General features: G+C 44.1%; 88 protein-coding genes and 1 riboswitch. Of the genes, 73 read left to right on the forward strand and 15 right to left on the reverse strand.

Annotation, left to right across the window (positions count from 1 at the left end; genetic code table 11):
- Positions 1–155: 155 nt before the first annotated feature.
- Positions 156–323: a hypothetical protein gene (locus KCX82_RS19045; protein ID WP_227020080.1), complete on the forward strand. Its 168-nt coding sequence runs from the start codon at positions 156–158 to the stop codon at positions 321–323.
- A 138-nt stretch (positions 324–461) separates the two neighbouring features.
- On the opposite strand, the gene KCX82_RS19050 is transcribed toward KCX82_RS19045, so the two are convergent.
- Positions 462–2,054, reverse strand: coding sequence for a recombinase family protein (locus KCX82_RS19050; protein WP_227020081.1), 1,593 nt, complete (start codon positions 2,052–2,054; stop codon positions 462–464).
- Entirely contained in the window at positions 2,051–2,191 is a 141-nt protein-coding gene (locus KCX82_RS19055; protein ID WP_227020082.1) for a hypothetical protein, read from the reverse strand. The genes KCX82_RS19050 and KCX82_RS19055 overlap by 4 nt, the downstream gene beginning before the upstream one ends.
- A 184-nt stretch (positions 2,192–2,375) precedes the next feature.
- On the opposite strand from KCX82_RS19055, the gene KCX82_RS19060 reads away from it, so the two are divergent.
- The 4 genes from KCX82_RS19060 (at position 2,376) to KCX82_RS19075 (ending at position 4,624) form a co-directional block, all read left to right on the forward strand.
- Positions 2,376–2,867 carry a GNAT family N-acetyltransferase gene (locus tag KCX82_RS19060; protein WP_227020083.1) on the forward strand — a complete coding sequence of 164 codons (492 nt, stop codon included), beginning with the start codon at positions 2,376–2,378 and terminating at the stop codon, positions 2,865–2,867.
- A 9-nt stretch (positions 2,868–2,876) separates the two neighbouring features.
- A complete protein-coding gene (locus tag KCX82_RS19065; RefSeq protein WP_227020084.1) occupies positions 2,877–3,320 on the forward strand; it encodes a YaiI/YqxD family protein in 444 nt (147 codons plus the stop codon).
- A 94-nt stretch (positions 3,321–3,414) separates the two neighbouring features.
- Positions 3,415–4,092, forward strand: coding sequence for an S-layer homology domain-containing protein (locus KCX82_RS19070; RefSeq protein WP_227020085.1), 678 nt, complete (start codon positions 3,415–3,417; stop codon positions 4,090–4,092).
- Between the two features lie 148 nt (positions 4,093–4,240).
- Positions 4,241–4,624, forward strand: coding sequence for a C-GCAxxG-C-C family protein (locus tag KCX82_RS19075; RefSeq protein WP_227020086.1), 384 nt, complete (start codon positions 4,241–4,243; stop codon positions 4,622–4,624).
- On the opposite strand, the gene KCX82_RS19080 is transcribed toward KCX82_RS19075, so the two are convergent.
- Positions 4,587–5,756 (reverse strand): YibE/F family protein, encoded by a 1,170-nt coding sequence (locus tag KCX82_RS19080; protein ID WP_227020087.1) that lies wholly within the window; start codon positions 5,754–5,756, stop codon positions 4,587–4,589. The two genes, KCX82_RS19075 and KCX82_RS19080, sit on opposite strands and share 38 nt — an antisense overlap.
- A gap of 152 nt (positions 5,757–5,908) precedes the next feature.
- Here KCX82_RS19080 and KCX82_RS19085 point away from each other — a divergent pair, with 152 nt between their 5' ends.
- Genes KCX82_RS19085 through KCX82_RS19090 form a run of 3 tightly spaced genes read left to right on the forward strand, consistent with a single transcriptional unit; the run spans position 5,909 to position 6,975 of the window.
- Positions 5,909–6,385, forward strand: coding sequence for a permease (locus KCX82_RS19085; RefSeq protein WP_227020088.1), 477 nt, complete (start codon positions 5,909–5,911; stop codon positions 6,383–6,385).
- Complete coding sequence (locus tag KCX82_RS23180; protein ID WP_319633369.1) at positions 6,382–6,597, forward strand: hypothetical protein; 216 nt, start codon at positions 6,382–6,384, stop codon at positions 6,595–6,597. Before KCX82_RS19085 ends, KCX82_RS23180 begins: the two co-directional genes overlap by 4 nt.
- Positions 6,598–6,603: 6 nt before the next feature.
- Complete coding sequence (locus tag KCX82_RS19090; RefSeq protein WP_319633370.1) at positions 6,604–6,975, forward strand: permease; 372 nt, start codon at positions 6,604–6,606, stop codon at positions 6,973–6,975.
- 10 nt (positions 6,976–6,985) lie between these two features.
- On the opposite strand, the gene KCX82_RS19095 is transcribed toward KCX82_RS19090, so the two are convergent.
- Complete coding sequence (locus tag KCX82_RS19095) at positions 6,986–7,579, reverse strand: zinc dependent phospholipase C family protein (protein ID WP_227020089.1); 594 nt, start codon at positions 7,577–7,579, stop codon at positions 6,986–6,988.
- 62 nt (positions 7,580–7,641) lie between these two features.
- A complete protein-coding gene (locus KCX82_RS19100) occupies positions 7,642–9,036 on the reverse strand; it encodes a PhoH family protein (RefSeq protein WP_227020090.1) in 1,395 nt (464 codons plus the stop codon).
- A 237-nt stretch (positions 9,037–9,273) separates the two neighbouring features.
- On the opposite strand from KCX82_RS19100, the gene KCX82_RS19105 reads away from it, so the two are divergent.
- The gene (locus tag KCX82_RS19105; protein ID WP_227020091.1) at positions 9,274–9,504 is read left to right on the forward strand and encodes a DUF1653 domain-containing protein; all 231 of its coding nucleotides are present in this window, start codon (positions 9,274–9,276) and stop codon (positions 9,502–9,504) included.
- The gene (locus KCX82_RS19110) at positions 9,501–10,046 is read left to right on the forward strand and encodes a nitroreductase family protein (protein WP_465250684.1); all 546 of its coding nucleotides are present in this window, start codon (positions 9,501–9,503) and stop codon (positions 10,044–10,046) included. Before KCX82_RS19105 ends, KCX82_RS19110 begins: the two co-directional genes overlap by 4 nt.
- Positions 10,047–10,103: 57 nt before the next feature.
- Here the strand turns inward: KCX82_RS19110 and KCX82_RS19115 are convergent, their stop codons facing one another.
- A complete protein-coding gene (locus KCX82_RS19115; RefSeq protein ID WP_227020092.1) occupies positions 10,104–11,408 on the reverse strand; it encodes a Na+/H+ antiporter NhaC family protein in 1,305 nt (434 codons plus the stop codon).
- Positions 11,409–11,483: 75 nt separating this feature from the next.
- Between KCX82_RS19115 and KCX82_RS19120 the strand changes: the two genes are divergently transcribed.
- The 8 genes from KCX82_RS19120 (at position 11,484) to KCX82_RS19155 (ending at position 16,561) form a co-directional block, all read left to right on the forward strand.
- Complete coding sequence (locus KCX82_RS19120) at positions 11,484–12,038, forward strand: DUF1697 domain-containing protein (RefSeq protein WP_227020093.1); 555 nt, start codon at positions 11,484–11,486, stop codon at positions 12,036–12,038.
- A 57-nt stretch (positions 12,039–12,095) separates the two neighbouring features.
- Positions 12,096–12,632 (forward strand): immunoglobulin-like domain-containing protein, encoded by a 537-nt coding sequence (locus KCX82_RS19125; RefSeq protein ID WP_227020094.1) that lies wholly within the window; start codon positions 12,096–12,098, stop codon positions 12,630–12,632.
- Between the two features lie 70 nt (positions 12,633–12,702).
- On the forward strand, positions 12,703–13,065 hold the full coding sequence (locus KCX82_RS19130; protein ID WP_227020095.1) for a YccF domain-containing protein: 363 nt from the start codon (positions 12,703–12,705) through the stop codon (positions 13,063–13,065).
- A gap of 16 nt (positions 13,066–13,081) precedes the next feature.
- Positions 13,082–13,345 (forward strand): hypothetical protein, encoded by a 264-nt coding sequence (locus KCX82_RS19135; RefSeq protein WP_227020096.1) that lies wholly within the window; start codon positions 13,082–13,084, stop codon positions 13,343–13,345.
- A 194-nt stretch (positions 13,346–13,539) separates the two neighbouring features.
- Positions 13,540–14,070 carry a flavodoxin family protein gene (locus KCX82_RS19140; RefSeq protein ID WP_227020097.1) on the forward strand — a complete coding sequence of 177 codons (531 nt, stop codon included), beginning with the start codon at positions 13,540–13,542 and terminating at the stop codon, positions 14,068–14,070.
- A complete protein-coding gene (locus KCX82_RS19145; protein WP_227020098.1) occupies positions 14,051–14,722 on the forward strand; it encodes an NAD(P)H-dependent oxidoreductase in 672 nt (223 codons plus the stop codon). The genes KCX82_RS19140 and KCX82_RS19145 overlap by 20 nt, the downstream gene beginning before the upstream one ends.
- 185 nt (positions 14,723–14,907) lie before the next feature.
- The gene (locus KCX82_RS19150; protein ID WP_227020099.1) at positions 14,908–15,951 is read left to right on the forward strand and encodes an ABC transporter substrate-binding protein; all 1,044 of its coding nucleotides are present in this window, start codon (positions 14,908–14,910) and stop codon (positions 15,949–15,951) included.
- Between the two features lie 112 nt (positions 15,952–16,063).
- Complete coding sequence (locus KCX82_RS19155) at positions 16,064–16,561, forward strand: LURP-one-related/scramblase family protein (RefSeq protein WP_227020100.1); 498 nt, start codon at positions 16,064–16,066, stop codon at positions 16,559–16,561.
- Positions 16,562–16,632: 71 nt separating this feature from the next.
- On the opposite strand, the gene KCX82_RS19160 is transcribed toward KCX82_RS19155, so the two are convergent.
- The 3 genes from KCX82_RS19160 to KCX82_RS19170 all read right to left on the reverse strand — a co-directional run bounded on the left by KCX82_RS19160 (position 16,633) and on the right by KCX82_RS19170 (position 19,287).
- On the reverse strand, positions 16,633–17,436 hold the full coding sequence (locus KCX82_RS19160) for a DUF2935 domain-containing protein (protein ID WP_227020101.1): 804 nt from the start codon (positions 17,434–17,436) through the stop codon (positions 16,633–16,635).
- 90 nt (positions 17,437–17,526) lie between these two features.
- Positions 17,527–17,805 carry a hypothetical protein gene (locus tag KCX82_RS19165; protein ID WP_227020102.1) on the reverse strand — a complete coding sequence of 93 codons (279 nt, stop codon included), beginning with the start codon at positions 17,803–17,805 and terminating at the stop codon, positions 17,527–17,529.
- A gap of 108 nt (positions 17,806–17,913) precedes the next feature.
- Positions 17,914–19,287, reverse strand: coding sequence for an MATE family efflux transporter (locus KCX82_RS19170; protein ID WP_227020103.1), 1,374 nt, complete (start codon positions 19,285–19,287; stop codon positions 17,914–17,916).
- A gap of 230 nt (positions 19,288–19,517) precedes the next feature.
- On the opposite strand from KCX82_RS19170, the gene KCX82_RS19175 reads away from it, so the two are divergent.
- The 15 genes from KCX82_RS19175 to pflA all read left to right on the forward strand — a co-directional run bounded on the left by KCX82_RS19175 (position 19,518) and on the right by pflA (position 35,766).
- On the forward strand, positions 19,518–20,897 hold the full coding sequence (locus tag KCX82_RS19175) for a sigma-54 interaction domain-containing protein (protein WP_227020104.1): 1,380 nt from the start codon (positions 19,518–19,520) through the stop codon (positions 20,895–20,897).
- A 119-nt stretch (positions 20,898–21,016) separates the two neighbouring features.
- A complete protein-coding gene (locus KCX82_RS19180; protein ID WP_227020105.1) occupies positions 21,017–21,997 on the forward strand; it encodes a carbon-nitrogen hydrolase family protein in 981 nt (326 codons plus the stop codon).
- A gap of 67 nt (positions 21,998–22,064) precedes the next feature.
- The gene (locus tag KCX82_RS19185) at positions 22,065–22,889 is read left to right on the forward strand and encodes an undecaprenyl-diphosphate phosphatase (protein ID WP_227020106.1); all 825 of its coding nucleotides are present in this window, start codon (positions 22,065–22,067) and stop codon (positions 22,887–22,889) included.
- A gap of 135 nt (positions 22,890–23,024) precedes the next feature.
- Positions 23,025–23,342 (forward strand): PadR family transcriptional regulator, encoded by a 318-nt coding sequence (locus KCX82_RS19190; protein ID WP_227020107.1) that lies wholly within the window; start codon positions 23,025–23,027, stop codon positions 23,340–23,342.
- Positions 23,339–24,517 carry a DUF2812 domain-containing protein gene (locus KCX82_RS19195; RefSeq protein ID WP_227020108.1) on the forward strand — a complete coding sequence of 393 codons (1,179 nt, stop codon included), beginning with the start codon at positions 23,339–23,341 and terminating at the stop codon, positions 24,515–24,517. Before KCX82_RS19190 ends, KCX82_RS19195 begins: the two co-directional genes overlap by 4 nt.
- Before the next feature lie 397 nt (positions 24,518–24,914).
- Positions 24,915–26,384 (forward strand): anthranilate synthase component I, encoded by a 1,470-nt coding sequence (gene trpE, locus KCX82_RS19200; protein ID WP_227020109.1) that lies wholly within the window; start codon positions 24,915–24,917, stop codon positions 26,382–26,384.
- The gene (locus KCX82_RS19205) at positions 26,381–26,956 is read left to right on the forward strand and encodes an anthranilate synthase component II (RefSeq protein ID WP_227020110.1); all 576 of its coding nucleotides are present in this window, start codon (positions 26,381–26,383) and stop codon (positions 26,954–26,956) included. The genes trpE and KCX82_RS19205 overlap by 4 nt, the downstream gene beginning before the upstream one ends.
- Positions 26,953–27,972 (forward strand): anthranilate phosphoribosyltransferase, encoded by a 1,020-nt coding sequence (gene trpD, locus KCX82_RS19210; RefSeq protein WP_227020111.1) that lies wholly within the window; start codon positions 26,953–26,955, stop codon positions 27,970–27,972. Before KCX82_RS19205 ends, trpD begins: the two co-directional genes overlap by 4 nt.
- A complete protein-coding gene (gene trpC, locus KCX82_RS19215; RefSeq protein WP_227020112.1) occupies positions 27,969–28,811 on the forward strand; it encodes an indole-3-glycerol phosphate synthase TrpC in 843 nt (280 codons plus the stop codon). The genes trpD and trpC overlap by 4 nt, the downstream gene beginning before the upstream one ends.
- Positions 28,812–28,850: 39 nt before the next feature.
- Positions 28,851–29,471, forward strand: coding sequence for a phosphoribosylanthranilate isomerase (locus KCX82_RS19220; RefSeq protein WP_227020113.1), 621 nt, complete (start codon positions 28,851–28,853; stop codon positions 29,469–29,471).
- A complete protein-coding gene (trpB, locus tag KCX82_RS19225; RefSeq protein WP_227020114.1) occupies positions 29,458–30,642 on the forward strand; it encodes a tryptophan synthase subunit beta in 1,185 nt (394 codons plus the stop codon). Before KCX82_RS19220 ends, trpB begins: the two co-directional genes overlap by 14 nt.
- The gene (trpA, locus tag KCX82_RS19230) at positions 30,635–31,408 is read left to right on the forward strand and encodes a tryptophan synthase subunit alpha (protein ID WP_227020115.1); all 774 of its coding nucleotides are present in this window, start codon (positions 30,635–30,637) and stop codon (positions 31,406–31,408) included. Before trpB ends, trpA begins: the two co-directional genes overlap by 8 nt.
- Before the next feature lie 6 nt (positions 31,409–31,414).
- Entirely contained in the window at positions 31,415–32,428 is a 1,014-nt protein-coding gene (aroF, locus tag KCX82_RS19235) for a 3-deoxy-7-phosphoheptulonate synthase (protein ID WP_227020116.1), read from the forward strand.
- Between the two features lie 197 nt (positions 32,429–32,625).
- Positions 32,626–32,708, forward strand: a riboswitch (ZMP/ZTP riboswitch).
- 125 nt (positions 32,709–32,833) lie between these two features.
- Positions 32,834–35,065 carry a formate C-acetyltransferase gene (gene pflB, locus KCX82_RS19240; RefSeq protein WP_227020117.1) on the forward strand — a complete coding sequence of 744 codons (2,232 nt, stop codon included), beginning with the start codon at positions 32,834–32,836 and terminating at the stop codon, positions 35,063–35,065.
- Positions 35,065–35,766 (forward strand): pyruvate formate-lyase-activating protein, encoded by a 702-nt coding sequence (gene pflA, locus KCX82_RS19245; protein WP_227020118.1) that lies wholly within the window; start codon positions 35,065–35,067, stop codon positions 35,764–35,766. The genes pflB and pflA overlap by 1 nt, the downstream gene beginning before the upstream one ends.
- A 28-nt stretch (positions 35,767–35,794) precedes the next feature.
- On the opposite strand, the gene KCX82_RS19250 is transcribed toward pflA, so the two are convergent.
- A complete protein-coding gene (locus tag KCX82_RS19250; RefSeq protein WP_227020119.1) occupies positions 35,795–36,568 on the reverse strand; it encodes a hypothetical protein in 774 nt (257 codons plus the stop codon).
- A gap of 217 nt (positions 36,569–36,785) precedes the next feature.
- On the opposite strand from KCX82_RS19250, the gene msrB reads away from it, so the two are divergent.
- From msrB to KCX82_RS19290, 8 genes are all read left to right on the forward strand, one after another.
- On the forward strand, positions 36,786–37,754 hold the full coding sequence (gene msrB, locus KCX82_RS19255; protein WP_227020120.1) for a peptide-methionine (R)-S-oxide reductase MsrB: 969 nt from the start codon (positions 36,786–36,788) through the stop codon (positions 37,752–37,754).
- Positions 37,755–37,937: 183 nt separating this feature from the next.
- Positions 37,938–38,963, forward strand: coding sequence for a transglutaminase-like domain-containing protein (locus tag KCX82_RS19260; protein WP_227020121.1), 1,026 nt, complete (start codon positions 37,938–37,940; stop codon positions 38,961–38,963).
- A gap of 19 nt (positions 38,964–38,982) precedes the next feature.
- Positions 38,983–39,516 (forward strand): RNA 2',3'-cyclic phosphodiesterase, encoded by a 534-nt coding sequence (gene thpR, locus KCX82_RS19265; protein WP_227020122.1) that lies wholly within the window; start codon positions 38,983–38,985, stop codon positions 39,514–39,516.
- A gap of 45 nt (positions 39,517–39,561) precedes the next feature.
- Entirely contained in the window at positions 39,562–39,900 is a 339-nt protein-coding gene (locus KCX82_RS19270; RefSeq protein WP_227020123.1) for a Smr/MutS family protein, read from the forward strand.
- A gap of 12 nt (positions 39,901–39,912) precedes the next feature.
- Entirely contained in the window at positions 39,913–40,407 is a 495-nt protein-coding gene (locus tag KCX82_RS19275) for an O-acetyl-ADP-ribose deacetylase (RefSeq protein ID WP_227020124.1), read from the forward strand.
- Between the two features lie 128 nt (positions 40,408–40,535).
- Positions 40,536–42,140: an ABC-F family ATP-binding cassette domain-containing protein gene (locus tag KCX82_RS19280; RefSeq protein ID WP_227020125.1), complete on the forward strand. Its 1,605-nt coding sequence runs from the start codon at positions 40,536–40,538 to the stop codon at positions 42,138–42,140.
- A 194-nt stretch (positions 42,141–42,334) separates the two neighbouring features.
- Positions 42,335–42,625: an autorepressor SdpR family transcription factor gene (locus KCX82_RS19285; RefSeq protein ID WP_227020126.1), complete on the forward strand. Its 291-nt coding sequence runs from the start codon at positions 42,335–42,337 to the stop codon at positions 42,623–42,625.
- Complete coding sequence (locus tag KCX82_RS19290; RefSeq protein ID WP_227020127.1) at positions 42,618–43,268, forward strand: SdpI family protein; 651 nt, start codon at positions 42,618–42,620, stop codon at positions 43,266–43,268. Before KCX82_RS19285 ends, KCX82_RS19290 begins: the two co-directional genes overlap by 8 nt.
- Before the next feature lie 137 nt (positions 43,269–43,405).
- Here KCX82_RS19290 and KCX82_RS19295 read toward each other — a convergent pair whose 3' ends face one another.
- Complete coding sequence (locus KCX82_RS19295; RefSeq protein ID WP_227020128.1) at positions 43,406–45,088, reverse strand: glycosyl hydrolase family 18 protein; 1,683 nt, start codon at positions 45,086–45,088, stop codon at positions 43,406–43,408.
- A gap of 195 nt (positions 45,089–45,283) precedes the next feature.
- On the opposite strand from KCX82_RS19295, the gene KCX82_RS19300 reads away from it, so the two are divergent.
- Together KCX82_RS19300 and KCX82_RS19305 are read left to right on the forward strand one after the other, a co-directional pair.
- Positions 45,284–46,951 carry a glycoside hydrolase family 26 protein gene (locus tag KCX82_RS19300; RefSeq protein WP_227020129.1) on the forward strand — a complete coding sequence of 556 codons (1,668 nt, stop codon included), beginning with the start codon at positions 45,284–45,286 and terminating at the stop codon, positions 46,949–46,951.
- 130 nt (positions 46,952–47,081) lie between these two features.
- Positions 47,082–49,979, forward strand: a complete 2,898-nt coding sequence (locus tag KCX82_RS19305; RefSeq protein ID WP_227020130.1) for a sulfatase-like hydrolase/transferase — start codon at positions 47,082–47,084, stop codon at positions 49,977–49,979.
- Here KCX82_RS19305 and KCX82_RS19310 read toward each other — a convergent pair.
- Positions 49,957–50,949 carry a nucleoside recognition domain-containing protein gene (locus tag KCX82_RS19310; RefSeq protein WP_227020131.1) on the reverse strand — a complete coding sequence of 331 codons (993 nt, stop codon included), beginning with the start codon at positions 50,947–50,949 and terminating at the stop codon, positions 49,957–49,959. The genes KCX82_RS19305 and KCX82_RS19310 overlap by 23 nt on opposite strands.
- Before the next feature lie 223 nt (positions 50,950–51,172).
- Between KCX82_RS19310 and KCX82_RS19315 the strand changes: the two genes are divergently transcribed.
- From KCX82_RS19315 to KCX82_RS19395, 17 genes are all read left to right on the forward strand, one after another.
- Entirely contained in the window at positions 51,173–52,516 is a 1,344-nt protein-coding gene (locus tag KCX82_RS19315; protein WP_227020132.1) for a DNA recombination protein RmuC, read from the forward strand.
- A gap of 3 nt (positions 52,517–52,519) precedes the next feature.
- On the forward strand, positions 52,520–53,233 hold the full coding sequence (locus tag KCX82_RS19320) for a metallophosphoesterase (RefSeq protein WP_227020133.1): 714 nt from the start codon (positions 52,520–52,522) through the stop codon (positions 53,231–53,233).
- A gap of 17 nt (positions 53,234–53,250) precedes the next feature.
- Positions 53,251–54,423 carry a phosphopentomutase gene (locus KCX82_RS19325; RefSeq protein WP_227020134.1) on the forward strand — a complete coding sequence of 391 codons (1,173 nt, stop codon included), beginning with the start codon at positions 53,251–53,253 and terminating at the stop codon, positions 54,421–54,423.
- Positions 54,424–54,471: 48 nt separating this feature from the next.
- Complete coding sequence (locus tag KCX82_RS19330; RefSeq protein WP_227020135.1) at positions 54,472–55,776, forward strand: pyrimidine-nucleoside phosphorylase; 1,305 nt, start codon at positions 54,472–54,474, stop codon at positions 55,774–55,776.
- A gap of 123 nt (positions 55,777–55,899) precedes the next feature.
- The gene (locus tag KCX82_RS19335; protein WP_227020136.1) at positions 55,900–57,141 is read left to right on the forward strand and encodes a D-alanyl-D-alanine carboxypeptidase family protein; all 1,242 of its coding nucleotides are present in this window, start codon (positions 55,900–55,902) and stop codon (positions 57,139–57,141) included.
- An 83-nt stretch (positions 57,142–57,224) separates the two neighbouring features.
- Positions 57,225–57,482: a putative Se/S carrier protein gene (locus tag KCX82_RS19340; protein ID WP_227020137.1), complete on the forward strand. Its 258-nt coding sequence runs from the start codon at positions 57,225–57,227 to the stop codon at positions 57,480–57,482.
- A 75-nt stretch (positions 57,483–57,557) separates the two neighbouring features.
- Positions 57,558–58,217: a prepilin peptidase gene (locus tag KCX82_RS19345; protein ID WP_227020138.1), complete on the forward strand. Its 660-nt coding sequence runs from the start codon at positions 57,558–57,560 to the stop codon at positions 58,215–58,217.
- 118 nt (positions 58,218–58,335) lie between these two features.
- The gene (locus tag KCX82_RS19350) at positions 58,336–58,497 is read left to right on the forward strand and encodes a Flp family type IVb pilin (RefSeq protein ID WP_227020139.1); all 162 of its coding nucleotides are present in this window, start codon (positions 58,336–58,338) and stop codon (positions 58,495–58,497) included.
- A gap of 99 nt (positions 58,498–58,596) precedes the next feature.
- A complete protein-coding gene (locus KCX82_RS19355; protein ID WP_227020154.1) occupies positions 58,597–58,983 on the forward strand; it encodes a TadE family protein in 387 nt (128 codons plus the stop codon).
- Between the two features lie 34 nt (positions 58,984–59,017).
- A complete protein-coding gene (locus KCX82_RS19360) occupies positions 59,018–60,001 on the forward strand; it encodes a pilus assembly protein TadG-related protein (RefSeq protein WP_227020140.1) in 984 nt (327 codons plus the stop codon).
- 77 nt (positions 60,002–60,078) lie between these two features.
- Complete coding sequence (gene cpaB, locus KCX82_RS19365; RefSeq protein WP_227020141.1) at positions 60,079–60,789, forward strand: Flp pilus assembly protein CpaB; 711 nt, start codon at positions 60,079–60,081, stop codon at positions 60,787–60,789.
- A 20-nt stretch (positions 60,790–60,809) separates the two neighbouring features.
- Entirely contained in the window at positions 60,810–62,045 is a 1,236-nt protein-coding gene (locus KCX82_RS19370; RefSeq protein WP_227020142.1) for an AAA family ATPase, read from the forward strand.
- Positions 62,046–62,085: 40 nt separating this feature from the next.
- Entirely contained in the window at positions 62,086–63,453 is a 1,368-nt protein-coding gene (locus KCX82_RS19375) for a CpaF family protein (protein WP_227020143.1), read from the forward strand.
- A gap of 8 nt (positions 63,454–63,461) precedes the next feature.
- Positions 63,462–64,409, forward strand: a complete 948-nt coding sequence (locus KCX82_RS19380; protein ID WP_227020144.1) for a type II secretion system F family protein — start codon at positions 63,462–63,464, stop codon at positions 64,407–64,409.
- Between the two features lie 11 nt (positions 64,410–64,420).
- Positions 64,421–65,365 (forward strand): type II secretion system F family protein, encoded by a 945-nt coding sequence (locus KCX82_RS19385; protein ID WP_227020145.1) that lies wholly within the window; start codon positions 64,421–64,423, stop codon positions 65,363–65,365.
- 10 nt (positions 65,366–65,375) lie between these two features.
- On the forward strand, positions 65,376–65,717 hold the full coding sequence (locus tag KCX82_RS19390) for a DUF192 domain-containing protein (RefSeq protein ID WP_227020146.1): 342 nt from the start codon (positions 65,376–65,378) through the stop codon (positions 65,715–65,717).
- Between the two features lie 12 nt (positions 65,718–65,729).
- Complete coding sequence (locus KCX82_RS19395; RefSeq protein WP_227020147.1) at positions 65,730–66,767, forward strand: coiled-coil domain-containing protein; 1,038 nt, start codon at positions 65,730–65,732, stop codon at positions 66,765–66,767.
- A gap of 282 nt (positions 66,768–67,049) precedes the next feature.
- On the opposite strand, the gene KCX82_RS19400 is transcribed toward KCX82_RS19395, so the two are convergent.
- The 3 genes from KCX82_RS19400 to rph form a co-directional block, all read right to left on the reverse strand.
- The gene (locus KCX82_RS19400; protein ID WP_227020148.1) at positions 67,050–67,850 is read right to left on the reverse strand and encodes an ABC transporter permease; all 801 of its coding nucleotides are present in this window, start codon (positions 67,848–67,850) and stop codon (positions 67,050–67,052) included.
- Positions 67,850–68,737, reverse strand: a complete 888-nt coding sequence (locus tag KCX82_RS19405) for an ABC transporter ATP-binding protein (RefSeq protein ID WP_227020149.1) — start codon at positions 68,735–68,737, stop codon at positions 67,850–67,852. The genes KCX82_RS19400 and KCX82_RS19405 overlap by 1 nt, the downstream gene beginning before the upstream one ends.
- 257 nt (positions 68,738–68,994) lie before the next feature.
- Entirely contained in the window at positions 68,995–71,613 is a 2,619-nt protein-coding gene (gene rph / locus KCX82_RS19410; RefSeq protein ID WP_227020150.1) for a rifamycin-inactivating phosphotransferase, read from the reverse strand.
- A 139-nt stretch (positions 71,614–71,752) separates the two neighbouring features.
- Here rph and KCX82_RS19415 point away from each other — a divergent pair, with 139 nt between their 5' ends.
- From KCX82_RS19415 to KCX82_RS19475, 13 genes are all read left to right on the forward strand, one after another.
- Positions 71,753–72,337 carry a TetR/AcrR family transcriptional regulator gene (locus KCX82_RS19415; RefSeq protein ID WP_227020151.1) on the forward strand — a complete coding sequence of 195 codons (585 nt, stop codon included), beginning with the start codon at positions 71,753–71,755 and terminating at the stop codon, positions 72,335–72,337.
- Between the two features lie 504 nt (positions 72,338–72,841).
- Positions 72,842–73,432 carry a helix-turn-helix domain-containing protein gene (locus tag KCX82_RS19420; protein WP_013623327.1) on the forward strand — a complete coding sequence of 197 codons (591 nt, stop codon included), beginning with the start codon at positions 72,842–72,844 and terminating at the stop codon, positions 73,430–73,432.
- Between the two features lie 89 nt (positions 73,433–73,521).
- The gene (locus tag KCX82_RS19425; protein ID WP_013623326.1) at positions 73,522–73,755 is read left to right on the forward strand and encodes a hypothetical protein; all 234 of its coding nucleotides are present in this window, start codon (positions 73,522–73,524) and stop codon (positions 73,753–73,755) included.
- A complete protein-coding gene (locus KCX82_RS19430; protein ID WP_013623325.1) occupies positions 73,752–74,480 on the forward strand; it encodes a DUF4314 domain-containing protein in 729 nt (242 codons plus the stop codon). The genes KCX82_RS19425 and KCX82_RS19430 overlap by 4 nt, the downstream gene beginning before the upstream one ends.
- Complete coding sequence (locus KCX82_RS19435) at positions 74,473–75,963, forward strand: antirestriction protein ArdA (RefSeq protein ID WP_013623324.1); 1,491 nt, start codon at positions 74,473–74,475, stop codon at positions 75,961–75,963. The genes KCX82_RS19430 and KCX82_RS19435 overlap by 8 nt, the downstream gene beginning before the upstream one ends.
- A 78-nt stretch (positions 75,964–76,041) precedes the next feature.
- Positions 76,042–76,329, forward strand: a complete 288-nt coding sequence (locus KCX82_RS19440; RefSeq protein ID WP_013623323.1) for a hypothetical protein — start codon at positions 76,042–76,044, stop codon at positions 76,327–76,329.
- A 139-nt stretch (positions 76,330–76,468) separates the two neighbouring features.
- The gene (locus KCX82_RS19445) at positions 76,469–76,801 is read left to right on the forward strand and encodes a hypothetical protein (RefSeq protein WP_013623322.1); all 333 of its coding nucleotides are present in this window, start codon (positions 76,469–76,471) and stop codon (positions 76,799–76,801) included.
- A gap of 8 nt (positions 76,802–76,809) precedes the next feature.
- Positions 76,810–77,640: a DNA adenine methylase gene (locus tag KCX82_RS19450; RefSeq protein WP_013623321.1), complete on the forward strand. Its 831-nt coding sequence runs from the start codon at positions 76,810–76,812 to the stop codon at positions 77,638–77,640.
- Between the two features lie 63 nt (positions 77,641–77,703).
- Positions 77,704–78,276: a hypothetical protein gene (locus KCX82_RS19455; RefSeq protein ID WP_013623320.1), complete on the forward strand. Its 573-nt coding sequence runs from the start codon at positions 77,704–77,706 to the stop codon at positions 78,274–78,276.
- Positions 78,277–78,317: 41 nt separating this feature from the next.
- Positions 78,318–78,872 (forward strand): YodL domain-containing protein, encoded by a 555-nt coding sequence (locus KCX82_RS19460; RefSeq protein WP_013623319.1) that lies wholly within the window; start codon positions 78,318–78,320, stop codon positions 78,870–78,872.
- Between the two features lie 23 nt (positions 78,873–78,895).
- On the forward strand, positions 78,896–79,192 hold the full coding sequence (locus tag KCX82_RS19465) for a DUF6133 family protein (protein WP_227020152.1): 297 nt from the start codon (positions 78,896–78,898) through the stop codon (positions 79,190–79,192).
- Positions 79,193–79,225: 33 nt separating this feature from the next.
- Positions 79,226–79,585, forward strand: a complete 360-nt coding sequence (locus KCX82_RS19470) for a SpoVG family protein (RefSeq protein ID WP_013623317.1) — start codon at positions 79,226–79,228, stop codon at positions 79,583–79,585.
- A gap of 10 nt (positions 79,586–79,595) precedes the next feature.
- Positions 79,596–83,534, forward strand: a complete 3,939-nt coding sequence (locus KCX82_RS19475) for an S-layer homology domain-containing protein (RefSeq protein WP_013623316.1) — start codon at positions 79,596–79,598, stop codon at positions 83,532–83,534.
- Positions 83,535–83,572: the final 38 nt, after the last annotated feature.

Consider the following 83,572-nt stretch of genomic DNA (forward strand, 5'->3'; position numbering starts at 1 on the left):
GTATCGTTGGTGACGTAAAAGTTATCATTCCCAAATTAACAGAAGCATTAAAGAAATACAAGGCATCAAACGAATAATAGAAATAAATCAAATAAAAAAAAATAGTGTCGCGTGCGACACTATTTTTTTTATCTTCTTCTGGGCCGTCTGTGATCATGGTCATCGCAGATATCGCAGACCTCATCACAGATATCGGTTACGCCTCCAACATCCGGGCAATTTTCTGCAGTATCGCTTTCCTTAATCTGATTCGGGAACAGCGATGGGAAGGTTGTGCAAATTGCCGATTGCTGCGGAGCAAGCTGTACAAAGCCAGTGGATAATACACAAAGCTGTACAGGAACTATGATTTTCTTTTCACAGGAAACACAACGCTATAATAGCTTCCGGCATAAATTGGCTGCCAGATCATGCGGCGGCCTTGTTGGTTTGAAATTGATCATGATTACCCGAATTCCCGTTTAAAAGCTCCAATTGATGACAATCTCCTGGGGTTCTCCCTTATTTCTCTTTGAGACGTATATGGAATCCACCAGTTGGTTCACCAAATCATAGGATAAGATCGTGATATTTCTGTATTTTGAAAGAAGCTCTCTTGGATCCTGCATCGTTGAACCTTCTTCCTCTAAAGAAAGTAATTCCTTTTCTAACAACTCATATTGGGTTTGCAGCAATTCCTGCTCACGGTTCAGTTTTTTCTTAATGGAAAGAAATTGATCGGCGGTTATATACTCATTCAGTTTATCAAGATAGACGACTTCCTGTTTTCTTTTTAATCCGTGGATACTGTTTGAAATTCCCTGCAGCTTTTCTTTCAGAGCTTCTTCCTTTGATTGCAGATTTGGAAGACTGCCGGTCAGATGGGGCAGCAGGTATTCTTCGTCGAAAAACTTCTGATTCAATGCATTGATTCGTTCCAGAAGTATGTCCTCCAATTTACCGGATTCAATACGGCAGCCGGGACAATCTTCTCTGAATAGGTTATGCCTGGAACAACATAAGTAAGTAACTTTTCTTTTGCCGGATATTCCTCCGGAGGATACCATTTTAGAACCGCATTCTCCGCAAAATACCTTTCCGGCAAGGGTATGACAGCTTTTTTTCTTCGTCGAAACCCTGCTCTTCGCTTGCAGCTGCCTTTGAACGGAATTCCACATTCTCTCATCGATAACGGGATCGTGGCAGTTTGGAATCACAATCCAGTCGGATTTCGGAATCCGAAGAAGCTTTTTGCTTTTAAAGCTCGCTTTTTTAAATTTTCCCTGAACTAAGGAACCGATATAGACCTGATTGTGAAGTATCGCGGAAATGGTTCCGGGAGTCCATAAATGACTTTTATCTGTACGCATATCCGGATTCGGATTGATTTTTTCACCTTGATGCTGCTTATAGGTTAAGGGATTTGGAATTCTTCGGCGGTTCAAGGTTTGGGCTATGGTGCTGACTCCTTTTCCTTTCTCGTACAGTGAAAATATTTCTCTTACAATTTCAGCGGCAGGAGGGTCTATTACAAGTGCATTTTTATTTTCAGGGCTTTTCCGATATCCATAAGGAGCCCAGGATCCGATAAATTCGGCATTTTTCCGCTTCGCATTTAAAGAGGATATGATATTATCCGACAGATCGGAAAGATACCACTCATCTACCAGAGAATTAATCTGAGAAGTTTTTCGGGAAGACCGGGCAGCTTCTCCTGTGTCAATGTTGTCCAGCAAGGCTACAAATCGTATCTGTTTTTCAGCGAAAAGGCCGTGAATATATTTTTCCACGTATTCTATGTCTCTTGCAAATCTTGCTTGTTTTTTGCACAGAACGATATTAAAATGACCCAGAAGTGAATCTGTGATCAGGCGGTTGAATTCCGGGCGGTTGCGGTCGGAACCGCTGTAATCTTCATCGATATAGCAGTCATAAATTTGCCAGCCCTGCTCCAGCGCGTAGGTTTCCAGCATGGTTTTCTGATTTTTTATACTTTCACTGACGGTTTTGCCCAAATCTTTGTCAAGATCTTCTTTACTCAGGCGGCAGTATATGGCAGCCACGTTCTGTTTCAAGTCAACGGCCACCTCCCTGTTCCTTCCTTGAAAGGAAGATCATTCTGTATGAATTGAAGGATTTTCTTCAGATACTCTGCTTTGGTTTCTTTTTCGGTGCTTTTGCATGTTTCTTTCACCAAAAACTTGCTGTTCATGATGACCATCCTCTTTTCATTACGATTTTGTAATTTTATCTTATGCCCGCCGTACTGCAAAGATGCCAGAACAAGCCTGGTTAAATTGGCGCAGATCATTGAAATTTAACGGAATTTACAGGACAAATCTATAGCAGGAGTGCTGCAGATATGCTAAGATAGAAACAGGAAGGAGGGGGGACATATGAATCAGATTATCATCAGAGAAGTGTCTTTAGAGGATTTGGATCAATTGTCAAGCATAGAGAATCAATGTTTTCCGGAAGCGGAAGCGGCATCAAGAGAAACCCTGGAAGAACGGCTGCGGGTTTTTACCGATTGTTTTCTGGGTGCGGAAGCAGATGGAAGGCTTGTGGGATTTATCAATGGATGTTCCACTGACAGTCGGGTAATTTTTGATGAACTGTATCATAATACAGGACTGCATAAGCCGGAAGGTGAAACCTTAACAGTTTTTGGACTGGATGTGGTTCCGGAATATCAGAAACGAGGTATAGCTGCAGAACTATTGTGGCAATATATCGAGAGAGCAAAAGCTGCAGGCAAGAAAAGGGTGGTTCTTACCTGCAAGGATCATTTGGTTCATTATTATGAGAAATTTGGGTTTATCAATAACGGTATTTCCGGATCAACACACGGCGGTGCTGTTTGGTATGATATGACTTTAAACTTTTAAGGATACGCAATGAGAATACTGATTGATGCGGATGGCTGTCCCGTAGTGGATACAGCTGTTAGAATTGCAGAAGAATATAATTTGGAATGCTTAATCCTGTGTGATACCTCGCATTACATAGAAAAATCCGGAGCAAGGACGATTACCGTACCCAAAGGGGCGGACAGTGTAGACTTTGCTCTCGTGAATATGCTTGAACCCGGGGATCTTGTTATTACGCAGGATTACGGCCTTGCAGCCATGTGTCTTGCAAGGGAGACTGTCCCGATCAATCAGAATGGGATGGTCTATAACAGCGATAATATTGACGGCCTGCTGATGCAAAGACACACGGCCAGGAAAATAAGGAATGCAGGCGGAAAATGGAAGGGAAGCGCAAAGCGGAAGCCTTCTCAGGATGCTGCATTTGAGGAGGCCTTCAGAAGGTTGATTGAAGACAATCGGTCAAGGTAGTATTAAGAATCATAAAAAAGTGAGGAACCTTTTTCCATTGGTCCTCGTCTTAACTATATACGTGTATAAGTGAAAAGATGACGAGGTGAAAGAAATGATTCAATGTAAATCCAAACTAACCGCCGCTGCTGTGGCAGCGCTTCTTGTAATTTCACTGACAGGACAGAGTTTTGCAGCTGTAAATCCTTTTACAGACATTACCGAGCATTCTGCCAGGGATAAAATTCTTGCACTCTATGAAAAAGGAATTGTAAAAGGGGTTGGGAACGAGCGTTTTGCCCCTGGAACAACAGTAACGGCAGCACAGGGAATACAGATGCTGGTGAATGCGCTGGGATTAAATCTTGATGCTGTAAGATTTATCAAGGAACCCAAGGCTACTGATTACTTCCCAAAAGCAGACAACAATGCCTGGTATGCAGAAGCGCTTATTATTGCAGCGGTGAACGGAATCGAGCTTCCGGCAGATCTGGATCCGAAAGAATGCTGGACCAAGGAAAAGTTTACGCATTATCTGGTACGTGCCATGGAACTGCATAACAGTCTGCCGTTGATTAAGTTAAATCCTGTTGCTATTGCAGATGAAGACCAAATAACAGTTGACTACAGCGGATCCATTCAAAGAGCAATTGTCGTTTATGGAATTTTGAGTTTGAAGGAGGATGGTACTTTAAATCCCAAAGCTGAAATCACACGAGCAGAAGCAGCAGCTGAAGTCTACAATGCATTGGAATATCTGAGAGCTCATCCTGCTCCGACAACCGAATCATAATTGACATAGGATCGTATTGGAACTAAAATAAATAAGGACTGTTAGTCCTTATTTTTTTTAGTGGAAATACTGTTTCCTGCTAAGTAAAAGCGGGGACTTTTTATTGATTTCTGACATCAAGGGTCAGACAGGAATTAGGAGGAAAACAATGCCGATTACCAAAGCAAAAAACCTTTTTTTAGGAAAAGAAGAAGGATTAGAAAGAATGAACTGTGCTCAATCCGTTATCCATGTGTTTCAGGATAAATTTCATATTGAGAAGGATGCCGTGGCATCTTTTAAGAGTTATGGAGGAGGAAGAGCACCCGAAGGGGTATGTGGCGCTTATTATGCTGCAAAATATGCACTGGAACGGATAGCCCCGGAAAAAACGGAAGAATTGAAAGACTTTTTTATCAAACATGCCGGTTCAGTAATCTGTAAAGAAATCAAGGCAGAGAAGAAGCTTCCCTGCCTTGGCTGTGTGGAAAAAAGTGCGGAATTTTTAAAGAATATCAAGAACGTTTCGTATAAAGCAGACCACACACGATAGAGGTTAAAGGAATCGTGAACAATAATCCGATGCTTCCGATCAGGGCTTGGAGTATTTCAATGATTACCATTTCACGGTTCATAAGATCCAGCATGGAACTGTTATAGGTTAGCAGCAGCAATACAACCGATAAGGAGCTTCCGATATAGGCCAAAATTAATGTGTTGGCCATGGTTCCCATCATATCCTGTCCGATCCGAATGCCGGATCGGATCATGGATGACGGTGTCTGATGCTCGGATTGTTCCTTGATCTCATACAAAGCGGAAGCGATGGAGATTGCCACATCCATGATGGCTCCCATAGCTCCGATGATAATGGCGGCAAAGATAATGGCTTTTAAATCTATAGGCGTTTCTGTTTCCAGCATTGTAAGATAGTAGGACTCGTCACTGACAAGCCCAGTTAAACCAAGAATTTTGCTCATCAACTGGGTCAGCGCACCGCTGACGATGATACCGCCAAAGCATCCCAGCCCTGCCGCATAGCTTTTTTTACCTGCCCCGTAAATCACCATCAATGTCATAGCGATGGTAAAGATACAGGTAAGGATAGACCATAGATAAATATTTTTCCCGGATAAAATTGAGGGAATAAATACGAAAAAGATAGCCAGGCAGGTAAAGGATAGAGAAATAATCGTGTTAAAACCTTTGAATCTGCCAAACAAAAGCAGCAGAACAAAAAAGGCCGCCCCCAGCCATATCATTGTATCGGCCCGAACATACTGGACGAGAGTCCAATCGGTTTGAAAACCTTCATCCCTCAGTTCATAGAGAACGATTTTGTCTCCAACTTCAACTTCTTTCAGTTCGTGCATGATATAGGAATCAATATTCTGCGCAGCTTCTACAATTTCTCCCTTATGCTCTCCGGTCAAAATTTCGCAGGTGAACTTCACATGAATTTCTTCAATGATTGTGGATGGGTAATATTGCGTTTCGCTGGTTTTCCTGTCAAGGATCTCTACAACCCTTGCTTTGGTGCTGTAAATTGCTTCATCATCAAAGAAATCCACACCTTTCATTGCATACTGATTACCTGCGTATAGGAGCAGCAAAGATAGGATGATCGTCAGAAAATATACGATATAATCTTTTTTATTCCGTTTTAACTTCAAATTTAATTTCATTTTTTCACCCCTACTGATTTTATCCATTTAATATTATTACCGATACATATGGATGTCAATAAAAAGGAAAAATAATTATTGACATATGCTCGAAACGAAGTATAATAGGGATATTAAACATAACCTGAAGGGAAACGGAAAGGAGCTTATCTATGACTCTGACTTTTTATGTTCTTGCGATTACTGCACTCTTTGCATCATTTTTAAAGAGCCGGGAAAAGACAAAAATAGCGTTGAAAAAGGCCTGGAAGGCATTTGAAAATATATTGCCCCAACTTTTATCCATCTTGATTTTGATCGGCGTGATGCTGGCTCTTTTGACCCCGGAACAGATTTCCTCACTGTTAGGGAGCAATTCAGGCTGGACGGGAGTATTTATAGCTGCAGCTATTGGCTCTATTACTTTAATCCCTGGCTTTGTAGCATTTCCGTTGGCTGCAGCCCTGCTGGAAAGCGGGGCGGGCTATATGCAGATTGCTGCCTTTGTGTCAACGCTGATGATGGTAGGAATTATAACGATTCCTGTAGAAATTCAATATTTTGGGAAGAAGGCAACGTTGATCCGTAATGCATCTGCCTTTGTTTTTTCTTTATTTGCGGCTTTTGTGATGGGGGTGGTGCTTTCATGAACGGCAAACAACAGGAGAAAGAATCATTGCAGAATGGAAGCATCGGAAAGAGAGTCAAAAATATCATGAAGAGGTATCGATATTTTTTGGCTTTCATCATTTTATATCTTATCCTGGCATTTGTGTCTCCCGAGTTAGGAAGGAGATCAATGGAAATCACTTGGGGAAGCATGGTGGATATGCTTTCGGTGATTCCGCCGATCTTTATTTAATTGGGATTGCTGGATGTTTGGGTCAAGAGAGAAACGATGGTGAAGTATATGGGAGAAGGATCCGGCTTCCTTGGGGTCATCCTTGCTTTCTTTATCGGATCGGCAGCCGCCGGTCCCCTGTATGGTGCGTTCCCGGTAGCGGGGGTCTTGCTCCGTAAGGGAAGTAAACTGTCCAATGTATTGATCATGCTTGGCGCATGGTCCACCACGAAGATACCACAGCTACTCTTCGAAGCTTCCGCCTTGGGAGTACCCTTTACAGCTTTGCGGCTGGCTTTGGATATAGCAGGGATTGCAGTAATTGCCTATTTTACAGAAAAACTTCTGACCAAGGAAGAAAAGACTACGATTTATGAGAAAAGTCATCTGATGTCTTGACAAAGATTGATTAGGATATTAAATGATAGGATTCTGCCGCAGCGTTCAGCTCTTTTTCGCTCTTTTCCATTTGCCCTCTGTAATGTAAAATGGATTCACAGGTCCATAGGGCGGCAGCAAATGCGTAGTCGATATCTTTTGCGGGGCTCATGGAACCGGCAAGGTAATTTCTGCGCATTTCCAGGACGATGGCTGAAATGCTTGACCGGGGCAGTTTTGTTATGGGGCCGAAAGGTAGCTCTCTCAAGATTTTCATTTTAAATATGGATAGATGCAGGTGTATTTCATAGAGAAAATGAGAGGCGAGTCTGTGGTATCGGTCGGTTTCCAGATGGTAGTAGCAGAAAAAATCACATAGATAATGGCAAACCTCTCCTAATTTTACGGACAATTCCTCTTTGGAGAGGTCGCCGACCACCAATTGGCCGGCATATTCACAGGCTAGAAAGAGATAGTTTTCCAGCGTATGAGGATTTCGCAGGCACCTGGACGATAAATCCGGCTTGATATTGCCGTAAATAAAGGATTTTCTATTCAGTGCCAATGTTCCGGAGAGGTGACGGTATAATGCTTTGGATAGGGTAATATGGGTAAAAAAGTTCAAGCTGTTCCCTCCTTTGGGAAGGCCCTGGGGTCTTCGTTCCAATTCTAAAATATTCGGTAAGTTTATAAGCATTCCTCGGCGATCTTGGCCAGAGGACTTCTTTCGACTTCTTCCAGTGAAATATGTCCCGTGATTTCGTATGGTTTCATTTTTTCAATGACATATACGAGCCCGTTGGATTTGGAATCCACTAATGTATTGTCAATCTGATTGTCGGAGGGATCTCCGATCATAACAAACTTTGCTCCTTGACCGGCTCTTGTGAGCATTAGCTTTGCCAGATGTGGGGTCATCTCCTGTGCTTCATCGATGATAACCATAGCGTTGGATAGCGTTCTGCCTCGCATAAAGGCGAAGGTCTTCATTTCAATGATACCGGCCTCCCGGTACTGATCCAAAAATCCTTCTGCGGAAAATGCCGGCTTTTCCTGATATTCCATATTTCTTTTTGCATTTTTCTTAAGCTTGCTGTTTTTCTCTGCCGTTTGTTTCTTGCTGCGTTCTGTCATCAGACTTTCAATGGAGTCCCCGAATGAGTCCATAAAAGGCTTCAGCTTTGCATTCTCTGTTCCGGGCAGGAACCCGATGGGATCTCCGGCAGAAACGACAGGCTTTACCAGAATGATTTTGTCGTAAACATTGTTCTCGATGACTTTCTGAAGAGCAACGGCTACGGAAAGGATGGACTTTCCTGTTCCTGCACCACCGCTTAAAGTGACAAGATGAAGGTCTTCATCCATGAGAAGCTCGAAAGCCATTTTTTGTTCTCTGTTTCTTGGCGTCAGCCCCCAGGCCTTATCGTTTGCATAACCCAAAGGCACGATTTTGGTTCCGTCATATTTGGCAAGTGTTTCGTGAGAACTGTGATCGGAGCTTTTGATACAGAAGAATTCGTTTGGATAGGCGGTGAGCCCTGTCTTTTTACTCAGTTTGAGCCCGCCGTTATAGATTTTGTCGATTTGGGTGGAGGGAAGTGTGATTTCTTTATAGCCTTTATAAATCTGATCGACATCCACCTTGTCGTTCTGATAGTCCTGAACCTCCAGATTCAGGGCTTCGGCCTTGATTGCCACACAGAGGTCTTTCGTTACGAGAATTGTGCTGATATCCTTAGACTCATTCTTAATATTTAACGCGATTGTCAGAATCTTATTGTCATTTTTATTTAAATCTACACCATCTGGAATATCTACAGGATTCATATGATTCAGCTCAACTCTCAGCGTGCCTCCCCCAGGAAGCTTTACCCCGTTATGGATATCGCCGTACTGTCTCACGTTATTGATTTCTCTGATTGCTTCTCTTGCCTGGTACCCCAGAATGCCATCTTTTTTCTTTAAATTGTCCAGTTCTTCAAGGCATACCAATGGGATGATGATGTGGTTGTCTTCAAAAGTGTGAATACAGCCGGGAAAATGAATCAGTACATTTGTGTCTAAGATATAATTTTTGATCAAGTCAGAAACCCCCTTCCTCTATCTAGAGTATAGTTCATGAAAGGAAGAACTGCTTTAAGAGCGTGTAAAATCTATGTAAAATGTAGAATATGGAAAAATTTGTCTTCTTGTCGGAGGAAATATGTTGAAAAATAGAGCTAGTGGGATTAAAATACAGGTAAGACAGATCGCATGTTTCTGTATTTTTTCATTTTAAAATAAAAAATAAACCCTTAGATATAGAAGAGGAGAATTCAAGTGGAAGCAGAAATAAAACCCGGCCGATATAGGCATTTTAAAGGGAATGAGTACATGGTTTTGCATATTGCCAAACATTCTGAAACAATGGAGAACATGGTAGTCTATCAAGCACTTTATGGTGATTGCGGAGTTTGGGTCAGACCGGCTTCGATGTGGGCTGAAACAGTAGAATATAATGGAAAATTAATGAAAAGATTTGAATTTTGCAGTACTGAGGGAAACTTATGAGTATGATGAAAGAGATTGAAAAGCGCAGAAGTATAAGAAAATATAGGAATAAGCCCATTGAAGACGAAAAAATAATTCAGTTACTTGAAAGTGCGAGACTTGCCCCATCTGGCAGTAATACACAGCCTTGGCATTTCATTTTAGTGAAAGAAGAGGCAAGCAAACAAAAATTAGCTGAAGCATCACATAAACAAAATTGGATGATTTCAGCACCGGTTTTTATAGTATGTGTCGCAGATATACGCTGCAGGATGACAGAACAAACAGCGGTATCGTTACAAGAGGATAGCCCGCAGGTAGAACTGAAACAAATAATCAGAGATACATCAATTTCAATGGAGCACATACTGCTCCAAGCAGAAAACTTAGGGCTAGGGGCTTGCTGGGTAGCATGGTTTACCCAAGAAGAAATCAGACCTATTTTAAATATACCTGCTGACAAATATGTTGTAGGCATTATCACTCTCGGATATGCAGATGAAGCACCGAAGCCGCGTCCGCGAAAGAAGCTTGAAGAAATAGTACACTATGAAAGTTGGTAATATAGATTGAAAGCGGTAAAGGAAGGCATAGAATCTTTGTAATGCAAGGTATGTAACCTAAAGTGGTCTTTTCTTTGTAAACAGGTAACAGATTGGAATTGTGTACAGCAGAAAAGCGTAGAGCAGCGCCTCGGAACCTACCCCCATAAATTTGAGGGGCACCGATGAGGCAATGGCCCAGGGGATCAGGCCTGCAATCACAATGGTGGAGTTGCCGATATCAATGGCTAATTCCTGAGATGTACCGCCTTGATTTTTATAAGGCTGGTTGAGGATGGCAGCGCTCATGGTCGTGGCGATGGTCTGATTACAGAAGATGGCGCAAAAAAGGATTCCGCTGAGAGCTGTAACCGAAAAGCGCCCCGCTTTTACCATATAGTGTTCCAGCTTATTCTGCAGATCCTGGATCATGCCGGTCCCTTCGAATATGGTAGAATAAGTACAGGATATCAGAAGGATACAGTTGATCTCAAGCATCGATACCAGGCCGCCGCCATTGAGCATGGAGCCGAGAGACCCGCCGTTTTCATAATACCCCATAATACAGCTTTGAAAAAAAGCAAGCGGCGGCATGTTCTGGAGAAAGATACTGACAATGCCGGCACTGAGGATACTGAGACCCATGGCAATTTTCACATCGACTTTAAAAAGGGGCAAGATTAGCATAAAGAGAGCGGGTACGGATATCCAAAAGGAGATGGAAAAGTCCCTTTCTATGGAAGTGAAAATTTCCGTAGCCACATGCTGTAATGGATTTTGAAAGGACAAGAAGGTATAAATGACAGCGCAGATGATGGCAGGCAGCCATCCAGTCCTTAGCAATTGTCTCATATTTATATTGCTGTCAGTATTGGTTACCGCTGCCGTAAGGATCATGCTGGAGGAAGCGGGTGAACAGCGGTCTCCGAAATAAATGCCTGACATGATGACACCTGCGGTAATAATCTCATTTACGCCGCCCGAACGGGCAAGAGCCATGCAAATAACTCCTAAGGTTCCGGCTACACCAAAGGAAGTCCCAATGGCATAGGATAGGAGACAGGTTAGAAGAAACGTAACGATCAAGAACAAATTGGGCGTAATGATTTTTATCCCATAATAAACAAAAAATAATATGGTTCCGCTTGCCCGCCAGGATGCAGTTAAAACCCCGATGATAAAGAGAACGAACACTACAATCAAAGAATCTTTCAATCCATTTAAGGAAAGCCGGAACAAAGCCGATAGTTTATTCCCTCTTCGTAAAGCGACACAAATAAAGCAAACATATCCTATCAGAAGCGCCAGGACCATGGTGGCATTCGTTACGATACATAGGAACATTGCAATGATAAAGATAATAAAAGCGATAATCAAATCCATTTTGACCCCCTGTTTACACCTATAACAGTATATACCAGAAGGTTTGGGGAGACAAGTATAGAAAGGACTCCTGCTATGAGATATATTGCACTGCTTCGCGGAATCAATGTCGGCGGAAAAAATAAGGTCTCCATGAGTGATTTAAAAGCATGCTTTGAGCATGCGGGATATCAGAATGTCATCACCTATATCAACAGCGGAAATGTCCTTTTTGACAGCGAGGAACAAGAACTCAGGAGGCTGACTGAGGAATGCGCAAAAATGATTGAAAAGGAATTCGGGTTTCCCATTGGTATCGTGCTGATCCATGTCGATACATTAAAGGAAGCCTTAGAGCATGCTCCGGATTGGTGGGATGAAGATTCCGAATCAAAGCATAATGCCATCTTTGTCATTCCGCCTGCTACTGCCGAAGAAGTGATCGCAGAGGTCGGCAGCATAAAACCGGAATATGAAAAAATAGCTGTCTGTAATGAGATCATATTTTGGTCCGCTCCGCTCAAAACCTTTTCCCGGACCCGGTGGTCCAAAATAGTCGGGACAAAAACCTACCGGAATATTACTATTCGAAATGCCAATACAGCAAAGAAGCTGTTGGAAGTTAACAACTACGAACAAAAGTTAATATAATATTATATTGGTCAGTATCGGTGCTGTACTGATTTATTGGGATATTACGGTGAGATTATGAGCAGGACAGTACTCCTTAACAAGAATATTATAATATCGATTCTTATCATAGCAGCCGTGATAACACTGGCGGTCGTCGACCAATATGCCTATCGATCCGACTCTTCTTTTACCCCGCAAATGACCGATGAAACACCTTTTAAAACTGTAGATAATCTGGAGGGTGTAACATTAAGAACCACAAAGGGGGCCTACCGGTATAATGTCGACGAAATGATTTATTCCTTTAAAAATAAAACCGGCAGGCAATATACCTATGGATCGGAATTCTATCTGGAGAAGTTTGAAAATGGCAGATGGTATCAATTATCTTATGCTCCCTCCAAATTTGACGGATTATGGACCATGGAGGGCCACCCGTTAAAACCCGATTCTGTCAGGGAAGAACCCCTTGCTTTCAATTGGCTCTACGGTAATCATTTGGAAAGCGGCACCTACCGTCTCGTGAAACCAATTCATTTAAGCGGAAGCAAAGATTCCGATATCTATTACCTTACGGCAGTATTTAAAATTCGGATATTTCATTTCCTATAATGAACCTGAATATGGTAAAATCTATTCGTTATTTATTGATATCATAAACTTTATTGAATGGAGAATCAGCATGAATTTCATTGGCAATTTACTTTGGCTTATTTTCGGCGGTATCCTTGGAGCGATATTCTGGCTTATTGCAGGCTTGCTCTTATGTGTAACCATTATTGGCATTCCCTTCGGCATTCAATGTTTTAAAATCTCCAGCTTCGTGCTATGGCCTTTTGGAAGGGAGATCGAACTTGGAAATTTTGGGGCCGGAGGGCTGATTTTGAACATTATCTGGGTGATCGTTCTCGGATGGGAGCTTGCGGTAACCCATCTTGTTATTGGTCTATTTTTATGTATAACGGTAATTGGTATCCCTTTCGGCATTCAGCATTTTAAGTTTGCACAGCTGGGTCTGATTCCGTTTGGCGCAAGGATTTATTAAATCTCAGGGGGTAGGGATGATAACGATTTTTAACAGAAAAGAAGTATATCATGGGTTTTCCATGGAGGATTTCGGGAGGATTCGAGGCATTCTCCAAGATAATCAGATCAAATATACCTATAAAGTTCTAAACCCAAATAACCGCGGTATCTTTGATGCAGGGCATTCAAATGGGGGAACCCTGGGATTGAATCTGAAATATGCCTACGAGTATTATCTTTATGTACATAAAGATGATTATGAAAAGTCTTGCTATATCATCAATCATACCAGATACTGATAAAAAAAGTAGAAATGACGGAATAATAAAAAACCGGTTGAGCAAAGAAAACTTAATCGGCTTTTTTATTGGAATTTTTTATGACATAAAAATAACATTGACAAAAGAGATGCTCAAGGATATATTAGTAGATAAGTAAATTACTAAATTACTAATATAAATTATAAAATCAACCCAAAGAAGGAGGAAACAGAATGAAAAAAATTCTCATTATCAACGGAAATCCCAAAGAAGAACTGCAGAACTTCGATTCCTATTGCAAGGCTTTAGCAGATGCATTGGATTCTATGGGAAATGACATACGACTATTCAGACTGAGAGATAAGAAAATAGGAGACTGTATCGGATGCTATGCCTGCTGGCTGAAAACTCCGGGGATCTGTGCGCTGAAGGATGACCAGGAGGAAATTTTAAAGACCTACCTATGGGCGGATTTCATCCTGCTGGCGTCCCCGGTCATGATGGGGTTTGTCAGTGCAGCTTTAAAAACGATGAATGACAGGCTGCTTCCTTTGGTTCATCCTTTCTTAAAGCTTGAGAAAGACAGAATGGGTCATTATCAACGATATGACCGTGACTTTCTGACAGGTTTGCTGTTGGATAACAAAGATCATTTGGACGGAGATGATCTTGAAATCATACGGAAGGTTTATTCCAGGTCAGCCTTTCTGAAAACAATGAATCAATCAATAGAGGAGGTAGCATATGAAATTGACAATTTATAACTGTTCCCCAAAACCGGGCAGAGGAAATACGGACGTATTGCTGGAACATTTCATAAAAGGCTTTCAAACCCAGGAGGACAACGTGGTGCAGCTATATAAATTAAATAAACTCAGCTCTATGGAGGAAGCGGTCAAAATCTTTGAGGCTTCTGAAGCAGTGCTCATCGCATTTCCATTATATTGTTATGCTATGCCTGGAGGATTGAAGCTTTTTATTGAAGCATTGGAACCACTATGCAGAAAATGTAACGGAAAAAAGCTCGGATTTCTTGTTCAATACGGATTTATTGAGGCCGTTCATGGGCGACCTGTTGAAAAATACAATCAAAAATTAGCTTCTCTTCTTGGATGCCAATATTTTGGTACTGTTATAAAAGGAGGCTGCGACGGCCTTATCACCGGGAAGACATCTGGGATGAAAAAAATAATGAAAGGAATTCATGACATCGGTGAGACACTGTCAAAAACAGGAGAATTCGACCAGGCAGAGCTGGATACCTATTCTGCACCGGAACTTGAGAAAAAACAAAATAAATTGATCATGAAAGTTGTATTAAAACTGATCAATAGGTACTATTGGGGCGCAATGCTGAAAAAGAATGGAGTAACAATAGATGAGAGCTATGCCAGACCTTATGAAATTTCATTCTGAACATGAAAATCACATATGAATATCAACACAAAATATTTTGTGCTAATATTATTTGAATTGAAAGAAAATTGTGTTAATATATATATTATTGATGGCAAAGGAGCCTGTTCGACAAGACAGGCTCCTTTTCGTTTGCTTCACAAAACAAGTATCATTTTGAAACAATTAGCAAGGAGTGATTTACAATGAAGAGCAAAAGGACCTTAGCGGCATTATTAGCCATATTTCTGTTTATTTCCGTTATCGCAGCAGGATGCGGTTCCGGAAAATCTGAAAAAACAACGGGGACAAGAGATGAAGACGCACTTGATAAGCTGACCCTTCAAACGAAATGGCTGCCCCAATCACAGTTTATGGGATATTATGTGGCGGCTGAAAAGGGGTATTATGAAGAGGAGGGAATTGATATTGAAATTCTTCCCGGAGGAAGTGACATCATTCCGGAACAACGGGTTTATAACGGTACTGCCGATGTTGGCATCACATGGGTATCCAGCCTGATGAAGTATCAAGCCGGAGGTTGGGACCTCCTTCAGGTCGGCCAGATATTCCAAAAGAGCGCAATGCTGCTGGTATCCAAGACTTCCGCAGGGATCACCAGTCCTTCAGATTTAGCAGGTAAAAAAGTTGGCTCCTGGTTTGGCGGCAATGAATATGAAATTTATGCCCTGCTGGAAGCAAACAATCTTGACAGAGAAAAGGATCTGGAACTGGTTCAGCAGGATTTCACCATGAATCAGCTCTTAAGCGCTGGAATTGATGCAGCATCTGCGATGACCTATAACGAATACGTCTTGCTTCTGGAATCCGGGCTGGCAGAAAGTGATCTGAACGTGATTGACATGAATGATGCAGGAGTTGCTATGCTGGAAGACTGCCTATTTGTATCCAAAGAGTGGATGGCTGAAAATGAGGATTTATTTGTCCGATTCCTGAGAGCTTCCATAAAAGGCTGGGCTGATGCCTGTGCAGACCCTGAGGCTGCAGGTCAGATCGTATACGATGCAGACCAGAGCGTATCCCTTGAGCATCAGATCCGTATGGCAAAAGAAGTCGCCAAACTGGTAGTGCCGGAAGGCTTTGATCCTTCAAAGATCGGATATATCGACATGGATGCCGTCGAGCAGACTGCTGATCTTGCTTATAAATATGGTCTTCTTTCAAAACCGGCGGTGATATCTGAAGAAACCATCACCAGCAAATACTGGGAGGAAGCTGCCGCTCAATAAATGATTTGCGAAAACGTGAGCGGTATATGCGCCTTAAGAATTTCAGCGAAACAGTAGTGGCAAAATGGGCGTAAATATGTCATAATAAAGTAAGAAGAGGGGGGGAACCGCAATGAAGCTCTATATTAAACAAAAAGTATTTTCCTGGGCGGACAAGTTTTTTATTAAAGACGAGTTTGGTAATGACAAATATTACGTAGAGGGAGAGATTTTCTCTTGGGGGCATAAGCTTCATTTATATGACGAAAAGAAAGAAGAAGTCGCTTTTATTAAGCAGAAGGTGATGTCCTGGCTGCCAAAGTTTGAGGTGTACATTGATGATGCCCTTGCCGTTGAGGTAGTCAAAGAGTTTACCTTTTTTAAGCCTAGATATTCGTTACGTGGTACAGATTGGAGCGTAGAAGGTGATTTTTGGGATCATAATTACATGATTACCAATCAATACGGACAAATTGCGTCTATTACGAAAGCCTGGTTTTCCTGGGGAGACAGCTATGAACTGGAAATTGCGGAAGGGGTCAATGAAATCCTTGCAGTTGCCACAGTAATGGCCATTGACTGTGTAATGGAAGCTCAAAATAACAGTACCATTGTTACCAGCAATACATAGAAAACAAAAAACCCCCGTCAAAGAAGGATTCTTGAAGGGGGTTTCTTAATCAGACCTCTTAATGATCGTCATTATATTCTTGGTCTGGCAGGGTCACAGTTCGGTCTGGCCACTTGAGATACTTTTGAAAGTTGAGTCAGATAATAGCACTCTTCTCTGAACATATGATCTGCTATCAAAGGCATCAGCGTACCTAGTGCTCTCTTGGAAATCTTTAACAAAGCAACTCTTTGTATAAATTCCATGAAAGATAGCATGGTGGAATCTGCCTCTTCGTTCAAACGATTCAAGGCTGGGAATTCAAAAACCCCCGTTCTGGTATAGCCAATAAACTGGTCTGTTTTATAAGCTAAACCATTAAACTTCTCTTCGAAGTCGGCGCTTGTTTCTTTCAATGACCTTTCCACGCCATCCAATCCGCTTTCAATGATTTCTGCGTGACCGGAGGCGTCAGGCAGCCATAATTTGTGCAGATGAAGAGGGGTTGCTACCGGTATCTCATTATTCAATAAAGAATTCATGATCCGGATATATTCCTCTGATTCATTCAGCATGTGATTCATAAAAGTCGGAGAAATGCCGAGAACAATTTCTCCGACTAACTCATCCCGCAATAGTTCCAGCTGATATGCTCTGAAATCCAAGGTATGCTTCAGTGCATCCCGTGTAAGATTCTGAGTTTCAATTTCGGATAAAGGCTTTCTTGCTTCTTCCAGCAGCGCTTGAAATCCTTCAAAAAAATAATTGGCTTTTTCTATTCTACTCAGCTCGCCCGGAGATAAGGCGTTATAAATAAAAAACGCATGATCACCCATGATTTGTAACCAAAAACGATGCTCAAACAAGGCTGTATCGTGAAGACTGGAACCGTCCATAGTTCTCCTCCTATCAATATGATAATATTAAATAGTTCATATAATATTAATACATATGCCCTTGCTTTTGAATTATTCGTATCACCTGGATTAAGAGTCAACTCCCTGTGCGATATCGATCATTTCAGAGGTAGACACCTCAAAGCCGTGATCCATTTGATCAATCCCATCATCGTGAAAGCCTTCTGACTTCAGCTCTTCATATTCATAATATTCAGGATCCGGTTCCATAAAAAATTCTCCGTTTTTCCCTACGATACGATTGCTGGTAAAAGGGGATTTTGTTCCTTTTCTGAGGTGGTATTTTTCAATAATTTCTTCTTGTAAAGGAACGTTTCCATTTTCGGTTTCAAGATATAAGTTTTCCATCATTCCTTCTCCTTAGGTAAGTTTTGATGTTCCTGAAAGTCAAGGATACATCGCATAAAGTTTCCTAATAGAAGTATGCCAATATTTGGATGGTTTCATGCATCAATCTTATTTTCTTTGCAATTCATTCCTTTCTTTCATCAGATAATAAACGGCGACGATACAGGACATGAAATCTGCTAAGGGCTGGCAAATCCAAATGCCCGCCATTCCCAGCAGCCTTGGCAGGATAAATAAAAGCGGAAGAATGAATATGATATTTCTCGTAAGACTGTTGATGATGGCTTTTCCATTCTTCTCTACCGCTTGAAAATAATTTGAGGCAATTAAAGTCATAGCTCCCAGAGGGAATAAAGGAATGAACAGATACATGGCAGATTTTGTTGATTCAACCAATTCAGGCACCGGCCCGATAAAGAATGTCAAAATCTGATCAGCAAAAATAAAAATTGCAGCAACACAGATGATGAGAAAGCAAATGGTATATTTTATCGAGATGACCAAAACTTCCTTAACTCTGGCAAACTGCTTCGCTCCGTAGTTGTAACTGGCTATAGGCAGCAAGCCAAATCCGAAGGAATTGGTGAAGGAAGTCAATATGTACAAAATGTACGCGTTCATGACGCCATACACCGCAAAATCGGATTCCTTGCCATAAATGCCAATGAGATTATTGATTACAATTGTAACAACGGTAGGTGATACCTGAATAATAAAGCCTGCAAATCCAATTTTATGCATTTCCTTTATGTTGGTTAAGTTTAATTTCATGTCCTTCATTTTTATCTTTAATACTGTTTTCCCAAAAATAAAATGAAGCACTAATAAGTACCAGGAGCCTAAGGTGATGATCCAGGCGCCGATGGCAGATCCGGTGATTCCTGCATCCAACTCAAAAATCAGTAAATATTCTACAATAAGAGCAATGCCGGCAGGAACCGTCTGAATGAGTAAACCCAATCCTGGTTTTTCATCGATACGGATAAGATAGAACAGCTGCAGCCCAGTCACATAGAAAGGAAATCCGAGCATAAACACTTTTGTATATTGCATTGCAGTGTTCAGAATTTCGCCTTGAGCGCCGAATAGAATTAAAATTTTTTCCAGAAAAATCAATATAAGTACCGTGACGATAATAGAAAAGAAATTTGAATACCAGAAACATTGGCCTACTACTGCTCTTGCTTCTTCTCTCTTTCCCTGTCCCAATTTTATACCGGCCAGGGTGGATGATCCCACACCAATCATAGTACCTAAAGCAATTGCGATGATCCAGAATGGGTATACGATGCTTATCGCGCCTAAGCCGACCGGGCCGATTCCGTTTCCGACAAAGAAACCATCTGCAATTCCCATAACCATCTGCATTCCCATGCCTAAAACAGCAGAGATCGTATAGGCAAAGAATAAAGGCCTTATTTTCTTTGTCCCCAGTTTTCGCTCTTCTACACTCAGTAAATCATTTTCAAATTCGTTTTTCATGCATATGAACCTCCTCACAATAAAGTTTGGAATATGTTAAGAGCAATATATATGCCAATGCATTTTAACAAGGAAGAAACAAGATTAGGAACTAAAAGGGACAAGTTTGTGGGTTTTTGATATAAAATTTTTAAAATATAGTGTAAAATAAAATTTACAGAGTCAAATTTATTTTACACACGCTGGATTGTCTGCTATAATATCCGCATCAAGAAAGAGGAGTGTACGGAATGATAGACATTAACGAAGACTTTAAATTGATTTTAGATAATATTGATGGTTTTTTAGTGATCGATGCGGAAGAGAAGATCGTTTTTATGGCGGACTCCCTTGTGAAGCAGATCGGGTATCGGGATTTATCGGAGGTGATTGGGAAATCAATTCGGAACGTCATTCCGACAAATAATACTTATAAGATTCTGCAAAGCAAAAAGAAACAGATCGGTGAGGTTTATTTCGTAGAAGGATATACCATTGTAAGCAACGGCTTTCCGCTTTTTAAAAACGGAGAATTCATTGGCGCTTTTGAATACGATGTATTTGAAAATGCTGGTTTTCTCCATGGTTTTCTGGATAAGGTACAGGAATTATCCAACGAGTTGAATTATTATAAAAAGGAACTTCGATCCATCCGCGGAGCGAAATATTCCATAGAAAATATTATAGGAAACAGCACCAGTACCAATAAGCTAAAATTTGAAATTTCTGAAGCTTCCAAAACAAATTCAACAGTGTTGATCCAGGGAGAAACCGGCTGCGGGAAGGAATTGGTCGCTCATTCTATTCATAAAGCCAGTACCAGAAGCCTTCGAAATTTTGTAAAAATAAACTGTGCGGCAATTCCTTCAGAACTTTTTGAATCTGAGATATTTGGATACGAAGACGGAAGCTTTACCGGTGCTAAAAAGGGCGGGAAAAGGGGTAAGGCGGAGCTTGCTAATGGAGGAACTCTCTTCCTGGATGAAATCAACCAGCTTCCTTACCATTTACAAGCAAAATTATTGCGGCTAATTCAGGAAAAGGAAGTAACCAGAGTTGGCGGAGACTTTAGCACACCCATCGATTTACGTATCATAGCGGCTACAAATCAACCTCTAAAAAAATTGGTGGAGGAAAACAGATTCAGGGAGGATTTGTATTATCGTCTGAATGTATTTGAGATTATCCTTGACCCGCTGCGACAAAGGAAAGAAGATATTCCTCTTTTATCGTCACATATTCTGGGTGAATTGAATCACACCCTTGGCAGGGCTTCTCATAAGGTAATGGGCATAGACAAAGAAGTAATCGATTATTTTTATTCCTATGATTGGCCGGGAAATGTCAGGGAACTTCATAATGTTTTGGAACGTGCCATGAATAAATGCTACGACGAGATCATTAAAATGGAACATATTCAAGATTTTATAGCGGCTCACGCTGAGGCGCCTGTGTTAGAAACAAAGCCATTTTATCGGAAAACACTGGATCAGATAAAATCAGAAGCCGAACGAGAAGCCATTATAAATACGCTTAAATACTGCAGCGGCAACAGAACAGAAGCTGCGCGGGTGCTGGGTATTTCGAGGCAGATGCTTCATCAGAAGCTTAATACGCTGGAAATTACTTAAGTACTTCAGATAAGATCTGCGCTCTTTTCCATTTCCATCGGTATAGTGATTGGCATAGATATTGCGTAAAGAAATATCTGTTAAACAATATACGTTAAAATGGAAGGAGAAAAGAAAACATGGGAAGACTTTTAAATGTGGGTATTATTCAGATGCCGGTCAGTAAAGATACTGCAGTGAACTTGAATTACATTGAGAAGAAAGTGAATGATCTGATGGGTTCGTATCACAGACCTGAATTGATTGTCGGTGTGGAGGGAGGGATAGGATATTTCACCCCTCAGGAGATCCCTGGCCCCATTACCAAATATCTTGCGGCAATCGCGAAAAAACATCAGATTTATTTTATTCCTGGAACCATGTATGAAAAGAAAGAGGAAGGGTTTTATAATTCTGCTCCGATATTTAATCCCAAGGGAGAACTTCTGGCAGTATACAGAAAGATGGCTCCCTGGAGACCTGCAGAAGACGGAGCATTACCGGGCAGAGAGTATGTTGTATTCGATATCCCTGAAAAGCAGACAAAGGTTGGGGTTCAAATATGCTATGACCTGAATTTCCCCGAAATTTCCAGAAATGAGACGCTGATGGGTGCTGAGGTGCTAGTGAAATTGACAATGGATCCGGAGGAGCTGTATCACCTTAATAAGCCTGTTCATTATACAAGGGCTCTTGAAAATCAAGCATTTCTTGTGTCAACCAACGGTGTGGGTTTCTTTGGAGGTACCAGTTTATACGGGAACTCCCTGGTCATGAACCCTGAAGGTCATTTACTCTGGGAAGCAGGAACTCAGGAGACGGTTGCAACCATTACGCTGGATCTTGACTTGGTTGCACGCAGCAGGATTTATGGAACTATCTTTATGGATCACTACTTGCAGCATCTCTATGAATATGCCTTTCCAATGCCTTACAGCAACAATATATTGGATGCACCTTTATATACAGCCCTCACAAAAGCACCGGGAAATATACAGGAATATGAAAATCAGGTAAAAGAAATAGGCCTTCTGGAAATCGGCAAAAGTACAGGTGATATGCTTGATACTGTAAGACTGGAAGAAAATCTGATCGAATTTTTGAATGCCAATACAAAATAGCAAAAATATGCTATAATAACACTTGTGTTTAAAAGCATAATGACAAAAAGGGTAGGAGATTAAGATAATGGACTGGATCGAAATTTTAAAAGCAATTATATTGGGAACTGTCGAAGGAATCACGGAATGGCTGCCGATCAGCAGCACCGGCCATATGATTTTGGTTGATGAGTTTTTGAAGTTGAATATGTCGGAAGCGTTTATGGAAATGTTCTTTGTGGTCATCCAGCTAGGTGCCATTATGGCCGTAGTGGTACTTTACTGGCGAAAACTCATTCCTTTTTCAACGGAACCCCGGTTAAAGCTCGACAAAGATATCCTGATTTTATGGACAAAAATTCTGGCAGCATGTATCCCTGCAGCAATTATCGGGCTGCTGTATGATGATATCATCGATGAGATGTTTTACAATTATCAAACCGTATCCGTGACATTGATTTTGTATGGGATCCTCTTTATCGTTATAGAGTCCAGAAACAGACACAGGCGACCTAGAATCAAAGATTTATCTCAGCTTACCTATGGAACTGCCTTGCTCGTCGGCGTGTTTCAGATTTTATCCCTGATTCCCGGGACGTCAAGGTCAGGAGCCACCATTATCGGTGCAATCCTGTTGGGGACCTCCCGAACCGTTGCCGCTGAGTTTACTTTTTTTCTGGCAATTCCCATAATGTTTGGCGCCAGCTTGCTTAAAATAGTAAAATTCGGTCTGACTTTTACCAGTGAAGAATTGATTATATTGATAGTGGGGATGGTAGTGGCATTCATCATTTCTATCCTTTCCATCAAGTTCCTGGTTGGATATATCAAGAAACATGATTTCAAGGTTTTCGGCTGGTACCGAATTGTACTGGGGATCATCGTTATTCTGTATTTTTATCTGCAGGGTTAAAAAAGTAAAAAATGATAGTGATAAGGTCACCTCGGAGAAATCGGGGTGATTTTTTCTTTTCTCTTGACAAAATGATTTATGGCACCTAATATTATGTTATACGATATATCGCATTGCATAATATGGAGGGAATGTATGCCTTATTCAGGAGGACCCATGACGGAAGCAATGTATTACGTATTGCTTGCGTTAATTCACCCTAATCACGGATATCAGCTGATGAATACCATTGAACAGGTTTCCCGCAGTCGTATTCGCATGGGACCGGGAACACTATACGGAGTCCTGACCAGAATGCAAAAGGACGGCTTGGTAGAGATCATTCATGATGACGGAAGAAGAAAAACCTATGTCATCACAGAATTGGGAAAATCTGCATTGCAGGAGGAATATAAACGCTTAGTCTCTATGGTACAGGATGGAAGCTTTATGAAAGGGGACTTAGATCAATGAGTAAGACTGTAAAAAGGGTCATTCTGGATGATATCTGGGCTATAGGACGTAACGAAAGCTGGTTTTCCGACATGGCAAAGCTGGGGCTGCATTTGCAGAAAATTAGAGGTGGTTTTGCCCATTTTGAAAAAGGGGAACCAAAGGATATAAAATACCGTATTGATGTGCTGAAACATGCTCCTACTATAGATCAACTGGATTTTTATCAGGACTGTGGCTGGGCTCTGGCAGCCGTTTACAAAAACTTTTATATATTTTCTTCTCCTGAGGATTCCGGAAGCCCTGAACTTCATACAGATCCTGCCGAGCAGAGCTATACTCTAGGAGATTTGGACCGTCTGCTGAAGCGGAATGTGGTCATCGTCATTTTCGCTGTGCTCTTAATGGCAGCCATGATACTGGGAATGTACCTGATCAGCGAGTGGCCTGTACTTCTTATGGTGGAAGGGGATATTCTGCAGCAGACCCTGCTTTTAACGGTGGAATTGTACGTTTGCTTTACGGTGATCCGTAATTATTTTGCCGTTCGGACATTAAAGCAAGCCTTGTCGGAAGGGAGGTCCATCAACCATAAGGAGGATTGGAAAAAAGCCCGTTTGATGAATGGCGGAATCTCGGCACTCTTTCTTTTAACAGCCGTTTTGTGTATCATACTGCCTATTTATGATATGGTTGCATGGAAAGAGGTTGCTCTTCCCGAGGAAGCGGTGAACCTGCAGGTGGTCAGATTGGCGGAAATAGAAGATGACCCCCGTCTTACCCGTGACGAATACATTACGGAGGACGGACTCGACTTCAACAATCAGGTAGTTTATGATTGGAGTCCATTAGCTCCGGTTCAGTATGAAGTCCGGGAACACGGCTTAATGAAAGGCGAAATGTGGGAAGATCTGAGCGGGGAATATTCTCCCAGCATCACTTCAAAATACTATCGGCTGCTCATCCCAAAGATGGCAGAATCGCTGCTGCAGGATTTGACCCAAAGATATGTGTATGATCCCGATGATGTTGTGAGAGAAGCAGTATTCAAAGGATTCGACAAAGTCTATATCTCCGAAAAAAACCAGATGACACAGGTCTTTGCAATTAGAGGGAGAGAAGTATTTTATTTCAGATATATTGGGTGGAAAACGGCGGAGGATATCCTGCCACTGCTTGAAAATAAAAAAAATTGAAAATTATATTGACAAAAAACGTAGATGAAGATTATAATAAACAAAATTAAATAACACCAAACAAACCGATGATGTGGAGATAAAAACAAATCGTGCACTCACAGAGAGCCGGGGATGATGAGAGCCTGGCAGAACGCAGCTTGTTAAATGGACCACGGAGGGCGCAGTCAAAGAAGCGATTCGCTTTGAGTATTCTGTGACGTGAGGGCATACGTCAGTTGCCGGGGATATGATGGTATCCTGTAAAGCGTGTGGACGATCCACAAAGCAAGGTGGCACCGCGGGTTTTTGATTATGAACTCGTCCTTGACAGTGAATTCTGTTGGGGACGGGTTTTTTGCATTTAAAAATAAATTGCCGGCCGACAGAACCATCATAAAAACAGGAGGAAAAGAAGATGTACAGACCAACTTTAGAAGAAACCAAAAAACTAGCAGATCAGTATAAAGTCATTCCTCTCAGCCGTGAAATTTACGCAGATGTCAAAACTCCTATTGAGGTGCTGAAGATCATCAAAACCGTAAGTCGCCACTGCTATATGCTGGAAAGTCTTGAAAATGCGGAAAAATGGGGCCGATATACCTTTTTAGGTTATGATCCCAAACTGGAGCTCACTTGTACAAATGGAGTTGTGAACCTGAATGCAGGAACAAAAATCACCATTGAAACAAGCCGACCGGGAGAATATATCAAACAAATCATTGAAGAAAACAGAAGCCCAAAGTTTGAGTATCTCCCCACTTTTACAGGCGGGCTTGTAGGATACTTTTCCTATGATTATATCAAATACAGTGAGCCGTCTCTGAATCTCGATGCACAGGATCAGGAAGGATTTCAGGATGTAGATCTCATGCTGTTTGATAAAGTCATCACCTTTGATCATCTAAAACAGAAAATTATCTTAATCGTCAATATTAAAACACAGAACCTGGAAACGGAATATAACAAAGGAATTATGGAATTGGAACACATGGTAAAGCTGATTCGATCAGAAACCCCTCAGGAATCATTACCTGCCAGGATTCGTTCGGAATTCCGGTCTTTATTCAACAAAGAAGAATACTGCTATATGGTAAGTAAGGCAAAGCAGTATATCAAAGAGGGAGATATTTTTCAGGTGGTATTATCCAACCGTCTGGAGGCTGATTTCGAAGGGAGCCTGTTGAATGCCTACCGGATTCTGAGAACCACCAATCCGTCTCCCTACATGTTTTACTTTTCCAGTGACGACATGGAGATTGCGGGGGCCTCTCCGGAAACATTGGTAAAGCTTCAGAATCAAACTCTTTATACGTTCCCCCTGGCAGGGACTAAGCCGAGAGGAAAGACGGAGGAAGAAGACATGGAGTTGGAACGGGAATTGCTTTCGGATCCCAAAGAGCTTGCAGAGCACAATATGCTGGTGGATCTTGGGAGAAACGATCTTGGCAAAATCAGTGTCTTTGGTTCCGTGGAGGTAGAGAAATATCTCACCATAGAGCGCTTTTCCCACGTGATGCATATCGGTTCTACCGTGAAAGGAATCATTCGGGACGATAAAGATGCTCTGGATGCAGTGGACGCCGTGCTGCCGGCGGGAACCCTTTCGGGAGCGCCGAAGCTTCGGGCCTGCGAGATTATCAATGAGTTGGAAAATAATAAACGCGGAATTTACGGCGGAGCCATCGGATATCTGGATTTTACCGGAAATATGGATACCTGCATCGCAATTCGTATCGCCTATAAGAAAAACGGAAAGGTCTTTGTCCGCTCCGGAGCCGGTATTGTAGCAGACAGCGTACCGGAAACAGAATATCAGGAGTGCATCAATAAAGCCCAGGCTGTGGTGAATGCGCTGAAACAATCCCAGGAGGTAATGGACTTATGATTTTACTGATCGATAACTATGATAGCTTTTCTTATAATTTATATCAGCTTATCGGATCCATCCATGAAGATATCAAGGTAATCCGAAATGATGAATATACCCTGGAGGAAATCGAAGCGATGAATCCGGATTCCATCATTCTGTCACCCGGTCCTGGAAAGCCATCGGATGCCGGGGTATGTGTAGAAGCAGCCAGGTATTTTGCAGGGAAAGTGCCCGTATTCGGCGTATGCCTGGGTCATCAGGCCATCTGTGAGGCCTTCGGTGCTGTCGTCTCCTACGCAAAGGAACTTATGCACGGAAAACAATCGGCATTAAAAATAGATACCGGAAGCCCGATCTTTCAGGGGTTGCCGGAAACCATCAAAGGAGCAAGATATCATTCTTTGGCGGCAGCGGAAGAAACCATGCCACAGGAGCTTGCAATCATAGCCAGAACCGATGACGGCGAAATTATGGCCGTAAAGCATAAAGAATATGAAGTATACGGACTGCAATTTCATCCTGAATCCATTCTGACACCGGATGGAAGAAGGATCATGGAAAATTTTTTAGGAGGTGTAAAACAATGATTACAGAAGCAATCTATCAGGCAATCTCCGGGGAAGATCTGGAGTACAATACAGCGAAAATGGCCATGGAAGAAATCATGGAAGGGAGAGCGACCCAGGCTCAGATTGCAGCCTTTCTTACGGCCCTGAGAATGAAAGGGGAGAGTATCAGTGAGATCACTGCCTGTGCGGCGGTTATGAGAGAGAAGGCCCTGCGCATTCAACCCGGCTTTGATGTCATGGATATTGTGGGCACCGGCGGAGACGAAGCCGGAACATTCAATATTTCTACAACGACAGCTTTTGTTGTTTCCGCCGGTGGTATTCCGGTGGCAAAGCATGGCAATCGCGGCGTATCCAGCAGAAGCGGCGCAGCGGATGTACTGGAAAAACTCGGAGTCAATATCAATCTGACTCCGGAACAAAGCGGAAGATTATTGGATGAAATCGGTCTTTGCTTTATGTTTGCGCAAGCCTATCACAGTTCCATGAAATATGCCGCACCGGTACGCCGGGAAATCGGAATCAGAACTATTTTTAATGTACTTGGACCTCTTTCCAATCCTGCCGGTGCAAATCTTCAGATTATGGGTGTTTATGATGAGAAGCTGGTAGAGCCTCTTGCTCAGGTGCTTTCCAATCTCGGAGTGAAAAGAGGGCTGGTGATCCATGGCTCAGACGGCTTGGATGAAGCGACTCTAACCGGTGAAACCAAGGTGATGGAGATTGATAACGGCAACCTGAAAAGCTACCGGATTCTTCCCGAGGAAATAGGATTCCGACCATGCAGGCCGGAAGACCTGTTGGGGGGAGATGCCGCTGACAATGCTGAAATTACGTTAAATATATTAAAAGCGAAAGAAAAGGGGGCAAAGCGCGACATTATCGTGCTGAATGCGGCTATGGCTTTTTATATCGCCGGAAAAGGCGATTCCATTAAAACCTGCATTCCTTTGGCGGAAATGCTTCTTGACAGCGGAGCTGCATTCAATCAACTAGAGAAATTTATGACTCTTTCCAATGGGGTATTATCATGACGGACATTCTCAAAAAAATCGCAGAAAAAACTGCAGAGCGGATAGAAGAAAAAAAACGGGAGCTTCCATTGGCCCAGGTTCGGGCAGAGGCGGAAGCACTTTTTTATAAATCGCATGATCATAAGGATATCATCGGCCGTCCTGAATCTCAGCTATCAAGCATCCTATTTCCTTTTGAAAATGCTTTGAAAGGTGAAGAAATTTCCTTTATTTGTGAGGTGAAAAAAGCATCTCCTTCCAAGGGAATTATAGATGAAGAATTCCCATACCTGAAAATTGCGGCGGAGTATGAGGAAGCCGGCGCCGCGGCCATTTCTGTTCTGACGGAACCTTATTGGTTTTTGGGGAAGGACCGGTATCTGACAGAGATCAGCAAAGAAGTAGGCATTCCGGTTTTAAGAAAGGATTTTACCATAGATCCTTATCAGATTTATGAAGCGAAAGTACTGGGGGCATCGGCGGTTTTGCTGATCTGCGCCCTGCTGGATACCGACAGGTTAAAGGAGTATTTGAATATCGCTCATGGTTTGGGGCTTTCTGCACTGGTGGAGGCTCACCGGGAAGAGGAAGTCGATTCTGCCCTGTCAGCCGGTGCGAGAATCATCGGGGTCAATAACCGAGACCTGAAAACCTTCGAGGTGGATCTTTCCGCCAGCATCAGACTACGCAGCAAGATCCCTGAAAATATTCTCTTTATATCGGAAAGCGGCATCAAAACAGCAGCGGATATCGCACTTCTGAAAGCAAGCAAAGTCAACGGAGTTCTTATCGGAGAAACCTTGATGAGAGGCAGCAATAAGAAAGAGGAGCTGTTCCGGCTGCGGGGTGAAGCGTTATGAACTTAAGGGTGAAGCGTTATGAATTGCGGGGTGGACGTTATGACAATGATTAAAATATGCGGCCTTTTCCGGCAGGAGGATATCGAGTATGTCAATGAGGGCATGCCCGACTACATCGGATTCGTCTTTGCGGAGAGCAAAAGAAAGATCACCAGAGAACAGGCTGAACACTTTCGAAAAAAGCTGCACCCGAATGTAAAAGCAGTTGGGGTTTTTGTGAAGGCACCTATGGATCAGGTAGCACGTTTATTAAATGACAGGATTATTGATATGGCACAATTGCATGGAGGTGAGGATGAAGACTATATCAGGGAACTAAAGAATTTGGCGCCATTTCCGGTCATAAAAGCTGTAAAAGTAGAGTTCCCGAGCGATATCAACGCCGCTTTGAGCACCTCTGCCGACTACCTGCTGCTGGATCATGGAGCCGGAGGAACCGGAACAAGTTTCAACTGGAAACTTATCGAGGATAGCCTTCTGCCGACATCAAGCATTCCGTTTTTTCTTGCCGGGGGCTTATCTCTTGAAAATATTCAAGAGGCAATCAATCTGGTGAATCCATATGCGGTGGATTTGTCCAGTGGTGTGGAAACAGAAGGCAAAAAGGATAAAAATAAAATATTGGAAGTCGTTAGGAGGGTTCGAAATGACGAAAGGTAGATATGGGAAACACGGAGGTCAATATATTCCGGAAACACTGATGAATGAAATGATTCATTTGGAAAAGAGCTATGATTATTACAAAAACGACCCGGAGTTTCAGCGGGAGCTGTCCAAATTGTTGTCTGAATATGCCGGTCGTCCTTCTCTTCTTTACTATGCGGAAAAGATGACCGAGGATCTGGGCGGAGCAAAGATCTATCTCAAAAGAGAAGATCTGAACCATACGGGTTCTCATAAAATAAATAACGTTTTGGGTCAGGTCTTGCTGGCTAAAAAAATGGGTAAAACGAGAATTATTGCAGAAACAGGCGCAGGACAGCACGGAGTGGCCACTGCTACGGCTGCCGCCCTTCTTGGAATGGAATGTGAAATTTTCATGGGGAAGGAGGATACGGACCGCCAGGCGTTGAATGTTTATAGAATGGAGCTTCTGGGTGCGAAAGTACACCCGGTTACAAGCGGTACCATGACACTGAAAGATGCGGTGAACGAGACCATGCGTGAATGGACCGCGAGAGTGCACGATACCCACTATGTTTTGGGTTCGGTTATGGGGCCTCATCCTTTCCCTATGATGGTGCGTGATTTCCAGAAAATCATCGGTAAAGAAGCGAGAGAGCAAATCCTTGAGGAAGCCGGAAAATTGCCGGATGCGGTAGTGGCATGCGTCGGGGGAGGAAGCAATGCCATGGGATTATTCTATCACTTTATTGAAGATAAAGGCGTTCGTCTTATCGGCTGCGAAGCTGCAGGCCACGGGATCGATACGGAGAAACATGCCGCCACCATTGCGAAGGGAAAACCGGGAGTCTTTCACGGCATGAAATCCTATTTCTGCCAGGATGATCATGGTCAGATCGCACCTGTGTACTCTATTTCCGCAGGGCTTGATTACCCGGGTATCGGACCGGAACATGCCTTCCTTCATGATACGGGGAGGGCGGAGTATGTACCGGTGACGGATGATGAAGCTGTGGAAGCCTTTGAGTATCTGGCACGGACAGAGGGGATCATCTGTGCCATTGAAAGCGCACACGCTGTAGCGCATGTAAAAAAGATAGCACCGGAAATGGTAAAAGACCAAATTATCATCATTTGCCTTTCCGGAAGAGGAGATAAGGATGTAGCGGCGATAGCCAGATATAAAGGGGTGAATATTCATGAGTAAGATAGAAAAAGCATTTGAAAAAGGCAAGGCATTCATCGCCTTTCTTACCGGCGGAGATCCGACGCTGGAAAAGAGTGAGGAGTTTATTTTGGAGATGGTCAGAGGCGGTGCTGACCTTATCGAAATCGGCATCCCCTTTTCGGATCCTGTTGCAGAAGGCAGGGTGATTCAGGAGGCAAACATCAGGGCCTTGTCGGCAGGGACGACTACCGACGGCATCTTTCAGCTGGTAGCTTCCGTCAGGAAAAAGACCGATATTCCCTTGGTATTTCTTACCTATTTGAATCCGGTATTTCATTATGGTTATGAAGCTTTCTTTTCCCGATGCTCGGAGCTTGGAGTAGATGGTATCATTATCCCGGATTTGCCCTACGAGGAAAAGGATGAGCTTTTCCATACAGCAAAAGAATATGGGGTAGATCTCATTTCCCTCATTGCCCCCACCTCAGAAGAACGAATCAGGGATATTGCGGCAGAAGCGAGAGGTTTTCTTTATGTGGTGTCCTCCATGGGGGTCACCGGGATGCGCAGCGAAATAAAGACAGATCTGAAAAGCATCCTCCATTCGGCGAAGAAAGCCGGAAACATCCCCGCTGCGGTCGGATTTGGCATCAATACGCCGGATCAGGCGAAGGAGATTGCGCAGTTTGCAGATGGCGTGATCGTTGGCAGCGCCATTGTAAAAATCATTGAGCAGTACGGGCAGGAGGCAGGGCCGTATATCTATGACTATGTAAAAAGCATGAAAGATGCGATTAAGGAGTGATCCCCTATGGTATTAGTATTGTCACCGGAAGCTCCCGAATACAAAATAGCAGATTTGGTGCAAAGGCTGGAAGCGGACGGATTTGCTGCGTTACTGAACAGAAATGGGGAAGAGACGATCCTGTGCCTCATCGGGGACACGGGAAATTTAGACCCGGATGAATTGGCAGAATCCAATGATATCGTTGCTTCTGCAAGGCGGATTCAGGAGCCGTATAAAGCCGTTAACAGGCGGGTGCATCCTCAGGCGACTCTGGTGCAGGCGGGAAATACCTTTATCGGAGAAGGAAGATTTACCGTGATTTCCGGCCCCTGTTCGGTGGAAAGCAGAGAGCAGATTCTGGAAGTGGCAAAGTCTGTGAAAGCCAGCGGCGCAGCCGTTTTAAGAGGAGGTGTTTTTAAGCCCAGAACCTCTCCATACTCCTTCCAGGGTCTTCAGGAGGAAGGACTGGCAATGCTTCTTGAAGCAAAACAGGAAACCGGACTGCCCGTCGTGACGGAAATTATGAATCAGACACAGCTTTCCTTGATGGATTACATTGACATGATCCAGATCGGTGCCCGAAATATGCAGAACTTTGATCTTTTAAGAGAAGTAGGAAAATCCGATAAACCGGTACTGCTGAAAAGAGGCCTGGCAAATACCATCGAAGAGCTGCTGATGAGTGCGGAATATATCCTGTCTGAGGGAAATCAGCAGGTGATTTTATGTGAGAGAGGTATCCGGACTTTTGAAACCATGACAAGAAATACCCTGGATTTGTCCGCTGTACCTTTACTGAAGGAAAAAACCCATTTGCCTGTTATCGTAGATCCCAGCCATGCAGCCGGAATCCGAAGGCTGGTGGCTCCGCTTTCCAAGGCGGCCATTGCTGTCGGTGCAGATGGGTTAATGGTGGAGACCAGCAGCAATCCTTCGGAAGCGCTCTCTGACGGGAAACAGTCGCTGGATTTAAAACAATTCGAAGCGTTAATGATTGATATCAGAAAAAGGGCGGAATTCGAAGGAAAATTAATATAAAAATAGAGTTGTTAAACTATTGACAAATTGTCCATTCCGGTATATGATATAGGCATTGACAATTAATTAACAACCCAATTGATAGTCGATCGCTAACATTCTATTCAAATGGGAAAAGGGACAAAAAAAATAAATATTGGTTAAATTAGATCATTGACAGATTACAGTTTCCTATACTATAATCAAGTCATAAATAATCAGACTTCATTACTGACGGATAATTGTGGGTAACCACAGGGGAATGAATGTCTCAGTTTAGCCGACCGTCTGGGCAATATTTGGTTTTACCGAATGTTGCTCTTTTTTTATTCTCAGATTTGTCATCGTTTCATTTTCAGCAGACAAAGAATAAAAAAGAGCAGGGTGATAAAGCCAGGTATTTTGTGTAAATGGAAGGAGATTGTGATGAATTACGCTGCATGGGAAAATTTTAACGATGGAAACTGGAAACAAGAAATTGATGTAAGGGATTTTATTCAGAAGAATTATACGCCCTATGAGGGAAATGAGGACTTTTTAACGGGAACTACCGAGCGTACTGAAAAACTGTTGGCAAAATTAAATCTCCTGCTTGATCAGGAGAGGGAAAGAGGAGGGGTTCTTGATATTGATACCCAGACAGTCAGCTCCCTTACCAACTATAAGCCTGGATATCTGGACCAGGAGCTTGAGATCATTGTGGGACTTCAGACCGATGCGCCGTTAAAAAGAGGCGTGAATCCCTTCGGCGGAGTCAATATGACCCGCAGGGCATGCGAGGCTTATGGCTATCATCTTTCGGAAAAGGTGGAAAATGAATTCAAGTACAGAACCACCCACAACGACGGAGTATTTCGTGTTTATAATGAGGATATCAAAGCAGCACGTAATTGCGGCATTATCACCGGATTGCCCGACGCCTACGGAAGAGGACGAATCATTGGAGACTATCGGAGAGTGGCTCTTTACGGTGTGGATGTATTGATTGATTTTAAAGAAAAAGACAAGCAGGAGCTGGGAACCCAGGCCATGGATACAGAAACCATCCGTCAACTGGAAGAACTGTTCCAGCAGATCGCTTTTTTAAAGAAGCTAAAAGAGATGGCTGCTCTTTACGGCTTCGATATTTCCAAGCCTGCGGAGGACGCAAAACAAGCGGTTCAATGGCTTTATCTCGGTTATTTGGGCTCTATTAAAGAGCAAAACGGTGCAGCTATGAGCCTGGGGAGAGTCAGCACCTTTTTGGATATTTACATGGAGCGGGATCTGAAAAACGGAATCCTGACGGAACAGGAAGCGCAGGAACTCTTTGATGATTTTGTACTGAAGCTGCGAATGGCCAGGCATTTAAGAACGCCCGAATACAATGAACTATTTGCAGGCGATCCCCTTTGGATTACAGAAGCAGTAGGAGGAATGGGGGAAGACGGAAGAACTCTTGTTACCAAAAGTTCATATCGTTTGCTCCATACGTTATATAACCTGGAACCATCCGCGGAACCAAATCTAACGATACTGTGGTCCAGCGCCCTTCCCGATAACTTCAAACGTTATGTGGCGAAGGTTTCCTGTGATACCGATGCTCTTCAATATGAAAATGATGATGTGATGCGTCCGGGATTCGGGGATGATTATGCAATTGCCTGCTGTGTTTCCGCCATGAAAGTGGGAAAGGACATGCAGTTTTTCGGAGCCAGGGCCAATCTTGCCAAACTGCTGCTGATGAGTCTGAATGGGGGCCGTGATGAAATGAACGGAGAGCAGGTGGCTCCTTATCAAAAGCCTTATGAAGGCGAATATCTGGACTATGACCAAGTTTTGGAATCCATGGCTTTCTATCGTGAATGGCTGGCGAAAACCTATGTAAACGCCATGAATATCATCCATTATATGCATGACAAATATGCCTACGAAAAGACTCAAATGGCTCTCCATGATACTGCAGTACATCGCTTTATGGCCTTTGGCGTAGCCGGAATGTCCGTACTTGCAGATTCCCTTTCCGCAATAAAACATGCCAAGGTCAGAGTCCTCCGGGATCAGACTGGTCTGATTCAGGATTTTGAGACAACCGGTGAGTATCCTGCCTTCGGAAATGATGAGGATGAAGTAGACAGCATTGCCAAAGAACAGGTACGGCTATTTGCAGCGGAACTGAAAAAACAGAAAACTTACAGGGATGCAGAACATACCTTATCGATCCTTACGATCACCTCCAATGTTGTATACGGGAAAAAGACCGGCTCAACGCCTGACGGCAGAAGGTCTGGAGAACCTTTTGCACCAGGGGCCAATCCAATGCATAATCGGGAAAAAAATGGTGCACTGGCCTCATTGAACTCCGTTGCCAAGCTGACTTATGATATCTGTAAGGACGGTATATCCAATACCTTTACCATCGTACCCCAAGCACTAGGCCATACCGCTGAGGAACGTTATGGAAATCTGGTCTCCATCTTAGATGGTTACTTCAGCCAAAATGCCCACCATATCAATGTGAACGTTTTAAATAGGGAAACCTTGATAGAAGCAAGTGAATATCCGGAAAAATATCCGAATCTCACCATCCGTGTTTCCGGCTATGCGGTGAATTTCCATAAGCTGTCCCAAAAACAACAGCAGGAGGTCATTTCAAGAACCTTCCATGAGGCAATGTAATGAAAGGGATTATACATTCTTTTCAGAGTATGGGTGCGGTAGACGGCCCAGGGCTCCGCTATGTCATCTTCATGCAGGGCTGCCCCTTAAGATGTGTTTACTGCCATAATCCTGACACCTGGACTCCGGAGGGCAGGGCGTACAGCGTTGAGGAAGTCTTTCAGAAAATAATGCGCTATCGGGCGTATTTCGGGAAGGAAGGCGGAGTAACCGTTTCAGGGGGAGAACCCCTGCTTCAATGGGAGTTTGTTGCTGCGCTTTTTGCAAAGCTGAAAAATGCCGGCATTCATACTGCTCTGGATACTTCCGGAATCGGCTCTATGGAAGGTGCACGAACTGTTTTGGAAGGAACCGACCTGGTTTTGTGCGATGTCAAGTTTTCCAGTGAGGCAGAATATCAAAAATACTGCAAGGCAGACATGAAAAAGGTACTTTCATTTCTCAGGCTTACGGAAGACATGAAAATTCCTCTATGGATTCGGCATGTGGTGGTTCCGGGACTTACCAACAGAGAAGAATCCTTGGCAGAGATTATGGAAATCTCCGAAGGATTATCGAATTTCAAGAAAATAGAATTCCTGCCGTTTAAAAAGCTTTGTACTGTAAAGTACAAAGCTTTAGGCATCCCTTTTCTCCTGGAACAATGTGATGAATGTCCGGATAGTGCAATAGAAGAGATCCGGCTTAAGTTTGGAGTGTGAGTCTTTCTGCAAGAAGCATACTATTATATCATTGCTTTTCACACGTTACGCAGAGAGCGATAATCAAATTTGCCTTTATTGTGCCGTCCGGGCATAAAATAAGGTCTCTTCCTATGTTATTCGTGGCCAGTCTTGTTTCACAAGCTGGATTGCAGAATTCACTGAAACGTGGTAAGAATGCACTGTTTCTCGTTGAAGGCATGCATAACTCGAAGAAATTAGTCAGTATTAACGGAGTACGGCAATCTGCGATATTTACGTTCGCACAGACCGTGAATACAACCTCTCGGTCGGATCTGTCACTGAGCAGTAAATCCATAGTTACCAGAACGTCGCCGGAAATGGCGATGTTTTGTGTGCCGAATATTGGGGTACCTTTACACTGTTCATCACAGTCATCTGTATCGGCAAAGAGCACCTTTTCGGAAAATGTTCCGTCTGGACCAACAACTTTCACCTCTTCACAGTGCGCATCCTGAATAAACGTGGCACCTGAGATCGTGGTGTTTACATCTAAAGTAAGGTTTGACGGATCTTCCACATTCAGCGGGTTAAAGAACCTCTTGCAGCGAATGTCTATGACTCTTCTCAGCCTGTGACCCTTTGGAATGGCTGGTGAAAAGCATTGATTTGTCACAGTTTTCAGCCCTTGTAGATTAAAAAGAACAGCATCGTATACCTTCTGAACAAAGATGGGCTCAGATACTACGTCCTTTAAATTTCCGCTAAACTCGCAGAGCTGGTTTGCATTGCAGCATTTTTGAAAGAGGTCCGGCGATATGTTGCCACCGAAACAACTCATATATTTCCCTCCTTTAACCGGTCTTTTAATTATTTCTTTTCAAGGTCAGTATATTCACGTTTCAATGTTTGTGTTACTTTACACAAAAAAATATAGATTGCAGAAAGTATAAGATTCTTATTATTTTCTGAGGGTATAATAAACCATAAAGCCGGTTTCATCCGGTTGCTATTTCAATATTCCCGTCGAATTGCAGAGAAAGGTAAGGAAGGTGAATATGATGTCTGAACAAAACAGAAAAGAAATTTATTTAGCCGGCGGCTGTTTCTGGGGACTTCAGAAATTCCTGGATGAAATCTCAGGGGTTCTTGAGACAGAAGTTGGATATGCCAATGGCAGAACTCAGTGTCCGACCTATGAAGCGGTTTGCTATTCCAACACCGGTCATGCTGAAACGGTAAAAGTAATCTACGACTCCGCTGTTTTAAGCCTCACCAGGCTGTTGTCCCTGTACTACAAAGTAATCGATCCTACCGCATTGAACAGACAGGGTCATGATGTGGGAAGCCAGTACCGTACAGGTATTTATTATGTGGATCCTGAGGATCAGCCCGTCATCAGGCAATCCCTGGATCTGCTGCAAAAGGAATATCAAAAGCCCATTGCAGTGGAATTGAAACCATTGGAGAACTATTCCCCGGCTGAAGAATATCATCAAAAATATTTGAATAAAAATCCCGGCGGTTATTGCCACATTGGAGCAGAACACTTTGATTTGGCCAGAAACTCTATCGTTGATCCAATGGACTATCAGGCTGCTTCCGATGGGGAACTGAAGGAGAAGCTCTCCCCATTACAGTATGATGTTACCATGAAGCATGCTACGGAAGCTCCTTATGCCAATGAGTACTGGAATCATTATGAAGAAGGTATCTATGTTGATATTACAACAGGTGAGCCTTTATTCACTTCAAAGGATAAATTTGAGGCCTGCGGCTGGCCGTCTTTTTCAAAACCCATCGATCCGGGAGTGGTGAAGAGCAGAAAAGACAGGTCTCTCGGAATGGTTCGTGATGAAGTGTCAAGCAGAGTGGGAAATGCACATTTGGGACATGTTTTTCAAGACGGTCCGATGGAACTCGGGGGGATGCGATATTGCATTAACAGCGCCTCTCTGCGATTTGTACCAAAGGATAAAATGGCGGAGGAAGGATACGCAAAATATCTTTCCCTTCTGGAGGAATAACCAAAAGAAACGGTTTGATTCATTAGTAAAATTTGCTATAATGTATAATGCTTCAATATAGAAGAAAATGATGCGATCATTTTAAATATGCTATTATTAATGTAGTGGAGAGTAGCAATGCTGCTGAATGGGAAACCTTGCTTTCAGGATTTTGAAGTAATATACAAAGGAAATCGTATATTAGTGAGAAATGAAGGCCAAGAAGGAGAACGCCTTTTTATTAATAGTATCCTGCAGGATCAAAACAAGGGGTCTGATAATGGAAAATTAACAGGCTTTCTTACCGATGCAAACAATAACTCAGAAAGGGTAGAGGTGTATCTCACCGGGTCGGATACTCTGGATTGCTGTATTAATGTTGACGGTATTCAGATTTTCCCTGCTGCTGCGGTAAGAGAACAGACAAAAGACAGCGCTGAAAAAAGGAATTATGCTAAAAATAATCAAGTTCTGCTCTTTGTTATCATTATGATTATTTGTGCCATTACCTTTTTTTCAATGCGGGGGGCCTTTGAAAGTGAATTGCCGCAGAACTTTATTGAGCCTGTGGTATCGGACTCCGATTCGCCGGTCTCATCCGATCCTTCCGGAAATGAATTTGATACCGGCCAGGACATCCCTCAGGAACTGATCGAAAAGAACTTTACCTGGACCTACGGAGACAGGCAGTGGTCTTATATGATGAAAATTCCGAAGTCTGCCTGTGATTTTTACAAAACAGTGGACCGGCAGGAAATCAGTAATTACAGCTATTATGTAAAGGATACGGCAGATGATAAATATCTGGAGGCGCTGGTAGAGGAATTTAAATCAGCAGCAGAAAAAGAAAATTATTCCGAATATGATATCATAAACAATATCATCTGCTTTGTACAGAATTTAAATTACGTCAGCGATATTGTAGGGACCGGATACGATGAATATCCGAAATTTCCTCTGGAAACCCTTGCAGATGAAGGCGGAGACTGCGAAGACAGTGCGATTCTGCTGGCTTCCTTATTAAGGGAACTGGGTTATGATACTGTGCTGATACAGCTCCCGAATCATATGGCAGTCGGCCTCAAGGGAGATGAAAATGTCAGGGGGGTTTACTATGAGGTGGACGGGGTCCGCTACTTTTATATCGAAACAACATCAACCGGGTGGAAAATCGGGGAAGTTCCGGATGAAGTTGAAAATGAAACCGCAAAAATATTATCCTTAAATTAAGAAGGAAAATGGAGTTGCTATGAGATTATTTATTGCAATCAATTTTGATGAAGAAATAAAAAACTATTTGATGAATTTGATAGAAGAGTTCAAACAGTCAGCAGAAAAAGGGAATTTTACGCTGAGAAATAATTTACACCTTACCATGGTCTTTATCGGAGAGGTCAGTACGGATCAATTGGGACTGATAAAATCTGCCATGAATCGGATTAAAGAAGAACCCTTTTCCATAACCATCGGAGGCCTCGGTAAATTTAAAAGAAGAGGCGGAGATATCTATTGGGTAGATGTGGAAAAAAATCAATCCTTAGGGTCTATCAACAGCCTGCTTTCCTCTGAATTGAGAAAGGCAGGCTTTCAAATTGAAGACAGAGAATTTACACCGCATCTGACACTGGGCCGTGAAGTGATACTGAAAACGCATCAGGATATGGAAAAATATAAACAGCTTGCACAGAACAGAGAAATGCAGGTAACAAAAGTAAGCTTGATGAAATCGGAAAGGATCAGCGGAAAGCTTACTTACACGGAGATTTATGCAAAAGATCTGTAAGAAAGGTTTATCAGAGCAGGAACTGTCGGATAAGGAGCTAAGTGAATGAAGAAAATAAGAGAAATCAATTTAGAGTATGGCAGTCCCAGTGTTGATGCGGCATTACGGACCCTGGTGAGCCAGCTTGGAACTTGTAAAGGGCAGGGCTGCAAGGCGGTAGTACTGGTTCATGGATATGGTTCCTCCGGGGTTGGAGGCAGCATTAAAGCCGCGGTACGGAGCAAGCTGCGGGAATCCAGTCTGCAAGGCATCGTCAGGGCCTACTGCGGAGGAGAGCAATGGTTTGAAAGAAAACGGGATTTCATCAATGTCTGCCCGTCTTTGACGGAGGTTCAAAGAAAAATAGATGGGAACCAGGGTGTAACCATAGTCTTGATAAAATGAAAGGAAATTCCTATGGGGTTAGCAATTGTTAAAGGAGATATCACTCTTTTGAAAGTAGATGCCATCGTCAATGCAGCCAATGAGACACTTCTTGGCGGGGGCGGAGTTGATGGCGCTATCCATAGAGCAGCGGGAAAGGAACTGCTGGAAGAATGCAGGACACTGCACGGGTGTAAAACCGGAGAAGCCAAGATTACCAAAGGATATCGGCTTCCCGCCGGATACGTGATACACACCGTAGGGCCCGTCTGGCACGGAGGAAATCAGGGTGAACCGGAGCGTCTGGCAACCTGTTACCGGAGCAGTCTCCGACTGGCGCTGGAGCATAATATAAAAAGCATCGCTTTCCCGGCTATCAGTACCGGCGTTTATGGCTACCCGAAGAAGGAGGCTGCAATCATCGCAGTAAATACAGTGAAAGAATTTTTAAAAGACCACGATATGGAGGTTACTTTTGTTGCTTTCAGTGATCCGGATCAGAAATTATATACTGAAATTCTGAAATAACATATTGATTTTTGCAAAAGCATGGCTGTCATATCGTATAGAAACGAATTTGACATGACCTGGGTTTGACATTACTGTAAAGGTAAGATAAAATAATAAGATATGATTTTTTTACCTAAGGAGAAATAATGATAACTGTAACGAATGTAAGCCTGAATTTCAGCGGCACAACACTATTTAAAGATGTTAATTTAAAGTTTACACCGGGAAACTGCTATGGAATTATCGGTGCAAATGGAGCCGGGAAGTCGACTTTTTTAAGAATTTTATCCGGTGATTTAGAGCCTTCCACAGGGGAAATCAGCATACCGGATCATGTACGCTTGTCTGTTTTAAAGCAGGATCACTTTGCCTATGATGAATTTACGGTACTGGATACCATTATTATGGGAAATGCCAGATTATATGAGATCATGAAAGAAAAGGATGCACTTTATGCAAAGGAAGATTTTAATGATGAAGACGGAATCAAAGCATCAGAATTAGAAGGAGAATTTGCCGAACTCAACGGTTGGGAAGCGGAATCCGATGCCAGCAGACTGGTACAGGGGCTGGGGCTCGGCGTGGACTTCTTATACCGTGACATGAACAGCCTGAACGGTAAGGAAAAGGTTAAGGTGCTTCTCGCTCAAGCGCTCTTTGGAAAGCCTGAAGTAATTTTGCTGGATGAGCCCACCAACCATCTTGACATATTAGCCATTAACTGGCTTGAGGATTTCCTGCTGGATTATGAAGGAACGGTCATCGTCGTATCCCATGACAGACATTTCCTGAATACGGTTTGTACCAATATCGTTGACGTGGATTATGGGAAAATCAGAATGTTCGTGGGCAACTATGAATTCTGGTACGAATCCAGTCAGCTGATTCAGAAAATGATAAAGGACCAGAATAAGAAAAGCGAAGATAAAATCCGTGAGCTGCAGAACTTTATCCAGCGATTTTCCGCAAACAAATCAAAATCCAAACAGGCAACTTCAAGGAAAAAGCTATTGGATAAACTTACGGTTGAGGAGCTTCCCACTTCCTCAAGAAGATATCCGTATGTTGGATTCAATATGGATAGAGAGCCGGGCAAGGAAATTCTGACCGTTGAAGGAATCAGCAAGACCGTTGACGGCGTCAAGGTTTTGGATCAGGTTTCCTTCCGCATGAACAAGGGAGATAAAATAGCTTTTGTCGGAGAAAATGAAATTGCCAATACCACCCTGTTCAAGATTTTGATGGAAGAAATGGAACCGGATGAAGGCACCTTCAAATGGGGGGTCAGCACTTCTCAATCCTATTTCCCGCTGGACAATTCGGCGTTTTTTAACGATTGTGATCTAAATCTGATAAAATGGCTGGGTCAGTTTACGGAGGAAACAACCGAAACCTTCCTGCGAGGCTTCCTCGGAAGAATGCTGTTCTCGGGAGACGATGTTTTCAAACCGGTCAAAGTACTGTCCGGCGGAGAAAAAGTGCGATGCATGCTTTCCAGAATGATGCTTTACGGAGCCAATGTACTGGTGTTGGATCAGCCTACCAACCATCTGGATTTGGAGTCCATTACAGCGGTGAATAACGGCTTGATCGACTTTAAAGGATTGCTTCTCTTTGCCTCCCATGATCATCAGTTTATTCAGACCATTGCAAATAGAATTATTGAGATCCAGGAGGACGGCTCCATTATTGATAAAACCTGTACTTATGAGGAGTTTATCGAAAGCTATCAGAAGGGTAAACAGGAATAAAACCAGAGGAGTTCATAAATCTATGTGAAATATCAGGATAGGGTAAACCTATCCTGTTTTTTTCTATTTACAAATATGATGTGGTATGGTATTATTCTATTATATTATATATTTAGATAATTATCTAAATATATAATCGCATAATCACAGAACCGGATCCTGTAAATATGCTCCACTTAAAGGGAGGTGAAGCCTTGTCAAATCAAAATAGCGTATTCAAAGCGCTGTCAGATCCCAGCAGAAGAAAGATTCTCATGCTTTTAAAAGACCGGGATATGACGGCAGGTGAAATCGCCGATCAATTTAATATATCAAAACCAAGTATCAGTCATCACTTAAATTTGTTAAAACAGGCAAATCTGGTGATTGATGAACGGAGTGGGCAGAATATTTACTACTCCTTGAATACTACGGTTTTTCAGGAGCTGTTAAGTTTTTTTCTGAATTTCATTGAAAAAGAGGAGGTTGATGATAACCATGATTAACATAAAAAAAGATTGGCCGATTTGGATCATCCTATTGATTCCGATCATCATTGCCGTTTTCGTGTATCCCTATATGCCGGATCAGGTTCCGATGCATTGGAATATTAACGGGGAGGTTGACAATTACGGATCGAAAACAGTTGGAACATTTATGATGCCACTGATGAATGCAGGCCTTTATTTTCTGTTTATTCTGCTGCCAAAGCTGGATCCAAGGAAAGAAAACTATCAGAAATTTCTGGGTTCCTATCAGATTATCAGGTATGCAGTCCATGTCTTTATGGCTTTGATGTTTCTTCTCGTAGTGGCTGCCTCTTTGGGATACGCGGTAGATATCGGCCTTTGGGTTTCCGTAGGTGTTGATGTCTTGTTCATTATCATGGGCAATATTATGGGGAGGGTAAGACATAACTATTTTGTAGGCTTCCGACTCCCGTGGACTTTGGCAAATGAAGAAGTCTGGAGAAAAACACATCAGACCGGAGCCAAGGCTATGGTTCTGGGCGGGGTGCTGGCCCTTATCGGAGTGCTTTTAACAGAAAATAATCTTCGCTTCATCATTCTCATGTCAGGAATATTTATCCCAATTATTTTCATCAGTGTGTATTCTTATGTTCTGTTCAGAAAAAGTTTAACCAGATAGAAAATAAATTAATTAAACATCGCGGTAAAGAAATGAATAAAGCTGCCGGAGTAAAAAGCAAATGAAAAAGACCCTATGGATCCAGCCTGTTGTAGGCTTCCATAGGGTCGAATCGTTTATAGAAGGGAATTCTTTTCCTAATACGGAAGCTGGTACTCACTCATGGATTTCTTTTGTTTTAACATTCCATAGAATACATCCCATACCTTTTCTTCACTCTGACTGAACTGCCAGCACGCAGCACCGGCAAGGTTGTATTTCGAGACCAGATTCAAACGGTTGGAGATGGATCTGGAATCCTCAATCCAGATTTTGCTGGTGTCGGTGCCGTTAGGGTATTCAACATAGTATTGCTTTTCCTTGTCAAGCCAAACCGGAGTGAGCTTCTTTGACGCTATCGTACTGCGTACCGCGGGCATGTTTGCTGCGGGGTTGGAAACAATCTTTCCGGTACTGTCAACAGTCCAAATTCTTGTATATAGGGGGACTCCCATCAAGAGCTTTGAAGCTGGAACCTCCTTCAGGGTTGCCTGAATTGCTTCTTCCACCCAGGGCAGCGATGCAATGGAGCCGGCTGCAGGACTTCCCGCGTAATGCTCATCATAGGTCATCACTACCAGGTAATCGACATATTTGGCAAGGGCGCTCCGGTCGTATTCGATAGTCCATGGTCTTGGAATCAGGGTATCGATGGAAAGGACGAGCCCCTGTCTTTCGGTATAGTTGCGCATCAACGCTGTAAAGGCTACCAATCCTGCAGCATCGCTGTCTGATACGTCTTCGTAGTCGATATTGATACCATCCGCATCATAAAGGCAGGAATAAAAAATATATTGTGCTACCGATTTATTTAACAGGCCGCTGTTGTTAAAGGTTTTAGTTGTAAAAGCGGTAGAACCTTTGGTTGACATATTATTAGTTATGGTAGCCCAGACCATATAGCCTCTTGCATGGGCATCGTCGGTATACCCCTTATCCCCGTTGTTTTCCACGCTGCCGTCACCGTTGGTGATCAGATCGAACCAGGTAGGGGAGAGTACATCCAGTCCTTTGTACTTAGAGGCTGGGCAGCTTGGTGTTACCGTAGCAACATAATCCCAGGCCACGCTGAGTTTTTCCGTACCTCTTTTATATTTTGTTTTTTTCGGAGCATAAAAGTCCAGCTTGGAAAGATCAATCTCCGATATGGTTACAAAATCTTTTAATACATATGCATTGACATCGTTTTCAGTGGTAATCTTATAATAATTATCTGTTTCTCCTGTTATATAGACTGTTTCATGATTGGCAAGATCTATACTGTTTCCCCCACCGTTCACCAAGGACGTTACGGCCTTTACATTGCTCTGGTTAACCCTGGCGATCTTATCGGAGCCGGAGTAGGCACGCATACGTATGGTTTTACCCGATATTGAATAACTGAGCTTGAAAAACTGTTCCGTTGTATTGAGAGGAAAATAGAGTGCATCTTGGATCTTTCGCAGAGGAATGTACACGTTACCGGCATAGGTTTTTACAAAATTAGTCGTAGTGTCATCGGCCATCATGATGTTTTGCGCCGACAGGTTAATGACGAGTTTTTGACCGGCTTGATCCACAGTTATACCGGGATTCTTGGCGTATGTCCCTATCAAGGAAACAGGCAGATACGGTGTATTGTTGATATAATACCCCGTTTGTCCGATGGATTTGTTGTTGACGTAGAGCTGATATGCATCCGCATCTGCACCGAAAGAAAACCAATTCATCGTAATTCCTTCCAGAAGTGCAGTAACGAGCAGACACAGGACCATAAACCCCAATAACATCTTTTTTTTCATCCGAATTTCCTCTCTTGCCACTTTCTTTTTTGCTTTTGCATAAGTTGAATTTTTTTATACATTATATACTATACAGAAAAAGTTTTCTATGGTTTAATAGTAAAGATATCATTACGACTGTGTTACAAAACGAACAGTTGAGAGAAAAAGTATCTGATTCAGAAGATCAATTACGGATAAGGAGCAATATCATTTATGAAAAGCACCCTACTTAAGGTCTTCTGTGCAATTGCAGTTATAGCCCTTGTTACAGCGGTAATTATAACGGAAGACAATTATGCAGAAAGACTGGCAGCAGAAGATGCGAACGCAAAAACAAATGAAAAGATCAAAGTCGTTCAGGATGAACAATCATCGGTAATGCAAAAAAGGCTTGCAGCAGAGGAAGAAAAAAAGCGGGAACTGGCAACTTATACACTCCGAATCGACAGTTTGAAGACCAATGAGTTTACCAATAAAGTAGACGGATACCGTATCTTGGTTCCAAAGAGTATGGAAGTCGACATGAGTATTTCCGGGGTTCGTGCCTCGCTGGAAAACAAGGAGCAGCGTATCGAGATCTACAGACAGAAGATTGAGAAAACTACCGGTTCCGGAATCATCAGCTATGTCAGATATTCCAATCGATTTATCGAAAATAAGATCGATCATAAAAGAGAAATCGAGGATACCATTCATGTGGACGGCAGAGAAATGTACGTTCTGCAATGGTCAAGAAAGCCATTGGAGCGGATACCCAACGATAAATGCTATTATGCATCGGTTGAGATTCCTTTGAATAAAGAAGAGGTGATTACTTTTTTATTTAAAAGCAGTGTACCTTTTGAAAATATGGACTATTTAAAAGTGGTCAGAACCTTTGAAGAAAGAGAAAAAACGGAAGCTCCGTTTACGAAAAAGAAAAAAATCATTGACAATAGAACGTGGGATCAACGTACTGCCGAAACCTTTGAAGCTTATTTTGGAGAGGACAGTAAACTGCAGTGGGGCATTTTTGAAACAAAAGCTCCCCTGGATTTTACAGATCTGAAGGAAATCGAATCCAGGGTGGATTTTCGTTTCCCGGTAATCCTCTATTATACGGGCTTTATTGAAGATGCCGGGCAGCATCCTCGGCTTGCTGCAGCTCTGAAAAATGCAGGAGAAGAAGGAAGGCTGGTGGAGCTCACCCTCCAGACCCTAGAACCGGAAAATTCTAAACGGAACATGGTTTACGAGGTTTTGGACGGTAAATATGACACCTATTTGAAGAATTATGCAAAAGATGTGGCAGAATCGGATTATCCTGTGCTTTTTCGGCTTGGAAATGAAATGAATGGTGACTGGTGTGTCTATTCTTCCTATCATACCGCAAAGGATACGGAAATCTATAAGGCCTTTTATCGTTATATCTATCAGATATTTCAGAAAGAAGGGGCAGATAACGTTATTTGGGTATGGAATCCCAACGGAAAGTCTTTTCCTGATTTCAAATGGAATGACGAGCTTTGCTATTATCCCGGAGACGAATACGTGGATGTTGTAGGCATGACAAGCTACAATACGGGCACTTACTATGAAGGGGAGACCTGGTTGGAATTTGATCATATGTATGATGCCTTGTATGAAAAATATATCAATGTATATGAGAAACCTCTCATGATTACGGAGTTTTCCTCCAGCAGTGTAGGCGGAGATAAAGAAGCCTGGGTAGACAACATGTTCCGCCATATCACAAAGTATGACCGGATTAAAATTGCCATCTGGTGGGATGGCTGCGATTGGGATGCCAAGGGAAATATTGCCAGACCTTATTTTATCGATGAAACGGAAGAATTGATTGAAGTTTTCAAAAGAAATCTGGCTCAATTCAAAGCCCGGTAATGGTTAAGCTTTCTTAAAACTTGAAGTCTTTTCCATGTGAAGATTCCATGAATTTATACGCTCTTTTCTTGAATCTCGGCAGAAAATGTAATATAATGTCGGAGTTATTATTTAGGACGGGAGCGTATTTATGTTTGATAAATTATCCAAAAAAGGAATAGAATTCTTAATGGCATTTCGTAATGAATACGGAGTGCTTGCTTTATTTGCAAGTGCGGCAGTGGTTTTGAAGCTGCTGTTTTTTTATCGGCTCATCGGTGTAGAGGCTAATTTTATTCTGGTATGGCTGATTACCTGCCTTTTTACCTATTTACTCTTTTCTTCAATAAAGAACAAATGGATACCGGCAGTGATTTATCTCCTGCTCACCATACTGATGCTGTGCGATGTAACCTACAGCAGCTTTTTCAACCGGTATTTATCCGTGAATATGCTGGGCGCTGCCGGCGTATTAGGGGATATTACCGAAAGCATAAAAGAGGTGCTGAAGCCGAAATTTTTTCTGTTGCTGGCTGACAGTATCCTGATATTTGCAGCGTTGTTTGCAAGAAAGATGAAAAAAGAAGAAAATGCGGATTTAGATTCCTTGGAATCAACTCCTGACAGTGACCGCTCAGTTTTAGAAGCTATTGATTTGGAATGTTTCAATTCAGAAAAGACTAATTTAGAAAATATTGATTTGGAATGTGCTTCTGAGACTGGGGAGATTGTATTTATAACCGATTTTGATCAATTGGAAGAATTGGAGGAAAAAGAAGCTGCAGAAGCGACAGAAACCATAAATAAAGCAGAAGAATTTTCAAATCAGGAACAATGCACATCGGTACCTGTACAGAATGAAGCGGAGCAGGACGATCTCCTGAAAAATTCGGTCAATAGACGGACAAGATCCAAAAGGAGAAAACAGCAGAAGAATCTGAAACAAAAGACCCTTCTTTGGATGAGGCAGCATAAGCGGCCTTTAACCGGGGTTCTGCTGCTGCTGGTTCTTACTTTTAATATATCGGGGAGTTATTTAATCACTTCCATTTCCAATCAGGAAATTTACAGCTATCACTTGAAAGACATTATGGGAGCCGTCACCGGCAACAGCTCCAATATAGGAGCGAATTATATGTATGATTTTACAGATAGTTATCAAACGGAGAAAAACGGACCTCTTTTTGGGGTGGCAAAGAATAAGAATCTCATCGTCATTCAAATAGAATCCTTGCAGAACTTTGTAATCAACAGGGAGTACAACGGACAGGAGATTACTCCGAATTTAAATCAGCTCTTGAAAGAAAACACGATTTATTTTGATAATTATTATCAGCAGATTGGCAGCGGCAATACCTCGGATGCGGAATTTGCAACCAATAACTCAATCTACGGAACCCTGTCAAGTTTTACCTATAAGCTTTACGATCATAATTACTTTAGAGGTCTTCCTGTTCTGCTGAAGGAACAAGGATATGAATCGGCAGTTTATCATGCCCACGAGGACAGAAACTTCTGGAATCGGCAAGACGCTTATTCGGCAATAGGATTTGATACCTATGTAGGAGGTATCGAGGGTTCTGATAAGGGACAGTATGATATGACGGAATGGATGGGCTGGGGTCTGACGGACTCCGAATTCTTCCAGCAGACTATGGAATATTTGAAGAAAATGCCTGAGCCCTTTTACAGCTTTATCATTACTTTGTCCAATCACCACCCCTATATCATGATGGATAAATATAACTTTATTGATATTTTGCCTGAGGATAAGGATACTATCGTCGGCAACTACATTAACAGCGCTGCATACACGGATTATGCCCTTGGCCAACTTTTTCAGCAGCTGAAGGACGAAGGACTTTATGAAAATTCTATCATTGCACTTTATGGTGACCATATGGGTCTGACAAAAACCGATGAAGAAATCCATAAATCCATGTCTAAGATTTTGGGTAAAGACTATGATTTCGACACCATGATGAATATACCTCTGATTATTTCAGTTCCGGGAGCGGAGCAGAATATACAGCAAACCGTAAGCGTGTCCGGAGGACAGCTTGATTTTCTGCCTACCATTGCATACCTGATGGGATTTGATTCCTTGGATACAATCTATTTGGGACATAATCTCCTGACCATTGATTCGGGATTTGTAGCAGAGCAAACCTATATGACCAAAGGTTCTTTTTTCCAGGACGATATTGTATATGAAATGTCGCGGGACGGAGTCTTTGAAAACGGAAGAGCCTGGAATAAAAAAACAGGTGAGTCCGTACCGGTAAAAGACTGTTATGAGGGCTATCTTCGATCGATGGGGTTAATCAATACCTCCGAGTATATGCTGAAAAATGATGTACTCAGAAAGGTCTATTTAGAAGGGCAGGATACGTTAAGCGCCTTCTCCCATTCCTCCTCCATAGAATACCCGGATGAGATTGCACTTGCAGGAGCTCCGGATATGAATCTGCTGGGAACCAACTCCCTGGAGGCATTGAATGCGTCTTATGAAGCGGGATACCGAAATCTGAAAGTACAGGTCTGCTGGACCGAGGATAAAGAAGCGGTTCTGCTAAGTACTTGGAAGGAATTAAGTCGTTATTTTGATACGGATAAGAGTTCGGAAGTGACACTGGAAGTATTCCACAACCTGAACATGGTAAATGGCTTGACTTCCATGGACTTTCTGGATCTCATCTCTTGGGTCAGGGAACACCCCGATGCTACCATATTGGCAGAGGTGGAGCGCAGCCCCGACTATTTTATGAAATGTATGGAGAGCTATGCCGGAAGCATTTTGAATCAATTTATCGTAGAAGTGCCGGGAATCGTTGAATACTCCGGATTGTACAATAGCATATTAAATGTGGATACGGGCGGAAATACCGCAGAGCAGATTATCGAATACATCCAGATGAATCAGGTACCTTCGATTGTCATGTCAAGAGAATCTGCTGCAGGCATTTACAAAAAAGTTCTGGATAAGGCGGATTGCGAGACGTACATAGTAGATAACAATACCGGAATTATAACAAAAACAAGCTTGTAATGCCTCCCACAAAAAAAGACAGAAGAAAGCTTCCAATCCAGATCAGGATGGCGGTAACGGCTTTCTGCTCTTTAAACAGGATCATTTGTGAAGCAAAACAAGGTACAAAGAGGGTCAGCACAATGAGCGTCACGAGAATTTCAGGCTGAGTAAAGCTTCCGTTATTGACCATGGAGTAGAAACCTGCCGCACCCAGATCCCTCTTGATGATGCTCAGTATGAATAAATTCGTAGCATTTTCAGGAAGATTAAGAAAACCCGAGGTGATGGGAGCAAACCACTCTCTTAACTTCATAAAACCATCATAATAATCCAATAAGGATATGGCAATACTGCCTAAGAAGAAGGTTGGACCTGCATCCTGCAGAAAATCCACAGCTTCCCGGGCAGTTTTTTTTATGATTTTCCCTAGATCAGGCATTCGTAAAGATGGGGTTTCCAATGAAATGGAAGGTATTTTTCCCGGAAGCAGTAAATTTAATAAGAAGCCGAGAAGATAAAATACGGCAAGAACAATTCCAAAGTAAAGCAGCATATAATTCCAATCAAGGAGGAAGGAAAGTGCAAAAATCACGGCCACTTGCGCAGAACAGGGAACCGCGATAGACAGAAGCACCGATGCAATCAGTCTTTCTCTCTTGGTTCCCAGAGTTCCGGCAGAGACCAGAGCTACCGTTACGCAGCCGAAACCCAGGGTCAGCGGGAGGATGGAGTTGCCGCTGAGTCCAATTCGCCTCAGCGGTCGATCCAAGCATTTGGCGATCCGGGGCATGATACAGGAATCCACAAGTAAATGCCTGAGAAAATAAAAACCCGCAACGAGAGGCAGGAGTAAACCGAATAAAAAGATCGGAGTCATGGTTAAAATCCCATAGTCTCCGATTAAAATATTGCCCCAGAAGCTGTCCACATCAAAGAAGGGCCTTACGAATCCTATAATAAAGCTCAGATAAGTTTTTTCCAGCCACATATGGTTATCCTGACTCCTTTGCCTGAATTTTCTTTATAAAAATGGGAATTAATGATATAATGAACGCATGAATCATCTTGGATTCTTGGGATATGATACAATATATGTGTCTGTATCTAAAAATATATTTGAAGGCTTTTTAAATAAAGATTTTGAACAAGCTGAAATTTAGTAGGATAGGAACAATCTTACGGACAAAGTTCAGAGAAAGAGGTAATTATATATGTCGGAGCAATTTGTTATGATCATTCTGGTTTTGTTAACTTTCATTGCGGTATGTGTTTCACTGGCAGTGATTCTGAGTATGACCCGCCAGAGCAGCAGTACTTCAAATGAGGTAAAAACCTCGAGACAGGAAATGATTCATTACATACAATCAAGCTTTTCTCATTTAGGAGAACTTCTGACCGCCAGCCAAAAGCAGTCTACCGAAATTCAGGACAAGAGACTGCAGGAATTAAACCAACATTTGACACAAAGAAATGACATGCTGCAAAAGACTGTGAATGATATGCTTATTCAGGTGGAATCAAGGCTGAAGACCAATGCCATTGAAAACGAACAGAAATTGGAACAGATCAGAGCTACTATGGAAAACCGTATCACAGCCATGCAGGAGGATAACAGCAGAAAACTGGAGGAGATGCGGGCTACTGTGGATGAAAAGCTGCAGAAAACGCTGGAAGACCGTATCAGCAAATCTTTTCAGTTGGTTAGCGAAAGACTGGAGCAGGTTTATAAGGGGCTGGGAGAAATGCAAAGCCTGGCATCCGGTGTAGGAGACCTGAAAAAGGTACTTTCAAACGTGAAAACAAGAGGGATCCTTGGGGAAATCCAGTTGGGATCCATTTTAGAGCAGATTTTGTCTCCGGAACAGTATGAGGAAAATATCGTTACGAAAAAGGGCAGCTCTGAAAGGGTGGAGTTTGCTATTAAACTTCCCGGCGATGAAGAGGGAATTGTATATCTTCCCATCGATGCCAAATTTCCTGCAGATACCTACGCCAAACTCATGGATGCCTACGAAACCGGCAGCCCCGAAGAGATTGACCAGGCAGCTAAAATGCTGGAAAGAGCTATTAAAACCTTCGCCAAGTGCATTCATGATAAGTACATAGAACCGCCTCAGACGACGGATTTCGGTATTATGTTCCTGCCTTTTGAGGGGCTATATGCAGAAGTCGTTAGAAGGGGAATGGTAGAAACACTTCAGCGGGATTATAAAATCAATATTGCAGGTCCGACTACCATGGCCGCACTGCTGAACAGCCTTCAAATGGGATTTAAAACCTTAGCTATCCAAAAACATTCCAGTGAAGTTTGGAATGTACTTGGTGCTGTTAAGACTGAGTTTGATAAGTTCGGAGATGTACTGACCGCGACCCAGCAGAGAATCAATCAAGCCAATGCTGAGCTGGATAAGCTGATTGGCACCAGAACAAGAAAGATTCAAAGCAAACTGAGAAGCGTAGTCAGTCTTTCTGAGCAAAACAGCAGAGAGCTGCTGGGATTGGGGACCCTCGGTGATGAGGACCCTATTGAATTGGAAACAAGTGAGGAAGAGTAACATATGAGCATATATGCAATTGCAGATTTGCACCTGTCTTTTTCTGTAGAAAAACCCATGGATATTTATGGCGGTGAATGGGTAAATCACATCCAACGGCTCAAAAGTAACTGGGAATCCATGATTACAGAGGAAGATACGATAATTATCCCCGGTGACAGCTCCTGGGCCTTACGATATGAAGAGGCCTTGCCTGATCTTGCATGGATCAGTGATCTGCCCGGGAAAAAGGTGCTGATCAAAGGGAACCATGATCTTTGGTGGACTTCTGTCAGTAAACTGAATCAACTGTATCCCAATCTGTATTTCCTTCAAAATACCTTTTATGAGGCGGAAGGCTTTGCTATCTGCGGGACCAGGGGATGGATATGTCCCGGTGACGATGATTTTACACAGCACGATCAGAAAATCTATAAACGGGAGCTCGGCAGGCTGAAGCTATCCCTGGATGCGGCGGTAAAAGCAGGCTTTGGGAAAGATGGGCAAGAGGGAAGAAGCCGTATCATTGGAGTATTGCATTTTCCTCCCGTAGCTGACCTAAGTAAAAGCGCCGGCTTTCTCGATTTATTTGAAGAATATGGGGTTATCAAAGTTGTTTACGGCCATTTGCATGGGAAAGATGCTTACGGCAATGGGATAAAGGGTATCAGAAACGGAGTGGAGTATATTTTAACATCTACAGATTATTTGAAATGCATGCCTTACCGGCTGCTTTAACGAAGGGGGAAATATCATTGAACAGGGTTGTTTTAATCGTTTTGGACAGTTTAGGGATTGGTGCAATGCCGGATGCTGAAAATTATGGAGATGCGGGAGCGGATACCCTTGGACATATTGCAGCTTCCAAAACGGATTTCAGTATTCCAAATCTCATAAAGATGGGACTCGGAAACATTGACGGCGTTTCCAATATCGCAAAAGAGGAGAATCCAGCAGGATCCTTCGGCAGATTAGGGGAGCGTTCCAAAGGCAAGGATACGATCACCGGACATTGGGAAATTGCGGGACTATTAACGGAAGTGCCCTTTCAGACCTTTCCTGACGGCTTTCCAAAGGAGTTTATGAAAGAGTTTGAAGCTGCCATCGGCAGGGAAACCTTGGGGAATTATGCTGCCTCAGGAACGGAGATCATAGAAAAACTAGGGCCGGAGCATGAAAAAACGGGTAGACCTATCATTTATACCTCTGCTGACAGCGTTTTTCAGATTGCTGTCAATACGGCAGTCATTCCGTTGGAAGAGCTTTATCAGATCTGTGAAACAGCACGAAAGATGCTGATTGGGGATCTTCAGGTGGGCAGAGTTATTGCAAGACCTTATATTTTAGAAAATGGAAAACGAATCAGAACCTCAGACAGAAAGGATTATGCGGTTTCTCCTACAGGGAAAACCTTATTGGATCATGTAAAAGACAGCGGTAAGAAAGTTTATGCCATCGGTAAGATCAGTGATATCTTCAATGGACAGGGAGTTACCACTTCTGTTCATACCGACAGCAACCAGGATGGTATTACAAAGACCATTGAAGCACTGCGACTGGATTTTTCAGGTTTGATTTTTACAAACCTTGTGGATTTCGATTCAAAATATGGACATCGAAGGGATCCTATCGGCTATGGCAGATGCATTGAAGAATTTGACCGGCGTCTTCCGGAAATCCTGGAGGCCATGAAAGAAGAGGATGTTTTGATTCTTTGCGCGGATCACGGAAATGATCCCGTTCACTCCGGCTGGGATCACACGAGAGAATATGTGCCTGTGCTTCTTTACGGAAAGACCATCAAGTCCGGAATGAACCTAGGAACACGGAAAGCCTATGCAGATATTGGCGCTACCATTGCCGAGATGCTTTCCGCCAATCCTACGGTTATCGGAGAAAGCTTTTTCCAGCTATTGAAAAAAATATAAGAATAATAAATGATTCGGAAAAGATGCTTTGAAAGGGGATCAGGCAATATGAATATGGTTGATATTATTTATAAAAAAAGGGAAGGTCAGGTTCTTACCAAGGAAGAGATTGATTACTTCGTCACCGGCTATACGGACGGGAACATTCCCGATTACCAGGCAGCGGCCCTGCTTATGGCAATTTATTTTCGTGGGATGAACAAGGAAGAAACCTATGAGCTCACCAGAGCGATGAAATATTCCGGCGATACTGTAGACTTATCTCGGATCAAAGGAATTAAGGTGGATAAGCACAGCACCGGAGGGGTTGGGGATAAGACTACCTTGATTGTAGGGCCTCTGGCTGCCGCTTGCGGCGTTCCTATCGCAAAAATGTCGGGGAGAGGTCTTGGGTTTACCGGAGGTACGGTAGACAAGATGGAAGCTATTCCGGGATTTCGTACCACGGTGGATGCAGAGGATTTTATACATCTTGTCAATGATATCGGACTTTCCGTTATTGGCCAGACTTCTCATATTGCACCGGCCGATAAAAAAATATATGCACTTAGAGACGTCACTGCAACAGTAGATAATCTCAGTCTGATCACTTCCAGCATTATGAGTAAAAAGCTTGCTTCGGGAAGTGATGCCATTGTGCTGGATGTGAAATGCGGAAACGGCGCTTTTATGGAAAGCATGGAAGAAGCCGTTGAACTGGGAGAACTCATGGTTGAAATCGGGAAAGCAGACGGTAAGAAAACCATAGCTGTCATTACCGATATGAATCAGCCTCTTGGCTATGCAGTGGGAAACAGTTTGGAGGTTATGGAAGCCATTGACACCTTAAAGGGAAAAGGACCGGCTGATATTACCGAGCTTTCTCTTGTCCTGGCAGGTTACATGATCTATGCCGGAGAAAAAGCTTCTACCTATGAAGAGGGCTATAAAATGGCCGAAGAAGCATTGGAATCCGGCTCAGCACTAAAAAAACTAGCTGGGTTCATAGAAGGGCAGGGCGGAGATCCGCTGGTGACAGAGAACTATCTGCTGTTCCCTCAGCCAACCTGCCATCAGGACGTGATTGCGGACCGAGATGGATATATCGGAGAAATTGAAGCGAAAGCCATTGGATTAGCTTCTCAGCATTCCGGTGCCGGGAGGGCGAAAAAGGAAGATCAGATCGACCTTTCCGCGGGGATTCTCCTTCTTAAAAAGGTTGGAGATACGGTAAAGACAGGGGATATCCTTGCTACGGTTTACGGCAGGGATTCTGAGAAAGTTATGAAAGGTGCAGAGGAAGCCGGCAGGGCTTTTGAAGTCGTTGAGGATCGGCCGGAGAAAGAGGCATTAATTAAAAAAATAATTAAATAAGTGAATATCCTTTCTCCAACCCATTTGATTCCAAAATGGGTGGACGAAGAAATGTTGAAAATAGTCATAAAACCCCCATAAAATCAATATCTTATATAAGATTGATAGCGAGGGGGTTTTGTTGTGTATTATCTTAGAAAAATAGCAATCGGACTTGTGGTATTCATGTGTATGGCAATGGTACCATGGGCAGTATGTGCGGAGGAAGAGGAAACGGTCTCCGTTCTTTCCAGTGCGGTGGACACCGAGGGTACGGTCTTGCCATCTTCCGTAACAGGCGGTGCAATCGGCATGACTGTAGACGCGAAATCTGCCATACTGATTGATGCGGAAAGCGGAACGGTACTATTTGAACAAAATTCACACGATAGGCTGCCTCCTGCTAGTGTAACAAAGGTAATGACAATGCTTTTAATTATGGAAGCGGTAGATAGAGGGCAAATCAGCTTGCAGGATAAGGTTACCATTAGTGAGAAAGCTGCCAGTATGGGAGGCAGTCAGATGTACATGGAACCCGGTGAACAGCATGAGTTGGAAACCTTGATGAAAGGAATTGCAATAGCCAGTGCTAATGATGCCTGTGTGTCGGCAGCAGAATTTCATTCCGGCACAGTGGATATTTTTGTTGAAAATATGAATAAAAGAGCTGCAGAGCTTGGCATGAAGGATACGAATTTCGTGAATACAAACGGCCTTCCAGTAGCCAATCACTATACCAGCGCATATGATATAGCATTAATGTCGAAGGAATTATATAAACATAAAAAAACACAGGAATGGTTTAATACCTGGATGACGAACATCACCGTAGGTTTGCCCGGAAAGAAGCAGACAGAACTGGGACTCACCAATACAAACCGGATGATAAAAATTTATCCGGGAGCAAACGGCATCAAAACCGGATTTACACAGGAAGCAGGATACTGTCTGTCGGCTTCAGCCACAAAAGGAGACCTGACCCTGATCGCAGTGATCATGGGAAGTCCTGCATCCAATGTTCGTTTTGCAGAAACATCTAAGATGCTGGATTACGGTTTTGCAAATTATGATGCTGTCAAGCTTGCTGAAAAGGGAGAGCCTATGGGAACCGTCATGATTGAAAAAGGATCTCCAAATATGGTGAATGCAGTTACCCCTGAAAATATCAGCATTCTGGTGAAAAAAGGAGAGAAAGACGGGATCAGAGGAGATCTTGTCTTTGACGATTCAATTTATGCTCCCATTGCCAAAGGTGATCAAATCGGTGAAATTATCGTATATAAAAACGACCAGGAAATGGGAAGATATCCTGTTGTTGCAGAAGAAAATGTTGAGAAAGCAAGTTTGCTTGAGCTTTACATACGAATGATCAAGTCCTTGACATAAGCGTATGACCCTACACTGGAAAGTGCTAGCTGGTGTTTTTGAAAAGCTTTTCGATAAAACAATTATAGGGGGTAAAGTAAAATATGAATGAATACGTAATAGCCTTTTCTTCATTTTATAGAGCTGTTTATGCACAAGAAAGGCTACAGGAAAACCGAATTAGATCCACATTGAAAAAATTACCGCCAGACCTCTTAAGATCCTGCGGGTATGCAGTTTATTTAAAAACAAATTCCATATTTTCTGCACTGGACATTTTAGAAAAAAATCAAATTCTCGCAAGAGGGGTTTATGAAATAGAATATTTCAACGGAACCGCTAATTATAAACAAATCGCTTAAATAAATACGAAGATACCTCTATTTACATTTTCTTGAAGAAAGATTATAATCAAGCAAGAATGAGGAGGTGTCTTCGTGAATTTATTTTTTGTTGTTTTTCAAGGCATATCAGGACTAATCATCGGTTTCTTTACTCCGCACATATCAGATAAAGTGATGAAGGCAAAATGTCTGCAAAGGGATAAAGAGATACCCCCCAATCAGTTCCGAAACAAAATCGTCCATGGTTTCCTTTGTATCATCAATTCGGCTTTCTGGACGGCCGCTTCTTTCCTGATGGAGAATCCGCTAAGCGCTTTTTTCATTTCACTCCTTTTCACATTGGCTTTACTCTTTGCTATGATTGATTTCAGCATTCATCTGATTCCCAATGAAATGGTTCTGATCACTTTGTTTGTAGGGATTTTATTTCAGTTCACACAGTTCGGATGGAAGGATCTTCTGATAGCGTTTGTTTGCATGTTTGCTATGATGCTTCTGTTCACACTGGTAGGTTTTCTTGTCGGCTTGGGTAAAGTAGGTGCCGGGGATATTAAACTTGCAGGCATCATGGGCATTGCTCTGGGGTATCCGGCTCTTCTGACTGCCGTTTTAGTCATGAGTGCAGCTATAATCGCATATTGTTTTTTTGGAATCTGGTTTCGAAAATTAACTTTGGTATCCATGTTTCCCTTTGCCCCGTTTATGATGCTTGGAATGGCTGTCTCTTTAAGCTTGATTCTTATTCCTTCGTAAAAAATTACATTATTCGACAAATTATCCCCATTGCCTTTTGTAAAAATTGGTGCTATAGTCAAATCAAAAATAGAAAATATCGGAAAAATGCTATGTAAAAGGAAAGTGGGGAATTATCATGAAAAAATTTTTAAACTGGTTTGTAAAAGAAGAAAGCGGACAAGGAATGGTGGAGTATGGACTGATTCTAGGGTTGGTTGCATTAGCAGTAATCGCTGCTCTGACTGTTCTGGGAACAAAGATTAACGGTAAATTTGAAGCCATTAACAATTCGCTTTAATTTCAATTACAGCATCCTTAAGAAAGATACATATGAAGGGCCTCGGCTTTTGGCCGAGGCTTTTTCCTCTAAAGGATAGGTGGTGTTACGGTGATCAACATGAAAAAAGAGGAGGGCCAGGCCATGGTGGAATTCGCCCTGATGCTGCCTGTACTTCTTTTATTTCTTTGCGGTATCCTGGATTTCGGCTGGATCTTCGGCAATGAGCTACTGGCCAGCAATTCCACAAGAGAGGCTGCCCGGTATACGGCGATTCACTATTATGACAGCACGACAGATGACGATAAAGCCATTGCTGCCAGCATTATCGCTGCCAGCATGCCGTCTTTGAATAATACCGTCGTGACCCTTGACAAACCGGCAGGCTCTGAGGTCATTACCTTATCTCTGAAAGGGGAGATCCCTGTGCTAACCCCTTTCCTGTCGGCTATTTTGGGAGAAAATTTTACAATTAAAGCAAAAACCATTATGAGAGTGGAGAATTGATAAGACTGACCTATGATCGAAAGAGGTGGAATCCATGAAATCATTAAAGGGTTTTTATAAGAAATGGGCTGAAAAGCAGGATGGAGCCGTGGCCGTGATTGTAGCTTTGGCTTTAACTGTTATCTTGGGCAGTGTAGCCCTGGTAGCGGATTTGGGAATAGCGTATCTGGAGGCTTCCAGACTGCAGAATGCCTTGGACAGTGCTGCTCTGGCGGCGGTTCAGGAGCTTCCGGCAGCGAACGTATCCTCCGCTGAATGGACTTCGGCAGCTGCAATTGCCAACGAATACGCACAAGCCAACGGGCTTGATTCTGTCACATTAACTCCAATAACAAAGAATGGGAAAATAATGGGCGTCAAAGCTTCCGGGGATACGGAAGTGGAATATACCTTTGCCCGGATCCTTGGAAATGAAAGCGGAGCCGTCTGTCGGCTGGCATCAGCAGAGATGAAGCCTGTCAGCGGTGTGAAGGGGCTTGTTCCTCTTGCAGCATTGGATAGTATGATGACCACCATACAACCTGGCAACACCATAACGCTAAAGGTAGGAAAAGACCAGAATAAGGAATACCCGGATAACGGATGGTTCGGTGCTTTATCGCTGGGGGGATCCGGAGCCGAAGTATACGGCAACAATATTGTAGATGGCTACAGCGGTTATGTGACAACGGGATCGATCTTCTATACGGAAAACGGTAATATGGCAGGTCCAACCATTAGCAGTGTTACAGATCGGATCTATAAACCCGGAGAATACGATCATCGAAGCTGTACCTATGATAGTCATGAAGAAGACTGCCCTCGTTTGATAATTGCCCCCGTTGTTAAAATCATTGATGAGAGCGGGCATACAAAAGTTGAAGTAACAGGTTTCGCTTCCTTTTTTTTAGTGAGTGTGTCCGGGGATGCCGGTAAAGCAAGTATAGAAGCAAAATATATCAGCACAACAATACCTGGTGCATCCACAGAAGGATCTCCTAAAGATTATGGAGTTTACTCCATAAAGCTGACTCAATGATTCAATATAAAAAGACAAGAATTTATTTTATTTTTTAATTAATTATCAACAGATGTCTTTCATATGGAGGTTTCATCGTGAAAAAAGTAAAAGTATTTGCACTCTTATCCGCAGTGGTTACGGCACTGTTGATTTTCTTTTTTTTAAACTCCCTTAGCAGTATGAATGATGATGAGAAGATGAAAGTTATGACGGCAGCTATGGATATCCCTCCAAATGTTACCATAACGGAGGATATGATCACGGCTGCGGAGCTGCCTTTGACGGCGGTGATATCAGGTGTCATGACAGAACCGGATCAGGTCATCGGAAAGGTGGCAAAATCCGATATCCTTGCAGGAGAACAAATCCTGGGAGGCAAATTGATCTCTGTAGCGGACAATACGAATGGAACACTTGCTTATGCATTGGAGCCTGGAATGAGAGCCATAACGATAGCGGTGGATGTTACAACCGGATTATCCGGAATGCTGAAGCCTCAGGATAGGATCGATCTCATCGGTGAGTTTGAATATCAGAGCGCAGGTAAGCCTTTGGACTCCTACTCAAACTTACTGGCAGAAAATATAAAGATCCTGGCAGTGGATAATGTGCTGTCTGCGCAGGGTAAAGCGAACGGAGAAGGCAGTGCATATGTTACCATTACCCTGGAGGTCACTCCGAAACAGGCTATGGAGATCAGTCTGGCGGTATATAAAGGGCAGCTACGTGCTGTTCTAAGATCTCCGTTGGATGAAGAAACAACCGGTTTACCGAATATTACGCTTGATAACATAATGGCAAACTGAAGAAAAAGGAGTACATAATCATGAAGATAAATGTAATGTTGGTAAGCAAACTGGAAAAAAATATTAAAGTAATGAAAAACTTTATTGAAGATGAGGAAATCCATATTGTAGGGGATTCTACAACAGGTTCTGTAGCTTTGGACAAAATTGAAAACCTGATGCCTGATATTATTATCATGACGCTGGGTACCGGTGACAATGATGTGCTGAGCCTTGCTGAAAGGGTGTTCCTGCACAGGCCCAGGACCCATGTCATTTTGCTGGCAGAATACATAGACGTGGAGATTCTCCAAAGTGCCATTGCTATCGGGGTGCATAATGTCAGGGAATTTCCTGCTTCATCGAAGGAATTTGCCGAGTATATCAAATCTGTTTATCATAATGAAAATTCGCGTATCAAGGCATTAAATGAAAAACAGAATCTATCATGGATGTCAAGAGTAGTAACGGTTTTCGGTGCCAAAGGCGGTTTGGGTAAAACCACCATCGCGGTTAATCTAGCCGTGAAGCTGGCCCAAAGCAATAAAAAAGTGGCCTTGGTGGATCTGGATCTTCAATTCGGTGACATTCACATTTTTTTAGATATTGATCCTTCGGATACCATATCAGAGTTGGTACAGGAATTTTTTACTTCCAATATTGATTCCGTACGCAGCTTTATGACGGTTCATTCCAGCGGGATCCATATTTTGTCTTCTCCTAAAAGTCCTGAATACGCAGAAATCATATCAGCGGAAAAAATCCAAAGCTTGCTGAGCCTTCTGCGCACTTACTATGACTATGTTGTGATCGATACACCTCCGTTCTTTACGGAGGTGACGTTAACGGCTTTGGAAAGCTCATCCACCATCCTGTTTGTAACAGGTCTTGATATTTCTATCTTAAAAAATTCAAAGGTTAGTTTATCTTTATTGGATTCCCTTCAGCAAACCGATAAAATTCGTTTGATTGTTAACCGGGCAGTAGACATGAGCTCTATCACGATCAACGATGTACAGAGTATACTCGGATGTCCTATTTGGGCCAAAATACCCAGTGACTATAAAGTAGCGGTCACTGCCTTGAACAGAGGGATTCCGTTTGTCTTAAGCAATCCGGGGAGCAAGCTGTCACAATCTATTGAAGATGTTGCCAGACTTCTTTTGGATGGAGAAGGTGAAAACAGTGAAAAGAAAGGAAACCTGTTTCCGGTCAATCCGCAAGAAAAAGTGAAAATCGGAAAATTAAAATCCTTTCTCAAAAAAGAGAAAAAATAACATCACTGCTGCAATCGGACCAAAGAATGGGGGTAAGTAAATGAGTTTATTGGAGAGACTGGAAAAGCAAAAATCAGCAACCGCAGTACCGGATCCGGAACATTCCGGGAGCAGCATCAGCGGAGCAGGCGGTACGGAAATCTTTCATGATGAATATGCTGAGCTGAAAGAGATCATACATAAAGAAATCATTGAACAGATTAATCTTGAAGCATCCGGAGGAATCCCATCCGAAGAAAACCAGGAGGAGTATCTGTTAAAAACTCTTGAAATGCTGATTGACGAAAAACCCGTCTCCATTTCCAGAGCAGATCGTTCCCGTCTGATTCGGGAGTTGTATCATATTGTGGCCGGCTTGGGGCCTTTGGAACCCCTGCTGGATGATCCTGAAATAACGGAGATCATGGTCAATGGTCCATGGCAGGTGTATATAGAGAGAAGGGGAAAAATAGAACTTTCTACAGCTAAATTTAAAGATCATGCACATGTCATGCATGTCATTAACAGAATTGTTTCTTCTGTAGGGAGGCATATTGATGAGGCAAGTCCCATGGTGGATGCGCGTCTTGACGATGGTTCCCGGTTTAATGCCATTATTCCTCCCCTGGCATTGAACGGTCCTACCATAACCATTCGTAAATTTTCAAAAAAGCCCTTTACGGTAAATGATCTGATTCGATTTACCTCCGTATCTCCGAAAATGATGTCATTTTTGGAAGCCTGTGTCAAAGGGAGAATGAATATTATCGTATCCGGAGGTACAGGAAGCGGTAAAACCACCTTGCTGAACGTTCTTTCAGGCTTCATTCCCAATACGGAACGTATTGTTACCATTGAGGATGCAGCAGAGCTGCAGCTCAGGCAGGATCATGTGGTCACGCTGGAAAGCAGGCCGCCGAATCTGGAGGGAGCAGGGCAGGTTACCATTCGGGATCTTGTAAGAAATTCATTGCGTATGAGGCCTGACAGGATCATCGTCGGTGAGGTTCGATCAGAGGAAACCTTGGACATGCTCCAAGCCATGAACACCGGACATGAAGGCTCCTTGACCACTGCCCATGCCAATTCCCCCAGAGAACTCATGTCCCGCTTGGAAACAATGGTACTGATGGCGGGAATGGAGCTTCCCGTTAAAGCAATACGGGAGCAGATCTCTTCAGCCATAGATATTGTGGTACATCAGTCACGTCTGAAGGACGGATCCAGAAAGGTTGTGAATATTACTGAAATCGTGGGTATGGAAGGTGACACCATAACATTGCAGGATATTTTTTATTTTAAGCCGGAAGGCTTGGATGCCAGCGGAAAATTGACCGGTAATTTTTACTCAACAGGAATACGGCCGAGCTTTCTTGAAAAAATAGCGTCCTGCGGTGTTTTAGTGAAAGATGATTGGTTTATGAACTGAGGTGTGAAATGATACAGATACTGCTGATTTCTATTTCCAGTGGCTTGCTTGTATATTTTCTGGTTCATCTGAAAACACCGATTTCTGAAAAGGAGATCGTGAAGGAGAGAATCAAAAAATACTTCCGGAAGAGTTCAATAGATGATATTGAAGATCAGGTAATACGGGAACGTTATGAAAAAGCGCAGAAAAAAAAGAATATGAACAAACTGGTAAGCAAGGAATTTTCCGATTACGTTGCTTCATCAGGGGTTCGATTGACTGCAAATGAGTTTTTGTATGCCTGGATCGGTTCCGTTTTTATTCCTATGTTTCTATTTTCTCTCGTTGGCTTGCATATTATCACAGTGACAGCAATGGGAATCCTTGGTTTCGTAGTACCTCCTCTGCTGCTGCAGCGAGCCAGAAGAAAAAGACAGGAGCTTTTCAGCAGGCAGCTGGGAGAGGCGCTGGTAATCATGGGGAATGCGGTAAAGGGAGGCTTTTCCTTCCGACAGGCAATGGAAAGTGTCGCTTCGGATATGCAGACGCCTATCGCTGCGGAGTTTGAACGGGCCATCAGAGAGATACACTTTGGGGTGCCTCAGGAAGAAGCCCTGCTTCATATGACGGAACGTATGAAAAACAGGGACCTGGATCTGTTGGTATCGGCTGTTCTCACTTCAGCCAAGGTAGGGGGTAACCTGTCGGATATTATGGATGTCATCGCCAATACCATCAAGGACCGGATCCGGATCAAGCAGGAAGTTCGAGTTCTTACATCGTCAGGGCGAATTTCTGCCTTGATTATTGGACTGCTTCCGCTGATCCTTTTTATCGCACTGATGTTTATTAATCCGGAGTATGTCAAATACTTCATCAATAGTTTTTTAGGAAATATCATGTTGGTTATCAGTGTAATTCTTGAACTTATCGGTTTCTTAGCAATTAGGAAAATTGCGGATATTCAATATTGAGGGATTTTCTTATGATGATATATTTGATAGCGGTCACGGCAGGAATGCTGATTTATACACTTATTTTTATAAAATTAAGCAGTTATGGCCAACAGAAGGATTTAATAAAAAAAAGACTTCACTCTGTTGCCGATCACAAGAAAAATTTTTCATTGGATGAAGAGCTGAGCAAGCCATTGTCCGAACGTATTTTCAAACCATTATTTAAAAATATACTTCAGGGAATCAGAAGGTTTATACCGGAAGAAAGAACCGCAAATGGGAAAGCCCAAAGCAGTCAAAGCATAAAGTTAAAAAAACAGCTGCGACAGGCAGGCATAAAAATATCGGTAAATGAGTATCATCTGGTTCGTCTTATGGTTATGTTCGGATCAGGTGCGATTTTAGCGATGATTTCCTTATCACTGGATTTGCCGTTATTCGGTATTTTTTTTCTCGGAATGATTGGCATTTATGCAGCCTTTGTGATTCTAAGATTTCATCTGGCGAGGAGGATTTCTTATCGACACAGCGAAATGCAGAAAATGCTGCCGGAAGTATTGGATATGCTGAGCGTCAGTGTGGAGGCGGGACTTGGATTGGAACAGGCCATGGTGCATGTGGTCAATCATTTTGAGGGGCCTCTCATTGATGAAATAGCCATAACGAATCGGGAAATGTCCATGGGCAGAAATCGAAAAGAAGCGCTGCTCCTTCTGGGTGACAGGTGTGAGATTGAAGAGATGAAAACCTTTGTCAGAGCCATTGTACAAGCTATGCAGCTGGGAATTTCCATCAAGAACGTGCTTCGTTCCCAATCTGCATTAATGCGCCAGACCAGGAGAAATAAAATTGAGGAAAAGGCCATGCAGGTCTCGGTTAAAATCCTACTGCCGATGGCATTTTTCATATTTCCGGTCATTTTTATTGTTTTACTAGGACCTGCTTTTGTTAAAATTGCTGTTAATTTTTTATAGGGGTGGTAACATGATTCTTTACAGTGAAAATAAAGTAATCGCAAATCGTATTCAAATAGCAGATTCTTTCCTTGCAAGACTGATAGGTCTTTTAGGCAAAAAAAGCCTTTCTGAGGAAGAAGGTATGCTGCTTTTTCATTGTCCCGCCATTCATTGCTTTTTTATGAAGATGGCCATTGATGCTGTCTATTTATCAAATGAAATGAAGGTTCTTTACATTGAGACATTGAGACCCTGGAAGATGGGGAAGTATGTCAGAAAGGCGGCTCACGTACTGGAGCTTGCTGAAGGGACAGCACACGAAAAAATCAGATTGGGGGAGCAGCTGCAATTATCGGTGAATCAAGAATAGGAGGATCGTCGTATGGCATTAAACAAGCTGGACAGCGGAAATAACCATGATATGAATATCGTGGAATTGCTGCGTGTAAAAACAGAGGAAGCAGATATGGACGCTTATCTGAAAACATCTTTTGGTGGATATACCAAGCAGTCCGTTCTGGAATATCTCTCTATACTCAGAAAGAATCAGCAGATCATGTCGGAAACCTTTTACAAGAATCAGCAAACCCTCTATGAGGAAAAGGAAAAAGTCAGAAAAAATAATGAATCTCTGCAGATAAAACTGGATAAGCTTGACACGGAATACCAGAATCTTTGCGAAGCAATGATGACCTTTAAGCTTGAAAATAAAGAGTTTACAGTTCAGGATATCATTGCCCTGAAGAATCATATTGCGGCGCTGGAAGAGGAACTGAAAAGAAGCAGAGATACGAAGGCGAATCTGGAAAAGAAGATCGATTTCATGGATCAGGCAAATCATGATTTAATGATCAAACTGGAGCAGTCCAATCTGGAGACGGAAGCGCAAAAGGAAATGCTTATCGCCGAAAAGATGGAATCCAAAAAACTCAGAGATATGGTTTCGGATTTATCCAGCCGCCTTGAAACTGAAAGAGATGAAATTAAATATTGGAAAGCGCTTCAGACGGAAGGGCAGGTGGCACAACTCACTGCAAAGGTAAATGAGCTTACAGAGCAGCTTTCCGTACAGACGGACCTTATTGCAAAACAGAATACAGATCGTATGATGAGAGAACAGGCCATGGAATCCTTAACAGCTGAGGTTGCTGCGTTAAAGTCTACGATACGGGCTTTGACGGAGTCCTTGGAAAACATCAATATTCAAAATGATAAGCTGATCCAGTCCAATAAGACCCTTACGATTCAAATGGAAGAGGAATACAAAAAAACGATGAATCTGATTCAGGAAAAGTCGGATATCACCATAGATAAACTCATCGCCTTGAAAAAGCTGAGTGAGGCGGAGTCTAAAATCTCTATGCTGGAGGTGCAGCTGAATAAAGGAAAGAAGATGGAGGAAATCAATAGTATAAAATAAGATCGTTATTAACACTCGATGCTGGTTGAATATCACATTTTACAATAATAGTAAAAAAGGGGACAACACAATTGCACCGGGTAATATTGACGAAGTAGAAATAGTGTGATTTCGCATCTGCTATCCTGCGCCTGTGTGACAGGCTTGGACCATCTCGCTGAAAACTTCAACTGAAAGGAATTCTTTCGTTTATCCCCCTTATTTAGTGCATAAAAAAACAGGGACCACATTGGCCCTGTTTTTTTAAGAAGTCAGGTCATAAAAGATGTAATGCTAACGAAATTAAATATGCAAATCCTTTTTTGAAAATACCGCAATCGCTGCTGAAAATAGCACAATTGCACCGATGAACAGTACAATCATTCCCGCAATCGCACCGGTTTCTCCCGCGATGATTCCCTCTGGGCTAAACAAGGTGAAAAATGTGGCGTATTTCGCGTTTTCCACTTGTTCGCCTGTGTTTGAAAGCATCTGGATAATATACGCTAATGCCGGGATGCCCGCACCAAAGCCTACGCTGTATTTTGCATCGCTAAACAGGCATGAGCAGAAAAAGCAAATCCCGCCTATGAACAGATGCAAACATAAAAGTCCTAAGTTCAATAAAAGCAGTTTCCAGATATAAAGTTCTTCCGAGAAGCTTGCTTTTGAAACCGCAAGCTCAATCAAAGTCACATAAAGCACAAGTACGAAAATTCCTGTAACTAGCACTGTGATCTGCGTAAATGCCACAGCACGGCGTTTTACGGGTGCGGCAAGAAGATAGGTTATGGAGCCTCTGTCCACATATTTCGCAATCAGCTTGTTTCCATAAAGAATGGCAAAAACCATAGGAAATACAATCAGAATAAATCCATATAAATATGACGACATAAACCCGAGAAGGGTTGTCGCACCGGCAGTCATGCCCACAGCAGCCATGAATTCCGGCATTATTTTCACATATTCGTCCAGAAGAGCCATTTTTTCCGGATCAAACATGGAAATAATCATCGAGACATACAATGTTAATACAGCGGCAAAAATCAAAAGCATTTTCCAGCTTCCTTTGACTCCCTGCTTATATAATGTAAAATTAAACATTATTGCGCACCTCCGTAATATTGCATGAAGATTTCCTCAAGACTTTGAGTCGGAGCAGAGAGATTCGCCACGGGATAACGGTTCATCACGGCAATCAGCTCCTGGATATTATTCCGTACTGTTACAACTACTCGGTGATTCGTCAACACCTCTGTTTGTAAATTCTCTTTATTAGCAAAATTTTTGGCTGCTTGAGAATTTTCAAAAGTGATAACGTATTTCTTAACCTGTGCTGCTTTCAGCGCATCTACAGAATCTACCGCAGCCAGCTTGCCGTCTCGGATGATGCCGACCCGATGGCAGGTGCGCTCAACCTCCTCAAACATATGGCTGGACATGAGAATCGTTTTGCCGCGTGTTTTTTCTTCTATGACCAGCTCAATAAAGCGGTTCTGCATTAGCGGATCAAGCCCGCTGGTCGGTTCATCAAGAATCAACACATCGGGATCATGCATAAAAGCCACTACAATGCCGGCCTTCTGTTTCATACCCTTACTCATTTTTTTCAGTTTACCACGAGGATCAAATTCGAAACGATCGAGCAATTCTTTTTTACGATTATGAAACTTAATATCGCGGTATTTTTCCACAAATTCCAAAAAGTCTGTTCCTGTCATGTCGTCGAAGAAATTGATTTCACCGGGGATATAACCGAGCTTTTTCTGGATTGCCGCGCTGTGGCGCCAGCAGTCCAGTCCGCCGATGGAACAGGTTCCCGATTTCGGTTGAAGAAAGCCCATCAGATGCCGGATCGTGGTGGTCTTGCCTGCGCCGTTCGGCCCCAAAAATCCAAACACCTCTCCATTTTCCACCGAGAAGGAAAGATCAAACACACCGCGTCCATCCCCGTAATCCCTTGTAAGATTTTGAATTTCAATTACACTCATAAATACTCTCCTTGAAATACACTTTAAGGATTTTCAGATAGCGGCCTATTTCCGCTATTATTTCCTCGTTCTATTCTTCCCATAAAAATCAATTTAGTCTCATTTTTCCGTTCGAATCCCACCATACTTATAAAATAAAAAGATATCCATCCGTTTGGATGGATATCCTTGTATTAAGAGGTTAGGTAAGAAAAGATGCCACTTGGGCGTGAGCAGTAAAATATGCTATAACTGAGCATGTATGGCAATTCATAAGGCTACCCCAATATTTCCACGTATCCGTCTGTACCATTCAGGCGCAGCCTCTGCCCGTCTTTGATCAGCTTCGTCGCGTTTTCCACGCCGACGACCGCCGGAAGACCGTATTCACGGGTAATCACCGCGCCATGCGACATTTCGCCGCCCACCTCGGTGACAAGCCCCGCAATGGTAACAAAAACCGGCGTCCAGCTTGGATCGGTAAAGGGGGTCACAAGAATGTCGCCTGTTTCAACATGGGCGTCCTCTAATCTGGAAACCACCCTCGCACGGCCCTCGACGACACCAGGTGACACGGGAACACCAATAAGCGCGTCTTCAGGGGTGCTACTGGCGTTATATTCTCCGGAGGGGACTTCTCCGTCCGACAAAATGATACGCGGCGGCGTCAGCTTTTCATAACGGGCGTATTCATTTTTGCGGTTCTCAATCAGAGTTTGATCCGCCCGGCCTGTTCTGACCGCTTCGCGGAACTCGTCAAAATAAAGATAGAATACATCGTTTACGTTATTGATAACGCCTGCGGCCGCGAGCTTTTCTGCTTCCTTCAAAAGCGCCCGTTTGTAGATCGCGAATCTGCTGACCCAGAAATATTTCGGGTACTCCCTTGCACCGACGAAGTTGCGGAATACACTGATCCTCTTCTTTGCTTTCTTCGCTTTTTTGGCGCCGCCGGGAAGCTTTTGAAGGCATCTGATGATCTCGTCTTCTTTTACCTTGGCTTCGTGTTTTCCCTGTTCAAACTTCACGATATGCTCTCCGGGATTTAAAAGCTTAACGTCGCTCAGAATGACTGGGATGAGCTGCGTCGGCTTTTCGTCGAAGCGGGGTTTGGTAATGTCAATTTCCGCCGGACAGCGCATTCCGTATTTCTGAAGGAAATCCCTAATGACGGCTTCTGTCTCCGCACCACCTTGAAGCTTTAAAAGGCCATCGAAAAAGCTCTCGTCATCCGCATGAGCGAAGTATTCGCGTACCTCAGGGTACTTGCGAACGACATCGGCAACACCGCAGATAGCAAGCCCCATCTCGGAGGTGACATTGTGCTCCACTGATTTTGACAGCGAGTTTGTAATATTCTTCTCTCCCAGCCATTTTTCAGTATTTCTGTTGATCCAGCCTGACACGTACTGGCAGGCAAGCACCGCTCCGAAGCCTGTAGCGTCAAACAGCCTTGCCTGCAGCTCTTTTTTATCTTCAAGAATAAAATCAAATACCTCGTCCCCCGAAAGATTCCGGAGGCTTTGTTCAAGCTTCTGGAGTGAATTCTCGTTCAGTCTGATCATTTCGTCAAGAATGGTAGGGTCATTCTTTCTGTACATCCTGAATGCTTCTTTTATCCACGGGAGAAGGTTGGCTCCCTTTAACAGGTTGCCTTTCCCCTTCGGAAGGCCCTTAATGTAGTCGTTATTTTCCATGACCTTTCTAACGGCACTCGCCATCAACGGGTCCATGTTGTCGACTTTTTGCTTTACCATCCGTCTGCCCTGCGGTGTAGTCAGGTCGAAGGTGATATCCACATATATCCGCCCGCCGGCCCGGTCTACGGGAAAAAGCGATGCGAATTCGAAAAACGATATGCCGAGAGGCAAGATGGGATCGGTCATTACCTGCATATGGCCCACCGACATGTAGACGCGTTTTACATTGTCACGGCTTTCAGGGGCTGGAAAGAGTGTCGTGATGGGGCGGCTTTGAACAATGTAAAACTCGCCGGCAGCAAGACACCATTCGATATCCTGCGGACATCTGAAATGGTCCTCGATTTTCCTTCCAATGCCGGCAAGGCGAAGGATCTGCGTCTCAGTAAGTGCCTGATTTTTCTGCCTGCCTTCTTCAATTTTCATTTCATGGGTACCTCCGCCTTCGGCGGCCCTGACTTCAAGCGTCTGTATGCCGGTTCTTTTAGAGACGATTACCCCGTCCTGGACTTTATAGGTGTCGGGATTCACAAGGCCGGACACCAATGCCTCGCCTAGTCCGAATCCGGCGTCAATCGACATGGTCTTTCTATCGGAGGTTAGGGGGTCGGAGGTAAACAAAATACCTGACACTTCCGACATCACCATTTTCTGTATCACAACGGACAGCAGTACCTTTCGGTGATCGAAGCCATTCTGAATGCGATAGATCATGGCACGGTCGGTAAATAGAGAAGCCCAGCATTTAATTACATGCTTCAGTATTTCTTCCTGGCCTCTGATATTCAAATACGTATCCTGCTGACCGGCAAAGGAGGCGCCGGGCAGATCCTCAGCGGTAGCGCTTGAACGCACGGCAAAGGCCTGCTGCCTATCAAATGGTGACAACGCTTCAATGATGGCATTTTCAACCTCTTTTGGCATGCTTGAGTTTTCAATTACCGAACGAATGCTTCCGCTGATTTCCGAAATCAGGTCTTTTTCATCAGATTTTACTCCGACAAGTTTTTCGAGCAATTCTTTCAGCTGTGCATTGTTCTCCGTGAATTTTCTGTATGCGTCGGTTGTAATGCAAAAGCCTTCGGGAACCCGAATTCCGTCAATTCCGGCCAGCTCCCCGAGGTTTGCGCCTTTGCCGCCCACAGCCGAAAGCTTGGTTTTGTCTATTTCAAGGAAGTTTAAAACATATGGTTTCATTAAAATCACCTCTGTAAAGTTTTGAAATATGTGCCTTATGATTTCATAATATACCTGCCAAAGTCATGTTGTCAATATGTTTTGAAATATATATTGCAATATTACAAAACTATGGTATGATAGTTCTAAGGTGATAATTATGAACGGTTACGAAAAAAGAACGAAAGCAAAGAAGGAAGCAATCATCAATGCCGCCAGGGAGCTTTTTACCGAGCGCGGCGTTACGGAAGTCGGAGTCGGTGAAATCGCGAAAAAAGCACATGTTTCACAGGTATCGATCTATAACTACTTCGGAGATAAGAACACCCTAGCCAAAGAGGTGTTGATTGACATTCTTGATAAAGTGATTCAAGAATATGAAGAAATTCTGAACAGAGAAATCCCTTTTCCGGAAAAAATTAAGATAGTCATGGCAAAAAAGCATGACGCGGTGATTGAGGCAAGCCGTTCTCATTTCAGCGAGTATGCATGGTCAGATAAAGCTTTTCAGCATGTATACTGGGAAGCGGCAACGATAAAATCGATTCATATCTATTCACAATTTATCGATCTTGGGAAAAAAGAAGGAGCGATTGACGAGCATATTCCGAATGACGCGATATTAAAATATCTTTACGCGTCGATATCCATCATGCAGGAGCCCGACTATCTGAAAACCAGCGACGAATATAAACTGGGGATCTTCCGGTTATTTTTGTACGGCTTATTGGGAAAAGAGGACTGATTTACTCATCATCCGTCTTGAGGTTTCCAGCGGAGAGGCGGCCGCCCTTGCGGGTTCGAATCCCACCACAGTTACAAAAAAACAAAAAGATAGAGGCGGGCCCCTATCTTCTTGTTTTTGGCGGAGAAGGTGGGATTCGAACCCACGTGGGATTGCTCCCAAACTGATTTCGAGTTATTTGAGGGCAAGTTCCGATGAGATTATCAAGGTGACTTTGAGACACCTTGAAATCCAGCAAACCCGCATGAATCAAGGCTTTTCGGGCGAAAACCATGAAGTTGCCACGCTTCGGCTCAACCCCCGAATTTTACGGTTTTCAGAGCAAAGTGTAGAAAAAGCGTAGAAAAACAACCAGCGAAATAACCTTAAGATACTTTAGTTTCCTGGCATTTATAAAAACATAAACCACAGCGAACCCTACCATTGACATTGATTAAAACTGAATAACGCAAAACAGACAGAGCTGATATCTGTCTGCACCATCAATGCATTGGAGGGATGGACATGGCAACTGACTACTCTCACCTTCTGGCTGAATACCCGGAAAAGATATGTCACGACCAATTTTACAGAATTTGCAGAATAAGCAAACGAAAAGCCACATGGCTTTTAGAGAACGGGTATATCCCCTGCGAGGATACAGGGAAAAAGACCCGTAGGTTCAAAATCCGGATAACGGATGTGGTAGAATACCTTACCCGCTTAGAAGATTCTCCGGAGTCCCTGCTGACACCTCCCGGAATTTTTTCAAGCGGAATAAAATATAGACCCAAGCGTCGGGCAGAGGTTCAAATAGATGCGGGTAAATTCATGGAGATGCTAAAGAAAAAGTGGAGCAGCTTTCCGGATGCCCTTACCGTGGGCGATGTCATAAAAATGACGGGCTACAGCCAAACCGCAGTATCACAATGGATATCCAAAGAGAAATTATTCGGAGTGTGGTACTACAACAAATACTTGATACCAAAGGACTGCCTGATAGAATACATGGCAACCAAAGCTCACCGCATCACTCAGAAATCAAAGAAGCATATGGACTTGATACAACAGTACCAAGTTGGACAGACACCGACTGAATGTCGAAAAACCTCATAATCAATTATCCAGTTAAAGAGCCGGAGAATCGGAGTGCAGAATGCGCTTCAATTCCCCGGCTTTTTTTGTTTTTCAGAAGGGAGGAAATCATGTTAGTGCATTACAAGAAAAATAAAAAACCAGCTTGTTATGATTCGGATTCCATCATAACAACAGGCAGAATACCGCCTGACGAGCGGCCCCACGGCCCGTTCAAGAGCTGTGGCAACTGCCCATATCCCTCGCATGGATTTATCTGTTACGGCTCCGAGGGTGACTGCCTAAGAACAGATATGCAGAGGATTCACAGTAGAAATAAGCAGAAAAAGGAGGAACTCACATGAGACATCAGCAAGAATTTCTGAAATTTATAAAAGAACAGTATCCGCCCGGCACCCGCATTCGGTTAACAGAAATGCAAGACCCCTATGCGCCTGTGCCGTCAGGTATGGAGGGAACAATTAACTTTATTGACGATGCAGGCCAGTTCCACATGAAATGGGATAACGGCCGATCCCTCGCTCTCATCCCAGGCGTAGATAAATTTTCGGTTATCCCACAGCCCCTCCAAACGCTAAAGCTGTATATGCCTCTGGCTGTGATGCAGTATGAACGCGATGAATGGGGCTCTTTGGAGGAATACCCCTCGGAACTCGACCAGGGAACGATACTTTCCTATCACGACCGAATCCTTGCCGCCATCCTCAAGGAGCGGATGCCGGAGGAAACGGAACGAGGACTCATGGAATATTATCACGGGGATGACAGCGTAAGTCAGAAAGTGAAGTCCCTCTTTTTCACAGTGGAGCAAGTTGGGAACAAGCTGATGGGTGTGGCTGAATGCCGGGTACAAGGGGATTTGAATGATGCGGAGCTGGAGCAGCTCAAAGATTATGCTTCTGGTCAGGCATCAGATGGTTTCGGTGAGGGCTTCGAGCAGCATCCGATTAAGATTGGCAGCGATGAACTATATGTCAGCCTTTGGACGGCGTCAAGGGACTGGAGCATAACGACAAAGGATGAATTAGAGGCTATGAGCCAGCAAATGGGAGGAATGCATCTTGGATAAACAATCAAGGAATAGGCTTCCCGAACAGTGCCTGTTCATGAATGCGAATGGCGAAATTATGCGCATTGAATATGGGAAGCCAGGATTCAGCCGCTCCGAACTCAACACGGAGAATAGAAAGGCAAACCAGGTAATTGTCAACAGCTACAATGAGAAGCACGGCATTACAGCCGAACAGGTCGATACCATGCATCAAGGGGCGCTGTTTGGCTGGAATGTTCCCCAGCTTTCCCAACAAGAGCATTCCGGCATGGAAGGCGGCCGTATTTTTGAAGTGGAAATTAGCCGCCCCGGTTCATTTGGTGCGGAGACTTCCTCCACTCTCAAGCTCCCTGCTACACCATACCAAATATTGGATGCGCTGGACAAGGCCCGCATCACCGATAAACGTGTCATCTATTCTACGAAAATCATAGGCTGCGAGCTGGACTATCTGCCTCAGTTTATCGGCACGAATGCGAACCTATATGAGCTGAATCATCTGACCGAGCGTTTGTCCTCATTAAACGAATGGGAGCTGGACTGCTTCGAGGGGATGGTCATGATGGATACCATCCGGACCCAATACTCCCCCATCGCAATAGACCGCCTCATCAACATGACCCACAGCATGAAGGACTGCCATGTCGTCTATGAAGCCCATAACGACAGCACCCTCGGTAAATTTTATGCGGATAACGACTTTGTGCCGGAACTCGAAAATGTGCCGGATGAAATTTACGAATGCCTGGACTTCGGTAAAATTGGCAAAGAGATGCGTGAGGGCGAGGGTGGCGTATTCACTCCACATGGCTATGTGGTCCAAAATGGCGAGATTTCGCAGACCTACCATAGCGGTGATGCCGTCCCCTTGGAAAAACCGGATTATACCGTGCTTCTCCGTATCACCAAAGGGTATTTTAACGATCCGCAATATGATAACAATCTGGTTGCTTTCCTGAAGCTCCCCGCGGATGATGAGATGCTCTCTCAAGCCGTTGAAGCGGTGAAAGCAGCATCACCGGAGGAATGTGTATTCTCCGCTGCGGACTGCATGATACCCTCCCTTACTGAAAAAATCGAAGATTCCCTATATGAATCGGAGGGCGACAGATACGGCTTGGTCAATGAATTGGCACAGCAGCTCCGCCACATCAAAGAGGAAAATGGTGTCCTGACCTACAAAGCGATGCTGGAAACAACCCCTGCGGATATTTCGTTAGAGGATGCGCTTGATCTTGCTTTTCTGACGGGGGAATTTGAGATTCTGTCCGAAACTGCTTCTCCCGCCGATTACGCTGAAAAGGAAGTTCAGAGGATGATGTCATTTGAAAGCGACGATGGCTTGGAGCAATTCTGCAACTTGGAAGGATACGGGCGGTATCTCATGGAGAAATACGGCATTGCCGAAACCCCTTATGGACTGCTTGAACAACAAAATGGTCGGACGGTGGAGCAATGCCTTAACCGTCCAAGCCAGAGCCACGGCATGGAAATGAAATAGCAGAATCTTTGTCTGCATTTGGTATAGCTATTTTCATAAATCTGTGGCATGGTGTTGTGCTTGAAGGAGGTGAGCGGAATGGAGCAATGGAAAGACTCCCTGCAAACTGCTCTGGATGATCGGCTCAATGCGGCATTTGCAGAGCTGGCGGAATCCAACGCCGATGTCCGAGATGCTATGAAACAGCAACTGGAGGCATCAATACTGTTAAAGGATCATCCCAAATACGATGATGAGCTGAAACAGATCGCAGACTCATACTTTGAAGCCATGCAGCTTTTATTAGGCGAATACAGTCAGCATATGTACATCCAGGGCGCCAAGGACTGTGTGACAGTTTTAAGGGAGCTTGGCGTAATCAAGTAGCACAGGCAATGATGTCTGTGCTTTTTTAGACCCCCAATATAGAAACAAGGCCGTTTCCCCGACAGGAGGCGGCCCTGTTTTTTTATGCCCTTTTTGCCTTGACTTCCTTTCCGGGGAAACAACCGGAAAGGAGGCAATGATGCTCAAGGAGCAGCTTGCGGAGTATCTGCATCGTTATCATCACGGCGCCGAAAATGCCGTCACAAGCAAAATGATGGAATACGCATTCCACGTTTCAGGTAAGGAACTGCGTGACCTTGTCAATGCCCTGCGCCGTGAGGGTATCCCCATTGCCAGTGATCAAAGCGGCTATTTCTACGCAAAGACCGAGGCTGAAGTGCGCCTGACCATCCGGCACATGAAAAGCCGTATCAGCGGAATCAGCGCCGCCATCACCGGACTCAAGCGTTCCCTCACGGCGTTTGACGATACGCAGATACGCCTGCCGCTGGAGGGAGGTGATGACTCCTGAACAGCTTTATGTCTTGGATCGGTGGCAAGAAATCCCTGCGTGAGCTGATCGTCACCCTTTTTCCCCTCTACTATGAAAGATACATCGAGGTATTCGGCGGGGGCGGCTGGATTCTTTTTCATAAGTTCCCCGGCAATGACTTTGAGGTGTACAACGATTTTAATGGGTTATTGGTCAATCTTTACCGCTGTGTGCGGGATAAGCCAGAGGAACTCATGGACGCACTGCGTTATGTTCTCAATGCCCGTGCAGATTTTGACCATGTCAAAAATACCCTTGCCCGTGACAGCCCTGCCTCGGATGTGCAGAAAGCCGCTTGGTTTTATCAGCTCATCCGCTACAGCTACGCATCGGGGCTGACGAGCTACGGCAGCCAGCCACATGATATTCGGTCCAATTTTCCGCTGATTGAGCAGGCCCACAGGCGGCTTGCCAAAGTGGTCGTTGAAAACAAGGACTTTGAGAAGCTGATTGGGCAGTATGACCGCCCCGTTAGTTTCTTCTACTGTGACCCGCCGTACTTTGAAACAGAGAACTACTACAAAAACGTAGGCGAGGATGGCTTTACAGAAAAAGACCATATCCGCCTGCGGGATGCACTGCTGCGGATTGAGGGCAAATTCCTGCTGTCCTACAATGACTGCGAATTTATCCGGGAGCTATATGATACACCGGGCATTCAAATCGACTCCTATACCCGAATCAACAACATCAAGCAAAGGTATGACAATGGGGCGCAGTTCCCTGAAATCCTCATTGCCAACTACGATATGCGAGAACGGACGAGGGAGGCTCCTTCACAGCTCAACTTATTTGATGACGGAGGGATTGAACTCTGACCGGAAGCAGAAAACAAAATTCGCCCCATATCAAGGGGCAAACATTTTAAGGAGGAACAGACCATGAAAAATCATCAGAAGAAAACCGAGCAGACCCTGCAAATCCCTCTTGTTATTCAGCAGCGGTGCGGGTTTACCGATGCCGAAACCCTTGCAGTGATGGCTGCCGATGGTGTATGCGTTATCCACAAGGGTAAGATGACGGCGCTGGAGCTTATCCGTGTTATCACCGCACTCAGTGAACTGGCAAGCGATATGACGATCCATCTCGCCAAAGCCTGCGGCCTCTGCAATAACTGCGGCGATGAAAATCCTGAAGCTGGTACGGAATGCGGCTGTGGCAACAACCCCGCCGAGTGGGTGGCTAACTGCTCCCTCTGCCATGATCTGCTGGACGAGAGCCAGAGCATCCATATTCCCGACTATCTGCTGGAGGAAGCGGGTATTCCCGAGGGTGCCAAGCTGGAAGCCTATACCGATGGGGACAGCGGTGAAATCACGGTGGTGGAGGCGGACATCCAGCAGGACATCAACGATGTGCCTCCCTGCATTCTTTCAATGCTGGCGCAGAGCGGCATCTGCCTTGCGGCATTGGATGAACTGATTATGCAGGAAAGCATCATCTATGGCAAATAACCCGTATTCGCTCTCCAAAACACCGCTTGGGAGGTGAGAATATGCCGGGGATTTCCCTGAAAAACGGCCTCATTTCTTATTACGGAAACCCGGCCGGTTATACAGAAAAAGAAAATGCAGTTGTGGACAACATCTTTCAGAGCAATGAGCTGTCTGCTTGGCTGAAAAGCCGTTCCCTAACACCGCAGTGGACGGATGGCGTGATGGAGCGGCTTCTTGCCGGGGAACGGCTGGGTGGTATCGAAACTGCTGCTCCGCTGAAAAATGTTCGCATCTGGCAGCTCAAGCCCGACGTGGATATCCACATGAAATTTATTTCCTATGAGGAAATGGTGCGGAAGTTCGGAGAACCGTCTCCCGGAAATTACCGTATCGCCTATGACGGCCAGCTTGATACCAATGATCCAGAAACTATCTACGAGCGGTACAGCATACGGCAGCCTCCCGGCTTTTTAGGGAATCCACTCTCCATGTCAGACATCATTGAGCTATACAACGCTGCCGGAAGCGAGTTCTACTATGCGGACCGTAAGGTATTCCGGCAGATCGAATTTGAATCACCCGAACCCATCCAAACCATGGACATGAGTATGTAGGCAGCCTTGGGCTGTCTTTTCTTATGCCCGCCATCAATAGAACGGAGGAAAACCATATGATTTATGTTATCAAAAAAGTAAAGGCTGCGGTTTCTCATAAGCTGACGGCGGCAAAGGACACCGCCGCCAGACTTGCATTCCGCGGCAGGCGCATTCTCTCAGAGAGTGCCGGGGAGGGCTACATCGACACGGCCATTAAAATCCTGCTGGCCGTTGTCATTGGCGCCCTGCTCCTTGCAGGGCTCTACGCACTGTTTGGCGAAACCGTGCTGCCGACTCTGACTCAGCGTATCAAGGAGATGTTCAACTACGCCGGTTAAGAGTACCGGCAATTTTAAGAAGGAGGAAAAACCATGCCTAAGAATACAACACCGGCTGTCCCCAAGTACGATGTGAAAATCCATTCCATCCGCCCGGAGGGAAGCTGCAAGGCCACCGCCTCGGTTAACATCTACAGTGATTTTGCCGTGCGGGGCATCAAGATCATGGACGGCTCCAAGGGGCTGTTTGTCTCCATGCCCAGCTATAAAGCCGGAAACGGTGAGTACAAGGATATCTGCTTCCCTTGCACCAAAGAAGCCAAAGCAGAATTTGACAAGGCGGTCATCGGTGCCTACCAGCAGGCGCTCACCCAAGGGCAGACCGCCGTACAGAAACAGGAATCTCCCGAACCCCAGCAGGAGCAAAGCCAGCCTGTCATGGGTGGGATGTAGGAGGTAGACGATGAAGGAGAAAATGAAAAGACCTCTCAGCATCCTCCTCGTGGTCTGCATGGTTGTTGCCCTGCTTGCGGGCAGCGCCTATGCGGTAAACCGATATTTTGAGGATGCCAAAGGCCATTGGGCGGAGGAAGCCATCCAAATCCTCACGGATAAGGGCGTCATCAGCGGCTATCCCGATGGTCTCGCACATCCCGACGCAATCATTACAAGAGGCGAGTTTGCCGCCCTGATTGCCAGGACTATGGAACTGCCGGAACCGGATGAAAGTGAAGTCACCATTCGCTTTACTGACATTGCCGGACACTGGTCGGAGCAGTATGTAGAGTCGCTCATCATTGCAGGAATTATCCAAAAGGACGATTTCGGGACGAAGTTCCTGCCGAATGATCCAATCACCCGCATGGAGATGATCCGAATGCTGGTGAGGGCTATCGGCAAGGGCGACCATGATGTATCCTGCCCCTGTGTCACCGGGTTTTCCGATGACGATGGACTCGCTGATGGGGATAAAGCCTGTATCTGTACAGGCAAAAAGTACGGCATTGTGACTGGTTACCCGGACGGTACAGTAAAGCCGGAAGGCAAAGCCACCCGTGCGGAAGCCTTTGAAATGCTGGTGGATACGGAGAAAGCAAAGGAACAGATCAAAAAAGAAGAACCTCCGAAGCCGCCCGTAACACCCAAGCCGGAGGATAAGCCTTCCGGTGGCGGCGGTTCTGGCGGTGGTGGTTCCTCTTATGTTCCCGCTCCGCAGTTCAGCTTCACATTGCCCAAAACCGCCTACACCGCCGATGAAATTGAGATTAAGCCGGAAAGTCGCTATGTGAGCGGTGTGACATGGACAATTCTTAAAAACGGACTGCCCGCCGAGCTTCCCGGGCTGACAGAGGGCGAACTGACCGCTGCAGGCGGCAAGGTGAAATTCACGCATACCGGTAGCATCACCCTCATTGCCACGGCAAAAAACAGCCGGGGCGCCACGGTGACCCATGAGCAGACGGTCAGCATCTATCCGGTGGTGACAGCGGCATTCACACTGCCCGAAACCGCCCATACCGATACCGGCGTGCCGGTGGAGCTTTCCACGGAGAATCTCGGTTCCAATTCGGTGCTGTGGTCCCTCCAAAAAGATGGAACCGCCGCCGATATGGAGAAAGCCGTCACCGGAGAGCTGACCGCTGCTGGCGGCACGGTGCTGTTCAAGGATAAGGGCAGCTATACGCTCACGGCCTCCATCACAGACGAGCTGGGCAAGGTTGTCACCGCACAGAGCAGCATTACCGTCTACCCTGTGGCGGAGGTGAATCTCACCCTGCCGGCAGTTACCCATACCGATAAAACCGCCCAGCTAAAAACAGAAACAAAAGAAACGGATGGGCTCACGCTAACCTACACCCTGACCCGCAACGGAGAATCCGCTGACATCGACACATGGATTGAAGGAGATCCCGACCATGGCAGCATCCGATTCAAGGAAAAAGGTGTCTATGCGCTGACCGCTTCCGTTACCGATGCTACCGGCAGAGTGTTTGCCGGTAGCGCAGGCATCACGGTCTACCCGGTGGGCTCGGCGGGATTCTACTTGCCCGAAGTCTTCCATACCGACAAAGCGGTTGTGGTGGAAGCGGTGTTCGGAGAGATCGGCAGCCATACCGCCAAATGGTCCCTGCTGCATGACGGCAAGGAGGTATCCCTCACCAATGCGGCGGAGGGTACGCTGGGCAACAACGGCGGTGAGCTGAAGTTCCGCTCCAAAGGCAGCTATATCCTGAAAGCGGAGTTCACCGATGATGGCGGCAGGAGCTACCGCTATGAGCAGGGCTTCAAGGTTTATCCCGTGCCCAACCTTACCTACGGCCTGCCAAAACACGCCCATACCGACACCGATATCGTGGTCAAAACCGAAGCCAACCATCTGGACGGTCTCGCCGTTGAGTGGCTGGTGGATAACACATTCGGTTTCCAAGATTGGTCGACTTATGTGGACGGAAAGCTCTCGAATGACGGAGGTACCATCCGCTTCAAAAGAGCGGGCATCTATGAGCTGGTAGCGAGAATCACCGATGATACCGGCCGTGTCTTTCTGTACGAAAGCAAGGACAGGTGCGAGGTGCTTCCCGTACTGACTATCGGCTTTGAACTTCCTGCCTTTGCCTACACTGATACCGCCATTGACCTCAGAACTCATGGCAATAATAATGTTCTGCCTGTGGAGTGGTCCGTCAGCAAGGACGGCAAGAGCATTCCGCTCTCCGAGGCGTTTGACGGCAGCCTCACCCCCCAGGGCGGCAAGATTACCTTTAAGGGCGGCGGCGAGTATGTTCTTACCGCAGCCATGACCGACTATCTGAAACGCAGTTATTCCCACAGCGAAAACATCCGCATCCTGCCGGTGGTGCAGTATGCTTTCACCATGCCGCAGACTGTTCACTACAGTACGGAGTTTGAGGTTGCCGCAAGGGATGTTCGGCATATCGGCAGCTATGCTGTGGTCTGGACACTGCAAAAGGATGGCAATACCGCACAGTATCAGGGTACCCTGGGCAATGACGGCGGTAGAATTGCCATCCGTGACATCGGCACTTTTACCCTGACCGCTTCCATCACCGACAGCGCAGGACGTGTAATCTCACATGCGGAGAGTATTACGGTAACCAATACGGCGCCGAATGCTCCTGTGGTAGAGGCCGTTCCAACCCGTACAGCCAAGGATGGAAAGTTTCTCGTCAACATCACCGCCAATGCCACAGATCCCGATGGAGATGCGGTGACCTTGGAGTATGCGGACACTGCGGCTGACGGCTACTATGCGCCGGGTACCCACACCATCCGTGTCAGGGCGAAGGATATTGCCGGGGCTTACTCTACCTGGACCGAGAAAACTTTCACCGTGACCAATGCCGCCCCCACTGTTACCCTGACAGCCGAGCCAACCCGCATTGTCAAGGACGGCAAGTTCCTTGTCAATATCAGTGCGACAGCCGCCGATGCGGACGGCGATGCAACCACGCTGGAATGGGACAACAAGGCGGCTGACAACTACTATGCCGCAGGCACGCACACCATCCGCGTCCGTGCCAAAGATATTGCCGGAGCATATTCTCCTTGGGCATCAAAGACTTTCACCATCACCAGCTCCGCACCGACTGTAACTCTGACCGCAACCCCCACTCGAACAGCGAATAACGGCAAATTCCTTGTCAATATCAGCGCAACAGCCGCTGACTCGGACGGCGATGCCACCACTCTGGAGTGGGACAACAAGGCGGCTGACAACTACTATGCCGTTGGCACGCACACCATCCGTGTTCGTGCCAAAGATGCTACCGGGCTGTATTCGGAGTGGGTGTCCAAAACATTCAGCATCGTAAACTCTGCACCGACTGCGCCGGTCATCAGCCGAACTCCAAACGGCAACAGCGTAGCGCCGGGAACGCCGGTCACCATTAAGGCAACCAGCTCTGACCCCGATGGCGATGCTGTCACCCTTGTCTGGGAGGGCCGAAATGCTGAAACACAGACCTATCCCCGTGGAAAGAACGTGGTCCGCGTCAAAGCGGTGGACTCCGCAGGCGCTGAATCGCCTTGGGCTGCCATCGTTTTCTTTGTGGCGGACTCAAACGGCGGTGGTGGGATGGTCTTAACAGGGCCTGACTCCGTTATCATGGAAAACGGGCTCGAAGGCGCCACCATCACAGAATATACCTTTACGGTGCCTCCTGTAAGTGGTCACAGCGGCTCGGACTTCGGCAGAGTGCGTGGATACAACAGGCTGACCAGCCAGTGGGATCAGCTTGACTACGGTACCACCACCAACGGCATCACTTTCACTCGCAGCCTTGGCGCAGGCGTATACACAAGGCTGGAATTCTATTATTACACCAATCACGACTGCATGTATGTGCGTCCGCAAGGACTCTATAGTATCGCTCGTGTGTGAGCATTAGATTAAAGAGAAATCTAATTGGTCAGCCGACT

This window comes from Sinanaerobacter chloroacetimidivorans (genome assembly GCF_018128545.1).
GTDB classification, from domain to species: domain Bacteria; phylum Bacillota; class Clostridia; order Peptostreptococcales; family Anaerovoracaceae; genus Sinanaerobacter; species Sinanaerobacter chloroacetimidivorans.

What these genes read in the sequence shown, in the direction of transcription:
- KCX82_RS19155 (WP_227020100.1), top strand. Translation starts at nt 16,064, where the DNA reads ATGAAGCTCTATATTAAACAAAAAGTATTTTCCTGGGCGGACAAGTTT.
- pflB (WP_227020117.1), top strand. Translation starts at nt 32,834, where the DNA reads ATGAATTACGCTGCATGGGAAAATTTTAACGATGGAAACTGGAAACAA.
- KCX82_RS19330 (WP_227020135.1), top strand. Translation starts at nt 54,472, where the DNA reads ATGAATATGGTTGATATTATTTATAAAAAAAGGGAAGGTCAGGTTCTT.
- KCX82_RS19275 (WP_227020124.1), top strand. Translation starts at nt 39,913, where the DNA reads ATGGGGTTAGCAATTGTTAAAGGAGATATCACTCTTTTGAAAGTAGAT.
- trpD (WP_227020111.1), top strand. Translation starts at nt 26,953, where the DNA reads ATGATTACAGAAGCAATCTATCAGGCAATCTCCGGGGAAGATCTGGAG.
- KCX82_RS19115 (WP_227020092.1), bottom strand. Translation starts at nt 11,408, where the DNA reads ATGGATTTGATTATCGCTTTTATTATCTTTATCATTGCAATGTTCCTA.
- KCX82_RS19305 (WP_227020130.1), top strand. Translation starts at nt 47,082, where the DNA reads ATGTTTGATAAATTATCCAAAAAAGGAATAGAATTCTTAATGGCATTT.
- trpC (WP_227020112.1), top strand. Translation starts at nt 27,969, where the DNA reads ATGACGGACATTCTCAAAAAAATCGCAGAAAAAACTGCAGAGCGGATA.
- KCX82_RS19390 (WP_227020146.1), top strand. Translation starts at nt 65,376, where the DNA reads ATGATTCTTTACAGTGAAAATAAAGTAATCGCAAATCGTATTCAAATA.
- KCX82_RS19440 (WP_013623323.1), top strand. Translation starts at nt 76,042, where the DNA reads ATGGAGCAATGGAAAGACTCCCTGCAAACTGCTCTGGATGATCGGCTC.
- KCX82_RS19470 (WP_013623317.1), top strand. Translation starts at nt 79,226, where the DNA reads ATGCCTAAGAATACAACACCGGCTGTCCCCAAGTACGATGTGAAAATC.
- KCX82_RS19085 (WP_227020088.1), top strand. Translation starts at nt 5,909, where the DNA reads ATGACTCTGACTTTTTATGTTCTTGCGATTACTGCACTCTTTGCATCA.
- KCX82_RS19145 (WP_227020098.1), top strand. Translation starts at nt 14,051, where the DNA reads ATGAAATTGACAATTTATAACTGTTCCCCAAAACCGGGCAGAGGAAAT.
- KCX82_RS19120 (WP_227020093.1), top strand. Translation starts at nt 11,484, where the DNA reads ATGAGATATATTGCACTGCTTCGCGGAATCAATGTCGGCGGAAAAAAT.
- KCX82_RS19065 (WP_227020084.1), top strand. Translation starts at nt 2,877, where the DNA reads ATGAGAATACTGATTGATGCGGATGGCTGTCCCGTAGTGGATACAGCT.
- KCX82_RS23180 (WP_319633369.1), top strand. Translation starts at nt 6,382, where the DNA reads ATGAACGGCAAACAACAGGAGAAAGAATCATTGCAGAATGGAAGCATC.
- rph (WP_227020150.1), bottom strand. Translation starts at nt 71,613, where the DNA reads ATGAAACCATATGTTTTAAACTTCCTTGAAATAGACAAAACCAAGCTT.
- KCX82_RS19400 (WP_227020148.1), bottom strand. Translation starts at nt 67,850, where the DNA reads ATGTTTAATTTTACATTATATAAGCAGGGAGTCAAAGGAAGCTGGAAA.
- KCX82_RS19075 (WP_227020086.1), top strand. Translation starts at nt 4,241, where the DNA reads ATGCCGATTACCAAAGCAAAAAACCTTTTTTTAGGAAAAGAAGAAGGA.
- KCX82_RS19290 (WP_227020127.1), top strand. Translation starts at nt 42,618, where the DNA reads ATGATTAACATAAAAAAAGATTGGCCGATTTGGATCATCCTATTGATT.
- KCX82_RS19190 (WP_227020107.1), top strand. Translation starts at nt 23,025, where the DNA reads ATGCCTTATTCAGGAGGACCCATGACGGAAGCAATGTATTACGTATTG.
- KCX82_RS19055 (WP_227020082.1), bottom strand. Translation starts at nt 2,191, where the DNA reads ATGAACAGCAAGTTTTTGGTGAAAGAAACATGCAAAAGCACCGAAAAA.
- KCX82_RS19270 (WP_227020123.1), top strand. Translation starts at nt 39,562, where the DNA reads ATGAAGAAAATAAGAGAAATCAATTTAGAGTATGGCAGTCCCAGTGTT.
- KCX82_RS19070 (WP_227020085.1), top strand. Translation starts at nt 3,415, where the DNA reads ATGATTCAATGTAAATCCAAACTAACCGCCGCTGCTGTGGCAGCGCTT.
- KCX82_RS19420 (WP_013623327.1), top strand. Translation starts at nt 72,842, where the DNA reads ATGGCAACTGACTACTCTCACCTTCTGGCTGAATACCCGGAAAAGATA.
- KCX82_RS19080 (WP_227020087.1), bottom strand. Translation starts at nt 5,756, where the DNA reads ATGAAATTAAATTTGAAGTTAAAACGGAATAAAAAAGATTATATCGTA.
- trpB (WP_227020114.1), top strand. Translation starts at nt 29,458, where the DNA reads ATGACGAAAGGTAGATATGGGAAACACGGAGGTCAATATATTCCGGAA.
- KCX82_RS19150 (WP_227020099.1), top strand. Translation starts at nt 14,908, where the DNA reads ATGAAGAGCAAAAGGACCTTAGCGGCATTATTAGCCATATTTCTGTTT.
- thpR (WP_227020122.1), top strand. Translation starts at nt 38,983, where the DNA reads ATGAGATTATTTATTGCAATCAATTTTGATGAAGAAATAAAAAACTAT.
- KCX82_RS19160 (WP_227020101.1), bottom strand. Translation starts at nt 17,436, where the DNA reads ATGGACGGTTCCAGTCTTCACGATACAGCCTTGTTTGAGCATCGTTTT.
- KCX82_RS19370 (WP_227020142.1), top strand. Translation starts at nt 60,810, where the DNA reads ATGAAGATAAATGTAATGTTGGTAAGCAAACTGGAAAAAAATATTAAA.
- KCX82_RS19280 (WP_227020125.1), top strand. Translation starts at nt 40,536, where the DNA reads ATGATAACTGTAACGAATGTAAGCCTGAATTTCAGCGGCACAACACTA.
- KCX82_RS19405 (WP_227020149.1), bottom strand. Translation starts at nt 68,737, where the DNA reads ATGAGTGTAATTGAAATTCAAAATCTTACAAGGGATTACGGGGATGGA.
- trpA (WP_227020115.1), top strand. Translation starts at nt 30,635, where the DNA reads ATGAGTAAGATAGAAAAAGCATTTGAAAAAGGCAAGGCATTCATCGCC.
- KCX82_RS19380 (WP_227020144.1), top strand. Translation starts at nt 63,462, where the DNA reads ATGATACAGATACTGCTGATTTCTATTTCCAGTGGCTTGCTTGTATAT.
- KCX82_RS19205 (WP_227020110.1), top strand. Translation starts at nt 26,381, where the DNA reads ATGATTTTACTGATCGATAACTATGATAGCTTTTCTTATAATTTATAT.
- KCX82_RS19475 (WP_013623316.1), top strand. Translation starts at nt 79,596, where the DNA reads ATGAAGGAGAAAATGAAAAGACCTCTCAGCATCCTCCTCGTGGTCTGC.
- KCX82_RS19310 (WP_227020131.1), bottom strand. Translation starts at nt 50,949, where the DNA reads ATGTGGCTGGAAAAAACTTATCTGAGCTTTATTATAGGATTCGTAAGG.
- KCX82_RS19045 (WP_227020080.1), top strand. Translation starts at nt 156, where the DNA reads ATGGTCATCGCAGATATCGCAGACCTCATCACAGATATCGGTTACGCC.
- KCX82_RS19395 (WP_227020147.1), top strand. Translation starts at nt 65,730, where the DNA reads ATGGCATTAAACAAGCTGGACAGCGGAAATAACCATGATATGAATATC.
- KCX82_RS19360 (WP_227020140.1), top strand. Translation starts at nt 59,018, where the DNA reads ATGAAATCATTAAAGGGTTTTTATAAGAAATGGGCTGAAAAGCAGGAT.
- KCX82_RS19170 (WP_227020103.1), bottom strand. Translation starts at nt 19,287, where the DNA reads ATGAAAAACGAATTTGAAAATGATTTACTGAGTGTAGAAGAGCGAAAA.
- KCX82_RS19175 (WP_227020104.1), top strand. Translation starts at nt 19,518, where the DNA reads ATGATAGACATTAACGAAGACTTTAAATTGATTTTAGATAATATTGAT.
- KCX82_RS19355 (WP_227020154.1), top strand. Translation starts at nt 58,597, where the DNA reads ATGAAAAAAGAGGAGGGCCAGGCCATGGTGGAATTCGCCCTGATGCTG.
- KCX82_RS19445 (WP_013623322.1), top strand. Translation starts at nt 76,469, where the DNA reads ATGCTCAAGGAGCAGCTTGCGGAGTATCTGCATCGTTATCATCACGGC.
- KCX82_RS19425 (WP_013623326.1), top strand. Translation starts at nt 73,522, where the DNA reads ATGTTAGTGCATTACAAGAAAAATAAAAAACCAGCTTGTTATGATTCG.
- KCX82_RS19430 (WP_013623325.1), top strand. Translation starts at nt 73,752, where the DNA reads ATGAGACATCAGCAAGAATTTCTGAAATTTATAAAAGAACAGTATCCG.
- KCX82_RS19320 (WP_227020133.1), top strand. Translation starts at nt 52,520, where the DNA reads ATGAGCATATATGCAATTGCAGATTTGCACCTGTCTTTTTCTGTAGAA.
- KCX82_RS19315 (WP_227020132.1), top strand. Translation starts at nt 51,173, where the DNA reads ATGTCGGAGCAATTTGTTATGATCATTCTGGTTTTGTTAACTTTCATT.
- pflA (WP_227020118.1), top strand. Translation starts at nt 35,065, where the DNA reads ATGAAAGGGATTATACATTCTTTTCAGAGTATGGGTGCGGTAGACGGC.
- aroF (WP_227020116.1), top strand. Translation starts at nt 31,415, where the DNA reads ATGGTATTAGTATTGTCACCGGAAGCTCCCGAATACAAAATAGCAGAT.
- KCX82_RS19460 (WP_013623319.1), top strand. Translation starts at nt 78,318, where the DNA reads ATGCCGGGGATTTCCCTGAAAAACGGCCTCATTTCTTATTACGGAAAC.
- KCX82_RS19450 (WP_013623321.1), top strand. Translation starts at nt 76,810, where the DNA reads ATGTCTTGGATCGGTGGCAAGAAATCCCTGCGTGAGCTGATCGTCACC.
- KCX82_RS19300 (WP_227020129.1), top strand. Translation starts at nt 45,284, where the DNA reads ATGAAAAGCACCCTACTTAAGGTCTTCTGTGCAATTGCAGTTATAGCC.
- KCX82_RS19135 (WP_227020096.1), top strand. Translation starts at nt 13,082, where the DNA reads ATGATAACGATTTTTAACAGAAAAGAAGTATATCATGGGTTTTCCATG.
- KCX82_RS19185 (WP_227020106.1), top strand. Translation starts at nt 22,065, where the DNA reads ATGGACTGGATCGAAATTTTAAAAGCAATTATATTGGGAACTGTCGAA.
- KCX82_RS19110 (WP_465250684.1), top strand. Translation starts at nt 9,501, where the DNA reads ATGAGTATGATGAAAGAGATTGAAAAGCGCAGAAGTATAAGAAAATAT.
- KCX82_RS19195 (WP_227020108.1), top strand. Translation starts at nt 23,339, where the DNA reads ATGAGTAAGACTGTAAAAAGGGTCATTCTGGATGATATCTGGGCTATA.
- KCX82_RS19295 (WP_227020128.1), bottom strand. Translation starts at nt 45,088, where the DNA reads ATGAAAAAAAAGATGTTATTGGGGTTTATGGTCCTGTGTCTGCTCGTT.
- KCX82_RS19060 (WP_227020083.1), top strand. Translation starts at nt 2,376, where the DNA reads ATGAATCAGATTATCATCAGAGAAGTGTCTTTAGAGGATTTGGATCAA.
- KCX82_RS19220 (WP_227020113.1), top strand. Translation starts at nt 28,851, where the DNA reads ATGACAATGATTAAAATATGCGGCCTTTTCCGGCAGGAGGATATCGAG.
- trpE (WP_227020109.1), top strand. Translation starts at nt 24,915, where the DNA reads ATGTACAGACCAACTTTAGAAGAAACCAAAAAACTAGCAGATCAGTAT.
- KCX82_RS19250 (WP_227020119.1), bottom strand. Translation starts at nt 36,568, where the DNA reads ATGAGTTGTTTCGGTGGCAACATATCGCCGGACCTCTTTCAAAAATGC.
- KCX82_RS19350 (WP_227020139.1), top strand. Translation starts at nt 58,336, where the DNA reads ATGAAAAAATTTTTAAACTGGTTTGTAAAAGAAGAAAGCGGACAAGGA.
- KCX82_RS19415 (WP_227020151.1), top strand. Translation starts at nt 71,753, where the DNA reads ATGAACGGTTACGAAAAAAGAACGAAAGCAAAGAAGGAAGCAATCATC.
- KCX82_RS19455 (WP_013623320.1), top strand. Translation starts at nt 77,704, where the DNA reads ATGAAAAATCATCAGAAGAAAACCGAGCAGACCCTGCAAATCCCTCTT.
- KCX82_RS19125 (WP_227020094.1), top strand. Translation starts at nt 12,096, where the DNA reads ATGAGCAGGACAGTACTCCTTAACAAGAATATTATAATATCGATTCTT.
- KCX82_RS19130 (WP_227020095.1), top strand. Translation starts at nt 12,703, where the DNA reads ATGAATTTCATTGGCAATTTACTTTGGCTTATTTTCGGCGGTATCCTT.
- KCX82_RS19180 (WP_227020105.1), top strand. Translation starts at nt 21,017, where the DNA reads ATGGGAAGACTTTTAAATGTGGGTATTATTCAGATGCCGGTCAGTAAA.
- KCX82_RS19375 (WP_227020143.1), top strand. Translation starts at nt 62,086, where the DNA reads ATGAGTTTATTGGAGAGACTGGAAAAGCAAAAATCAGCAACCGCAGTA.
- KCX82_RS19140 (WP_227020097.1), top strand. Translation starts at nt 13,540, where the DNA reads ATGAAAAAAATTCTCATTATCAACGGAAATCCCAAAGAAGAACTGCAG.
- KCX82_RS19385 (WP_227020145.1), top strand. Translation starts at nt 64,421, where the DNA reads ATGATGATATATTTGATAGCGGTCACGGCAGGAATGCTGATTTATACA.
- KCX82_RS19340 (WP_227020137.1), top strand. Translation starts at nt 57,225, where the DNA reads ATGAATGAATACGTAATAGCCTTTTCTTCATTTTATAGAGCTGTTTAT.
- KCX82_RS19465 (WP_227020152.1), top strand. Translation starts at nt 78,896, where the DNA reads ATGCCCGCCATCAATAGAACGGAGGAAAACCATATGATTTATGTTATC.
- msrB (WP_227020120.1), top strand. Translation starts at nt 36,786, where the DNA reads ATGATGTCTGAACAAAACAGAAAAGAAATTTATTTAGCCGGCGGCTGT.
- KCX82_RS19165 (WP_227020102.1), bottom strand. Translation starts at nt 17,805, where the DNA reads ATGGAAAACTTATATCTTGAAACCGAAAATGGAAACGTTCCTTTACAA.